This is a genomic window from Pantoea sp. B_9 (assembly GCF_008632015.1).
Lineage (GTDB): Bacteria > Pseudomonadota > Gammaproteobacteria > Enterobacterales > Enterobacteriaceae > Pantoea > Pantoea dispersa.
Map to the genome: position 1 here is coordinate 392,906 of NZ_VWVL01000003.1, position 115,343 is coordinate 508,248.

Here is a 115,343-nt window from a genome sequence, read left to right on the forward strand (position 1 = left end):
GCGCCGCGAGTCGCCGGTGACACGCGCGCTGGTGCTGGGCACGCTGATGTCGCTGGCTCTTTACCTGTTCTGGATTGTCTGCACCATGGGGAATTTGCCGCGCGCTGTGTTTCCTGACATCGTGCAGCAGGGTGGAGATATTGCCGCGCTGATGGCCGCGCTGCGCGATCATCTGCACGTGCGCGCGTTGTCGCTGATGATGTCGGTGTTCTCACATTTTGCAGTGATAGCCTCGTTTCTCGGCGTGACGGCAGGACTGTTTGATTTCATCGCCGACCGCCTCGGCTGGGGGCATTCCCCGCGCGCGCGGCTGCAAACCGCCTGCCTGACATTTTTGCCGCCGCTGCTCGCTTCGCTGTGGTGGCCGCATGGCTTCGTCGCCGCCATCGGTTTTGCCGGTCTGTTTGCCACGCTGTGGGCGGTGATTATTCCAGCGCTGCTGGCACGGCGTGCGCAACAGCGCTTCGCCGATCGGCCGCGTACGCCACTGGCGATTGGCCTGGTACTGCTTTTCGGCGCGCTGAATGTGCTGGCATGGACGCTGAGCTGGCTGGGTGTGTTACCGCAATTTGCTGCGGCCTGAGTGGCGAGAGCCATGGGGTTCAGAGGTGAGGCTGCACTATTCGTATCGTAGCGGCGCGATTTATCGCGCTAATCCATTCGCCGCACCGTTGTAAATTGCGCAATGAATTGCGCCGCTACCCGGCGCTGGGGCTACGAATGGGTTGAATAATTCACTCTGCTCAAGTCAGCGATAAGACCCGGTCCGTTGGGCTGCCAGTTGAGCTGCTGCCGCGTCCAGGCACCGCTGGCACGCAGATCCAGCCTGGCGAAAGCAGCGAACCAGCCGAAATGCTCCGCGGCCTGATCGGGATTGGCATGCTGAAAGACCAGCTGTTCATCGCGCAGCGCCTCGGCGCTGACAATGACCGGGCGCAGGTTGAGCTGCGCCAGAAGTTCGCCGTTCCCGGGCAGAAGGCCCTGCGTCGGGAGCGCACGATTACGAGGTTACTAAATGAAAACGAAGAGTTACGCCGCTGGTATGGCACTGAGCTCCCTGCTGCTGTGCGTAGCCTGCACACCCGCGCCACCTGCGCCTCCGCCGGTCGTTGTGCTGAACGCCTGCCCGAGGGTGAGCCTGTGCCCGATGCCGGGCAGTGACCCGAAGACTAATGGTGACCTGAGCGCCGACATTCGTCAGCTCGAAACCGCGCTCGAATGCTGTGCGCTTCAGGTCCAAACAGTCAAAGAATGCCAGTACAAAACCGATGTTCAAACCGAAGAGCCTGCGCAACGCCTTAACTGATGCGGTGCCGGTGCTGAAACAGAACCCCGAAATGCTGCGCGTGTTTCTCGACAGCGGAAACTCGCCTCTACGCTTGCGACCTCGCTGTAGTTCGAAAACAGGTACACGCTTAATATTATCGTGACTGATTTTCCGGGCGATATTGATTTGATCCTCGTACCGATTCTGGCATGGCTGCGGGTCAATCAGGCCGACATTATGACCACCGATGACGGGCAAAAGCGCGGCTTTACCTATGAGGCGGATATTAACAACGATGACAGCGCAGACCTCAGTATCAGCCCGATGCTGACCGAGCGCACTATCGTTAAAGAGGTTGGGGCCGAATTGCATATCGAGCATGCGCCAGATCCGCAGTCAAACGAGCTGGTGAGGCGCCCAACGCAGTTCTATGTCCATCGTGAGCTTGTGAGCGAATGGCATGAATGAGTTTAAGCCCTTTGATGACCGGCTGGCCGGGCTGATTGCGGCACTTTCTCCGGCAGGCCGTCGGCGGATGGGGGCGGAGATGGCGAAGACGCTATGCACCCGACAGCAGAAGCGCATTAAAACGCAGAAAGCGCCGGATGGCTCCCCGTATGCTGCCCGCAAGCGCCAGCTGGTCAGGGCCAAAAAGGGCAGGGTGAAGCGGAAAATGTTCATCAAACTGAGTACTAACCGCTTTATGAAAACCGCCGGTAGTGACGAGGCGGCAGTCGTGGAATTTACCGGCAAGGTGCAGCACATGGCACAGGTGCATCAATACGGATTAAAGGATAGGCCAAATAGTAATGGCGCTTGAGTAAGCTATCCTGCCCGTCAACTTTTAGGCTTCGAAAATGGGACCATTGATATTATACAGAGAATAATAGTTAGAAAGATCAGTAAATAATATAAGAATTGCAGCAAGATTAACTCTTGCTGCATATGATTAGATTAACCCCTCAGCTCTTGCCATATTCTCTATCTCAACTCTCACATCATTGACAAAAGATAGCCATTCGGGTGTTGTGGCAAACAAATCAATTACGTCTTTGATAATTACTTCACTCGACTCGGGGTAAAGTGGATAGATAGCATTTACGTAATCGTGTGAGTTTAAAACAACTTGGATTGCTCCTAGTGAATTGTAAATATCCAGTTTTATATCGTTTAGAGTCGCTGGGTCAAGCCTTAGAATACACTCGCGTATATACTGCTCAGGTTTAACACCTTGCGGGAGTTGATATTGCATAATTCTTGGTAGTAGGTCATTTCTCCATGCTCGAGATCTAGCATCTGTGCCACTGATAACCTTGTTGATCTGATCTTGTTTTTCTTGAGGTGTAGAATAAACATCGCCATCAATTATTGAAAGAATTTTATTCTTATCTTTTCCGCTCATTATTAACCCAGCGGTCAAACTAAATGCATTAATGGCACTACCAAACTCATTGATATCAACATATGTTACGATATTCAGTTGTTGGCATATTTTTTTTATAATTCTAGCAGAGAAATCATCTTCAACGAAAAATGAGAGCGGTTTTTCCAATACTCCAGTAAGCGCGCGCATGGCGTCATGGGTGATCTGTTGTATGCATAGTGTTTGCGCGCCAGTTTTATAAATATACCGTATGTTTATTTTATCTGATTTCTTTAGCACCCCCTCCCTATGCGTAGTGAAAATGACTTGCAATCTCCGATTTCTGGAAATTTCAATAATTACTTCAAGCAGCCTTTGGAAAGCATCCTCGTGCAATAGTAAATCAATTTCATCAATTAGAATGAGAGAGTACTCAGGTGCTTCGTATAATACATTAAGAATTTTGATGACACGTTGTTCTCCAGCTCCCATGCTTACTTGCGAATATGTAACGCCATTAATGCCTAGCCCATAAACGACTTCATTCCATTTTTGAATAGTATGCTTGTAAATTTCACTGTAAGCTCTATTAAATACATAGCCTGTTTTGTTTTTAATGTTGATGCTATCAGTATCTGTTAATAGTGTCGTTGTATACTTAACATTCTGTGAGCCGGTGCGGCTTTTATTTTTAATGTAATTTATGTATTCAAGGGTAGGTGTTGATGTATAAATCCCTATAAAAAATATACTGCGATGGGGTTTAGATTCTTGTCTAGGGGACCAACGAGTATTTCGTTTTTCGCTGGGAGCATCGGTTACCACTACAGGAGCATTGGGACTTGCTCTGTCAACATATGTGTAGCTTAAGTAGAATTTGGTTCCTGACCATAATGCGTGGGGGTTTGGTTTGAAATACTCACTCATTTTATGTGTTTCTGAGAGGTCGTTTCCATCAGGTCTAAAACTAGATGCAAGGGCATGAAGTAAACTGGATTTTCCAACGCAATTTGCCCCAAGAATCGCGGTAACTCCATGAGGAGTAAAAGTGAGGCTATTCAAATCTTCAATGTTTTTGAGTTTATCAATTTTAATTGACATTAAATTTTGCTGTGTAAAGCGGCCCATCATCACTCCTTTAAAGTTATGCTGCACAAAGTTTATGCAATTTGCCGTATTCCATTGTTTGGTAACTCATATATCGCTAAATCATAACCTCTGCAACACAATTTTGGCATCATCATTTTCATGATGAATCTAAATGCTATTCAAGAGGTCGCGCGTCAAATCCGCAACCTCATTCGTACCGGTGTCATTATCGAGACCGATCTTGATGCGGGGCGCTGTAGCGTGCAGACCGGCGGCATTGTCACCGACTGGCTCCAGTGGCTGACCGCCCGCGCCGGGCGCTCGCGCACATGGTGGACTCCCTCGGTGGGCGAGCAGGTACTCATTCTTGCCATTCGCGGCGAGCTCGATACTGCCTTTGTGCTGCCCGCCATTTTCTCTAACGATTTCCCCGCGCCCTCGGCGTTTGCCGATGCGTTTCACATTGCCTTTCCTGACGGGGCGGTCATTGAGTACGAGCCCAACACAGGGGCACTCCTGGTTTCCTGTATCACTACCGCCGACGTCACCGCAAAAGAGTCCATTACCGCCACTGTGCCGATCGTAATGATTAAGGCTGACACCCGCGTCACGCTCGACACGCCCGAGGTCGTGTGTACCAACAAGCTCATCACCGGCTCGATTGAGGTGCAGAAAGGCGGAACGATGAAAGGCAACATCGAGCACAGTGAAGGCTCGCTGTCTTCTAATGGCAAGGTGCTACATCTCCATAAACACCCCGGCGACAGCGGCGGGCAAACGGGGACTCCGTTATGACGACACGCTACATCGGCATGAATCGCAACACCGGGCGCACCATTACCGACGCTGACCACATCAGCCAGAGCATGAGCGATATTCTGCGCACGCCGGTCGGCTCGCGGGTGATGCGCCGCGATTACGGCTCGCTGCTGTCCTCCCTGATTGATATGCCGCAGAACGACGCGCTGAACCTTCAGCTGATGTCTGCCTGTTACATGGCGCTGCTGAAGTGGGAGCCCCGCGTCACCATTACGTGGCTGACGATTGAGCGCCAGTTTACCGGTCAGATGGTGGTTGACCTGACCGGCGAAATCAAAGGCTCCGGCGACCCGTTATCCCTGACCATTCCAGTGAGTTGAATTTATGGCCTCAATTGACCTGAGCCAGCTCCCCGCGCCCGACGTGGTGGAAACGCTGGATTATGAATCCATCCTCGCCGAGCGAAAGGCGGTGCTGATTTCGCTTTTCCCGGAAGACCAGCAGGAGGCCGTCGCCCGTACCCTTGCGCTTGAATCCGATCCACTGGTCAAATATCTGGAAGAAAACGCTTTCCGGGAATTGCTCTGGCGCCAGCGTTTGAATGAGGCCGCGCTTGCCGTCACGCTGGCCTATTCCGAGGGCAGTGATCTCGATGTGATGGCGACGAACAATGACACGGAGCGCCTCACAATTACGCCCGGCGATGACACCACCATTCCGCCGACACCGCCGGTCATGGAATCCGATGCTGATTTGCGCCTGCGGGCACAGCAGGCTTTCGAGGGGCTGAATGTCGCCGGTCCGGTGGGCGCGTATGAATACCACGGACGCAGCGCCGACGGACGGGTTGCTGATATTTCAGTCGACAGTCCGACGCCTGCTTGTGTGACGATTTCCGTGCTCTCCCGCGAGGGTGACGGCTCGGCGTCTGATGACCTGCTGGCTGCGGTTGAAAAAGCGCTGAATGCGGAAGATGTGCGACCTGTGGGTGACCGCGCGACCGTCCAGAGTGCCGCCATCGTGTCGTACCAGATTGACGCGACGCTCTAATTTTATCCCGGCCCGGAAGCGAAACCTATCCTGCAGGCGGCGGAAGACAAGCTGAAGAGCTACATCAGCTCGCAACAGCGCTTAGGCCGTTACATTCGTAAGTCTGCCATTTATGCCGCGCTGCATGTTGAAGGCGTGCAGCGTGTCGAGCTGGCGGCACCACTGGCTGACATTGTGCTCAGTAAATACCAGGCCTCTTACTGCACGGAGTACAGCATCACCGCCGGGGGTACGGATGAGTAACCCCCGGTTTTTACCGACCGGCTCGTCGACGCTGGAGGTGCTCGCGGCAAAAGCCGCCACTGATATTGAGCGCGTACCGGGCGCGAAGATATTTATCCTGAAATGCCGGTGCGAGTCTCAGGCTTTAAGCGCGTCATAGACGAACAGGCGTGGTTAATCAGTAAGGTGACACACAGCCTCAATAATAACGGCTTCACGACGGGCGTTGAGCTTGAGGTAAAGCTTTCGGATGTGGAGTATGAAGCCGATGAGGATGATTGATTTAATGAATCTATCTGTTTGTTTTATATTAATTTAATGGGTAAAATGTTGGCGTTAAATCATAAAGGAGAGGTGATAAAAATGTTCCATTGTCCGTTATGCCATACCGCAGCGCATGCCCGCACGAGTCGTTACTTTATTGACACGACAAAGGAGCGTTATCACCAGTGCACAAATATCAATTGCAGCTGCACGTTCGTCACGACCGAAACGGTCGAACGCTTCATTGTGAAGCCGGGCGAAGTTACGTCAGCTCTGCCTCACCCGACATCATCTGGGCAGCAGCAAATAACATGGATGTGAATAAATGTAATAGCCCCGAAACTTTGGGGCTATTGCTTTACAAATTTGTGATTAAATCTGTTTAGCTTTGAATAGTGAGTTGGTTAAGTAGATACTCCATACTTTCTCGAGACTCAGGGGTATGTGAGAAGTCCACCTCATTACTGTTTTCTCTTAATGCCTCAAGAAAATCTTCTAGCTGACACGCGCGATGATATATATTCCATAGGACATAGAGTACTTCCCATTGACTGTCAGTGTAGCGTGGTGTTTCAAGTTTACGGCAATACGCGTCTTGTACGTTGGATGAATATGAGCTATAGAAGGCGTGAGGATCATCTAAACGTTCTGGTCTTATTTCTTCAATGTGTTTGAGCAGTGTGGCATCAGCATCACTTTGATTTTTCCTGCCGCATAACTGCCATACTCGGTAGTAATCTTCAGGGCGATGAAACCGTGCGCAAAGCATAAGTTTGATTTCAGCATCACCAGTGAGTTGGGTTCTGACTTTATCCTTCAACTGATTGCAATACTTCAGTAAGGTTGGGTCTCGCCCGAGAGAACTATCTTCATAGGCAGCACGTGCATATATAATGAATAATAGCGATTCAGTGTACATGCGACCCGTTTGCTCAAGTCTATCGGCTAGGTCATAGTTCCAGTCTTTTAATGGAACGCGGTCAGGCATGTTATCACGTAGATGAATCAGCAACTCTCGTGACATCTTGACAACATCATCCCACTGAGAAAGTTTTTTCTGATCATCTTCCACAGAACTTGCGTAGTTCCACTGATCGAAAAGCAGTTCATACTTTACAGCTAGTTCCCGGACAAACGCTTGCTCCTGCTCTTGCTTGACCATGTGATGTATGGCATTCAACTGTTTATCAAATCCGGCTTGAATTTGGTTGTATACCACATTAATTACGGGAGAAAGGTCGGGAAAATGATAGCGTTTTTGATTATTCTCGTTATCAAACAGACGAATGAGGCTTGTGATCTTCTCATCATCCAAATCAATGTGTGGCCCAAATTTTCCATCATTATGACGAGTGCCTAAAAAAGATCTGCTCTTTCTCATTTTTTAGCCTTCTGTTGACGAGGGTATCAATCACAACACCCTATACACGCCCAAATCGATTATGAGTCTCATATTAACCTTTTAGAATCCGGCGTAAAGGTCAGAAAACGCTTGATGATATAACCTTCAATCTTGTCGGAGGTTTGGATGTAAGGGTTCAAAGAATGCAGTTTAAAGCAAATGCTTATGAAAGGTTCATTTTTGGTTATCAATTTGGAAGAATTGATGGGCAACTGCGCGCTCTGTATAAAAATCAAAGCCCCGCATATGCAGGGCTTCTCGTATCGATGTGGTCAATCAGTGGACGTGACCTGAAATAAATACTTTTATTTCAATATATTACACACAAAAAATGAGCCCGCGTAAGAGCGATGTAATAGCTGATTAATCCCTGACGTTCAGTGTTGTGAGCCTGAGGTAAACGCACCACACGCAGATCGATTCCCGATTCAAAGAGCTTAATGCCTTCCAGCTCCGAGGCGACGCGTGGGTTAGGGTGTGCCGGGTTGAAATTCTGCTCAACAGCGGGCTGGCCACTGCCGTCATCACCCATTCCGGTACCAGAAGTGATGAGCAGCGGGCGCTGACTGCCCTGCAATACAGAGCCAATCGCGCGAATAACGCGGCGGTCTTTTTCGCAATTGTCGATAAAACGGCTGAAATCATGATCGAAAGCGGTGTGGATCACCGCATCACATTGTTCTATGCCAGCAATCCACGCCTGGGGATCTTCCAGCGTACCGCGCTGGGCTGTGGCGCCCTTATCGTTTAACTGCTGAGCTGCTTCTTCTGAACGTACAAGACCGGTCACCTGACGGCCGCGAGCCAGCAGGGCCGATACAACGCGTGAGCCGATAAAGCCCGTCGCACCCGTTATAAAAATACGCATAGCCTGTCTCCTGAGTGATTTAGTGCGACAGCGTAAGCGCGGATCTTTTACTATTAAAGTAGTGAGGTTATCAGGGTATAAACATTAACAGGGTGATTTATGACGCTGCTTTCTGAAAATCCGCTGGGTGAGTTTTTAAGGGCACGCCGTCTGGCAATTGACCCGGCTTCGTTTGGTTTTTTGCCGGGCCGCCGCCGTACGCCGGGCCTGCGCCGCGAAGAGGTTGCCCAGCTCGCGAATATCAGCCCGACCTGGTACACCTGGCTTGAGCAGGGCCGGGGGGAGCGCCCTCGCGTGAGGTACTGAACCGCATTGCTGCCGGGCTGCGGCTTACGTCTCCCGAGCGCGATCATCTGTTTATCCTCGCGTTTGGGCATCCGCCAGAAAACCGGGTAAGTCGGTGCGACAGCATAACCCCACGGCTGCAACGCGTACTGGAAAGCCTGACGATTCCGGCGATTATTAAAACCGCCACCTGGGATGTGGTGGCATGGAATCACCCGGCGACGGTTGTGCTGAAGGATTACGGGCAACTTCCGCTCGCGCGGCGCAATATTCTGCGCCTGCTGTTTACCGATCAGGAAGCGCGGGGGATGCAAGACGACTGGGAGGGCGTGGCCCGTCTCATCGTCAACGCCTTTCGGGCGGATGCCGCGCGCCTGGGTGCTTCAGAGGAAATTGATCGACTGGTTGAGGAGCTATCCGCTCAAAGTGCTGACTTCGCCCGCCTGTGGCGTAACAACGATGTGGCCGGGCATGGCGAAGGGTTTAAGGTGCTGCATCATCCGCAAATGGGAACGATTGCCCTGGAGTTTTCGACCTTTTCAGTTGAAGGCAGGCCGGATTTAACGATGATGCTCTTTAATCCGGCAACCGATGAAAGCAGAGCGAAAACAGAGCGCTGGATTTCACAGAACTCAGCTCAGCGCGTAGTCTGAGTCAGACAGTTTTTAATGCACCAGCCAGCACGCTATAGCAATCACACCAGCCGAAAAAACAGGCTTACCCTGTAATGGGCAGGAGCAACGGAATAGAGATTCTCCTGCCTGATTCAATCGCTTAACGAGGCACCTGTTCAACAAAACGTACTGGTATAAATATACCGTCCGCAGCGCCTTTTTGCTTAATTGCCGCGATAGGTGGAGTAGCCGTACTGGCTGAGCAGCAGTGGAATATGGTAGTGCTGATCGGCATTATCCAGGTTGAACATCACCGGGATTTCCGGGAAAAAGGTCGGCTGAGCGTTTTTTTTGTAATAGTCACCGGTTTTAAAAATAACGCGGTAAATCCCGGTCTGCGCCTTCTGGCCCGCCGGGTAAAGCGCTGGAATACGTCCCTGTTCGTTGGTGGTGCCCTGCGCCAGTTTCACCCACTCTTCCCCCTGTTTCTTATCCAGCTCGACCTCAATACCTGCGGTCGGTACACCGGTTTGCAGATTCAGCACATGCACGCTCAGGGGATTTTTCATCTCAGCGGCCAGGCCGCTCACGCTGAAAGCGCAGAGCGCGCCGCCCAGTAAATAATGCTGCAATTTCATCTCATCTTCCTTTTGGTTAATTGGCCGGGAAAGCATAAGACGAAAACAGTGCAGTCGCGCACAATGGGCTGAAATCTGTGAAATTTCCCAGAGCAGAACCGGCAACCGGGCGGCTGCCGGTCAGGGGAACTACTGGTTGCTGATCAGGGTACCTTTCAGGCCGTGTGGTTCGGAACGCAGATACTGTGGCGGCGCTTTGGCCTGCGCACCCAGTTCGGCGGCGGCGTGCCATGGCCAGCGTGGGTCATACAGTACCGCGCGTGCCAGCGCGATCAAATCGGCATCCTGCTCCTGCAGCGCCTGCTCGGCCTGTTTCGGTTCGGTAATCAGCCCCACGCCAATCACCGGAATCGAGACCTGCTGGCGAATCTCGCGGGCGAATGGCAACTGATAACCTGGACCGACGCTGATTTGCTGCTGCGGTGCCAGCCCCCCGCTGGAGACGTGAATGTAGGCGCAGCCTGCGGCTTCGAGCTGCTGGCTGAAAACAATCGATTGCTGATTATCCCAGCCGCCCTCGATCCAGTCGGTGGCAGAAAGCCGCACGCCAACCGGGATTTCCGCCGGCAGCGCAGCGCGCAGCGCCTTGAACACCTCAAGCGGGAAACGCAGACGGTTCTCTAATGAGCCGCCATATTCATCGTCACGCTGGTTGCTGAGCGGCGACAGAAACTGGTGCAGCAAATAGCCGTGCGCAGCATGCAGTTCCACCAGCTGAATGCCGATGCGTACCGCGCGCAGGGCGCTATCGACAAAGGCCTGTTTCAGCTGCGCCAGATCCTGTTTGCTGAGTGCGGCCGGCGGACGCTCATCCTGTGCAAACGGCTGCGCAGACGGCGCGACGGTCTGCCAGCCGCCGTGTTCCTCAGAGAGCTGCGCACCGCCTTGCCATGGCGCAGCACAGGACGCTTTGCGCCCGGCGTGACCCAACTGAATGCCAATCGGCAGGGTAGCGTAGCGCCGCACGTCCTGCAGCACGCTGGCCAGCGCGGCTTCTGTCGCGTCGTCCCATAACCCCAGGTCGCCCGGCGTGATACGGCCAATAGCTTCCACCGCCGTCGCCTCGATAATCAGCAGTCCCGCGCCGGAGAGCGCCAGCTGGCCGAGATGAATGCGGTGCCAGGCCGTTGCCTGACCTTCTTCCGCTGAGTATTGGCACATTGGTGCAATCACAATGCGATTTTCCAGCGACAACTCGCCAAGCTGCGTCGCGCTAAACAGTAAACTCATGCATACCTCATATCCGCACGTTAATGACTCACTACAGCATAGGAGCTGCAGCCGGATTTGCAGCAATGCCAGATGTAAGCGGCAATGACACACATTAATTACAACATACTATTAGTGATTAAAGTAATGGTGCCGGGTTCGGCTAACGTGCCGTTAAGGCTAACTAGCGCCCTTTATTCAAACCAGGGGCTGAGGCTCAACAGAATGCAAGCTAACGCTAAGGGATGCTGAATTGTTGGTAGGGTGTACAAGCAAGGATATTTTATAGCGCAAAGCCACAGATAAGGATGACAACGGTGTGCATTTCCGGCGCTCCTGTTTACATGGTAAAGCGACCGGCGAGCGATCCCGCCGGGCACGCCTGTTACCCTTCACACGACGGTGCTTTCGCTGGCGTCAGAAGATCGGACAATCCAACCCGATGTAGCATTTCGGTGCGCAAACGGTCGATGACCGCAAAGCCGATATTCGCGCCGTCTTCGGACGGATCGTTATGGACACGAAATGGACGTGTACCAAACGGCATACCGACAACATCGGCAATCTGTGCTGCAACGCGCGCGGGATCGGCATCCTCCGGCACTATCCCCGCAAAGGCCTTTTGCACAACATCGCCGAATCCGGCATAAGGACCTGCTTCATATTCCGCGACACGCCCGGTGTCGGCAGGACTTCCAGAATGGGCAAAATGGTTGGTCCCTTTGGTAAAGGCTCCCGGCACGATGATTGTTGTCTCAATGCCGAATCGGCTGAGCTCGCGCGCATACTGAACGGCAAGCGTATCCATCGCCGCTTTGGCGGCAAAATAAGGGGCCAGATAGGGCGGCGTGCCGCCGGTTACGCTGGAACTGGAAATCCAGACCAGCAGGCCTTCACGGCGGGAGCGCATATGCGGCAGTATGGCCCGGTTGACGCGCTGCGTTCCCAGCACGTTAACGTCATACTGCTGGGCGAACTGCTCTGGCGTGAAGGCTTCGGCCGGGCCGAACATCATGTGGCCGGCATTGTGTACCACCACATCAAGCTTCCCGGCGTCGGATATTACCGTTTCAATGGCAGCATCAACCGATATGTCGCTCTGAACATCAAGTTCCAGCGGCCGGAGGTCAATTCCTTCCCGCGTGGAAAGTTCGCTTAACTGGCGGACATTTGCGGCATTACGGCCAGCAATATCCCGCATCGATGCATAAACGGTATGGCCAGCACGAGCCAGCGCTTCGGCGGTCAGGCGACCGAAGCCGCTTGACGATCCGGTCACAAGGATAATCTTCTGAGGCATAACAGTACTCCTTTGACTCAATCTGCAGTTTGCGGCTCAGACCATTCCGCCATTGGCGCGCAGGATCTGTCCGTTCATCCAGCTGCCCTGTGGTCCGGCGAGGAAAGAAACAACACTGGCGATATCCTCAGGCGTGCCGAGGCGTTCCAGCGGATTCATTTTGGACATGCGCGCGATCAGTTCATCGCTTTTCCCGTTGAGGAAGAGGTCGGTCGCAGTCGGACCGGGCGCGACGGCATTGACGGTGATGCTGCGTCCGCGCATCTCTTTGGACATGATGGTTGTCAGTGTTTCGACGGCCGCCTTGGTCGCGGCATAGACGCCATAATTCTCAAGCTTAAGCCCGACAACCGACGTGGAGAAGTTGATGATGCGCCCGCCAGAACGCAGGCGGTTTGCCGCTTCGCGCAGGGTGTTAAACGTTCCTTTCAGATTGATGTCGATCTGCTTGCTAAAACTCTGATCGTCGGCGCTGGCCAGCGGAGATAGCATCATTACGCCGGCATTATTGACGAGCACATCAATACCACCAAACGCAGACTCGGTTAAATCGAACATGCGTTTTACCTGGCTGGCATCAGCAACGTCCGCCTGCGCGGTGATGGCTCTGCCACCGGCGGCTTCTATCTCCTCAACCACGGCGGCAGCAGCCTCTGCGTTGCCGGCATAGTTCACCACGATGGCAAAGCCGTCCGCAGCAAGCTGCCTGGCAATGGCGGCACCAATTCCGCGGGATGCACCGGTTACGATTGCAACTTTCTCTGAAGCAGACATAGATATTCTCCGATTTTCGCGCGGTATCGCGCCTGAACACGGAGAAAATCTAGCACTGTATCTTTTCCGGATAATCAGTCATTATCTGGTATCAGAATCCGAAAATAACGAACAATGCCATGGACCGAATTGATACGATGCGCGTTTTCACGCGTGTGGTAGCGCGCCGCAGCTTCACAAGGGCGGCGGAAGACCTCGGCCTGCCACGCTCGACCGTAACGGACGCGATTAAGCAACTTGAGTCGCGCCTCGGGATTAAGCTGCTGGAACGCACCACGCGTCACGTCAGCCCGACGCTGGACGGTGAAGCCTATTACAAGCGCTGCGTTTCTATACTGGACGATATCGAGGATGCCGAGGGCGCGTTTGCCGGCGCCCGGCCGAAGGGATTGCTGCGTGTCGATGTTCATGGCACGCTGGCAAGACATTTTGTTCTGCCGCATCTTCCTTGTTTTCTCGAAGCTTATCCTGATATTGAAATCTATCTGAGCGAGGGTGACCGGCTGGTCGATCTGGTGCGTGAGGGAATTGATTGTGTCCTGCGTGTCGGAACGCCGCAGGACAGCGATATGATCGCACGGTGCGTCGCCACGCTGGAAGAGGTCACGGTCGCTTCGCCCGGTTACGTCTCCCGGTTCGGGCTTCCGTCGGATCCGCATGAACTGCATTGCGGCCACAGGATGATCGGATTCCGCACCACGGGCAGCAGCGGCATCCTGCCGCTGGCATTCAGGGTGGACGGCAAGCGCATCACCACGACGATCAAAACTTCAATTACCGTAAATGCGGCTGATACCTTTGTATCCGTGGCGCGCATGGGTCTCGGCATCATCCAGGTGCCGCGTTATCACGTTGAAGATGATCTGAAGACGGGGGCGCTTGTCGAATTGCTCAAAGCCTTTCCACCTGAACCGTCTCCCGTCTCTGTCCTGTATCCGCGCAACCGACAGCTATCACCCAGAGTCAGGGTCTTCATCGAATGGCTAAAAGAACTCTTCCTGCAGCACGACGTGGATAGCAATGCCGGCAAGTAATCTGTGTGAAAATCGAAAACGGTGCAGAGACGGCTGGCGCCGTCACAGATTACACAGATATTGATAGAGCTCCACGTCCCGCTGATCCGGCGTAAAGCGCGGGCAGCTGTGGCACTGCTGGGTCAGCGTGCGGTAGTGCTGCAGTAAACCAAGTTCACGCAGCATACGCAGCCAGCCCATCGGGCCATAACACTGCTGCTCATAAATTTTGTCGCGGATACTTTTCACGTCCACGCGCAGCAGCGTGGCGTTAAGGTCACTGTAATCCGGGTGCTTTTTGGTGCCGCCGACCTGTTTGAACAGGAAATTGCGCTCGTAAAACGCAGCAACCTTCTCTTTGACCTGAATAAAGATGTCATCCACCTGTTCAATGAAAATGGTGTAGATCATGATTTTCAGGTACAGCATAAACACAATATTTTCACTGTCTGCCTGATAGCGTACCGACAGCGTGCCAAGCTCTACCACTTTGCGCTTTTCCAGCTGCAGGGCGGCCATCTCTTCATGAAAAAGTTTGCTGCACGGCAGACGGTTATTGTGATTGGCGATGACACTTAGCGTGCCGAGGATATCCTGGCCTTTGCGGGCGAGAAATAGCGTGCTTTCCGGATTCAGCAGCCCTTCGTTATAGAGAAAAATTGAGCGTTTTTCCTTAACGATTCCACTGCGGCGGTACTGTTCATTGGTCACCTCCATCCCTTTAAGGAAGTCAATCAATCCGCTTGCCGGTGTAATGCTAATGCGCTGATCGATACCATTAAGTATCCTGCACATTCTGTGGGTTCTTTTTGTCAGTACGCCATCAGAGATAGCGCTGCTAATCACTGATTTCCTTGTTAAATGCACTGTAATCCTCAACCAGTCCACATTAAAGTTTCGCTAATATAATAAATATAATTTAATGATTGAATAAATTTTTGCTGCAAATTTAGATCGCCCTAAAAGCGTGGCGGCAGCGGATGAGGCGCGTTGCAGGGGAGAAAATACCGGCGGTAACAACCGGAACGATAGCAGGGATAATGATTAGCGTGATTTAATATTCGTAGTCGAACAAACAGCATGGCGCTGGCTGATTTCAACGCCTCGTCGCGACAAAGGATTTTAGCTGATCAATAAACGCTCTCAGCGAGGCCGACATATGGGGATTGTTAACGTAATAGAGATGAAGACCTGAAAATACCGCAGACCACTCGCCCAGTACCTGCCTGAGTTCGCCGCGTTCATTCCAGGGTTGTGCGAACTGATCGCTGGCGATTTATGCAGCATCCACTCGTCGTCCAGCGGCTATTGCCACGCATGACATCATTACCGCCTTTAATCCTGAAAATCCCGTCGCTGATTATGTGCTTAACTTAGCGTTGACACGGCAACAGGGTGAAACATGACGTTTAAAAGGAAAAATGAAGCGGCAATCATTTCAGGTTCCTCGCTGCTGCGCAGTATTTTGCTGTCCGGCGGATTGCTGATATGCGCGATCATTGCGCTCACCCTGTGGACGCTGCGCGAAGACTGGCACGGCGCGGTGCGCCAGACGGAAGAGATGGCGGTCAATCTTTCCCTGTCACAGTCACGTCAGGCGGAAGATACCGTGCTCCAGACCGAACTGGCCCTGCGTGAAGTGCAGCGCGACCTGCAGGCGCAGCCGCTGGAAAAACTCAACGCCGCCAACCTGAGCCAGATTATGCGCGATCTGCAAAGCCGTCTGCCGCAGCTGCATGGGCTGTTTTACTATGATGAGCAGGGACGCTGGATCGCCACCTCCACGCGCAGCGTGCCGGTGGGCACCAACAACTCTGACCGTGAATATTTCCGCTATCACCGCAACAACAGCCGTGACAGTTTGCACATCGGCCCGGTGATCCGCAGCCGCAGCACTGGCGATCTGGTTATTCCGGTTTCCCTGCGTGTCAGTGATGCCGCGCGTGATTTCAAAGGCATCCTGTTAGCCACCATTAAAGTGGATTATTTCCGCCGTTTTTACAGTTACTACGAACTGGGGCCACGTGACGTGCTGGTACTGATGCTGGCAGACAGCACGGTGCTTTATGCCCGTCCGATGCCCGACAGCTACATCGGCAAGAGTCTTTCCGCCAGCCATCTGTTCCAGCAAATGCTGGTGAAAGCCGATCGCGGCAGCGGCGAGTGGAACGCAGCGCTGGATGGGCAGGTGCGCATCTTCGGCTTCGCCAGCTCAGAACGCTATCCGCTGGTCGTCGCGGCGGGTTATGACAAGCGCAATCTGTATCTGCGCTGGGTGAAAGGGCGACTGCAGGATATTTCCCTGAACGTGGCGCTGCTGGTCGCGATTATCCTGCTGGGACTGTTTGTCATTCGTCAGGCCCGGCATAGCCAGCATTATCAGGAAGCGCTGCTCAAACTAAAAAACGACCTCGCCGATGCCAATCACCATCTGGATCAGCTGGCGTTTTTCGATGGGCTGACCGGTCTGGCTAACCGCAGACAGTTTGACCGCTTTTTGCAGAATGCTTTGCATAATCTGCGGGAAAAATCAGCGCCGGTGTCGCTGATTTTGATGGATATTGACTACTTCAAACACTACAACGATCGCTACGGACACGTGGCAGGCGATCACTGTTTACGCCAGGTGGCCGACGCGCTTAAACGCCTTAAGCTACGGCAGAGCGACATGGTTGCGCGCTATGGCGGCGAGGAGTTTGCCATCATCCTCGCCGGTGCCGATCAGCATGCGGCGCTGAATATTGCGCGTCAGGCAGTACAGGCGATTGCTGACCTGCATCTGCCTCACGCCGCTTCCGCGCTGCCCGACGCGCAGGTGACGCTCAGCGCGGGCTGTGCGACCACCTGGCATGACGATCAGGCCGGCAACCTGATCGAGCATGCTGATGCGGCGCTCTACCAGGCCAAGCATAGCGGACGCAATCAGGCGCAGGCCTGGCGGGCAGTGAGTGATTAACGGTTAAAACCTGGAATGAAGCGTGAAACATCGACTTCCATAAACTGCGAGCGCTGGAAATTGTGTTTCAGGTCATACGGCACCGTACAGTCAAAAATGGTTTTACAGGTAATGCCATGGGCGCGAATCGAGTTACTGAAGGCCGGATCCTGTGAGGGATCGAGCGGGTGACAGCGCACGCCCGGAATAAAGATGGTATCCGCGTCGCCCTGATAACGCGTGGTCATCGCCCAAATCACGTCATTTAAGTCGAACACATCAACATCCTCATCGACCAGAAACACGTGCTTCAGCTCTGAAAAGGCCGAGAAAGCCAGCAGGGCAGCCTGACGCTGGCGTCCCTCATCCTGTGGGCCGCGCTTATTGATTTGCAGCACCGCAACATATTTCCCGGTGCCTGGCGAAGGGCAATGTACATTCTTCACCAGACCCGGTAACGCACGCTCAACCATATCGAGAATGCTGGCTTCGGTCGGGATACCGGCCAGATTGGTGTGCTCGTCGCTCGGTCCGATGCAGGTTTGCAGGATGGGATTTTTGCGGTGCGTCACGGCTTTGACTTTAATCACCGGCACTGCCGCCTGCGCTTCACCGGTATAACCCGGGAATTCCGGCATCGCTTTACCGCTATGGGTATGCTGATCTTCCTGTACGCCATAATCCGGCACCAGTTCACCCTCAATCACGATCTCTGCATGGGCAATGGCGCGGGCATCAACGGCGACACCCTTAACCAGCTCAACCGCCCGACCGCGCAAGCCCCCGGCTATCGCCAGCTCATCAAAACCGAGCGGTGTAGTCGGCGGCTCGAAACAGGCGCCAATTTCGATGGCCGGATCGACGCCAATACTGATGGTAATCGGCAACGCTTTGCCCGCCTGCTCAGCCTTGATGCGAAACTGATCAAGATGGCGGCCCGGCACAAAGTACATCGAGATCTCATCTTTGCCCTGCACACACAAGCGGTGAATGGTGACGTCGTGTTCGCCGGTTTCCGGATCGGCGGCATAACACATCCCCATGGTGAAATAAGGGCCGGCATCTTCAGGCGTGTTGGTTGGCGCGGGCAGCAGGCGGCGGATATCAAAACCGTCATCCGTGGCGAGGTGCACCACTTCCTGACAAACCGCCTGCTGCTGGCTTATTTCCACCGGTGCTATGGCGTTATGTACCGATGAACGCAGCAGATGCGCCAGCTTTTCTTTCGGCACCCCTAACAGGCGCGCCACGCGCTGCCGTGAAGCCAGCAAGCCAATCAGTACGCGAAAGTTGGCGTAACCTTTGATGTGATTAAACACCATCGCCGGTCCGGTCTGTGTGGGACGCATCACGGTGCCGCCCGCGCCAACGTAACGATAGACACCGGACAGCTCCGCTTCGGGATTCACCGGTTCATCGGTCTCAATATACTCACCATCAAATTGTTTCAGCAGTTCGATGGCAGAACGCAGATCGTAAACCTCACTGCTGTGCGAAGAGGGAGATGTGTTTGACATAGGCTGTTCCTTAGTTTGGGAGTATCAGGTCATCACTGGCGGGATGTAAACCCTGCCAGCGCGTGGCGCCAGCAGTGTCGATACCAAGCTGATCCAGCACGCGACCCACGATATGATTTTCCACATCAGCAATCGTGGCCGGATGGTTGTACCAGGCCGGCACAGGGGGAATCAGGCTGACGCCCATGCGTGACAGCGCCAGCATGTTTTCCAGATGAATGGTGTTGAGCGGGGTTTCGCGCGGTACCAGAATCAGTTTGCGCTGCTCTTTCAGGACGACATCCGCGGCGCGGCCAATCAGCCCTTCCGCATACCCGCTGCGGATACCGGCCAGCGTTTTCATGCTGCAGGGAATAATCACCATCCCGTCGGTGACAAATGAGCCCGAAGAGAGAGTCGCGGCCTGGTCACCGGCCGGATGAAACACATCGGCCAGCTGTTTGATTTCATTGAGAGAACAGTTGGTTTCATGTTCCAGCGTCACTTTTCCCCAGCGTGACAAAATGAGATGCGTTTCGATGTGCGGAATGTCCGCCAGCTGCCGCAGTAATCGCAGCGCGAGTGGGGCACCGGTGGCGCCGGTTACGCCGACAATGATGCGCATAAGGCCTCCTGTGAAAGCCAAAAAATTTCCGGCGCGTTTCTGCCGTCGCCGTCCTGCTGGCAAAGATAATGCGCTCGCTAATCAGGGTCTAATTGGTATTATGCTTTTATTAATAACGAATCCTTATCAGGTGTGGCATGGATTACCGTAAGCTGCGTTCTTTTCTGGCACTCGCCGATACGCTGCATTTCGCACGGGCGGCGGCGGCGGTTAACCTCACGCAACCGGCGTTGTCTCAGCATATTCAGGCTCTGGAGCAGCAGTGGGGCGTGAAGTTATTTGCGCGCGACAAGCGTAAGGTGAGTCTGACGCGCGAAGGCGCATTGCTGCTCGGGGAAGTCCAGCAGACGGTGCAACGTGTGGAGCATCTGCAGAACACGATTAAGCAGGTGGCCGCCGGACGACGCGGCATGTTACGCATTGGCTATGTGGGCACGTCCATGCTGGAGCCGGCGCTGGTCAAAATTATCCGTGCCTTCAGGCGTGATTTTCCCCAGATCGCGCTGCAACCCGTGGAGTACAGCGTCAACCAACAGCTAAGCCTGCTGGAGAGCGGCGATTTGGATATCGGCATCCTGCGCGGGCCGCTGCCGGAACGTCGCCAGATAAGCAGGCAAATTCTGCATCAAACCTCGCTGTGTGCGGTGCTGGCAGACGACCATCCGCTGGCGCAGCAGGCCTGCATCTCGCTGGCTGATTTAGCGGCGGAGCCGCTGATTTTGCAGGAAGATCCGGAAGGCATCGGGCTTGGTGGCACGGTGCTTAATCTCTATGCCGCCGCCAGGCAGATTCCAGCCAGCGTGCTCCGCGCGCGCGATGTGGCCACCGCCGTCGACCTCGCCGCGCTGGGTCTGGGCGTGACCTTCATCCCCCACGCCCCGGAGAGATTTTTGCGGCAGGATGTGGCACTACTGTCGCTGGCGCAGCAGGATGTCACGACGGCACTCTACCTGTGCTGGAAAACCGGCGCGGCCAACCCGGAGATCCGGCGCTTTGCCGGGTACGCGCAGTCACACTATGGTGAGGAACCCGCTGCGTAATCAGGCGGGCATTCCAGCCTCAGCGGCGTTATGGGGATCAATATGGCGAATTGCTATGTCATATCGGCTAAATTGTGATTCACTGACGTATCTATTGTCAGATTATGCGTGAGAAGCGCAGTCATGAAGCCAACACTGAATCAGCTAATGAGTTTTTGTACCGTGGCAGAAGTGGGGAATATAGGCCGGGCAGCAGACAAGTTGAATATTTCGCAGCCACCGCTAAGCAGACAAATAGCGCAGCTCGAACGTGATGTGGGTGCGAAACTGTTTACCCGTAATGCCAAAGGCATGAAACTCACCTTTGCCGGCGAGCAATTTTTAAAAGATGCTTACGCCGTATTAAGAATGATGCAGCAGGCGTGTAATAATGTGCAGGCTGTTTCAGAAGGGCAAATGGGATTGATTAAGCTGGGCGCAACCATGTACGCATCGTACAGTGTGGTGCCGCAACTGGTCATGAAACACAGAATGAATTATCCCGGTATTGATCTGCAATTCCAGGAAATGATCCCGACCGGGTTAAACGCTGCGATGGAGGATGGACGGCTGGACGTTGCGATCAGCTTTTCGGAAGTCACCAGCTCCGCAATTAACTCACTGGTGTTATTGCGTGAACCGTTAATTGTCGCGCTTCCTGCGGATCATCCCCAGGCCAATGTTGAAAATTTCACCCTGGAAACGCTGGCCAATGACCCGTTTATCATTGTGCCTCGCCCTATGTCGCCGCTGCTTTATGACAGAATTTTTAATCAATGTCTGAAAGCCGGTTTTAGTCCACATATTGGCGTTGAGGTTTCCGTCCAGCAAACCATCGTTAATTTCGTCGCTCATGGATTAGGGGTGGCCATCATTCCGGCAAGTATGGCGACAGCGCAGATAAGAGGCATTAATTATCGGAAAATTGCGGACGCAAATACCATCGAAAATATCCTGATGTGGTCTTCTGATAATAAAAATCCAGCGCTGGAACACTTTGTTAACCAATGCCGTGCCTTCGCAGAGGAGTTAAGCACGGCATCGGATACCCGCATCAGTTCTTAGCAATCACGATTTCGATCAGGCTGGGTTTACCGCTGGCGATAGCCTCCTCGACAGCCGCAGCGATCTGTGAAGCCACCTCAATCTTACGCGTTTTCAGCCCCAGCGCGGTGCCAAGTGCCTGATAATCAATCACCGGATCTACCAAATCCATGGCGATAAAGCGATTGGTTTGCGCCGAGGTATAATCTTCTTTAGACCGCATAAAGTTCTTAAGAACATTATATTCAGTATTGTTCATCACAATAAAGGTTACCGGCAATTGCTCATGGGCGGCGGTCCACAGCGACTGAGGCGAATACATTGCCGCACCATCCCCCACAAAACAGACAACAGGGGCTTTGCCCAGTCCGAGGGAATACCCCACTGCAGCGGGCATGCCCCAGCCCAGACCGCCACCGCGCATAAAAGCATATTGATCTGCTCTGTTACTCGACAGCGATCTACGCAGCGATTGTGAGGTCGCAATCGCCTCGTCAACAATTGTTATATCCGGACCAATAGCGCGCGCGGCCTCAAATGCGGCGATCAATGGCGTGATCTTCGTGGCCGATTGCTGCTCTTGTACCGACTGTAATAAGTTCTCTTTAGTTTGTTCGAACTGTGCTGCCGCAGCCGCGAAACGACGCTGATAATCGGGGCGATTATGGGCGGTAGCCTCTTTCAGCTCAGGTAGCAGCACCGCCAGCGATAATTTAATATCGCCGAGAGTTGAGAGCTCGCTACGATAAGTTCGCCCCAAATCGCCGGCATCGGCTGAGAGCTGGAACACTTTACAACGCTCCGGCACGGCACGCCCCTCGGTGTAGAGGATGGTGATGAGCGATTTACCGCCGAGCGCAAAGATTGCATCGTATTGATCAAGCGCTTTGGCAATGTCCGTCGCCTGAGTAGAGAAATTGCCTCGCCACAGAGGATGCGCGGTAGGATACGGAATCCGATTCGGCCAGGTTGAGCCATAAACGTCAGCGGCCAGCAACTCAGCCAGTGCGACAACTTCCGCAGCCGCGCCGCTTTGATGAATCTCATCGCCGGCAATAATCGCGACCTTGCCGGGGGTAAAGGCGGCTAATTTTTTGGCTAACAGCGGCAGTGAACCTGCGACCGCTTTACGATCAACGTTAGACGGCGCGCCGATGTCAACGGCGCTCATGGCTTCCATCACATCCATCGGCAAAGAGAGGAAAACCGGGCCTTTGGGCGCGGCATCCGCATCATGAAAAGCACGGCGAACCAGGATTGGCAGCTGGTCAACGCTGGTGACTTCCTTCGACCATTTGGAAAAAATCTTACCCATACTCACTAAATCCCCCAACAGCAGGGGATCGGTGATGCTGTGGCGTAAATCCTGCTGGCCAGCCGTCACTACTAATGGCGTTTGCGAGCAAACCGCATTGTGCAGATTGCCCATGCCGTGACCCAGACCACCGGCCGTGTGCAGATTGAGAAAACCGGGCTTACCGGCGGCCTGCGCGTAACCATCGGCCATCGCAACCGCACTGGCTTCCTGCAAGGCAAGCACATAGTTGATGTTGGGATTTCTGAGCAGGGCGTCCATGAACGGTAATTCAGTCGTACCTGGGTTACCGAACACATACTCAACGCCTTCGCTCTCTAACACTTCCAGCAGGACATCACCACCGCGGCGTACCGGGGTGTCGTTTAATTTTGCAATGGGTTTATTCATCGTTGTTCACCTCTGACTATCGGTTAATAATCCGCCAGTTTCCGGGCTGAATTTATCTTAGAAGCAGGGTGAGCGTTGATTCCAATACTAAGATTGGCCTGTTTGATACCCTAAAAGGTATGGCTATGAAGCAAAGCCGCGTGATTAAAGGTGCCCATTCATCAAATCCACCATCGCCCCGGCATGGGCATCAACGTGGCGAATGTAGCGCATCACCGTTTCCGGCTTCTTCCAGGTGCCTTCCTGCATGATCTGCGCGGTGCTGTACTTATTGCTGGCCATGTCGATGGCGGCACCGACCCGGGTGCTATGTCCCGACCAGCCGCGATAGCGATTCTTATTGGGTTGCAAGCCGGTGCCCGGTCCCGCTTCACGCCACGCACGGACGAAAATATCCTCCAGCGCGCGGGTCGAGAGCGGTTTATCGCAGACAATCTGCGCCTGGTTGGCGCGGTGCACCGGGCCAAAAATGAACGCGTCGGGTTCAGCGATCAGCCCGGATGCAACCAGCCATTCGGTCAGACGTTGTGATGAGAGATCCCCGAGTGCCTTAATTAGTCCCCCGGTCATCACAATGGTTTTGGTCCAGGCGACATCGAGAATGATACGGCCATCGGCCGAGCGCGAAATGTCACGCACCCGCAGGCGGCTCAGTTCACTGATGCGTAACAGCGTGGCGTAAGCCACATGCAAAAATGCCAGATCGCGCTGCTGTTGCAGGCGGTCAGAGCCCGCCCAGCGCTGATCCAGCTTAAGTAAATCGCGAATGCGAAAGGGGATAGCCTGACCGGCACGTTCACCGGCTATCACCGCGCTGCGATTGATTTTTTTCACGGCGCGGAACACCAGCGGCGAAACATTGGGCGGCACCAGACCGGCGTTACGGTGTAACATGGAAATTAACGCCGCATGAGTCGCGATGGTCGAAGAGGCGCGTCCCGATGCCTGAAGCCATAGCAGATAATCACGCAGATCGGCAGGATCCATCGGCAAAAATTGCCGGCCATGTTCAGTCGCCCAGCGGCTGCCGATGCGCATAACGCTCAGCAACTGTCGCCACGTGTTATCAGAAAACGCTTCTTTATCACTGACAAATTCTCTCAGGCGTTCAGCAATATCCTCATCAGTACTGTGCATCAGGGCCGGGCTGGCGGTAATCCCGGGCAGGGTGTCCGTTTTACTCATTAATTTATGACGTCGCTACGTGAATTCTGTGCATGTTGCAGGGTCATCACCCGCCAGATTTAACGTAGCAGTGCCGGTTTTTTATGCACGGCGTGGCGCTGACACACTGCATCATGTTAACCAAAGGTGATGATCCTGCGGATCCTGACTTCATATAATGCCAATTATATAAAGTCAGCTATTCTAACCGCTGAAAATCTGGATGGACAGCGCTAAAGGGGATGGAAAACTCGATGGTGAAGTTTTTTCAACTGACAAACGCGCCGTCAGCTGACAGGCTAAGGATGGACAATGTGATAGCGCAGATTAGCGCCTGATTTTGCAGGTTTTTTGCGCAAGCGCGACCTATTTTACTTCAGCGCGAGGCTGGTGCAGGCAACATGAAGTTAGCTCATCTTGCTTTGAAATTTAATCACTTTTCCTCACGCGGGGACTCTGGCATAACTAAGGTCATGTTAAATATTTTCGACAATATGACCACTGCTGAATTTGCAATCCTGTAAACGATTTGGAAAATCCTGCAAAGGAGAGACCCGCTTCAGGTTGCAAGCAGAAATCAGGATGCCCGCTCGCGATGAAAAATGATTTTACTTTTAGTATAAAAAGCACGCGCTTCGATGAGAATTACAATCCCTCCAAAGATACGCGCATTACCACCAATTTTGCCAACCTGGCGCGCGGCAGCAATCGTGAAGAGAATCTGCGCAACGCGTTGATCATGATGAACAACCGTTTCAATTCGCTGGCGAACTGGGACAACCCGAAAGGCGATCGCTATGCGGTTGAACTGGATATTATCTCTGTGGAGATGAATCTGGGTGCAGGCGGCGAGGGCAAAAGCTTTCCGGCGATTGAGATCCTGAAAACCAATATCGTTGATAAAAAAACCAGTGAGCGCATTGAAGGCATCACCGGTAACAATTTCTCTTCGTATGTGCGTGATTATGATTTCAGCGTTCTGCTGTCCGAGCATAATAAAGGCCGTTCAGGTTTCAGTATCCCGGATGACTTCGGCGTGCTGCACGGCAATATTTTCCGCCATTTTGTCAACTCAGAGACGTATAAAGCCAACTTCCGCAAAGCGCCGGTCATTTGCCTCAGCGTCTCCAGCAAAAATATTTACCGTCGTACCGGTAATCAGCATCCGGTGCTGGGCATTGAATATCAGCAAAATGAATCTTCATTGACCGATCTCTATTTCGCCAAAATGGGACTCAGGGCGCGCTATTTCATGCCGGCCAACAGCGTGGCGCCGTTCGCCTTCTACTTCGCCGGTGATTTGCTCAGTGATTACAGTAACCTGGAGCTGATCAGCACCATCAGTACCATGGAAACTTTCCAGCGAATTTACCGCCCGGAGATTTACAATGCGAACTCACCGGCGGGCATTGAATATCAGCCAGACCTGTATCATCAGGATCACTCGCTGACCAAAATTGTTTACGATCGCGAAGAGCGTACCCGCCTGGCGATTGAGCAGGGTAAATTTACCGAAGAGCAATTTATTAAGCCTTACCACAGCATTCTGAAACAGTGGTCTGATCATTTCGCTCTTTGATTAACGAATAAATAAGGTTATTGATTAATGAAAACATTATTACCGACGTCAACGGCTGGCAGCTTACCGAAACCCTCCTGGCTGGCGCAGCCAGAGACATTATGGTCGCCGTGGAAATTGCAGGGCGATGAGCTGATTCAGGGCAAACAGGATGCGCTGCGTTTATGTCTGGACGACCAGCAGCAGGCCGGTATTGATATCGTCAGCGACGGTGAGCAAACGCGCCAGCACTTCGTCACCACCTTTATCGAACATCTTAACGGCGTTGACTTTGAAAATCGCAAAACGGTGCGCATCCGTAATCGCTATGATGCCAGCGTACCCGGCGTGGTGGGCGAAGTGAGCCGGCAGAAACCGGTCTTTGTCGATGATGCCAAATACCTGCGTCAGTTGACGCAGCGTCCAATTAAATGGGCGTTGCCTGGCCCGATGACCATGATCGACACGCTGTATGACGATCACTATAAAAGCCGTGAGAAGCTGGCCTGGGAATTCGCTAAAATTCTCAACCAGGAAGCGCGCGAATTAGAAGCCGCTGGCGTCGATATTATTCAGTTCGACGAGCCCGCGTTTAACGTCTTTTTCGACGAGGTGAATGACTGGGGCATTGCCGCTCTGGAAAGAGCCATTGAAGGCCTTAAATGTGAAACCGCAGTGCATATTTGCTACGGCTACGGCATCAAAGCTAACACCGACTGGAAGAAAACGCTGGGTACCGAGTGGCGCCAGTATGAGGAGATCTTCCCTAAACTGCAGAGTTCCGGTATCGATATCGTTTCGCTGGAGTGTCAGAACTCACGCGTGCCGATGGATCTGATTGAACTGATTCGCGGTAAAAAAGTCATGGTTGGCGCGATTGATGTCGCCACCAACACCATCGAAACACCGGAAGAAGTGGCTGCCACGCTGCGTAAAGCGCTGCAGTTTGTAGATGCCGATAAACTCTATCCAAGCACCAACTGTGGCATGACGCCACTGTCGCGTCATGTGGCTTACGGCAAGCTGCAGGCATTAAGTGCCGGCGCGGAGATTGTGCGGAAGGAACTGCAGGGCTAACGCGTAACGCCTTATTTGTCTCTGACTCAGTCGGCAGGATTTAAATATCCTGCCGACTGAGCGTTTGTAATTAACTTCCCTGCCTGACTCGCTGGCCTCGCTAAATAATCCTGTAAAACACCCGGCGGCGACGGTCATAAATCCCCCATTTATACCGGATTCATTCTCTGCCTCTAATCCGGCGGGCAGCCTGAATATCATCGTCTATACTCAGCAACGCGAAGTGATATATGCCGCTGCTTTTCACGCTGCGCTGACGTTAATTCAACCAGCCTGTGTGAACAACAGCCGCATTGACTCATCAGTACACGCTGTTTTCCGTGCTTTCATCCTCAAGGGACTTCCTGGTATGTTGCAATCTCAATCCTCCCGTTTGGGCAGTTTACTGCTGCTGCTGGCGGCACTCATCGGCTTTGCCGTCGCGCTGTATGCCTGGCTCACGCCACTCACCGGTGTCACCGGCACCATTGGCGCGCTGGGCGTCGCTATTGCCAGCGTCGTTCTGGCGGTGCTGACCTTCCTGCTGCGCGCGGCCACCGGCCGTGCCGGGCGCATTTTCCTGATCGTCATCACGCTGCTGCTGCTATGCGCGATCGGTTTTGCTGCCGCGCTGCTGCATCAGGGGATCATTACGCTGGCGATGGTCATCGGCCTGATTGGTCTGATTATGCTGGCGTGCAACCCGGCGCATCGCGTTCGCCACGCCACTGCACAAGGAGCTAACCGTGCATAATGAAAAATACATTCCGCTGCTCAAAGTCGGCATGACCGCCCTGGCGCTGCTGATGGCACCTGCCACGCTGCGCGCCGAAGATAAAGCCGCTGAGGCGTCGATGGGTACGCAGGAGAAACTCAACGTGGATGCGGCCGATCAGCAGGCGCCCGGCACCACGCACGCCACTGATGATGTCTCCAGCGGCAAGCGCGACGGCGAGAAAGTGGCCTCTGCCAGCCAGCCGGCCACGCCGCTGGTGCCCTCCACGGCGACGTGGGACAGTTTTCACGGCCAGCTCAACGCGCAGAAATACAGCCCACTGAAACAAATCACTGCTGACAACGTCAGCAAGCTGAAAAAAATCTGGGAGTTTCACACCGGTGACGTTTCGGATGGCAAGGGCGACACGCCAGCGACCGTCTGGTCCGCCACGCCAATTTTTGCCAACGATACGCTGTACATCGGCACGCCATTTGATCGGCTGATTGCGCTGGATCCGGGCACCGGCAAGGAGAAGTGGCACTACGATACTAAATCGCCACGTCAGGCGCTGACCCAGCCGGTACTGAAAAATCGTGGCGTCTCTTACTGGCAGGCGAAAAATCCGCAGGCGGGTCAGGCCTGCCAGAAAATCGTTTATATGGGCACCGTTGACGGCAAGCTGTACGCACTGGATGCCGATTCCGGCAAGCCGTGCGAAAACTTTGCAGTTAAGGGCGTGCTCAACGTCAATCAGTGGAATACGGTTAACGCTAAATTCCCGCTGTCCCTGCTCCAGCCGCCGACGGTGGTGGGTGATCACCTGATCGTTGGCTGGGCGGGCAAAGACTGGGCTTACGCAGAAGCGCCGCCGGGCACGGTGTTTTCAATCAACGCGCAGACCGGGGCACGTGAATGGACTTTTGACGCCATCCCGGCCAGCATTCGCCAGCGCACCGGTACGGCTAACGTCTGGACCCACATGTCGGCCGACGAAGCGCATGGCCTGGTTTATCTGCCGGTGTCATCACCTTCGCCAAACTACTGGGGCGGCAACCGCGTCGATCCAATTCCGCTCGGCACCTCCACGACTGCGCTGGATGTGAATACCGGCAAAGTGGTGTGGTCGCGACAGTGGGTGCATCATGATGTGTGGGATTACGACATCAACTCAGCACCGACGCTGATGGACATTACCGTGAACGGCAGGCAGATTCCGGCGCTGATTCAGGCCACCAAGCAGGGCTTCCTGTTTGTGGTGAATCGCCTGACTGGTGAAGATGTCTGGCCGATTGAGGAGCGTCCGGTGCCGCAGGGCGATGGTTCAGTGCAGGGCGAGAAACTGTCGCCAACCCAGCCATTCCCGACCAAACCGGCACCGCTGCTGGATCAATCCAAAAAACCGGCGATCTGGAAGCTGGCCGATATTGTTGGCGCCGGTCAGTGCTCACGCCTGTGGGATAAGCTGAGCTATGACGGCATGTACACACCACTAACCACCCAAGGCGAAGGCGCACTGACCTATCCGGACAGCGCGGGCGGCGTGCAATGGGGCGGCGTGGCGTTCGATCCGCAAAAACAGATCGCCATTGTGAACACCTCACACATCGTGCAATACGTGAAGCTGTACAGCCGCGCCGATTACGACAAGGCCGACAACGGCTCGGGCAACGAGAGTGGTTTCGCCCCGCAGGAAGGCGCGCCTTACGGCCTGAGCCTGATGGTGGCGAACAACTGGCTCGGCATGCCGTGCTGGCAGCCGCCGTTTGGCGAGATCGTTGCGCTCGATATGCACACCGGTGATGTGAAATGGCGTCGTCCGGTCGGCGCGTCGCAGCAGTACGGCTTCTTCATGCCGGAAAGCTGGGGCTCGCCAACCATTGGCGGTCCGGCAGTCACCGCCGGCGGTGTGATCTTTATCGGCGCCTCAATGGATGCCAAAGTACGCGCCTATTCACTGGATAGCGGCGAAGAGCTGTGGTCCGATCAGGTTGAAGCGCCTGCGGTTGCCAACCCCTCGGTGTATGAATATAAAGGCCGCCAATATGTCGCCTTTGTCGCCGGTGGTAACACCATCCTGAAGGATCAGGTTGGCGATCAGGTGGTGGTTTACGCACTGCCGGAATAATACAGCGCAGTCAGCAAACAGAGTGGGGCCACAGCGCTCCACTTTTTTTTATGCCTGCAATAAAAACGGCGGCCATTGGCCGCCAAAACCTCAACAGGTGGTTGCCGTTGAGGAAGCAGTGGTACTGATGAATCTTTACCCTTTTACACCGCCCGCCGTCAGTCCGCTCACCAGCCAGCGCTGCGCCAGTAAAAACACCAGCGTGATGGGAATGGCGGACAGCACAGCCGCCGCGGCGAAATCGCCCCACAGATAGTTCTGCGGATTAAGATACTGCTGCATCCCGACCGCGAGGGTATAGCTGTTGACGTCGCGCAGCAGCAGCGAGGCGACCGGTACTTCGGTGACCGCAGCGATAAACGCCAGGATAAACACTACCGCGAGGATTGGCACCGAAAGTGGCAGCAACACCAGACGAAACGCCTGCCACGGCGTGGCACCATCCAGCGCCGCCGCTTCCTCCAGCGAACCATCGATGGTTTCGAAATAGCCCTTAATGGTCCAGACGTGCAGCGCGATGCCGCCCAGATAGGCGAAAATCACGCCGCCGTGGGTATTGAGGCCGAGAAACGGCAGATATTGCCCCAGCCGGTCAAACAGCGCATAGAGCGCCACCAGCGATAGTACCGCCGGGAACATCTGAAAAATCAGCATGCCCTTAAGCAAACTGGCGCGACCGGCGAAGCGCATGCGGGCAAACGCGTAGGCGCAGGTGGTCGAGAGCGCCACAATCCCCAGTGCGCTGATGGCGGCGATCTTCACCGAATTCCACAGCCACAGCAGCACCGGGAAGGGCGGTGGCGTCACGCGACCATCGGCATGAGTAACGCTGAATCCAAGCGCCAGCCGCCAGTGTTCCCATGAAATCTGTTCCGGGATCAGACTGCCGGTGGCGAAATTGCCGCTGCGCAGCGAGATGGCAATCACCATCAGCAGCGGGAACAGGATTGCCGCGATAAACAGCAGCAGCAGCAGATGCGTCAGCAGCAGACGCAGCTTCTGCGATTTCGGTTGTACCATGGCCATAACGCCTCCTTAATCAAACTTCATGCGTAGCGCTTTCAGGTTAATCACCGCCAGCGCACCGACCAGCAGGAAGATCAGCGTGGCGATGGCTGCCGCCAGGCCGAAGTCCTGACCGCCGCCGCCCTCAAAGGCGATGCGCCAGGTGTAGTTGACCAGCAGATCGGTGTAGCCCGCCGGCGTAGTGGTGCCGAGTCGATCGGGGCCACCATTGGTCAGCAGCTGCACCAGCACGAAGTTATTAAAGTTAAAAGCAAAGCTGGCGATCATCAGCGGCAGTAGCGGTTTCAGCAGCAGCGGCAGCGTAATCAAAAAGAAATTCTGCAGCGGCCCGGCACCATCCATCGCGGACGCTTCATAAAGATCGTCCGGGATCGCCTTGAGCAAGCCCATGCACAGGATCATCATGTAGGGATAACCCAGCCAGGTATTGACGATCACCAGCATGGCGCGCGCCAGCGTCGGATCGCTGAACCACGCTGGCTTGAAGCCAAACAGCGCATTGAGCATGACGTTGATTTCGCCAAAACTCTGGTTAAACAGCCCCTTGAAAATCAGTATCGAAATGAATGCCGGTACCGCGTAGGGAAGAATCAGCATCACGCGATAGATGGCCTTGCCCCGCAGCGCTTCCCACTGCACCAGACACGCCAGCACCATGCCCACCGCGACCGTCAGCAGCACGGTCAACAGCGAAAACAGCAGCGTCCAGCCAAATATCGCCAGGAACGGTTTCTGAATGCCTTCGTCGGTGAACACGCGGGCAAAGTTTTTCCAGCCTGCGCCAACGGTAAAGCCGGGGCTGAGCTGTTCGCTGGCCCAGCTGCCATCGGCATTGATCTGCTGATAGAACCCCGTGTCCCGGTTGGCCTGATAGCGGGCGCCGTTTTGCTGATTTCTCAGCTGTTCCGGTGCGTCCAGCACGTACAGCGGCCGCGTGCCGGAAAACTGGCGCAGCGAACTCATCACCAGCTCGCGACCGTCCGGCAGTCGGGCAGTTAACTGACTCAGCGCCTGACGGTTTTGGGTGATGGTTTTTAAGCTGGCGCGCGCGGTGGCGGGCAGCGCGGCTGGCGTGAGGCTGAGCTGCTGTTCACCACCCAGCGTAAACGGCGCAGACAGAAAGCTGTTTTCGCCTGTGCTGAGCGCCAGCTGCCAGCGATCGCCCTGCGAATAGAGCGCGAAGTTCATCGCGTCCCCGGCCTGATACTGGCGACTCAGCAGCACCTGCTGCGCGCGCGCCTCACTGAGCTGATTGGTGCTGCTGTAGTTGGTGAAGGCAATGGCGACGGTACAGGCCAGTGGAAACAGGACGAATAGCGCCATGCCGGCCAGTCCCGGATACACATAGCGCCAGGCATAGGCGCGCCGGTTGGTGTAAATCCACAGGCCTGCCGCGCTGACTACCAGCGTGAGCAGCGCAAACAGGTATTCACCCTGAGCATACATCAGCACCAGAAGGTAGCCGACCAGCAGACAGCCGATCCCGACCAGCAGGCTGCGCAGCACCAGGCTGTGCCGTCTCTTTTGCGGTATTCCTGACATGATACGGTGTTCCTTAACAGCCAGTGGCGAGCCGACAGCCGTCGGCTCCGTAACAGCATTACTTATTGAGACGCGCCTGCGCATCCTTCAGCGCCGCATCGACGTTTTGACGACCACTCAGCGCATTCAGCGTCGCGGTGCGCATCGCATACCAGAAGGCAGCCATCTGCGGGATGTTAGGCATGATGTCGCCATTACGCGCATTGCTCATGGTGGCGGCGATGCGCGCGTCTTTCTCCAGCGTTTGCTGGAATGACTTCAGGGTGACCGCGCCCAGCGGCTTGTCCTTGTTAACCGCGTTGAGACCGGCGTCAGTCAGCAGGTAATTTTCCAGAAACTCTTTGGCCAGCTCTTTATTAGGACTGGCCGCGTTGATGCCCGCGCTCAGTACGCCGACAAAGGTTTTGGTCGGCTTGCCGTTCAGCGTCGGTAACAGCGTAACGCCGTAATTGATGCCGCTTTTGTCGATATTGCTCCACGCCCACGGACCGTTGATGGTCATCGCGGTTTGTCCTTTATTGAAGGCCGCTTCGGCAATCGAATAGTCAGTATCGGCATTAAGGATTTTGGCTTTCACCTGATCGACGAGGAACTGCATGCCTGCTTTCGCGCCGGCGTTGTCGACGCCGGTATCTTTCACGTCATAGCCGCTATCGGTCTTTTTGAAAGCATAGGCGCCACCGGCGGCCAGCAGCGGCCAGGTGAAATAGGGTTCCTGCAGGTTAAACATGATGGCGCTCTTGCCTTTGGCGCGCAGCTGCTTATCCAGCGCCGCCATCTCTTCCCAGCTTTTCGGTGGGGTGGGCAGCAGATCTTTGTTGTAAATCAGCGACAGCGACTCCACAGAAACCGGATAGCCAATCAGCTTGCCGTTGAAGCGCACTGCATCCCAGGTAAACGGAAACAGTTTTTGCTGGAAGTTTTGATCCGGTGTGACTTCGGCCAGCAGTCCTGACTGGGCATAGCCGCCAAAGCGATCGTGCGCCCAGAAGATGATGTCCGGCCCGTCACCCGTCGCGGCGACCTGCGGATATTTCTCTTCCATTTTGTCAGGATGTTCAACCGTCACGCTGATACCGGTGTCCTGCTCGAATTTTTTGCCTACCTCGGCGAGGCCGTTATAGCCCTTATCACCGTTGATCCAGATGACCAGTTTACCTTCTTCAATTTTGGCCACGGCCGAAGCCGAAAACAGTACGGCCGTAAGGGCGGAAAGGGCCAGAACGCGTGCGCCGGTTTTCATTGTCATAACTCCATCCTGTTAGCGGAAGCGGAAATCATCAGTGGCATCATTGTGCGGCGTTATGCCATTTCCTCATCCTCCTGCGCTCTACGCCCAACAGCACTAAGCCGTGATCGCGCTTGCAAAACAGCGCCTTAATACGCGCTGGCGCACACTATTGATGCGTCAGCTCTGCGTGACAGCTCACAAAATTGCCGTGAACGTCGCACCGGCGCGGCTAGGGGGCGCGTACTCCTCCTCCCGCCTCATCCCCCAGTAAAAACCCACACGGTGGAGGATGTTGCGCCGTCTGCGCCTGCCCATAGTGGTCGCCGGAGTCTGCCTGCGGTGCTGCAGGCAAGCATGAGCCTGCGAAGAGGAAAGCATCATGGCGAGCGTTGCGTTACACCATGTCACCAAGGCCTGGGGTGATACCGAGGTATCAAAAGACATCAATCTGGAGATCGGCGAAGGGGAATTTGTGGTGTTCGTCGGTCCATCCGGCTGCGGCAAATCAACGCTGTTACGCATGATCGCCGGCCTGGAAACCATCACTCGCGGCGATCTGCTGATTGGCGGTCAGCGTATGAACGATGTTCCGCCCGCTGAGCGCGGTATCGGCATGGTGTTTCAGTCTTACGCCCTTTATCCGCACCTTTCGGTGGCCGAAAACATGTCGTTTGGCCTGAAGCTGGCTGGCGTAAAGCGTGCTGAGATCCAGCAGCGCGTCAATCAGGTGGCGGAGGTGTTACAGCTGGCGCACCTGCTGGAACGGCGACCCAAAGCGCTATCGGGCGGACAGCGGCAGCGCGTGGCCATCGGGCGCACGCTGGTGGCCGAACCGCGTGTGTTTCTGCTCGACGAGCCATTGTCCAATCTTGATGCCGCGCTGCGCGTACAGATGCGCATTGAAATCTCACGCCTGCATAAACGCCTGAAGCGCACCATGATTTACGTTACGCACGATCAAATCGAAGCGATGACGCTGGCCGACAAGATCGTGGTGCTGGACGCCGGTCGCATCGCCCAGGTCGGTAAGCCGCTCGAACTCTATCACTATCCCGCTAACCGCTTCGTTGCCGGCTTTATCGGCTCGCCGCGCATGAATTTTCTGCCCGTCAAAGTGACCGCCACCGCCATCGATCAGGTGCAGGTGCGCTTGCCCAACGATCAGCTTGTATGGCTGCCGGTGGAGAGCGCCGGCGTCCAGATCGGCAGCAACATGTCGCTGGGTATTCGTCCGGAACATCTGCTCTCCAGCGACATCGCCGATGTCACGCTGGAGGGCGAAGTGCAGGTGGTTGAGCAGCTCGGCCACGAGACGCAGATCCATATCCAGATCCCCGCCATTCGTCAGAACCTGGTGTACCGCCAGGAGGACGTGGTGCTGGTAGAAGAGGGCGCCCTGATGGGTATTGGCCTGCCGCCGGAGCGTTGTCACCTGTTCCGCGAGGACGGGAGCGCCTGCCGCAGGCTGCATCAGGAACCCGGTGTTTAGCCCTGCAAAACAATAAAAGCAATGACCTCAGGAGATAGAAAATGTTAACTCTGCGCAAACTTCCCGTCGCGATTGCCATCGCAGCGGGTACGCTCTCCGCTCAAGCCATGGCGGTCGATTTTACGGGTTACGCCCGTTCGGGTATCGGCTGGACCGGCAGCGGCGGTGAGCAACAGTGCTTTCAGGCTACCGGCGCGCAAAGCAAATACCGTCTGGGCAACGAATGTGAAACCTATGCTGAACTGAAACTGGGTCAGGAAGTGTGGAAAGAGGGCGATAAAAGTTTCTATTTCGATACCAACGTCGCCTATTCCGTTTCCCAGCAGAATGACTGGGAAGCGACCTCACCGGCCTTCCGTGAAGCCAACGTTAAAGGTAAAAACCTGATCGATGCGCTGCCGGGTTCCACCATCTGGGCCGGTAAACGCTTTTATCAGCGTCATGATGTTCACATGATCGACTTCTACTACTGGGATATCTCCGGTCCGGGCGCCGGTCTGGAAGATGTCGATCTCGGGTTTGGTAAGCTCTCGTTCGCCGCGACACGCTCTTCCGAAGCGGGCGGCTCTTACACCTTCTCCAGTGACCAGATCCGTGATTACGCCACCAGTACCGCCAATGACGTTTTTGATGTGCGTCTCGCCGGCCTGGAAACTAACCCCAATGGCGTGCTGGAACTGGGTGTCGACTATGGCCGCGCCAACGCGCGTGACGGCTATCGCTTAGACGACGGCGCGTCGAAAGATGGCTGGATGTTCACCGCGGAACACACGCAGAGCATGCTGAAAGGCTACAACAAGTTTGTGCTGCAGTACGCCACTGATGCGCTGACCTCGCAGGGCAAAGGCCTGCCGCAGGGCAGCAACATCAATAACAACGGTAATATGTACCGCATCCTCGATCACGGTGCGATCTCGCTGGCCGATCGCTGGGATCTGATGTACGTGGCGATGTACCAGAACGTCGATCTGGATAACAACCGCGGAACCGAGTGGTACACCGTCGGCGTACGTCCTATGTACAAATGGACGCCGATCATGAGCACCCTGCTGGAAGTAGGCTATGACAACGTTAAGTCACAGCAGGTCAGCGAACGCAACGGCCAGTACAAAATTACCTTGGCGCAACAGTGGCAGGCTGGCGACAGCATCTGGTCACGTCCGGCGCTGCGCCTGTTCGCCACCTACGCCAAATGGGATGAGAAGTGGGGCTACAGCAAAGACGCCTCCGGCGATATCACGTCGCTGGCCGCGGCGGACAGCAGCGGCAACGGTCTGTTCACCAACAGCCGTGGCGACAACGATGAGTGGACCTTCGGCGCACAGATGGAAATCTGGTGGTAAGGCGCTGCGCAGGTTAAGCAAACATCCGCCGTGCGGCAGACGCACGGCGTTTTCGGACAGCGGCGGCCATTGCCTGGCCTACGCCGCTGCCTGACAACTTGTTGGGATAACACAATGAAAAAACATCTTATCGCCTTCTGCCTGAGCAGCGCGCTGCTGACCGGCGTCATTATGCCAGTTCAGGCCGACATCAATCTGGTACCGCAGGATCTTTCCGCGGCACCCGCCATTCCCACCGCCCGGCTGCAGCAGCTCAGCTGGCAGCCGGTGGATGCAACGCGTGCACAAACCACCACGCTGACACAAAGCGCAACGCCGCTGGATGTACGTGGCTTAACAGGGGCCATCGCGGCTTACAGCCTGCCTGCCAATCAGGGCGAGCTGACGGTTACGCTAAGCAGCGAGGTGGTACACAATCAGGTCTTTGCGCCCAATGTGCTGGTACTGGATGAAAACCTGCAGCCGGCCGCGTGGTTTCCGAGCCGCTTCTTTAGCTATCAGCAGCCCGGCGTGATGAGCGCCGACCGGCTGGAAGGGGTGATGAAGCTGACGCCGGTGCCGGGCCAGCAGAAGATCTATTTGCTGGTGTTCACCACCGACCAGGATTTAACCCAGACCACGACGCTGCTGGATCCGGCCAAAGCTTATGCCAAAGGCACCGGCCATGCGGTACCGGATATTCCCGATCCGGTGGCGCGTCACAGTCGCGACGGCAAAATCAAACTGAAAGTAGCAACCAGTTCCGGCTCGTCGATTCTGGTTGGCCCGCTGTTTGGCTCAGCCGCGCCTGCCGCTGTCACCGTTGGCAGCACCCGGCCGGCCAAGGCCGCCACGACGGCGCGCGCGCCAGCGCCTGAACCGGCACCGCTGGTGAATGAGACGGAAAGCTATTTCAATCAGAGCATTCGTCAGGCGGTGCAACAGGGCAATATCGATAAAGCGCTGAAGCTGCTGGATGAAGCAGAGCGTCTGGGATCGACATCGGCGCGGCAAACCTTTATCAGCAGTGTTAAAGGCAAGGGGTGAAACTGCCCCGACAGTGCTGAGTTGCCCCACCTGGTGCGCTTCGGCGCACCTTTTTTATGGCACTCCGACCTGCACGCAGCAGGTCGGTTTCGTGCTACTTACGCTGACGCTGACGTGATTGTACCGCCGTGAGCAACGCATCGATCCTGTCATCCTCCGCCATCGCTTCCAGAGTTACACTCAGTTTACGTCGCCAGTTGGGATACTGATCGACGGTGCCCGGCACGTTGACCGGCAGTGCCATATCCAGCCACTCTTCCGGCTGCAAACCGAGCAGCGCACATTGGCTGCGGGCCAGATAGCGATGGATCGCCTGACTAAGCTGATGACTCATGCGGACGCTGGCCCGCCGGAAGCGGCGGCGCGGCGGCAGGTCACCGCTGCGCAACAGCGTACGCAGCAACGCCTGTTTAGCCAGGCGCCGATCGCGATACAGGCCAGCGAGAATCGCCCGATCGGGGTAAAGCCCCAGCGCACTGCCCAGCCGCAAATCGTCACTTTGCCACCAGCCGCGCAGCGTCGGCATATCATGGGTGGTGGTAACGGCCATCGCCTGACGCGGCCACGTCGCTGGCGCGCGGAAGTGGCGCTGCGATTCCTGCTCAAAGTAGAGCACTTTGTAGGAGTACACCCCGGCGTCGCGCAGTTTATCAACGATGGCTTCCGGCACGGTGCCCAGATCCTCGCCAATCACCATGCAACGATGGCGCTGGCTCTCCAGTGCCAGAATCGCCAGCAAATCATCCACCGGATAGTGCACATAGGCACCGTGCGCCGCGCTTTCGTCCTTCGGTATCCACCATAAACGCAGCAGCGCCATCACATGGTCAATGCGCAGCGCGCCGCAGTCGCGCATGCTGGCGCGCAGCAGGGCGATCCACGGCTCGTAGCCGCGCGCGGCCATCACCTGCGGGTCCATCGGCGGCAATCCCCAGTTCTGACCGAGCGGACCGAGGATATCCGGCGGCGCGCCAATGCTGGCGTCCAGGCAGTAAAGCTGCCGATCGCGCCAGGTTTCCGCGCCATCCGCCGCCACGCCCACCGCCAGGTCGCGATACAGCCCGATCGCCATCTGCTGCTGCTGACACAGCTGCCAGCAGGCGGCGAATTGCTCTGCCGCCAGCCACTGCAGCCACATGTAGAAACGCACCTCGTCGCTGTGCTCGATGCGGAACGCCAGCACTGCCGCACTGTTCGCCTGCTGCCATTCGCCCGGCCAGTGTTGCCAGCCATAACCCGTGCCATCCTGGGCGCTGCGCGCCGCGTGCAGCGCATCAAACAGCCCCTGATGCAGCAGGCTGTCGCCCCCGGCACGCACAAACTCCGCAAACGCCTGCGCCTGTCCATCATCTGCCGTGCGCCGGCGAAACTGCTGCCAGGCAAGCCGTAGTCCCTGCAACTTAAGCCCGGTGACGGCAGTGTAATCCACCCACGCGGCGTCTCGCGCTGACCGGAGCGCCTGCTGCGTCTTCTCAGCTTGCCACCAGGCCTGCGCCGCGTCGCTGAGGCCAAAATCTGCCACGGCGCTTACGTCGATATAGAGGATGTTGAGCCAGCGCCGGGAAGAGGGACTGTAAGGGCTGGCGCTCTCCGGTGCGGCAGGAAACAGCGCGTGCAGCGGATTGAGCCCGACAAACGCGCCGCCGCGCCGCGCGGTTTCAGCGATCATCTGCCGCAGATCGCCGAAATCCCCGATGCCCCAGTTAGCCGCAGAGCGCAGCGTATACAGCTGAATACAGCTGCCCCACAGCGATTCGCCCGCCAGCAGTTCCGCAGGTTCGTAGCAGCGGCGGGGTGCCACTATAATCGGGCAATAGTGACACTGTAACTCCTGGGTCAATGTCAGCTGGTGATAACCGGCGGGCAACGCGGGCAACACCAACGCTTCACCCGGCTGGCAGCGCCCGGACCAGTTTTCGCCGCTTTCGCTCGTCAGCTGCCATTCCGCATCGGCGCTGAGCACCGGTGCCAGACTCAGTGGCTGTCCGACATAAAAAATCACCACCGGCGGCAGCGGTGCGGAGCCGTTCGCAGGGGCCTGCATCAGCGCAGCGAGACGCTGATGGGTAAGAGCAGAAATCTGCTGCGGTTTTCCGTGCGCATCAATATATTCCGCAGCAATAAGCGCGTCAGCACGGCGATCAAGAGCATCTTTGGGTTTCATGGCGTTCCTTAGCGGCTGGCCTGCCAGATACGTTGCTGATAGTCACGAATGGCGCGATCGGCACTGAACATGCCGCAACGCGCGGTATTGAGGATTGCGGCGCGCGTCCAGGCCTCAGGATCGGCCCACAGCGCTTCAACCTGCTGCTGCACGTTGAGATAGTGGCGAAAATCAGCCAGTACCAGATAAGGATCGCCGCCTTGCGCGCCCAGGCTGTTGACCAGATCGCTGAACGCCGTGCGGTCGCCGTTACTGAAGGTGCCATCTTCCAGCGCGGTCAGCGCGCGATCCAGCTGCGCGTCCTTACTGCGCCAGTTCAATGGCGAGTAACCGGCCTGTTTCAGCGCGCTGACCTGCTCTACGGTATGGCCAAAGATGAAGATATTCTCTTCACCGACCTGCTGCGCGATTTCAACGTTGGCCCCATCCAGCGTACCGATGGTGAGTGCACCGTTCAGCGCCAGCTTCATATTGCCGGTACCGGATGCTTCTTTGCCCGCAGTAGAGATCTGTTCCGAGAGATCGGCGGCCGGGATCAGGCGCTCGGCAACCGACACGTTGTAATCAGGGATAAAGACAATTTTCAGCCGGTCGCCGACGCGCGCATCGTGGTTAATGGTCTCTGCTACTTTATTGATGGCGTAAATGATGTTTTTCGCCAGCGCATAACCCGGCGCCGCTTTGGCACCAAACAGCATCACGCGCGGAGCCAGATTGGCCTGCGGATCGCTGACCAGCGTTTGCCACAGCGCAATCATGTGCAGCAGCATCAGGTGCTGCCGTTTGTATTCGTGCAGCCGCTTGATTTGGACGTCAAACAGCGCATCAGGCTGCACCGCAATGCCGGTTCGGGCGGCGATCCACTCTGTCAGTGCCTGCTTGTTGTGCTGCTTAATGGCGCGATATTCGGCGCGGAAGGCGGCGTCATCGGCGAATGGCGTCAGATCCTGCAGCGCATCGAGATCGTTAAGCCACGGACGCTGCAGCGTTTTGTTGATCAGCGCCGCCAGCGCCGGATTGCACTGGTTGATCCAGCGACGCGGCGTGATGCCGTTGGTGACATTGTGAAACTTCTCCGGCCACAGCGCGTGATACTCGGGGAACAGGTCCTGTACCACCAGCCGCGAGTGCAGCGCCGCCACGCCGTTGACTGCAAAGCTGCCGACCACGCACAGATTTGCCATGCGCAGTTGCTGATCGTGCACCAGCGCCAGTTTTGACCAGATCGCCTGATTACCCGGCCAGCGCGCCTCAACCTGCTGTTTTAGCTGCGCATTGAGCGTATTGATGATCATCAGATGGCGCGGCAGCAGGCTGCGCACCAGGCGCAGGTTCCAGCACTCCAGCGCTTCCGGCATCAGCGTGTGGTTGGTATAGGCGAAGGTGCGCTGGGTAATGCGCCATGCGTCCTGCCAGCTGAGCCGGTGCTCATCCAGCAGCAGGCGCAACAGCTCCGGGATGGCCAGCGTCGGATGCGTATCGTTCAGCTGGATCACTTCATAATCCGCTAACGTTTCGATGGATCGTCCCGCCGCCTGATGACGGCGCAGAATATCCGCCAGCGTACAGGCACACTGGAAATACTGCTGCATCAGACGCAGCTTTTTGCCTGCCTGATGGTTGTCATTCGGGTAGAGCACTTTGGTCAGTTTTTCCGCCTCAATGCCTTGCTGTTCTGCACGCAGAAAATCGCCGTTATTGAAACGCTGGAGATCAAACGGTCGGGCATGCTTTGCCTGCCACAGACGCAAGGGCTGCGTGATGCCGTTGCGGAAACCGACCACCGGCAGATCCCAGGCTTCACCCTGCACAACAAAAGCAGGCTGCCAGTGCGCCACGCCGTCAATGGTGGTCACGCTGCCGCCCAGTCCGACCTGCACGTCAAGCGCCGCGTTGTGGCGAAACCAGGGATAACGATCGCGCTGCCAGTCATCCGGCTGTTCGTGCTGCGCGCCCCCGACAAAATGCTGGCGAAACAGACCGTACTGGTAGTTCAGGCCATAGCCGAGCGCAGGCTGGCCGGTGGTCGCCATCGCATCGAGAAAACAGGCGGCCAGCCGTCCCAGACCGCCGTTGCCCAGTGCCGGATCGGTTTCACGCTCCAGCACGTCACTCAGCGTCACGCCTGCTGCGGCCAGCGTCGCTTTAACGCCGTCGTACCAGCCGAGATTCAGCAGATTGTTGCCGGTCAGCCTGCCCAGCAGAAACTCCATTGACAGATAATTAACGTGGCGCTGTCCGCCAGCGGCCGGCTGCACCGGTATATCCGCCAGCAGTTCGGCCAGCGCGCCGCTCAGCGCGTGCCACCACTGGTCGGGGCTCATTTCCTGCGCATCCGGCAGGCCAAAACGTTGCCACTGGCGCACCAGCGCGGCAGAAAAACGGTCAGGGTCAAATGTGGGCAGTGCCATAGGGAAACTCCAGTCGAATAAATAGGGTTACAGGCAGTGTGACGCTGCCGCCAGGCGGCTACCTCCTCCTGTAAAAAATTCCACGGGGAGGACAGGGAGGGTGGAGAGGCTGAGGTAAATCTGAAAGCGCGGCAGGAGTGTGATAACACTCGCTTTTGTAAAGCGTAACTAATCAGTTCGCTTGCATTCAGTAACCGAATCTCCGAACGTGTATGACTATTAATTACGAAGCGTAAAAAAATGATGCGCTGAACGTTAACGGAGAAGCGTGCGCCCATGTTGATACCCTCAAAACTGAGTCGTCCCGTTCGTCCTGAAAGCACGGTTACCCGCGATCGTCTGCTGCAAAAGCTCAGCGCAGCGGCGAATTACCGGCTGGTGCTGATTGCCAGCCCGGCGGGCTACGGCAAAACCACGCTGGTATCGCAGTGGGCGGCTGATAAAAGCGAGCTGGGCTGGTATTCATTAGACGAGGGCGACAATCAGCCGGAGCGCTTCGCCGATTACCTGATCGCCGCGCTGCAGCAGGCTACCCGCGGCGCATGCAGCCGCAGCGAGACGCTGGCGCAAAAGCGTCAGTACGTGAACCTCAATGCGCTGTTCGCCCAGCTGTTTAATGAGCTGGCCGCGTGGCAGCAGCCGCTGTGGCTGATCATCGATGATTATCATCACATCACCAATCCTGCCGTGCATGAAGCGATGCGCTTTTTCCTGCGCCATCAGCCGGATAACCTGACGCTGGTAGTGCTGTCCCGCAATCTGCCGCAGTTGGGTATTGCTAATCTGCGCGTGCGTGAACAACTGCTGGAGCTGGGCAGCCAGCAGCTGGCCTTCACCCATCAGGAGGCGAAACAGTTCTTCGACTGCCGCCTGAGTGCGCCGCTCGCGCCGGATGAGAGCAACCGTCTGTGTGATGATGTAGCAGGTTGGGCGACCGCGTTACAGCTGATCGCACTGTCCACCCGTCAGGGCGCGGCATCGGCGCAGGACTCCGCTCGCCGGCTCTCCGGTATTAATGCCAGCCACCTTTCCGATTATCTGGTCGAGGAAGTGCTGGATAACGTCGATGCCGCCACGCGCCATTTTTTGCTGAAAAGCGCGTTATTGCAGTCGATGAATGATGCGCTGGTCGCCTGCGTGACCGGTGAAGACAACGGGCGCATGCGGCTGGAAGAAATTGAACGTCAGGGGCTGTTTATTCAGCGCATGGATGATTCAGGGCAGTGGTTCAGCTATCACCCGCTGTTCGGCAGCTTTTTGCGTCAGCGCTGCGAATGGGAGCTGGCCAGCGAGCTACCGGCCATTCACCGCGCGGCCGCGCAAAGCTGGATGGCGCAAGGTTTTCCCGGCGAGGCGATTCATCATGCGCTGGCGTCCGGCGATACCGATATGCTGCGCGACGTGCTGCTGCAGCATGCGTGGACGCTGTTCAACCGCAGCGAACTGGCACTGCTGGAGCAGTCGCTGAATGCGCTGCCGTGGCGCACGCTGCTGGCCAGTCCGAAACTGGTACTGCTGCAGGCCTGGTTGATGCAGAGCCAGCATCGCTTTTCTGAAGTTAACCGGCTGCTGGCGCGCTTTGAGGAAGGCTGCGACTGCGAAATTGACGCCGCGCTGCAGGGCGAATTCAATGCGGTGCGCGCACAGGTGGCCATCAATCACGGCAACGCCGACGAAGCAGAGCGGCTGGCACGGCTGGCGCTGGAAACGCTGCCGGAAACGCGTCGCTACAGCCGCATTGTGGCCACCTCAGTGCACGGCGAAGTGATGCATTGCAAAGGTGACCTGACCAACTCGCTGGCGCTGATGCGGCAAACCGAACAGATGGCGCGCCGCGATGAAGCCTGGCACTACGCGCTGTGGAGTTTGATTCAGCAGAGCGAAATCCTGTTCGCGCAGGGCTTTTTACAGTCAGCGTGGGAGATTCAGGAAAAAGCGTTTGTGCTGGTGAGTGAACAGCATCTGGCGAACATCCCGCTGCACGAGTTTTTACTGCGCATCCGTGCGCAGCTGATGTGGGCGTGGGGCCGGCTGGATGAGGCCGAACACGCCGCGCGCGCAGGCATCAAAGTCCTGAAAGGCTATCCGCCCCAGCAGCAAATCCAGTGCCTTGGGCTATTGATTCAGTGCTCGCTGGCACGCGGCAATCTGGATAATGCGCGCAGCTATCTCAGCCGGCTGGAAAACCTGATGAATAACGGCGTGCTGCACAGCGACTGGATTGCCAACGCCGACAAAGTGCGGCTGATCTACTGGCAGATGACGGGCGATGCGCAGAGCGCCAGCCACTGGATGCGCCATACCGATAAACCCGCCTTTGCCAACAATCATTTTTTGCAGGGCCAGTGGCGCAATGTGGCGCGGGCGCAGATCCTGCTGGGCAACCTCAGCCAGGCCGAAGTGATCCTCGATGAGCTGAATGAGAATGCGCATGCGCTGCGGCTGATGAGTGATTTAAACCGTAACCTGCTGCTGCTTAATCAAATCTACTGGCAAACCGCGCGCAAAGCGGAGGCGCAGCAGGCGCTGCTCGAAGCGCTGAAGCTGGCACGCAGCACCGGCTTCGTCAGCCACTTCGTGATTGAGGGCGAAATGATGGCGCAGCAGCTGCGCCAGTTAATTCAGCTCAATACGCTGAGCGAACTCGATCAGCATCGGGCCCGGCGCATTCTCAGTGAGATCAACAAGTATCACCGGCATAAGTTTGCCCATTTCGATGAGGGCTTCGTCAGCCGGCTGTTGAACCACCCGGATGTGCCGGAGCTGATTCGCACCAGTCCGCTGACCCAGCGCGAATGGCAGGTGCTGGGGCTGATCTATTCCGGCTACAGCAACGATCAGATCGCCGGCGAGCTGGACGTCGCGGCAACCACCATCAAAACCCATATCCGTAATCTGTACCAGAAGCTGGGCGTCACCCATCGCGCCGAAGCGATGCACCAGGCGCAGTCAATGCTGAAACTGATGGGCTACGTTTAAGGCAGAAGTCGTGTGGCGGTGGATCTCATTACCTCGCAGAGCGCGTATAACGCTGGGCATGACTTGATATATGCATGAGGGAGTGAAATACTTGTAATGACATTTGTATGTACAAGAGGTGTAGGACATGGGCAGCATCAACCTGCGTATTGATGATGAACTCAAAGCACGTTCTTACGCTGCGCTTGAAAAAATGGGGGTGACTCCCTCTGAAGCGCTTCGTCTCATGCTTGAGTATATCGCCGAAAATGAACGTTTACCGTTCAAACAGACACTGCTGAGCGACGAAGATGCTGAGCTGGTCGAAATAGTGAAAGAGCGGCTTCGCAATCCTAAGCCAGTTCGAGTGACGCTGGATGACCTTTGATGGCCTATTTTCTGGATTTTGACGAGCGGGCACTAAAGGAATGGCGAAAGCTGGGCTCGACGGTACGTGAACAATTAAAAAAAAAGCTGGCTGAAGTACTTGAGGCACCCCGTATTGAAGCGAACAAGCTTCGCGGTATGCCTGACTGCTACAAAATAAAGCTCAGGTCTTCAGGTTATCGCCTTGTCTATCAGGTGATAGACGAGAAGGTGGTGGTTTTCGTGATTTCGGTTGGTAAAAGAGAACGCGCGGAGGTTTATAACGAGGCCGTGAAGCGCATTCTCTAAAACTAAGCCAGGTATTTCTGTTTCACCTTTGAAGTATCATTCTGCTTTAAGCTAACAGAGTCATCGTATTGCCACGACTCTGCTCCAGACGCTCCCCGGCGTACACTGAACCACACCTCAGCGTTGTGCCGCAAGCTGGCGCGTCAGCCACGCATCCAGCTCGCTTTCCGGCAGCGGGCGCGCATAGAAGTAACCCTGCGCCTGATCGCAGCCGTACTCCGCCAGCGCGGCAACGGTGTCGACATTCTCTACGCCTTCAGCCAGAACGGTGTAATCCAGCTGTTTCAGCATGGTAATGATGCTGCGCGCGATAATCCGCGACGCGGTATCTGAGGCGATTTCGCTGATCAGCGCGCGATCAAGCTTGATCACATCCAGCGGCATCCGTCGCAGGTAGCCGATATTGCTGTAGCCGGTGCCAAAGTCATCCAGCGAGATGCCAAACCCACGCAGCTTCAGCATCTCCAGCCCCTGTAGCGCCGCGGGACTGTTAATAATCTGCTCGGTCTCCAGGCATTCAATGCCCAGCAGCGAGGTCGGCAGGCGGGCCTGCAGCATTTTCATTTCCAGCGCATCGGCAAAACCGGGATCTGAGAAGTCGCGACTGCTGATATTGATGGTCACCGGCAGCTGGAGGGGGCTGTGCTGCAGGCGTTTTAACCTGGCGATCGCCTTGTCGGTCACCCAGCTGGTTAAGGCACTGAGCAGCTCGGTCTGTTCCGCCAGCGGGATAAACAGATCGGGAGCGAGTTCGCCGCGCTGCGGATGCCGCCAGCGCACCAGTGCCTCCAGGCCAACGGGCCGGCCACTGTTCAGGCAGATCTTCGGCTGGAACGCCAGCCACAGGCCCTGATCCTGTTGCAGTGCCGCAGCCAGATCGTTCATCAGCAGAAAGTCCTGAGTGCGGCGCTGATCGGCCACCAGGCTGAAGCTCATGGCGGGCACCCGGTTGCCAATCGCCTCATGCAGGGCACTTACCGCCCGGCGCAGCACTTCCTGCGCGCGAAGTTCTGCTGGAATGAAAATGACTTCGCCGGTAAAGCAGGTGAGGGCGACAGAGATGCCCGCGTCCAAATCCGCGCTGATCCCTGCCAGGTTTTCCGCCACCGATGCGGCGGTCAGCGGGCTGTTATCCATGGTGAGAATCGCAAAACGCCCGGTGGCGACGGTATAAATGATGTCGTCCGCACCAGGCTGCAGGCGCAAAGGCAGTAACGTGGTGACGTGCTTCAGCAGGCTTTCCACCGGCCCCATGCCCATGGAGCGCGCCAGCTCGTAGGCGCGCGGCATATCAATGCAGTCTATCAGGATCAGCCGCTGCGGCGTTCGGTCCCCGATGGAGGCCAGCCGCTGCAGGTCGCGAATCAGGCGCTGGCGGTTAGGCAGTGCCGTGACCGGATCGGTGAAGCCGGCGCAGTGCCACGCTTCGAGGAAGGACATCACCAGATCGGCCAGCAGCTGTAATACCTTCACCTGATCAGCGCTGAACGCGTGTGGCGCCACGTCCGTGACGCACAGCGTGCCCAGCACATAGCCATCGCGATGTCTGAGCGGCACACCGGCGTAAAAGCGGATAAAAGGGGCACCGATGATCAGCGGATGGCGGGCAAAACGCGCATCCAGCAGGGTGTCGGAGATAACTACCGCGCCGTCACTGTCAACGGCGTGGCGGCACAGCGAGTCCTCGCGGGACGAGTGCTCCAGCGCAAAATTATGGGCGGCGCAGATATGCTGATGTTCATCATCCAGAACGGAGACAAAGCTACCTGGAATACCCAGTGCCTGACTGGTCAGCCGGACAAAGTTTTGCAATACGTCGTCACGGCTTTCGTCGCGACTGCGCAGCGCCTTCAATGCCCGTGCGCGGCGATCGTCGTCACCGTTGAAATTCATCAGCATAATTTCCTCCGCGCCGGCCTGGTTCCGGTGCGAAATTTAACAGCAAAAAGTTCAGTATGCGGCCTGCAACACCCTGCCGCTGGCGTGGTTAATAAGCGTAAATATTATAATGGTCTTTCTCATGGTAGGCTTAACACCGGCATCTGTCATTTTTATTTTCTTTAACGAAATTTTTAAGCAGCGACGATTCTGATAATTTATCGTATTATTTTTATCAGTCTGGCAATAACAGGTTATCTGACCTCTCTGCTAACTCTAATTAAGTAGAGCATGCAGGCCATTACTTCCTGAGAATGAAGGCATTATTAATTTCTGGCAGGCATGAGTCGGGTAATAATGCTGGCTTTCTAATAATTAATGAGCAAAATAATAGTATCGCTGCGTATTATTATCCTGATAAAAACGCACCTGCCGGTATATTTATTATCCCGGCTAATGTTATATAAGCGTATTGTTCAGTCCGCTCTGTCACCACAGACATCAGATTTCCCCCTCAAATTATTCCCCGTTAAGCAAACTCAGCAGGTGTAACACCGTTTTGGCTGGATGATTACGCCGCCAGGCAAAGGCAATGTCGGTGAACAGCGTATTGTTTTCAATGTCACGAAATACCAGCTGTGGATTGTTGACGCAGCACAGCGAAGCCGGCACCAGCGCAATCCCGCAGCCTGCGCCCACCATGCCGAGCGAGGAGGTAATCTGCGGAGCCTGCTGAAAGCGTGTTGCATCAAAGCCGGCGCGCAGACAGGCACTGACGATTAATTCGTACAGGCTGGGCGCCACCTCGCGCGGGAAAATAATCAGTGATTCTTCGGCCAGCTGCGTTAGCGCAACACTTTGCTGCTGGCTGAGCGCATGGCTGGCCGGCAGCGCCACTTTCATCTCCTCGGTAGCGATCACTTTCAGGTTAAACGCCTTACTGCTCTCACACGGCAGACGAATGAACGCCGCATCCAGCAAACCTTCCCCTAAGTCCTGCATCAGCAGCGCCATGTTCTCTTCCCGGGTGATGAGCTCCATCGCCGGGTAGCGCGTTTTGAAGGCGCGAATCAGATCAAACACCGGCGCGCCAAACGCCACCGAGCTGGCAAAACCCAGTGACATCTGGCCGCTCATGCCGCGCGCCACGCCGCGCGCCTTTTCCAGCGCCATATCGGCCAGCTGCACAATCGCTATTGCATCGGGCAGAAACGCGCGGCCCGCATCGGTCAGTTCCACGCCGCGCGTCAGGCGCTTCAGCAACGGCGTGCCGATCTCGTGCTCCAGCCGCTGGATTTGCTGGCTGAGCGGTGGCTGCGACATGCCCAGCAACTCGGCGGCGCGGGTAAAGTGCTGCGTTTCAGCAACGGCAACGAAATAACGCAGGTGGCGAAGTTCCATATCAAAAACGTCTCGAAGTTGGCAGTTTTCACTATTGGATTATGTGAGCCATGTAGCCCACCATGATATTAACACGGCTTAACTATCTGATTGTGAGGCAGCAAATGTGTAACTTTGTATCTGATTGTTCATGCGAAGATCAGCTAAAGGCATCCGTCACTCAACTGGGACAGCAATCACCAGAAAAGGTTATCTATCAGACCTCCCTGATGAGTGCGTTGCTCAACGGCGTCTATGACGGTTCAACCACCGTCGCGCAGCTGTTACAGAAGGGCGATTTTGGCCTCGGCACGTTCAATCAGCTGGATGGAGAACTGGTGGCATTTGACCGGCAGGTTTATCAGCTGCGCGCCGATGGCAGCGCCAGCCCGGCACGGCCTGAACAACAAACCCCGTTCGCCGTGATGACCTTCTTTGAACCGGAACATCAGCACCGCTTTGCGCATACCGCCACGCGCGATGACGTCCATCAGGTGATTGATCGCATTATCACCTCCGATAACCATTTCTGCGCGCTGCGTTTGAGCGGTCGATTTGCCTCGGTGCAGACGCGCACCGTGCCCTGCCAGTGCCGCCCGTATCGCTCGATGCCGGAAGTGCTCGGCAATCAGCCCACCTTCGATTTTCGCCAGCGCGACGGTGAGCTGATTGGTTTCCGCACGCCGCAATATATGCAGGGGATTAACGTCGCCGGCTATCACGAGCACTTCATCACCGACGATCGTCAGGGCGGCGGGCATATCCTCGATTATGTGCTGGAGCAGGGCACGCTGACATTTGGTGCCATCAGCAAGCTGGTGGTCGACCTGCCGCAGGATCGCGAGTTTTTACAGGCCGATCTCAATCCGCAGGATCTGGATGCCGCGATCCGTTCCGTCGAAAGTTAATCGCAGAGGTAATCATGAAACAGCTTAAAACCCAGACGCTGTGGAACAGTGGCGCAGACCTGGTTGTCGCTCAGCTGGAAGCGCAGGGCGTAAACCATATTTTTGGCATTCCCGGCGCCAAAATCGACAAGGTGTTTGATTCGCTGGTGGATTCCTCCATTCAGCTGATTCCGGTGCGTCATGAGGCTAACGCGGCGTTTATGGCCGCGGCAATGGGCCGCCTGACCGGCCACGCCGGCGTAGCGCTGGTGACTTCCGGGCCCGGCTGCTCAAACCTGGTGACCGGCATGGCCACCGCCACCAGCGAAGGCGATCCGGTGGTGGCGATCGGCGGGGCGGTTAAGCGCTCCGACAGTGCCAAACAGGTGCATCAAAGCATGGATACGGTGGCGATGTTTCGCCCGGTGACCAAATTTGCCGTAGAAGTCACTGATGCCTCGGCGCTCGCGGAGTGCGTATCGAACGCGTTTCGCCATGCCGAAAACGGGCGCGGCGGCGCATCGTTCCTCAGTCTGCCTCAGGACATTGTTGACCAGCCGGTGTCAGGCAGCCTGTTACAGCGTTCAGGACACATCACGCTGGGCGCTGCGCCCGACGCGCTGGTGAATGCCGTAAGCCGCGAGATTGCGCGGGCGAAAAATCCGGTGATTCTGCTGGGCCTGATGGCCAGCCAGCCGGAGAACAGCGCGGCGATTCATGAACTGCTGAGCAAAAGCCGTATTCCGGTGACCAGCACCTATCAGGCGGCGGGCGCGGTGCGGCAGGAGCACTTCTCACGCTTTGCCGGCCGGGTTGGCCTGTTTAACAATCAGGCTGGTGACCGCCTGCTCCAGCAGGCGGATTTGATTATCACCATTGGTTACAGCCCGGTCGAGTATGAACCGGCCATGTGGAACAGCAGCAACGCCTTGCTGGTGCACATCGACGTGCTACCCGCCGAGACCGATAACCACTATCAACCCGACGCCGAACTGGTAGGTGATATCGCCGGTACGGTGCGCAAAATCGCCGCGCAAATCACGTCGCCGCTGCAGCTCAGCGACGCTGCCGCCACCATTCTGCAGGATCGCCAGCAACAGCGTCAGCTGCTGGCGATGCAGGGTGCCAGCCTCGATCAATTCGCCCTGCATCCGCTGCGTATCGTCCGGGCGATGCAGGACATCATTAACAGTGACGTCAGCCTGACGGTCGACATGGGCAGTTTTCATATCTGGATTGCCCGTTATCTTTACAGCTTCCGGGCACGGCAAATCATGATTTCCAACGGGCAGCAAACCATGGGCGTGGCTCTGCCGTGGGCGATTGGCGCCTGGCTGGTCGATCCGTCCCGTAAAGTGGTTTCGGTGTCGGGCGACGGCGGCTTTCTGCAATCCAGCATGGAGCTGGAAACTGCCGTCAGGTTAAAGGCCAATATTCTGCACATCATCTGGGTCGACAATGGCTATAACATGGTGGCGATTCAGGAAGAGAAGAAATACCAGCGCGTGTCCGGTGTGAACTTCGGGCCGGTGGATTTCAAAGCTTACGCGCAGGCGTTTGGTGCCGCTGGATTTTCGGTGAACAGCGCCGCTGAACTGGAACCCACATTGCGGCGGGCGATGGAGGTGGAAGGACCGGCCGTGGTGGCCATCCCGGTAGATTACAGCGATAACCCGCTGTTGATGGGGCAGCTGCACCTCAGCCAGCTGCTTTGATCGGCTGTCTCCTGAGCCAGTCCGGACCGGCCGTCATCGTCACGGCGGTCCGGAATAATGCGCTATTTAGCACCTGGCTGGCCGTATTGGGTTAAAAGCTCTGCCAGTCCGCGTCCATGCCGTGCCCGGCGGCCACGGGTACAGCTGCCGGACGTTTCAGCGCGGAGACCGTTTTCGGGCGCTCAGCAGGTCGCGCGGATGCGGCCAGTGAAAACTGATTCACCAGGCCGGACAGGGTTTGCGCCTGATCCTGCAATGACGCGGATGCGGCAGAGGCCTCCTCTACCAGCGCCGCATTCTGCTGCGTGACATCATCCATCTGATTAATCGCCAGGTGCACCTGCGAGATGCCGGTGTTTTGCTCTTCGGCGGCGGCAGCGATTTCGCTTACCAGGTCATTCACCTGACGGAACGCGGTTTTCAGTCCTGTCATGTTCTCTTCCACCGCTTCGGCCTGGACCGCACCCGATTCCACCAGGCTGTAGGAGGTATCAATCAGCTGTTTGATCTCCCTGGCCGCCTGGGTCGAACGCTGCGAGAGATTGCGCACTTCACCCGCAACCACCGCAAAGCCCTTTCCGTGTTCGCCGGCGCGCGCCGCTTCGACAGCAGCATTCAGTGCCAGAATATTGGTCTGGAAGGCAATGCCTTCGATCAGCGTGACAATTTCGGTGATTTTTTTCGAGCTGGAGCGGATCTCCGCCATGGTGTTGAGCATATTGCCCAGCGACACCGCGCTGGCGTCTGAAAGTTCTGTCGCGTTACCGGCCAGACGATTAGCCTGCCGGGTATTGTCGGCCGTCTGACGCACGGTTTCGCTCAATTCCGCCATACTGGCCGCCGTCTGTTCCAGCGAGGCGGCCTGCTGTTCCGTCCGCGAGGAGAGATCTTCGTTGCCGGCGGCAATTTGTGCCGACGCCGAACTGACGGCGTGAGAAGCGGTACTGACCTGCGCCAGCGCGCTGCCAACCCGGTCAAGCAGCTGGTTAAAGGCGCGGGCCATGTTGCCGACTTCGTCTTTTTTGCTGTCATCGGCGGTGACGCTCAGATCAAGGCTGCTGCCAACGTGATCCATCACCTGACCAATCGCTTTCAGGCTCTGACGAATGCGCACCAGCGTTAACGCGGTGAGCGTACCCAGTAACAGCAGTGTCACCGCGACCCCGGCACTCAATCCCCAGAATGTGCGGTGATAGATCTCCTGGTTGACCACGCGCAAGCCGTCACCCAGCGACAAATTAAGCGCCATCTGCTGGCGATAATCATTTTTTAACTGGCTGATGGCGCCGCCAATACCGCTCTCGGCTTCCAGCATGCCGAGCGTGACGTCATCCTGATGAGCGTGTGAAGCAGCCAGAAAGGCCGGCAACCGTGATTCAACCACGCGCAGCGTCGCCAGGCCTTTAATGGTCATCTGCTTATCTTCGTCGCTGGAGATATCATTGGCTAAATAATATTCTGCCAGCGTTTTAATGCCGGCCAGGCGCTGGGCGATCTCTTTCTCGACCGGCGGCATGCGCGCATTGTCAGTCTGGCTTTGATGTTTATACAGGGAGAGCGACAGTTTATTGCTGCGATCAATCAGTTCGGACAGATCGCGAATAGAGGGAATCGCATTGACCTGAACATATTCAAAGCGCTCCTGAAAACCGCCTAACAGTCGCACAGAAATAATGCCCGTCACCACCAGTGAAGCTGAGAGTAAAATGAAAGCCAGGGTAAGTCTTTGAGTAATATTCATCATATTGTTACCTGGTAAAAAGTTAAAAGGAATAAAACGACAACCCACCGTACATCGGCAAGACCTCACAAAAGGTTATTTCAAAAATTATGAATAAATTAACTTTTCAGGATCATTAATTTTGAAGTAATTAAATAACTTTCAAAATGCGTGACGTATTATTTTGCGCTAATTACCTGCGCCTTACGGTGTGCTATCCACTCACGATACTGGGCCGGCGTCATCGCCATCACCTGATGGAAGGCTTTACGAAAGGCGGTATCTTCGCTGTAACCGCACTGCAAGGCGGTCTGACGCACGCTGACGTCGGTGCTGGCCAGAATGGTACAGGCCAGTTCAATGCGGATGCGGGTAATAAACTCTTTTGGCGTTTCCTGCGTCAGGGCTTTCATTCTGCGCTGCAGGGTACGCCCGGTAACGTTCAGTGCGGCTGCCAGTTGCGCGGCATTGATGGCAGGATTTTCCAGGCGGATGATCTCCTGCGCCCGCACCAGAAACGGCGTGCTGCTTTTCCCCATTCCCGGCGAGCCGGGAAGGTGGGTGTGCAGCACAGGGTTATCGGCCAGCGACATCTCCCGGGTGAGATCCGCCACCGCCTTGCCGGCGCTTTTTTCAATGATATACAGGGCCAGCGATATCCACGAAAAACAGCCGCCGCTGGTAATGACGCGATCGTCTTCCTCCAGCATCTTGCCTTTCGCCAGTCGCGCCTGCGGATAGCGCGCCTGCAACATATGGCTGACCCACCAGGTGGTGGTAAAGGAACGGTCATTCAGCAAACCCGCCTCGCCAAGGATCACGCCACCGGTGCCCGCAGCAGCCACCCAGACACCCTGCTGATAGAGTTTGTTAAACCAGCCAGCAGCCTGACGGATACTGTCAAGGTTGATCGGTTGCAGGTCGGGCCCCAGCAACATGCCGGGCGCAATCACCACATCAAGCGCACCGGCCCCCTGAAATGAGCTGTCGATGTGAATCAGGCGGCCTTCCGTATCCCACACCGGGTCACCGTTGGCGCTGACAATCAGCGTTTCAAAAGCTTTATCGGGAAAGCGTGCGGCGTGCACGGGGGAAGAGGCAATCGCTTTGTTGGTTATCCAGAAAAGGTCGGTCATTCCGGCAACGGCGGACAGTACGCTGCCTTCCAGGGCGAGTATGGCGATACGCATAAGGGTTTTCCTGTGTTCAGATTGTCGTGATTTGCGTGAAAAATGTGACATTTTCCGCCGCTGAAGCTTTGTGGCCTCAATAGCGGACTCTTAGTTTATCTGGCCCTGGCGGTTGTCATCGGAAAAGAAACCGGCAATACGCGGATATCAGACCAGCAGGGAGGCGAAAAGGGCGCAGGGATGAGGCGATGGGATTGGGCAAAGTCGCGGTGTGTGACAGACAACAGGGCGTGTAGCCAGCGCCACTTTCTTCGTGGCGCTGGTGCTGACGTTAGCTGAATCTTTCCGGGCGGAAGGTCGCCAGCATCGGGTGTTTAACGCCGGTGAGCATCTCCTGCGTCAGTATCTCACCGAGGATCAACGCCAGCGTGGCGCCGGAATGGGTGAAGACAACAAAACAGCCGGGAACCTGCTGCAGCTCACCGACCACCGGTTCGCCATCGCCGGGAATCGGCTTGAGACCGATTTTCCAGCTGCTGGCTTTCAGCGGCGCGCCGTCAGCGATCAGGTTACCCGCTTCCGCCATCAGCTGGTTAATGACTGCGGTATCAATGCTGTACTGCCCGTCGGCCTGCGCGACGATGTGCTCTTCATACCAGTCATGATCGACGGCGATGGTGTTGCCGGGATTAGGCCGGACCGCCGCGCGCGGCGTATTCATTACCACCTGCAGCCGGTGATCGCCGGGTTGGCTGGTCACCAGCATAGAGACCGGAGAACCGTTGGGGATGTGCACGCCGAGCGGGGCAACCACTTCCGGCGTCCACGGGCCACACGCTACCAGTACGCGATCGGCCAGCAGCTCACCGCGCTTTTCGCTGCGAATGCCGCTGGCCCGGCCGTCTTTGGTGATCACGCTGGCTTTACCGGCGTGCTCAACGATCTCTCCGCCCAGCGCGCGCAATGCCTGAACCAGATGCTCAACCAGGTGCGGCAGGCTGACCCAGCCTTCACCGGGGTTGGCAATCGCCACCTGACTCAGGCTGGCCGGATTCACCTGTGCATCGACATCACCGACCGTGGCGCGATTGATCAGCTTTGAGTCGTAGCCCTGCGCTTTTTCATAGTGATGGCGCGCTTTGGTGCCCGCGTCATCGTCTGCGGCCCAGTAAATCGCGCCGTCGAAGCGCAGCCAGTCGAGCTGCGGATGGCGAGCAAACAGCGTGCGATAGCGGTCAATGCCCGCCATGCGCAGCGCATGGTAAGGCTGCGAACGCTCGCCCGCGGAGTTGAGCCAGGAGAGGGATCGGCCGGTGGCGCCGGAGCAGAGTGCCGCTTCCGTCACCAGTGTGACCTGCGCGCCCGCCTGCGCCAGCTGCCATGCGGTTGAGACGCCGAGGATGCCGCCACCCAGCACGATGACGGTTTTTGCCACGGTTTTGTCAGACATCATTCATTCCTTCTGTTAAAAAATGTTCGCCCTTCAGGCAATACGTACGCGATGCTGCTGATGGAGCTGCTCAATAAGCTGTAAAACGCCGAGCGCTTCACGCGCATCAACCGGCGGCGGCCCGCCATGTACCAGCGCGTGAGCTAACAGCTGATAGAAAGCGGGGTAGTGACCACGTTCAATCGGCACCGTTGTGGTTGCCCCGACCGTGCCGGCCCGGGCAGAGTTTTCTGCCGGCGTCACGCCGTACTGGTTGTCGCCGGGTGACATGCCAGCCGCCAGCTGCGGCTCCTGATTGTCCAGCCCCCAGTGGGTGAAGGCGCCTTTACTGCCCAGCAGGTGAAAGCGCGGCGCATTCAGTGCCGCCTGGCCATTCATCCACAGCCGCGAGCGCACGCCGTTGTGGTGCAGCAATGAAACAAAACAGTCCTCGTCACTGTCGGATTGCGGGCCGGAATGGCGCGCCAGCTCTGCCGTGGCGTGTTCTACCGGGCCAAAGAGCTGGATGGCCTGGTCAATCAGATGGCTGCCGAGATCCAGCAATAAACCACCGCCCTGTGCCAGCGTGACGCTGTCACGCCAGTTGCCGAATCCCTGCGGTCGCCACCATTCGAAACGCGACTCAAAACTCCTTATGGTGCCGAAGGCTTCCTGGTGCACCAGGCGCTGCAACGTCAGAAAATCGCCGTCCCAGCGTCGGTTATGAAACACGGTGAGCAAGGTATTGGCCTTCTGCGCGGCGGCGATCATCATTTCTGCCGCCTGCACGTCTGGTGCGAACGGTTTATCCACCACCAGATGGATCGCGCGCTGGCTGGCCTGTACAGCCTGCTCCGCGTGTTGCGCCGGCGGCGTGGCCAGCACGATGAGATCGATGCCGATCTCGCCGCCATCAATGGCCTTGAGCAGCGCTGGCCAGTCCGGCAGCACGCGTGCATGGGGGTAACGTTGCTGCGCGGTCGCTGCGCGTTGGGCATCGCCAGTGACGATAACGTCGAGACGATAGTCGGCGTTATGGGCAAGCAGCGGTGCATGAAACACGCTGCCGGCGACGCCAAACCCCACCAGCGCCGTGCGGACTGGGCCGCTAACCTGAAGATGTGTCATTACAGCACCTCCGACAGAAAACGCTGCAGGCGCGCGGATTGTGGACGGTCAAAGATTTGTTCCGGCGTGCCGGCTTCCACGATTTCGCCTTCATCCATAAACACCACCTGGTCGGCCACGCGCCGGGCGAAGCCCATCTCATGGGTCACGACCACCATGGTCATGCCGCGCTGGCACAAATCGGCCATTAACGTCAGAACGCCTTTCACCAGTTCAGGATCGAGTGCCGAGGTAGCTTCATCGAACAGCATCACTTCCGGCTCCATCGCCAGCGCGCGCGCTATTGCCACGCGCTGCTGCTGGCCACCGGAGAGATCGCGCGGCCGGTGATCGGCTCGCTGAGCAAGGCCCACTTCGGCCAGCCGCTGACGGGCAATCTCCAGTGCTTCGGCTTTCGGACGGCCTTTTACTTTCCACGGTGCCAGCGCCACGTTTTCCAGCGCGCTGTGATCGGGAAACAGGTTGAAATGCTGAAACACCATGCCAATTCTCAGCCGCAGCGCATCGGGCTTGTCCTTCAGGACAGAACGCCCGGCCAGTAAGACATCGCCGTTCTTCGGCTCATGCAGGCGATTGATGCCGCGCAGTAAGGTGGATTTTCCCGATCCCGAGGGACCGATGATGCAGGTGGTGGTGCCCGGTTCGATGCTCAGCGACACATTGCGCAGCACCTCAATCGGGCCGTACGCCAGAGTCAGGTTGCGCAACTCGAGACTGGCACCGTGAAATGCAGATGGCATGGTCATATTAGTGTCCTCGCTCGCTGGTAAGGGAGACCGCCGGAACCACGTTGCGCTTTTGCTGCACTTCATCGAGCTCCTTCAGGCCGCTTTGTGGCGCGGTGGCGCGGCGACGTCCGGTACGGTAGCGGACGTCGATATAGTTCACGGCGTGGGTGAGCGGCACGGTGATCACCAGATAGAACAGCCCGGCCAGCATCAGCGGCGACAGGTTGCCGCTCAGCACGGCGGCATCCTGACCGACGCGAAACAGCTCACGCTGACCGGTCATCAGACCCAGCAGATAAACCAGCGAGGAGTCTTTGATGATGGCGATGAACTGATTAACTATCGCAGGCAACACGCGGCGGATGCCCTGCGGAATGATCACCAGGCGCATCGCCCGGCCATAGCTCATTCCCAGCGCCCGGCAGGCTTCCATCTGCCCCTGTTCCACGCTCTGGATACCGGAGCGGAAAATCTCGCCCATGTAAGCGCTGGCAATCAGGCTCAGGGCAAAAATGCCGAGCGGATACGGCGTCGGGCCAAACAGCTGATAGCTGAAACGCGCCAGACCCTGACCAATCAACAGAATGGTGAGGATGGAAGGCAAGCCGCGAAACAGATCGGTATACAGCCGCGCGGGCACGCGCAGCCAGCGCGAGGGCGAGATGCCCATCAGCGCCAGTATCAGGCCGAATAACGTGCCCAGCACGGTGGCCGCCACGGAGATAATGATGGTGTTGACCAGTCCGGTTGCCAGCAGCTGTGGCAGGACGTCCATCATCGATGGAATATCAAAAAACGTACGGGAAAGAATAGTGATCAGATCCATAGCCGATTCTCGGTTGCGGGTGACGGACATGCGCCGTCACCGGATGCAGTCTCACGCATAACGATGCGCAGGGTTATTGGCCGCCGGGCAGATACTGTTGCGGCATTGGCGAACCCGGGAACCACTTCTGGTACAGCTGTTTCCAGGTCCCATCCTGCATCGCCGCTTTGATGGCTTTATCCAGCGCCGCTTTGAACTCCGGCTTGCCTTTGGCGATGGCGACACCCGCAGGCGCGTCAAATGAAGGGATGTTCGCCGCCGTGACCAGCTTAAAGCGGGTGGCATAATCTTTGGCGGCTTCGTAGTCGAGGAACATGGCATCGAGCGTGCCGTTATTCAGCGCGGACACTGCTGCGTTGTTATCGGGGAAACGCACCAGATCGGTCTGTTTGAAGTGCTGCAGCGCATAGTTCTCCTGCAGCGTGCCCTGAATCACCCCCAGCCGTTTATGCGCCAGGGTTTCAACGTTTTTCACCCCGGAATCGCTGCGGGTCAGCACCGTCAGATAGCCCGCAAGATAGCCGGTGGAGAAATCGACGGTTTTTTCGCGCAGCGGGGTGATGCCAATCGCGGCGACGCCGGCATCATACTGGCCATTTGCCACCGCCGGCAGAATGGCGGAGAAGTCCTGACCGATAAAATCCACCTGATCGATGCCCATGCGATGCGCCACATTTTTGAAGAATTCGACGTCAAAGCCGTTGAAGTTGCCGTTTTTATCGGTGAAGGTGTAGGGCTTCGCGTCGCCGAGGCTGGCAACGCGGAGATGACCGGGTTCGATCAAACCCCAGGGATTACTGTCGCTGGCGGCGTGGGCGCTCCAGCTGGCGGAAACCAGCATTGCCGTGCCGAACAGAGCGGCGGTCAGGTGATTGAAACGTTTGTGCGATGTCATAAGGCTCTTCCGTCTGTGCAGGTGAAACTTCAGAGTTCGCCAAGCCGGTTTATTGTTATTGAGACCGGTCTCAACGCGGGGCAAAATGAAACCGGCTCTGGTTGTGAGACCGGTCTCATTCGGATATACTGATATTAAGCACACGCTATCAGCAGCGTCAATTATGTTGTTATCAACTTGTGATTCGAAATAATTATGACCAATGAAAATGCTCGTTCACGCGGTCCGACCGTTGCCGACGTCGCCCGCGCCGCCAATGTTTCCAAAGCTCAGGCGGCACGCGCGCTGGGCGGGTATGGTTCCGTCAGTGAAGACGTGCAGACGCGGGTGAATCAGGCTGCTGAAGCGCTGGGATACCGACCGAACGAGCTGGCGCGCAGCATGAACACTGGCCGCTCCAATACTATCGGGGTGATTGTCGGCGACATTGAAAACCCGCACTTTGGCCTGGCGCTGCGCGGTATGGCGGATGTTGCGCGCCAGGCGGGCTTTCACCTGCTGCTGAGTAACAGCGATGAAACGCTGGACGAGGAACGGGAAGCCGTGCGCGTAATGCTGGATAAGCGCGTCGATGGCATCATCGTCGCGCCGTGCAGCTCATTGTTTGAGGATAACGAGCATCTTCGCCAGGTGCTGGCAGAAGGGCGTTCATTAATGATGTTCGACCGGGCAGTGCAGGGGATGGAGGTGGAGACTATCCAGGCGAACTTTGTCGCAGTGGCCAAACAGGCGACGGAGCTGTTACTGGCGGCCGGGCATCAGCGAATTGCTTATCTCTCCAGCATGCGCAGCGCTGCACCGTATTCGCCGTCAATCACGCTGGGCCCCACACCGGTGGCGCAACGTGTTAGCGGAATGATTGATGCCTACCGGGCCGCGGGTAAGGAACTGGATCCGGCGCTGATTCGGCTTAATGCGCTCAGCGAAGCCATCATCGAGCAGATCCTGACTGAACTGCTGGCGCTCGCCGAACCACCCAGCGCGCTGATTGCCTCCGATAACCTGATTGCGATGGGCATCCTGCGCGGTCTGGCCAAACGCGGCCTGCGCGTACCCGAAGATATCTCTTTTGTGATGTACGACGATTTTCCCTGGACCGAGCTGATGTCACCGCCGCTGACCGTGGTCGCCCAGCCGGTGTATGAAATGGGGCGCGAAGCCGCGCGCCGGTTGATTTGCCATATCCGCCAGCAATCCGCCGGCGCCTTACCCGCGTTTGACAGCTGGATGGTGGTGCGCGGCTCAGTGGGGGAAAATCCGTCGGCCCGGTGATACAATGTGCGGCGGCGGGTTTGTGGAATTTCTCCCTGTTTTTTTGGTCGCCATGAATGGCGATCCTACAGAAAACGGCGCGGTTTTGTTTCTTCATACGCCTCAGAGAAACAGTAAATTATGCGATGACTCGTAGGGTGTGCATTCATGCGCAACGGACAAACATTAAATTGTACGATGCCTTGTAGGGTGCGCATTCATGCGCACCTGGATAATACTGCATAGGCATAATCAAGCAGACTCCCCCGTTTCATTAATTCGCCAGAGTGGGTAAGTTTTTATATCCAGTTCCACCATTAATGAGATAGTTGTAATAACCCCGGATGAATTTCAGCGCTTGCCTGTAATTATAAAATAACTCTCTTTTGATTTGAGTTAGCGCAGCACACCACATCAAATTAAATGCTTTCAAAGAATCATTCTCGTTTTATTTCTCCATCAGGAACTTTCTGATTGTTTAAGTGATATTCTGCGCAAGCAGGCTTACAAAACATTTACAATCAATTTCACTTAAGTCTTCTATGATGGCAAATACAGGGAAGTTACTGGCGCTAAGCGTCAGCTTATTTACTGCTTCAGCGCTGGCCGCACCGTTGAATCCCGGCGACCGCGACTATATTCAGAACCAGCAGCAACAGCGACTGCAGCAAGACCAGCAGCAGCGAGACGCGCTGTGGAACGCTGCCGCGCCGCAGGCCACAGCATGCAGCGGGGTTATATTACCAGTCGGGCATTTTAACCGAACAGGATTTATCGACTAATGAGCTGGTTATTCCGGTGCTAGAAAGGAAACGCGACGAAATACGCCTCGATGGCCAGCACCCGCGATCGCTGGCCATGTCGTTTCCCGAACTCGACTGTTTTGCAGCGCGGGCTACATTTCACCTCTCGCAAAGCCGGATCTGGAGTATAGGAACGACGCGCACCGATTCAGGCTCGCGGTGCCGACAGGGTGAATTTGTGATATGCGCCCGGACACCGATCCTTTTACTTAAACATTATCGAGAAGCGCGATCTTAACTTATTGAATAAATTTAACTTTAACTGAAAAATAAGATTAACTTTACTTTTTTGATATATTATTCAGGTATGTAAGCATAAACTTTAACTTAGACAAAGAGGATTTCATGATGAATTTTTCGCTTGATAAAAAATTGAAATCATTTGGGTGCAGATTTGGTGCAATATTATTAGGAGTTAATTTAACGGCATTTTCCATCTCTGCTTCGCCGTTAATGGCTATTGAGGTGGCTGAAACAGTATCAAATATAAATCACACCTTCGAAGGAATTAATAGAGTAAAAGCCATTTATAAACCAGCGGAAATTGTCGCTTTAATATCTTCACCGTCCAATGGATACTATAACAACCTTGAAGAAAGTTATATCAGTTACGAGAGCAAAGGGTCTGACTGGTTGAAGAGATTTTATATCGACATGAAAATCCCGGAAAATTTATTTATAAAAGAAATCCCACCTCTTGATGGTAAATCTAAAGATGTGAAATACTTTGCTTACATTATCACAAATTTAGATAAAAATTCTTGTAAAATGCTTCATAGTGAGATTAAATCACTTTTTGACTATGAATATATAAACCCGGGCAAGGAAGTCAATACATTAGAGAAAAGAAAGGGTAAATGTGAAGACAAAAAAGACAACGAAATTGTTGTAATGAAATAAGAAACTGCCTGGATTAAAACCTTCTGAAAATAACTAGCTATATCCAGCAAACAAATCGATAGCGCTACGTGAAATCTGACGAAAGCGCTGAGGGATAACCGGGATGTTTTCGCGTAGCGTTGTCATTGTGGATGAGCTAAAGAGATAGTTGAAGCACCGAGGGCGAAGCTAACCGGGTATTCCGTTGTATGGTGCGCATTGATGCGCACCAGGATAACGCAGTGGTGTCCATCAAACGGACCGGTGGGATAAGTTTTCACATAGTGTCGCCGTGGTGGAATGCGTTGTGGGCCTTGTAAGAGGCGTGAAGGGCGAAACTGAAGGATTGCGATACCTGACGGGATACCATATTTAACATAATCATGATTATGCGCACTTTGACCCGAAAGGTAAATCAGTAGTATCCACTCACAGCTCCATTAGTTTGAGGCTGCCAGTTATGGCGCACTCACCATATTTAAACCCTCGCTGGCAATAATGGATAACACTTCGTCCAGTTGTAGTTAGTCTTCGTCAACATCAATTCTCCCGCCACCGCACCGAAATTGATGTCCTGACGTTCATAAAAGAATTGACGCAAAACTGCGGGTAAAAACTCAGCGCTGTAGCGCAGTAACGTGCTGTGCCAGAATGGTGCCGGCAATGGGCTGTTGCCATGCCGCATCAGCAATTCTTTTTTCCAGTCTGAATCCAGAACCTTGTCGCAGAATGACTGACGCATGGCAATCGCAGGCGTATCAGGTATGCCCGCAAGCAATAACTGACTGGGCAACGCCACTAAGCGCAGATCCCGGATAACGATTTTTTTCGCAGCAAATTCCTGCCAGATCGTGGTCAGTTGCGCCGCTTTCGCTGGTAAAGGCTCGTTGACGTTATACAGCGGCAAAGTCAGAGGCAAAAAAGTAAAATGAAGGCATTGCGCTGGCAGCGTATCAGCAAGCGGATCTGCCAGCGTGAGTCGTTGCAATTCATCAATCAGACGTAACACCGGTAAGGAAACTGACGGCTTTATCCCTGCGGCAAGCGCCAGTTTTACCGGATCGTAGTAATTCTCTTCACGGATGTTTCCGATGCCTGCATTTTTCGCCCACAGCGCAATGGTGTTTTCGTTCGCAGAACGGTACCGGGTTTGCAGACTGATTGGTTGCATGTCAGACCTTAAGGTATTTGGATGAGCGCAGATAATTAATTATGAAACGTTTTTTAGCAGATACCCCAGCCTGATTGTAATGAAAACGCGTGATTATCTCATGCCTGTTCAACACCGCTTAAACGATGCGCGATTTGTCTTCGCTCTGGCGCATCAAAGCGTCTACAATGCCGGCGAAATTTTTACTGATGAGGATACACAATTGGACACCTGTCCCACACGATTACAATCGGTGCCGATGCTGAGATAGCCTCATCGCTGTCTTAGCCCTGCGTTAAGACGGTGGATTTTCCTCCCCCTTTTTCCTGCGTTCTGTCTGGCCCCGCTGTAATCCATTCTTATAACTCTGCATATCCATTGCCCGGCGGTGATGGAGTGAGGTCTGACATGGATTGGAAAATCTTTTTATTGCGCGTCACGGTCGCGCTGATTCTGGGCGCGCTAATTGGCAGCGAGCGCCAGCTGCGCCAGCGCCTGACCGGGCTGCGCACCAATGCGCTGGTCAGCACCGGTGCCTGTTTGTTTGTGCTGATGACGCAAAGCGTACCGGGAATTGCCGCAGATGCCTCGCGCGTGGCGGCCTATGTGGTTTCCGGCATTGGCTTCCTCGGCGGTGGCGTCATCATGCGCGATGGCCTGAATGTGCGCGGCCTTAACACCGCCGCCACGCTGTGGTGCACCGCGGCGATTGGCGTGTTATGCAGCATGGGCTTGCTGCTGGAAGCAGGCATCGGTTGCGTAGTAATTCTGTGCGCCAACATCCTGCTGCGCGAACTGGCACAGGGCATCAACCGGCAAAGCATCATTACTGCGGAGGACGCCAGCCAGTATTACAAAGTGCAGATCATCTGTCTGGCGGCCGATGAGGTACAGGTGCGCAGCCTGATGCTGCACAGCCTTGGCGGCAGCGGTCTGCGGCTGCAATCCCTGCACAGTGAGGATCTGGAACCGTCACACCGCATGGCGGTAAATGCGGAAGTTCTGGGTAAACCCAGCCTGACCGATCAGCTGGAAAATCTGGTCAGCCGCATCAGCCTGGAAAAAGGCGTCAGCTCAGTCAGATGGCAGGTGTGTGAGCCAGAAACCGATTAATTCATCAACCGCAATGCGGCTGCGCTACCTGCCAAAGCGCAGCCGCAGCGTTGCCGGCAGCATGGTATGCTGGCTGATGGGGTCATCGCCGTTAATCATGGTAGTGAGCAGCGTAAAACACTCCTGCGCCAGGCGCGGCACATCCTGCTCGACGGTATCGATCGGCAGAGTCAGTGAGTCATACAGATAGTGGTCGTCAAAGCTGGCCACGCGGATGTCGCTGTGCAGCAGGTGATGCTGGCTCATGTAGCGCAACACCCCTTCCAGCAGACCGCAGGCGGCGGTAAAAATCGCTTTGGGCGGACGCCCCAGCCGGGCGCACAGTGCGGCAAACATTTCATAACCGCTGCTCGGGTGATAGTTGCCATGAATGATCCACTCCGGCCGCGGCGTCACACCTGCCCGTTCGAGACCCTGCATAAAACCGGCCAGACGATCTTTGGTGGGTGACAGACGCGGCTGACCGCCGAGGAAATAAATCTCATCCGGATTGGCACGCGCCAGCCGTTCCACCAGCTCGGCAGTCGGCGTGACCGAATCAGTCATCACCAGCGGCAGTTGCGTGTCATTAACGTAGCGGTCAAACAGCACGATCGGCAGCTGATCGCTCAGTTTGACGTAGTCACTGTCGCTTAACATGCTGGACGCCACAATCAGCCCATCCACCTGACGCGCCACCAGATTATCCACCACCACCCGCTCCTGCCCGGCGTTCTCGTCAGTGCAGGAGATCAGCAGCTGTAAGCCCGCCTCGCGACACAGATTTTCCAGCGCGTGCGAGAACACGGCAAAACCATGGTTGGTGATCTCCGGCACCACTAAACCCAGCGTATGGCTGCGATTATCGCGCAGCGAGCGCGCGTGAATACTGGCCTGGTAGTGATGTTCGCGCGCCAGCGTCAGTACCCGTTCGCGCGTCTCTTTCGCCACGCGCAACTCTTTGCCACGGCCATTCAGCACCAGGCTGGCGGTGGCTTTGGACACCCCCGCCAGCGCGGCGATATCCGCTATGGTAACGCGTTTGGTTTTTCTCACGTCAGTGCATCGGTTAAGGAAACAATGACTTATTCTACCATGCACGGCCGCAACGACCAGTAGCGCGCCGTCACTTCTGCGTGTCCGGTCAGGGTTAATTGCGCCGGATGCGCCGGGAAGTAGCGGCTGCTCATCACCCCTTCCCCTTCATTAATGAAAATCTCAACGCTGGAGTGATCGCACAGTAACTGGAGCTGACTCACCGCGCCGCGCCAGTAACGGAACTGCCACTCGCCGTTTGCCAGACTGCGCCGTGCGAGCCGCAGCCCGTCGGCGCGCCACTCCAGCCGTAGCTGGTCGGCGAAATTCAGGGTGATGTCGCCCTGCCCGCTCAGCAGTAATTCCAGCCGCTGCGCATCAATGACCGGCGCATCGCCTGCTGGCCCCTGATAGTGCTGTTCAGCGCTGCGCAGCGCCTGCAGTTCAGTGACCGGACGCTGGAACAGCCGGCCATCACGCGTGCCCAGTTCGCGCACGCAGGTCATCTGATGGATCCAGCCATTGGCCACCGTGGGCTGCAGCATCTCCTCGCCGTCCGGCACGCCCATCCAGCCCACCAGCAGCCGGCGTCCGTCGGCGGTTAGCGTGGTTTGCGGCGCGTAAAACTCGAAACCGGCGTCAAGCTCATGCAATTCGCCATGGCTAAAGCGGGCGTTAACGTAATCAAGATCGCCGGACAGCCACGCGCTGGGATGTGCATTGAGAAAACGATGCTGTTCCTGCGCAAGCCCCTGCGGACAGCAAATCAGGAAGGTGGTATCGCCGAGGGTAAACATGTCCGGGCATTCCCACATGTAACTGGCTGCCGCCAGCCCGTTCAGGCCGCTGCCGGCAATCTCGCCCAGATTGTGCCACTCACGCAGGTCCGCCGAGCGCAGCAGCAATACTTTGCCCTGCTTTTGCAAATCCTGCGCGCCCAGCACCATGAACCAGTGTTCGCCATGCCGCCACACTTTCGGGTCGCGCACGTGTCCGGTATAGCCGTCGGGCAGCGCGATCACTGGCCCGAGTTTGTCAAAGCCGCCCTGCGCATTCTGCACCGCCAGACACTGCCAGGCGGTACGCGCGCCATCGGCAAACTTCACGTTGCCGGTATAGATCAACGTCAGCGCGCCATTGTCATCAACGGCGCTGCCCGAATAGCAGCCGCTGCGGTCATACTCTTCATCCGGCATTAGCGCTATGGGTTCATGCTGCCAGTGCAGCAAATCGGCGGAACTCCAGTGGCCCCAGCATTTATGCTGATGCTGACAGCCCAGCGCATTCCACTGATAGAACAGATGGTAACGCCCGGCGAAGTGGATAAAGCCGTTCGGATCGTTAAGCAATCCGGTGACGGGTGCCAGATGCCAGCCCGGATAATGCGGGTCGCTCAGCGCGCGCGGCTGACCGCGCATCACCGCCTGTAAAATATCGGGTAACAATGTAGAAGCCGCCATTATTCCGCGTCCGTTTTGTATTTGAGCAGATAAGAGATCACAAATGCGCTGCTGAAGGCAATCACCATGCCAATGGCATAGTTAAGCAACGAACTGGCCTGCACAATCGCCATGCCCGGCAGCCCGGTGAGACCGACAGCCGTCATATACACATGCACCGACACTACCCAGGCACCGCCCAGCGCGCCGCCAATCAGACCGGCGATAAAGGGTTTCATAAAGCGCAGGTTGATACCGAAAATCGCCGCCTCGGTAATACCCAGCAGCGCTGAAAAGCCGGACGGCAGCGAAATGGCTTTGATTTTCACATCGTTGGTTTTGAACCACACCGCCAGACAGGCACCGCCCTGCGCCACGTTAGCCATCGCCCAAATCGGCAGCAGGAAGTTGACGCCAATCGCCGGATTGCCCAGCAGCACGGCTTCAATCGCATGGAAGCTGTGGTGCACGCCAGTGATCACGATAACCGAGTAAAGCCCGCCAAACACCAGTCCGGCCAGCCAGCCGGCATGGGCAATCAGCGTGCTGAGGACGAATGAAATACCGTCGCCCAGCATCCGCCCTGCCGGACCAATCACCAGCAGCGCAACGAAGCCGGCAATGATCACCGTCAGGAACGGCGTCAGGATCAGATCCAGCGCGTCCGGAATCACCCGGCGCAGCTGCTTCTCCAGCACGCTCATAAACCACACCGCTAGCAGCACCGGAAACACCGTGCCCTGGTAGCCGATCATCGCCACTTCGATACCGAAAAAGTTCATGGTATGGAAGCCGGCCGCCACGCCCCAGGCGTTAGTGAGCGCCGGATGGGTCAGAATGCCGCCGAGTGTGGCACCGAGGAACGGGTTACCGCCAAACTCACGTGCCGCGGTAAAGCCAATCAGGATCGGCAGGATGATAAAGGCCGCCGAGCTGCACATATCCAGCATGATATACAGCGCGTTATCGGGATTAACCCAGCCGTAGGTTTTAACCATGCCGAGCAGTCCCATCAGCAGGCCAGAGGCCACAATCGCCGGGATGATCGGTACAAAAATGTTCGACAGCAGACGCGCAATGCGCTGGAACGGATTGAGCTTGCGCGCAGCGATATCCGCCGCTTCCGACTTGCTGGTTTCACTGATGCCAGCTTCGCGGATAAACGCGGCATACACTTTATTCACCACGCCGGTACCAAAAATCACCTGCAGCTGTCCGGCATTGCGAAAACAGCCCTTCACCCCGTCAAGTTTGCCAATCGCGGCGGTGTCGGCTTTGGCGTCATCCACCAGCACCAGGCGTAAACGTGTGGCACAGTGCGCCGCACTGGCGATATTTTCCCGGCCTCCCAGCAGCGGCAGCAGCGACCGGGAAAGAGTAACAAAATCCATAGTAACCTCTGTTTTTGGATGTTATGCCATCATGCGCTAAGCGGCCCGCACGCGGGCCGTTTCATCAGAACCAGGTTTCCATTTGCACGCCAAAGTTCCACTCGCCGCCGGACTTAAAGCCGGTGCTGCCAAAGGCGTCATCGCTGGCGTAGTTATCCAGACGATGATCCCAGTCCATCCAGCTGGCGAACAGGCGGATTTCCGGACGCTTGAGGAATTCGCCCACGTCGCTGGCTTTGAGCGTGGGGGCGACGGTGAGCTTGTAGAAGTTGCCGCTGACGGCCTGGCGATTGTTATAGCCTTCAGGCCGCAGATCCATGTACTGATATGAGCCTTCATACTGCATCTCAAAGTTCTGCGTAAATTCCTGAATCAGGCGCAGGTTCACGGTGGCCCACTCATAGCTATCGCCTTTGACATAGCGGCCTTTGCTGCTCTGCGCCAGCAGCGCTGGCGCGATGTGCCAGCCAGCGCCCAGCGGCGTCATGCCGTAGCTGGCGAGCCGCCAGGTATTCGCTTGCGGCAACAGCGCGCCGTCGGAACCAATGCTTTTAACTTCTGCGCCGAGGCCATGACCGTACAGCAGCGCAGTTTTCGCTGAACCTTCCCCGAGGCCGTAGAAGCTGTCGTTGTGCAATCCGATCAAGGCGTGCACACCGTCACTGGCGGCATCACTTTTCACGCGGTTGCCGTCAATATCGGTGCGCTGATCGTTATCTTTCGCGCGCATGCCGCTCACCATCAGCTGCAGCGGCCCGACGAAGTTATTCAGCGACAGGATGTAGTTTTGCGCGGTGTTGTCGTTATTTTCGATGTCCCCGAAGGTGCGGCCATAAATCGACAGGTTGCTGCGGGCGTCATCGCCCCACTTCATGTCGTAAATACCGGCCCCGGTTCCGGCGAGGAACACCACATCGGAATCGATCCAGTGGATGTCGAAGTTATCGCGGTCGAAACGCTTACCGGCCCACACCGTGGTGTCTTTGAACGCGCCGGTGAAGGTCGGGAGCTGCCCCAGCTCGACAAACGCCTGACGCAGGTTGAGATCGCTGCTGGCGGCAGTCCAGTCGTTGTAGGTGCGCTGTCCGTCGGCCAGCATCGCCTTGAAGCGCGTGGTGGCACCGTTGGCCAGCGTTTGTTTATGTTCGAGGTTAAGTTCAACGTAGGTATCCGGCTCATTGCCGAGCCGCCCGACGTGACCGCCGGTCTCACCGGCTGGCGTGACGGTGGGCCCGCCCTGAGTTTTGGCGGCGGAACTGTTCATCAACAGGCCGGAGCGCGCGTAGCCATGAAACTCAAAGCCCTCTGACTCGCTGCTGGCGGCGGGCGCCACAGGCTGAGCGGCGCGCGGTTCGGTCTGTGCGACGGCAACTGGCGTCGGGTTCTGCTGCTGCACCGCAGCCAGCTTTTGCACCTGCTGTTCCGCCGCCTGCGCGCGCTGCTCCGCCACGCTGGCACGCTGTTCAGCCGCGGCCAGTCGTTTTTCCATCGCCGCCAGGCGCGCTTCAATACTGCTCATGTCGTCTGCCGCCCAGGCTGAGCCTGAGCCTAATACGGTACTAAGGGTTATAGCGATTATGCTTTTTTTCACTGTTTTGCATCCCTGAGGCAAGGCTATCATCAGATGTATTTTTTTTTGCTAAACCGGTTTAGGCACCGCATCATAGCGGTGCCGATTTTTAAAGCGCAATGGATTTTGCTAAACCGATTTAGTGGATGTGAGATACATCGCAAAACAGGGAAAACGGCGGGGTCAGATACTGTGCTGCTGTAGCTGTTGATAGTTGGGTAACGCGGTCATCGCGCCTTTGGCGGTAGTGGCCAGCGCCCCACACACCTGCGCCGTGCGCAGGCAGGCCGCCAGCTGCGCTTCATCCGCCGGCAGACCCCGCTGCGCCAGTTCCCACAGCAGTCCCGCCACGAAGGCATCGCCGGCACCGGTGGTATCCACGCTGATCACCGCACGCGCGGGATAGTGAGTTTGCCGGCCATCAAAATAAGCACGCACGCCAGCGCTGCCCTGTGTGACTAACAACAATTTTACGGAGAAGCGCTGCGCCAGCTGCGCGATGCCGCTGTCAATGTCGGCGGTGTCCGTCATAAAGGCCAGTTCTTCCACGGAGAGCTTCACCACATCCGCCCGTTGCAGGGCCGCACTGAGGCATTGCAGCAACTCCGCCGCATCGGACCACAAATCAAGACGGATATTCGGATCGAAGCTGACAAAACCGCCCGCCTCACGCACACGCTGCATGGCGGTTAATGCCGCCATGCGCGACGGCTCGGCGAGTAACGCAATCGAACAGCAGTGCAGCCACTCGCCACACTGAAACCGCGGCAAATCGTCTGGCGTGAGAAACAAGTCGGCGCTGGGGCGCACCATGAAAGTGAAGGTACGCTCGCCCTGCTCATCCAGGGCCACGACCACCGTGGAGGTGCGCTGCTGCACATCTTTGCGCATATGGGAAACATCCACCTTTTCCTGCGCCAGGGTCTGACACAAAAACTGGCCAAAAGGATCGTCGCCCACCCGTCCGATAAATCCGCTGTTACCCGCCAGCCGGGCGATACCCACTGCCACGTTGGCGGGCGCGCCACCGGGACACTGCAACAAACGGACCTCGTCATCAGGCAGCAAATCCACTACGGCATCACCCAGACACCAGATACGTTTCATCATAATTCAGTCTCACTTAATCGCTAAAACGGTTTAGCAAAGCATGCATATTAATCATGAATGCGGGTATTTGTCACCGTGAACAGTCCGACAGGCTTCAGACTTGTCCGTTGCTGGGATCGGTTTCGCCCTGCCGCATGGTCGTCTGCGTATTGACGTCTATGCTTAAAGTTTTCCAAAACCTTATAAAAATCGGTGTCATTGAGATTTCATTTCGCCACTTGTCCGGAGGCAAAGGCATGAGCAACCCACGCGATGAGAAGACCCAGCGGTATTCACCGCAGCAGGAAGAGACAGAGCGAGCCCGGCTGACAGCCGGTGCCGGTTCCGCCGCGCCGGCCCCAGTCACGGTGCCGGTCACGCTGCAGGTGAACGGCGAACCTCAGCAGCTTAACGTGGATACCCGCACCACGCTGCTGGACGCGCTGCGCGAGCATTTACACCTGACCGGCACCAAAAAAGGCTGCGATCACGGTCAGTGCGGTGCCTGTACCGTGCTGGTCAATGGCCGGCGCATCAACGCCTGCCTCACTCTCGCGGTGATGCAGCAGGATGCCGACGTGACCACCATTGAAGGCGTCGGCACGCCCGATGATTTGCATCCGCTGCAGTCCGCCTTTATCCGCCACGACGGCTATCAGTGCGGCTACTGCACGCCGGGGCAAATCTGCTCCTCGCTGGCGGTGCTGCAGGAAATTGCGGCGGGCATTCCCAGCCATGTCACGGGCGATCTGACCGCCGCGCCAGCGCTGAGCGATGAAGAGATTCGTGAACGCATGAGCGGCAACATCTGCCGCTGCGGCGCCTATGCCAACATTCTTGCCGCCATTGAAGAGTACGCCGGAGGCCAGAAAGCATGAGAGCCTTTACCTTTGAACGGGCTGCGACGCCCGCACAGGCTGCCAGCAGCGCGATGCAGCATCCAGGCGCACGCTTTATTGCCGGCGGTACCAATCTGCTCGATTTGATGAAGCTGGAAATTGAAACCCCATCGCACCTGATTGATGTTAACGGACTGGCGCTGGACAGCATTGAACCCACCGCCGGGAGCGGCTTACGTATTGGTGCGCTGGTGCGCAATACCGATCTGGCGGCAGATGCGCGCATCCGGCGCGACTATGCCGTGCTGACGCGCGCGCTGGTGGCAGGCGCTTCTGGCCAGCTGCGCAATCAGGCCACCACCGCCGGCAACCTGCTGCAGCGCACGCGCTGTCCCTATTTTTACGATGTTAATCAACCCTGCAATAAGCGTCAGCCGGGTACGGGCTGTGCCGCACGCGAAGGATTCAGCCGCCAGCATGCGGTAGTGGGTGTCAGCGAAGCCTGTATTGCCACCCATCCCAGCGATATGGCGGTGGCGATGCGACTGCTGGATGCGGTGATTGAAACCGTCAGCCCTGACGGCAGCCAGCGCGCCATTCCCATCGCTGAATTCTACTGCGCACCGGGTGACACGCCGCATATCGAAACCGTGCTGCAGCCGGGTGAGCTGATCGTCGCGGTTACCCTGCCTGCACCGCTGGGTGGCACGCACATTTACCGTAAGGTGCGCGATCGCGCTTCTTACGCCTTTGCGCTGGTCTCAGTAGCAGCGGTTATCCTGCCTGAGGGTGGCGGCCGGGTGGCCGTCGGCGGCGTGGCCCATCAGCCGTGGCGCAGCGCGGCGGCGGATGCTGAACTTCCTCACGGGGCGCAGGCGGTCTGCGATGTGCTGTTTGCTGATGCGCGTCCCACTGAAGCCAACCGATACAAACTGTTGCTGGCGCAGCGCACGCTCGCCTCAGCGATCGCGGAAGCGAGGAGCAACGCATGAAATTTGACACACCAGCAACCGCCAATCCTATCGATCGGCAGCGCGTCGTCGGCCAGCCGCTGGCACGCATCGACGGTCCGTTGAAAACCACTGGTTCGGCGCATTACGCCTATGAATGGCACGCTGAAGCACCGGATGCAGCCTACGGTTATGTGGTCGGCGCGCCAGTTGCCAAAGGCAACATTATCTCGATTGACACCCACGCCGCAGCACAGGCACCGGGCGTGCTCGGCATCGTCACCGGAGTAACCGCCGGCAAGCTCAACAAGGCAGAGCGCAACACTGCGACGCTGCTGGCAAATAATAAAATCGAACACTATCACCAGGCTGTGGCGCTGGTGGTGGCGGAGACCTTTGAGCAGGCACGTGCGGCCGCGCAGCTGGTTAAGGTTAACTGCCAGGCTGAAACGGGGGCTTACGATCTTGAAGCGGCCCAGCCAGAGGTGACAACGTCACCCGAAGGTGAGCCGGATAAAACACTGGGCGACGTCGATGCTGCCCTGCACAGCGCAGCCTTTACGCTGGACGCCACCTACACCACGCCCGATCAAAGCCATATGGCAATGGAACCGCACGCTTCCATGGCGCTGTGGCAGGACGATCACCTGACGGTCTGGACCTCAAATCAGATGATTAACTGGTGCCACACCGACCTGGCGCACACGCTCGACATGCCGATGGAAAAGGTGCGCGTGCTGTCTCATTACGTCGGCGGTGGCTTCGGCAGCAAACTGTTTCTACGAAGCGATGCGCTGCTGGCGGCTCTGGGCGCGCGCGCCGTGGGACGCGCGGTGAAAGTGATGGTGCCGCGCCCGATGATCCCCAACAACACTACGCACCGGCCAGCGACGCGGCAGCGCATCCGATTAGCTACCGATGCGCAAGGCCATCTCACCGCCATTGCCCATGAAAGCTGGTCCGGTAACCTGCCGGGCGGAACGCCGGAAACTGCGGTGCAGCAGACTGAATTACTCTACGCCGCCGCCAATCGGCTTACCGGACTGCGCCTCGCCGAACTCGATCTGCCCGAGGGCAACGCAATGCGTGCGCCGGGTGAAGCGCCCGGTCTGATGGCGCTGGAGATCGCCATGGATGAAATGGCCGCCATCGCCGGTATCGACCCGGTTGAGTTTCGCATCATCAATGATACACAGGTCGATCCGCTGCATCCGGAGCGCTTCTTTTCACGCCGCCAGCTGGTGCAATGCCTGCGCACCGGCGCCAGCAAATTTGGCTGGGCGGAGCGCTGTGCTAAACCCGGGCAACGGCGCGAGGGGCGCTGGCTGGTGGGCATGGGCGTGGCAGCCGGTTTCCGTAACAACCTGCTGGCGCCCTCTGCCGCGCGCGTGCAGCTGGATGCGCAAGGCACAATCACCGTCGAAACCGACATGACCGATATCGGCACCGGCAGCTATACCATCATCGCCCAGACGGCAGCCGAGATGATGGGCGTGCCGATTGAGCAGGTCAGCGTGCGGCTCGGCGATTCGGCGTTTCCTGTCTCGGCGGGTTCGGGTGGCCAGTGGGGAGCCAATACTTCCACGGCCGGGGTGTATGCGGCCTGCGTCCGGCTACGCGAGAAGGTTGCCGCACAGTTGGGTCTGGATGCGGAAAGCGCAGAGTTTGCCGATGGGCACATTCACGCCAGCGGGCAGCGCCTGCCACTCACTGCGGCGGGTCCGCTGATGGCGGAAGAGACCATGGAATTCGGCGATCTGGACAAAACCTTCCAGCAATCCACCTTTGCCGGCCATTTCGTCGAAGTGGCGGTCGACAGCGCCACCGGCGAAGTGCGCGTGCGGCGCATGCTGGCGGTGTGTGCTGCGGGGCGCATCCTCAACCCCAAAACCGCGCGCAGTCAGGTGATCGGCGCGATGACCATGGGCCTCGGCGCCGCGCTGATGGAGGAGCTGGCGGTGGACACCCGGCTCGGCTACTTCGTCAATCACGACATGGCAGGCTATGAAGTGCCGGTACACGCCGATGTGCCCGAGCAGGAGGTGATTTTCCTCGATGATACCGATCCGGTCTCTTCGCCGATGAAAGCCAAAGGCGTCGGTGAACTGGGGCTGTGTGGCGTCGGTGCCGCGCTGGTTAATGCGGTCTACAATGCAACCGGCATTCGGGTGAGAGACTATCCGGTGACGCTGGATAAGTTACTTGCCGCGCTGCCCGATCAGCCGTAATGCAGGTCCCTTCCGCCAGTGCATGCTGGCTGGCGGAGGGTGGAAAAGCGTAAGTGGCTAAGCTGTCAGGACTAGTTAACAGGTCACCAAACTGATAATATTGAGACCTGTTAACCAGTCTGGAGAGACGTATGCCAAACATCATTCTCAGCGATATGAGCGCCAGCGTCAGTGAATTAAAAAAGAATCCTATGGCGACCGTCAATGCGGGAGAAGGCTTGCCGGTGGCGATTCTTAATCGTAATCAGCCCGCCTTTTATTGTGTTCCCGCACAACTTTACGAGCAAATGCTGGAGGCGCTGGACGATCAAGAGCTGGTTAAAAAGGTAACTGAACGCCACCAGCAGCCGCTGATTGACGTGGATTTGGACAGCTTTCTGTGACATGGACAGTTAAGTTCAGGGAAGAAGCCCTGAAGGAGTGGCATAAGCTGGATAAAGCCATTCAGCAGCAGTTTGCCAAAAAGCTCAAAAAATGTTGTGAAAATCCTCATATCCCTTCGGCCAAATTGCGTGGCATTAAAGACTGCTACAAAATTAAACTCAGGGCTTCCGGGTTTCGCCTGGTTTATCAGGTAATTGATGACCAGTTGATCATCGCCGTGGTCGCGGTCGGTAAACGTGAGCGCAGCGACGTTTATCATCTTGCCAGTGACAGAATGCGCTAACGCCTGACGCCGGCCTTTTGCGGCCAGCGTCACTGCGGTGATTAATGCTCTCAGCGCCCCGCTTCCTTCGCCAGCCCGCACCAGTGCACCAGCGTCAGCGCAATGGCTTTGGTGCAGGCCACCAGATCGGCAATCGGCACATGTTCGTTAGGCTGATGCGACAGCGCCGGATCGCCGGGACCAAAGTTGACCGTCGGCGTCTGGCCCAGCGTGCTGGGCAAGCCAATGTCGCTGTGGGCACCAAAGCCGGCCAGCTGCGGGCTCAGTGCCGCGTCACTCACACCCTGCTGAAAAGCGCTGACAAACGGATGATCGGCCGGGATCTCGGCGCAGTCGGCATCCAGTATCCACTCCACGCGCGCCGGATGCTTTGCCAGATAGGGATCCAGCGCGCACACCTTCGCCACGTGCGCCTCAATCTCCTGTTTTACCTTACCGCCCAGCCCCATCTCATCCTTTTCTGCCGGCAGATACTGCACGTCGATGACGATCTCGGCGCGGCCGGCAATCGACGCCGGATGCTCGCCCACTTTTAGCTGCGTCACGATAATCTGGTTGGGCAGATCCATGAGTGGATGGTTTTTGTCGGGCTGCGTCTGCCAGCGGCGGTTCAGCACATCGAGCCCGTCCAGCATCTGGCGACACAACATTACGGCATCAACCGGACCGCTGCTGTCCCAGCTGTTCGGCGTTAATTCCGCATGGCCGCCGATGCCATCCAGAATGATGCGCGCCCACAAAATGCCGTGGCAAATCGGCGCGATGCGATTGGCCGTTGGCTCCGTCATGATACCGGCATCGGCTTTGAAGCCGCGATCCACCATTGCCAGCGAGCCCATGCCGCCGATCTCTTCATCCACTACCGTGGTGAACACCACGTCGCCGGCCAGCTGCACGTTGAGATCCTGCAGCAGCTCCACCGCCATCAGCATGCAGGCCACGCCGCCTTTCATGTCCACCGCACCGCGACCATACACCGCCTCGTTGCGGATCTCCGGCACAAATGGATCGCTGTGCCAGTGCTCAGCCGGACCCGGTGGTACCACGTCAATATGGCCGGTAAGCATCAGCGACCTGCCGCCACCGGATCCGCTCAGGGTGCCGCCCAGATTAGGACGGCCTTCGAAGGTGCGGCCTTTATTGGCGCCCGGGCGGCCCTGATACTTCTGGTACAGCGCCGGGCCATCCGGATCCCACAGATCGGTGTCCATGCCCAGCGCCATCAGCCGCTGCTGCAGATAGCGCTGGCAGTCGCGCTCGCCTGGCCCGGCCTCGCGCGGATCGACCTTTACCACTGAGGGAAACGCCAGCAGGTCGCATAATGTCTGCGCGATACGCTGCGCGCTGGCATCGACGTGTGCGCTAATTTTTTCAGTCAGACTCATGTGTTATCTCCGATAGATAAAAAGTCGTTGTGCCATTAACACCATGATTAACAGCATGCCCACCACGCCCAGTTGCCACACGCTGTTCAGCCCCAGCTGCAACATGCAGGTTTTGAGGGTGACCAGCATCAGCGCGGCGGCGAGAACGCCAGCTACGCTGCCGCGCCCGCCAAAGATCGCCACGCCACCCAGCAGCGCGGCGGTCAGCGACTCCAGCTCAAGATTCACGCCGATTTCCGGGCGGGCGCTACCGAGCCAGCACAGGGAAATAAAGCCGGCGCAGCCCGCCAGCGCACCGCTCAGGCAGTAAACCAGCAGCCGCAGGCGATCGACCGGAATGCCCACCAGCCGCGTGGCGTGCTCGTTGAAGCCGCAGGCGTAAATCCATTTGCCCCAGGCGCTGTTGCTGAGGATCAGCCACGCCAGCAGAAACGCCGGGATGACACAGGTTAAGAAAGGCAACGGAACGGACAGCATGGCCGCCCGGCCCCACTGCGTCAGCAGCGGCGGCACGCCGGCCAGCGCCGCACCGCCGGTTAATGCCAGCGCCAAACCGGAGAACAGATAAAAACTGCCGAGCGTAACGATCAGCGGCCAGAGGCGTAAGCGCGCCACCAGCAGGCCGTTCAGCGCGCCAGCCAGGCTACCGCTCAGCAGGCAAATCAGCGGCAGCCAGCCCGGCGCAATACCCTGATCGAGCGCCAGCATGCCGATGACCGCCGAGAGCGAAACGTTACCGCCAACCGACAAATCAATGCCGCCGCCGCCAGTCATCACCACCAGCGACTGCCCAAGCGCCACCAGCGACAGCAGCGTGGCAAACTGCAGGATGGAGGTCAGCGACCATGCCGCCAGCATCTGCGGAAGCACAATCGCGATGGCACCCAGCAGCAACAGCCACAGCGCCAGCAGCAGCGTCAGGTCGGGGGCTTTGCGCCACAGTTTCATGCCAGCCTCCTTAGCGATAACAGCCGCCCACTGGCTGCTTCACTGCTCAGCACCAGCAACAGCACCGCCCCGGTGACCACGGTTTGCCACAGCGAGGGTACGCCAATCAGCAGCAGGCCATTTTGCAGAATGCGCAACAGCAGCACGCCGAGCAGCGTGCCGAGCAGACTGCAGGAGCCGCCGGTAATGCGCGTGCCGCCCAGCACCACCGCGGCAATCGCCTCCAGTGCCAGCGTGCCGCCGACGGTCATCTCCACGTTACGATAGGTGGCGATGTAGCAGGTGGCGGCCAGGCCGCACAGCACGCCGCTGAGAGCAAAAGTCGCGACACGCACCTGGGTTACCGGAATGCCCGCCAGCCGCGCTTTTTCTTCGGAGTTGCCGGCGGCCAGCAGCCATAACCCGTACGGCGTATGGCGCAGCGCCAGCCACACCAGCGCCCAGGCCGCGATAATCAGCCAGGCCATCAGCGGCAGTCCCAGCAGCGGCCGCATCAGCGCATGCGTCAGATCGCCTGGCAGACCGGAAAGCCACTGCCCGCCCAGCAGCACAAACAGCGCCGTGCGCCAGACGCCGAACAGCCCCAGCGTTCCAACAATCGCCGGAATGCGGCCAATCACCACTACCAGCGCGGTGATCAGCCCTGCCAGCAGGCCAATAAGCGGTCCGGCCAGCGCCGCCAGCAGCGGGGGTTGCAGCATCAGTAGTTGTCCGACGCCCCACGCGGCCACGCCCATCACCACGCCCACCGAGACGTCCACGCCACCCATGGCGATCACCAGCGTCATACCCAGCGCGATCAACAGCAGTTCGCTGCTGTTGCGCAGAATGGTCAGCAGGTTGTCAGCGGTAGCAAACCACGGCGAAAACCATGTAAAGCAGGCGCCAGCCAGCACGGCGATCGCCAGCAGGACGATTTCCCGCGAAGTCATATGCATCACAGGCCTCGTCAGAATTTGAACTGGTCGACGTTATCTTTGGTGAACACCGCCGGCTTGCCGAGCAGCAGCACACCGGTTTTGCTGTCAAAGGTCACCGGTTGGGCAAAGCCGGGAACATGATTTTCGGCGGCAAACGCTTTCCCGTCGATCAGCTGTTTGCCCGCCCACACCGTCAGATAGCCAAGCTTTTCCGGGTCCCACAGCACGGTGTAGCCAAACGCCCCGCTTTTCAGGTAGGCGCGCGCGGTGTTCGGGCTGCAGAAACCGCTGCCAATTACCTTGCCTTTTTTGCCGGCGGTTTCGATGGCCTGCGCCACGCCCGGACAGGTTGTGGAGGCCATGGCAATCACCCCTTTCAGATCGGGGTTAGCGGACATCAAATCGGTGGTGATTTGCGCCGCGCGGCTGGCGGAGCCGCCGGCGTACTGAGGTTTGAGCAGCGTAATGTGCGGATATTTGCTTTTCACCCGCTGCTGCATAAAGCCAATCCAGCTGTTGAGGTTGGACGCGGTGGCTTCGCCGGAGACGATGCCAATTTTGCCGCGCTCGCCGACACGTTTGACCATCTCATCGATCACCGTATCGCCCAGGCCCTCATCGGTGGCCTGCGCCACATAGACCGGCCGCCCGCTGTCGGGCGCATCGCTGTCGCTGGTGAACAGATGCACATTACTCGCCTGCGCCTGCGCCATCACCGGCGCAATACTGGAGGCATCCAGCACGCTGATGCCAATCGCATTGACCTTCTGCGCAATCAGGTTCTGCACGATCTGCAGCTGATCCATCGGGTTGGTATCTACCGGACCGCTGTAGACAAACTCCACGCCGAGATCGTGCGCGGCGCGCTTGCCGCCCGCCTCCATCGCCTGAAAATAGGGAATACCGATGATTTGCGGCACGAAGGCCACCTTTTGTGCCGCGAAGGCGTAACCCGATACCAGCAGCGACAGCGAACAAACAGCAGTAGCAATGCGATGCATGATGATTTCCCCTGGTGTGAGTGCTTAGGTGTTTTCGAAAATGCGCGCATCAGGATGCGCACCGGTAATGAGTGCAACGATTTCGTCTGGCGTGGTGTCCGCGTGACGGCGCTCGGCGATTTTGCGGCCGCGACGAAACACCACCATGCGATCGGCCACGGCAAACACATCGCTGATGTTGTGGCTGATCAGCACCACGGCGCAGCCGCGTTCCGCCAGGCGGCGCGTCAGCTGCAGGACTTTCTGCGTCTCCGCGACCGCCAGCGCGGCGGTGGGTTCATCCATGATCACCAGCTGCGCGTTGAGATTGAGTGCGCGACAGATTGCCACCGCCTGGCGCTGGCCGCCGGACAGACTGCCGACCGCCGCTTCGGCATCGGAAATGTGCGCATCGAGCTCGGTCAGCAGTTGATCCACCGTTTCACGCATCGCGCGGCGGCGCAGAAAAGGGATGCCGAGCACGCGGCGCTTCAGCTCGCGGCCAAGAAACACGTTCTCGGCGATCGACAGATTCTCTGCCAGCGCCAGCTCCTGATAGATGGTGGCAATACCGTGCTCGGCGGCCTGGCGTGGCGAGGTGAATTTCACCGCCCTGCCGTCTACCCACAGCTCACCGTCGCTGGCGCTGTACGCACCGGATAACACTTTGGTAAAGGTCGATTTGCCCGCACCGTTGTCACCCAGCAGCGCCAGCACTTCACCGCGATGGATCGACAGATTGACCTGGCTAAGCGCCGTTAACGCGCCGAAGCGTTTGCCGATGTTGCGCGCTTCGATGAAACAGCTAGTCATGGGCGCTCTCCGGGTAAGCCGCGCTGTGGAAATCGATCTCCCACTGCAGCACGCGGGCGTAAAGCTGCGATAGCTGCGCCTGTTGCGCCGTGTTAAGCGTCAGTGCGCACTGGTCCAGCTCGGTTTTCAGCCACTGCGCCTGCTGATGGAACTCGTCTTCGGCATGCATCTCTACCCAGCGGCGCACGTCAGCGTCCTGCTGCGATTGCGCGCTGACGCGCAGGCACCAGTGGTAATACATCCACTCGGCACCGAACATCAGGGTGATGATTTCCGCATAGCTGCCCTGCTGCGCGACTTTCAGCATGCCATCGCGGAATGCGCTGACGCCGGGCAGATCGTCCGGATAATCCGCTGACTGAATGCCGCGCCGCGCCAGCACCGCCTCAAACCAGGCGATTTGCGTATCCACCAGCGCATTGAGCACGCCAATCAGCCAGCGCTGCTGACGAATGCCGGGCGCCTTGCTCACCGCCAGCGCAAAAATAGCGATGGCGGTGGCGACGAAGTTACCCTCAAACACCAGATAACGATTAAACACGCTGTCCGGCAGCCGATCGTGCTCAATGTCGACGACAAAGCGGTGCTGCTGCATCGCCTGCCACAGCGCCTGATGCTGCGTCAGCAGCCGATCGCTGAAGCTTTCCATCACGCCTCCTCCAGCGCAGCCTGCGCCACCGCCATGAAGTGCTTCACGCGCGCCAGTTCCACCGGGTTCCACCACACGCCATCGACTTTCAGCGTGCTGGCGACAATCACCCCCTGCGTGCGGCCAAGGATCTGGCAGACGTTGTCCGGCGTCACGCCTGAGCCCACCAGCAGCGGCAAGGCCGTTGCGGCGCGGATTTCGTCGATTTCACTCAGCGTGGCGCTGTCGCCGGTGCGCTGGCCGGTGGCGATCACCGCATCGGCTTCGAAGAAGTCGACGTCACGCGTCAGCTCCTGAATCGAGCGGTCGGCGACAATCGCGTGGCTGCCGTGTTTAACATGGCTATCGGCAAATACGCGGATGTGATCGGCCCGCAGCTGATTGCGATAGCGCAGCGCTTTAGCGGCTGCCCCTTCGATAAAACCTTCATTGGCGATATAGGCATTGGCCCACTGGTTAACGCGCACAAAATCCGCCCCGCCGGCTAATGCCGTGGCAATCGCCGGGATTGCCGCATTGGCCAGCACGTTAATTCCCAGCGGTGCAGCAAAACGCTCGCGAATTTTATCGGTGATCACCGCCATAAATGCCGCCGTTTCCGGACCAATATCGTCAGGCTTGGCAAAGGGAATATCGCCATGATTCTCAACAATTAAACCGTGCACGCCGCCAGCCAGATAATTATCCGCATCGCGCAGGGCACAATCGATAATTTCACTCACCGGTTTACCACGATATTTCGGCGAGCCGGGAAAAGCATCACAGTGAATAACCCCAATCACCGCTTTACTGCGTGAAAAAATATCTTGTATCGCGTTACTTTTTTCTGCTGATATAGAAGCCATCTCTTTCACCTTATTAACGAGAAAACTATGCGTGTCTATGTTGCAGGCAATATTGTGGTGGATGAAACCTGGTCCATCGATCAACTCCCTGAAAAAGGCGCCTCAATTCATGGCAAAAAAATTGCGCAGGATATCGGTGGCAAAGGCGCCAATCAGGCAATCATACTTTCGCGTTGCGGCATCGATACGCGCTTAATTAGCGCCACCGGCGATGATATTAACGGCCAGTGGATCCGCGAACGTATCCGGCACGAGAAATTAACCCTACTGCCGTCTCAGTTTTTGTCTGCTCACAGTGACACCTCAATTATTTTTAATAGCAGCGATGGCGATAATGCCATTATTACTACCACCGCCGCGGCCGACGCGCTGGCAGCCGATATTATCCTGGCTTACTTAGCCGATGCCGCTGCCGGCGATATTCTGCTGCAGCAGGGCAATTTTTCTGCGGATAAAACCCGCCGGTTATTTAGCTGGGCAAAAGCGCACGGCTTAACCACTGTATTTAATCCTTCGCCGGTCAATCCGGACTTCGCCGATCTCTGGCCACTGATTGACATCGCGGTGGTCAATCAACCGGAAGCCGATCTGCTGCAACCCGCCGGCGTTAACACACTGGTGATTACCCAGGGTGCTGCCGGTGCGCTGCTGATGCGCGGCAATCAGCGCGTGTTCTGCCCGGCGATTAACGTCGCGGCCGTCGATACCACCGGCGCCGGTGACACCTTCCTCGCCGTGCTGCTGGCGTCTGCCCTGCTGCGCGGCGTCGCGCCCGACCTGCTGGCGCTGCAGCATGCCAGCGCGGCGGCGGCGATTACCGTCAGTCGCACCGGCACGCTGAACGCGTTTCCCGATGCTGATGAATTACAACGTATTCTGGCGCAGCGCTAAGCCTGGGCGCAGACGTTCGCGTCTGCGCCTGGCGGTTACTTAAACAGCGAACGGTAGCTGTCGACGTTGGCTTTGGTCACCACCGTGGCAGGCACCAGAATGGTTTTGCTCACGGTTTTGCCGGCCGTCAGGCTATTCAGCGCTTTCAGCGCTTCTTCACCCATTTTCTTCGGATCCTGCTGCAGCACGGCGGTAACGTAGCCACCGTCAATGCCACTGATGGCTTTTGCCGTCAGATCCCAGCCGAATACCTTAATGTCCTTCTGCCGCCCCTGGTTTTCTACTGCGGCAATGGCACCCAGCAGCGCCGGCTCGCCGGTGGCATAGATCGCAGTGAGATCCGGGTTGCCGGTAATCAGGTTTTCGGCAGCGGTCATGGCGTTATCCTGAATATTCTGGCCATCGACCACATCGGCGACCGTTATCTGGCTGTTGCTTTTAATCGTCTCTTCAAAGCCTTTCTGGCGCTGGTTTTGGATGGCCGAATTGAGCGCGCCGACAATTCCCAGTCGCGCTTTGCCGCCCATCTCTTTCGCAACATAATCGACAAAGTATTTACCGAGGATTTTTCCGCCTTCGAGGTTATCCACACCGACCTGCGACGCCTGCGGACCGGCAGGTAATACGGCATCAATCGCAATCACCGGAATATTCGCCGCTGCGGCTTCTTTTATCGCTGGCATAATACCGTTGACATCGATTGCATCCACCAGAATGCCTTTTACTCCCTGCTGAATATAGTTTTCAATCGCATCGTTTTGCGCCACGGGATTATCGTTGGCGTTATAAATCACCAGCTGTTTACCGCTGGCTTTGGCCGCTTCCTGTGCGCCCTGATTCATCAGGTTAAAAAATAGCGCCTGCTGATTAATCTGGACTAACGCATAAGTGGGTGCGGCATGAGCCTGAACGCATAATGAACCTGCGGCGAGTAAACCACTCGCGATGAACAGTGAACGCAGTTTTCCGCTGAAAGATGACATCATTGAGTTCCTCGTCGGGAATAATAATAACCAGCGCTTCTCAGCGACGTACCGCTGAGCGTTTTTTTTGGCAGGTAAATATCAGTTCAATGATTCTGAGCACGGCGATAATACCGTGTTTTGATGCCGCCGGCGTCGTCTTTTTCGGCATCCCATCCACTGGGAGTGCGGGGTGAAAAAAACAATGTCGGGTTGGGAAGTTAATCCCGGTACTGCGGTAAACGCTTTATACAATTCGCCCGACGAATTTTTTTGTCAAGTGTTTATTTCTCCAGCGACGCAATCGGGAAAGCGCTGTATTAGTCGCGCTTAACTGTGTTACAGATAAGCCACCCCGGCAAACATGGCGAAATGGATGAGTACAAAACGCGTGTTGTTATCTGACGTGGCAAAGCTGGCTGGCCTGTCAAAAGCCACGGTGTCACGCTATCTGAATCACAGTATTGTGCTGCCGCAGGACACCGTTGACCGCATTGAAAGCGCGATCCGCACGCTGGACTATCGCGGTAATTCTCTTGCGCGGCGTTTAAGCAAAGGCGGCAGCGAAACCCTGGGCCTGGTGCTGCCGGATATCACTAACCCGTTTTTTGCCGAACTGGCGGATGCCGCCGAAGAAGCGGCGTCAGCGCACGGTTACAGTCTGGTGCTTTGCATCACGCGCAACAACCCGGACAAAGAGGCGCAGTTTATCCGCTGGCTGGATACGCGTCAGGTGGATGGCCTGCTGTTCACCACCAACCGGCCGGACAACGGCCTGCTGCGCGACGAGATCCAGCGCCAGCGCCATGTGGTCTTGCTGGATGAAGACATTCCCGGCAGTAACGTGCCGAAGGTCTTTGCGGATAACGTGCAGGGTGGCCGCATGGCCACCGAGCAGCTGATCGCCGCCGGGCACACGCAGATAGCGTTTATCGGCGGCCCGGAGCAGCTGATGAGCGTGCGCGAACGCTATCTTGGCTTTTGCACCGCGATGCAGCAGGCCGGTTTAACCGTACCGCCGCAATGGGTGATGTATGGCAACTACGAACGCGAATTTGGTCAGCAGGCGTTGCAGCACCTGTTCCGCTGCACGCCGCGCCCTACCGCCGTGTTCGCCGCCAGTGACTATCTGGTGCTGGGACTGCTCGACGGTCTGCGCGCCATCGGCCTGCAGGCACCGGCGGCGCTGTCGCTGGTCGGCTTCGATGACGCCAACTACAGCGATCTGACCCAGCCGCGGATCTCAACCATCCGCCAGCCAGCGCGCCAGCTGGGCCACACCGCGGTGAGCATCATGCTGCGCCTGCTCAACAACGACAGCAGCATCCCGATGGAGACACGGTTACCGGTGGAATGGATTGGTCGCGATTCGGTGGGATTTGTTAGCGATGTCCCAAAATGAGGCAAAACTGCACAATTATGGCGCAAAAAGTGAGCGATTTTTTCCGTTAGCGGTATAGTGAGTAAACCGGTTTACTTGCTGATTACATAACATACGATGTATTACAACAAGTTAGCCGCGAGTGCAGTGCCTGTTATTCAGGCTGGCATGGATGCTGCAATGTCATACCTGGCGAGTAAATATCATTGTAGCGTTTACCCTGTTGCTGTGAATTAAGGGTTTATCTGACAGGTAAACCGGTTTACTAGATTGTAAATCGTGTCAGATAGCCTCTTTTTCGCGACCGGCTAAACATATCCCACAGGCGTTGATGGGAGTGATCCAATGCAGCAATTACCAGCTCTTCCGGCCCGGGTGGAGATGATTAACATCACCAAAACCTACGGCTCAATTCGTTCTCTGCGCGGCGTCAATCTGCAACTGGCCCCCGGGGAAGTGCTCGGTCTGGTGGGCGACAACGGCGCCGGCAAATCGACGCTGACCAAAGTGCTGTCCGGCGCGGTGATCCCTACCAGCGGCGCGATCCGCATTGATGGCGAACAGCAGCACTTCAGCAATCCGGCGGATTCGCGCCGTTGCCATATCGAAATGGTGTATCAGGATCTGTCGCTGTGCGACACGGTCGATGTGGCCGGTAACCTGTTCATGGGCCGCGAACCGACCAGACGCATCCTCGGCGTGCCGTTTCTCGATCAGGCCACAATGCATGCGCAGGCGCGTGAGATGCTTAAAGGTCTGGGCATCTCGATTCCCGATACCCGTCTGCTGGTGCGTAACCTCTCCGGCGGGCAGCGCCAGGCGATTGCTATCGCCCGTGCCGCCGCGTTCGATCCTAAAGTGCTGATTATGGATGAACCCACTGCCGCGCTGGCGGTAGCGGAAGTCGAAGCGGTGCTGGAGCTGATTCGCCGCGTGTCGGCGCGCGGCGTCAGCGTGATCCTCATCACCCATCGGTTGCAGGATCTGTTCCTGGTGTGCGATCGCATCATGGTGATGTACGAGGGCACTAACGTGGCCGATCGCCGCGTGGCGGACACCAGCCTGAGCGATATCGTCAACCTGATCGTGGGTGAGAAATTTACCGCGCAGTCCGCGGCAGCACACTGAGGTAACAGGATGAGCATCATGAATTTAGGCAGTTCACGCATGATCCAGCACTCTCTGCCGCGCCGCTTGTTGCATAACCATTCGGGTGTGGTAAGCATCGCGCTGTTTTTTGTCTTTTGCTGCGTGGTGTTTTCGCTGATCACCAGCAACTTTCTTACCAGTACCAACTGGCTGAACATCATCCGGCAAAGCGCGCCGCTGCTAATCGTCGCCACTGCAATGACGCTGGTGATTACTACCGGCGGCATCGATTTATCGGTCGGCTCGACGCTGGCGCTGGTGGGCGCGCTGTCGGCCATTGCGCTCAATAACTGGGGCTTGCCGTGGCCGGTGGTGCTGATTGGCGGGCTGCTGCTCGGCGCGCTGGTGGGCGCCATCAACGGCTTCTTTATCGCCTGGGAAGGGATACCGGCATTTATCGTCACGCTGGCCACGCTGGCAGTGGTGCGCGGCATCGCGCTGCTGGTGACGCAGGGCTATTCGATTCCGGTGCCGGCTGACAGCCTGTTCACCTTTATGGGTCGCGCCTGGGTGCTGGGGATTCCCATGCCGGCACTGATCGGCATCGTGGTGTTGCTGGCCGGTCACATTGTGCTTAATCACCTGCGCTTTGGCCGCTACGTCACCGCCATCGGTGCCAACGCGGAAGGTGCACGCCGCAGCGGTATCAATACCAAAGCGGTGACCATGAAAGTGTACATTCTCAGCGGCATGGCGGCGGCGCTGGCTGGCATGATCATCACCGCGCGCCTCGGCAGCGGCTCCTCTAACCAGGGCGAAGGTTTTGAACTGCAGGTGATTGCGGCGGTGGTGCTGGGCAGTACCAGCCTGTTTGGCGGCTTTGGAACCGTGATCGGTACGCTGCTCGGCGCGCTGTCGATTGCCATTATCCAGAACGGCCTGATTTTATCGCATATCTCACCGTTTTATACCCAGATCGCCACTGGCACCATCATTTTGCTCGCCATCTGGCTCAACACCCGCATTCTCAACCCGAGCCGCGCGCCCGCCAAAGGATAGCCCATGAAAGGATCAATTTTTCGCCATGCGGATCCGTTGCCGCTCGGCGTCAGCAGCGGTCAGGTGATGACGGTGCTCGGTCCGCTGCCGGTGGCGGAGATGGGCGTCACGCTGATGCACGAGCACATTTTACTGGATGCCTCCGGTAAATGGGTGCCGCCCTGCTGCTGTAGCGACCGCCACATTGCTGAAATGCCGGTGCGCATCGAGAACCTCGGCGAGCTGTCGCTCAACCCGCTGATGAGTCGCGACAACTGCCAGCTGTTTGACGTCGACACCGCAATTGAAGAGCTAATGAAATACCGCGCGCTGGGCGGCGAAACGGTGATCGATCCGACCAATATCGGCATCGGCCGCGATGGTAAAGCGCTGCAGCGCATTGCCCGTCTCACCGGCCTGAATATTGTGATGGGCACCGGTCTGTATCTGGAGCCGTCGCATCCCGAGTGGGTAAAAACCATCAGCGTGGAACAGCTGACCGACAAGCTGATTTTCGACCTCGGCGGACTGCCGGAGAAGCCGGAGGTGCTGGCCGGGCTGATCGGTGAAATCGGCATATCCAGCCGCTTCACGCCTGATGAAGAAAAATCGCTGCGTGCCGCCGGGCGCGCCAGCGCGGCCACCGGCGTGCCGATTCAGGTGCATCTGCCGGGCTGGGAGCGGCTCGGCCATAAGGTGCTGGATATTCTGGCGCAGGAAGGTGCCGATCTGCGTCACACCGTGCTGTGTCACATGAACCCCAGCTTTGCCGACAAAACCTACCAGCGCGAGCTGGCAGATCGCGGCGTGTTCCTCGAATACGACATGATCGGCATGAGCTACTACTACGCCGACGAATCGGCGCAGTCACCGTCCGATGAGGAGAACGCGCGCGCCATTTGCGCACTGATCGACGACGGTTATCTGCAGCAGATTTTGCTGTCCCAGGACGTGTTCCTGAAAACCATGCTGACGCGCTACGGCGGTCACGGCTATGGCTACATCCTCAAACATTTTGTGCCGCGCCTGAAACGTCATGGCGTCAGCGGCGAACAACTCGAAACCCTGATGATCACTAATCCGCAACGGGTGTTTGGCGGATAAACGGAGAAGTTGGCATGCAAAAGAACGTCTTGCTGGTCGGTGAATCCTGGACCAGTACCGCAATGCACGTAAAAGGCTTTGATCAGTTTGCTACCGCCACCTGGCACAGCGGTGCGGCGGATTTTCTCGCTGCGCTGCAGGAGAGCGCCTATGCCGTCACGCATATGCCGGCTCACGCCGCCGCCACTGATTTTCCGCAGACGCTGGAGGATTTGCAGCGCTGGGACGTGATTATTCTGTCCGATATCGGTGCCAATACCCTGCTGCTGCATCCGGACACCTGGCTGAAAAGCCGGCGTACGCCCAATCGCCTGGCGCTGATTCACGACTATGTTGCCGCGGGTGGCGCATTGATGATGGTAGGCGGCTATTACAGTTTTCAGGGGATTAACGGCGGCGCACGCTATCGCAATACGCTGGTGGAGAAAGTGCTGCCGGTGCGCTGTCTGGCCTGGGATGATCGCATCGAAACGCCAGAAGGCAGTTATGCTGAGGTGACAACGTCACACAAAGTGGTTACCGATCTTCCCGGCGACTGGCCGTGGCTGCTCGGTTACAACGAAGTAGAGATGCAGCCGGAAGGCACGCTGCTGGCCACCGTGGCGGGCACCGGTCATCCGCTGCTGGCGGTGCGCGAATATCAGCAAGGCCGCTCGCTGGTGTGGACCAGTGACATGTCAGCCCACTGGCTGCCGGAAGAGTTCAGCCGCTGGCCGGGCTATCGCCAGCTGTGGATCAACTGCCTCGACTGGCTGACGGAGCGTGACTGATGCCAGCGCGCTCACTGCCTCTGGCGCAGCAGCTGCTGAGCTTTGATACCATCAATCCACCGGGCAATGAGCTGGCCTGTGTGCAATTCCTCGCCGCGTGGCTGCAGGAGCAGGGCTTCGTGGTCGAACTGACAGCGTTTGGCGAGCAGCGCGCCAACCTGATCGCCCGCCTGCCGGGCCAGATGCCGGGCAAACGGCTGGCCTTTACCGGCCATCTGGACACCGTGCCGCTGGGTAATCAGCCTTGGCAGTTTGATCCGTTTGGTCACGACATTGATGGCGACCGGCTGTACGGGCGCGGCGCCAGCGATATGAAAGCGGCGGTAGCGGCGTTTGTGCTGGCCTGCGTGCAGCACAAAGCGGCGATTGCCGCCGGGCGCGGCGTGGTACTGCTGCTGACCGGCGGTGAAGAGACCGGCTGCCACGGTGCCCATGCGCTGATCGCGGCCGGGCAGTTGCCTGAAGTTGGCGCGCTGATCGTGGGCGAGCCGACCGCCAACCAGCCGGTGATCGGCCACAAAGGCGCGCTGTGGCTGCGCTGCGAAACGCGTGGCAAAACCGCGCACGGCGCCATGCCGGAGCTGGGTATCAACGCCATCTATCTGGCGGCCGATGCGCTGGGTAAGATTCGTCACTTTTCACCGGGCGCGCCGCATCCGCTTATGAAACAGCCGACGCTGAACGTCGGCCGCATTGAGGGCGGCCTCAACATTAACTCGGTGCCGGACCGCGCCGCGTTTGATGTGGATATCCGCAGCGCGCCCAACCTGCAACACGCAGTGATTCGCCAGCAGCTGGCGACCTTTCTCGGTGACACCGTGCATATCAGCACGCTGGTCGATCTGCCGGCGGTGCTGAGCCCGGAGCGGCACCAGTGGATTCAGTCGGTGTACCGTGCCTGCGAAGCCGTGACGCAGCAACCTGCGGAAGCGCGTATCGTGCCCTATTTTACCGATGCCTCGCTGCTGCTGCCGGCGCTCGGCGATCCGCCCTGCATTATTCTCGGTCCCGGTGAGCCGACGCTGGCGCATCAGACTGATGAATACTGCCTGGTGAGCCGTCTGAGCGAGGCTGAGCAGATTTACGGGCAGCTCATTGCTGACTGGATGCGCTGAGTGCCGCTGATGCGCTAAAAACGGATTTTTTCCCTCTGCACCGCCGGAAACGCGCAGCAGCCTGTTACACTCGTCGGCTATAACAACTTTTTAACGTCAGCGGCGCATTGTGCTGGCGTTATTACGCAGGATAGTCGCGGTTATGCCCGTCAATTTTGACCTCAACGATCTCTACGCCTTCCGCGCGCTAGTGGAGTACGGCAACTTTCGTCTGGCGGCGGAGTCCATCTGCCTTTCGCAGTCAGCGCTCAGCCGCAGAATTGAGAAGCTGGAAGCGGCGCTCGGCACCCGGCTGTTTGACCGCACCACGCGGCGCGTCACGCTGACGCTGTATGGCCAGAACTTTGCTCAGCGCTCGGAGCAGTTGCTGGATAATGTCGAATCGATGCTGGCCGACGTCGAGCGCGCCAGCCAGGATCGCACTGGCCTGATCACCGTCGCTACCGTGCCCTCAGGCGCTTACTATTTTATGCCGGAGGTGATCCGCCGCTTTCAGGCGCGTTACCCGCGCGTGCGCATCAAGCTGATTGATAGCAGCGTCGGAAACGTGATGGATGCAGTGAGCAGCGGACAGGCCGATTTCGGTATCTGCTTTGCGCGCAATTTACCGCCGGAGCTCACCTTCACGCCGCTGGTGGAAGATGTTTACGTCGCCGCCTGTCGCCACGATCATCCGCTGGCGACGCGCCAGCAGCTCAGCTGGCAGGAGTATTTTGCGCAGGATTATGTGGCGCTGGATAAGGTGTCCGGTAACCGCAATCTGCTGGACAGTGCGCTGGCGCATCTTACGCCCGCCCGGCAAAGTATCTGCGAAACGCGCCATGTCACGACGCTGCTGGGGATGGTAGAAGCGGGCATCGGCATTGCTGCCGTGCCCGCGATGTCGATGCCGGCGAACGGGCATCCACTGCTGCGCCAGCTGGCGCTGACCGATCCGCAGGTCACCCGTTCGGTAGGACTAATTCGCCGCAGCGGACGTATGCAATCTTACGTCGCTGCGGAGCTGGAAAAGCTAATTATCGAACAGTCTCAGCACGCTTAACGCGCGGTTTGCAACGTCAGCGCGCGGCGGCGATACAGGTACAGCGTCGCCAGCAGCGCGCAAATCGCCGCAAAGCTCATCCAGTAGCCCGGTGACGCCTTGTCGCCGGTGTATTCGATCAGCGCGGTAGAGACCACCGGCGTGAAGCCGCCAAACAGCGCGGTTGCCAGGCTGTAGGCCAGCGAGAAACCGGCGACGCGCACTTCTGCCGGCATCACTTCAGTCAGCGCCGGGATCATCGCACCGTTATACAGGCCGTAAATAAACGACAGCCACAGCAGCACGCTCAGCATCATGCTGAAGGTCGGCGTCTGCGCCAGCAGCGTCAGTGCCGGATAGGCGGTGGCCAGCGCCAGCAGCGTCATCGCCAGCAGCACCGGTTTACGGCCAAAGCGGTCCGACAGCGCACCGCCAATTGGCAGCCAGATAAAGTTGGAGATCGCCACCAGCAGCGTCACCAGCAGGCTGTCCGAGGCGCTCAGCATCAGCACTTTTTTGCCGAAGGTAGGTGCATAGACGGTAATGAGGTAGAACGCGGTGGTGGTCATCGCCACCATTAGCATTCCGGCAATCACCACCGGCCAGTTCTGTAACAGCGTGCTAAATACCTGACGCATATCCAGATGATGACGGCGCGCGCTGAATTCCTGCGTCTCTTCCAGACGGCGACGCAGAATAAAGATAAACGGCACGATCAGGCAGCCAAACAGGAACGGAATACGCCAGCCCCAGGCGCTGATGGTGCTCTGCTCCAGCGCGGCATTGAGCGCGAAGCCCATTGCGGCCGCGACCATGATGGCAACCTGCTGACTGCCGGATTGCCAGCTGGTGTAGAAACCTTTGCGCCCCGGTGTGGCAATCTCTGCCAGATAAACCGACACGCCACCCAGTTCTGCCCCGGCCGAGAAGCCCTGCAGCAGACGACCAATCAGCACCAGCAGCGGCGCCCACAGGCCAATCGAATGGTACGACGGAATCAGCACAATCAGGAAGGTGCCCGCCGCCATGATCGACAGCGTGACGATCAGCCCTTTGCGCCGGCCAACCTTATCGATATAAGCGCCCAGCACAATCGCGCCAATCGGCCGCATCAGGAAGCCGGCACCGAACACCGCAAAGGTCATCATCAGCGACGCGAATTCGCTGCTGGCGGGGAAAAAGGTGTGCGCGATATAGGTGGCATAGAAACCGAACAGGAAGAAATCGAACTGTTCGAGGAAGTTGCCGGAGGTGACGCGAAAAATAGCGCCAACCCGGGCTCGGGTGGTCATCGGTAAGGCAGAGGAATGCATAAGTATCTCCAGTTTGTCCCTGGCGCTGTTATCAATCGCGCCTGCTTCGGAAGACTGGATCAGAACGTTAAGGTTAATAAGCGCAATAAATGCATGGCGTGATGCGTCTTACGCATTAATCGCTGCCGGCAACGGGCCGCCCTCAATATTAACAATGAGTTAACAAAGCCAGCCCCGTTTTTACTCCGCTCAGGCCCGCGGGCACCACAATACAGATTTGTGACCAGCTTCAAGCCGCTCACCGTGAGCCTGGCGCATCACAGGATAAACACATCTCTTTTTTCGCATATGTAGTTGACTTCATCACGTCGCCGCACCACACTGTTGGCTTTCCATCCAGGAGGGATTATGTCGCCGTTAACGCCACTGCAGCTGTTTAAAAACCTTTCCGACGAGACGCGTCTGACGCTGGTGCTGCTGCTGAAAGAACGTCAGGAGCTGTGCGTGTGTGAGCTGTCTGCCATCCTGCAACTGCCGCAGCCGAAGATTTCCCGCCATCTGGCGCTGCTACGCAACAGCGGTTTGCTGAGCGATCGTCGTGACGGCAAGTGGATCCACTATCGCCTTTCGCCGCATATGCCGGTGTGGGCAGCGACGGTGATCGAACAGGCATGGCAATGCCAGCGCGATGCGATCCATGCCCTGCTGCTGCCGGTGCAGCGCGACCAGCTGACCACCGATGGCCGGGCGGTGTGTCTGTAAAAAATTTTACCTATACATATTCGATTTACCATATATGAAACGAACACAATCTGACTTTCCGGAGGAAACATGCTGCTGGCAGGGACTATTTTCGCCATTACTTTACTGCTGGTGATCTGGCAACCGCGCGGGCTGGGCATTGGCTGGAGTGCCAGCGCCGGCGCGCTTCTGGCGCTGCTGACGGGCGTGGTGCATCCCGGCGATATCCCGGCGGTGTGGCAGATTGTCTGGAACGCCACCGCCACCTTTATCGCGGTGATCATTATCAGCCTGCTGCTTGATGAGGCCGGTTTTTTTGCCTGGGCGGCGCTGCACGTGGCGCGCTGGGGCGGTGGCAGCGGTAAGAAATTGTTCTCCTTTATTATCCTGCTGGGCGCCGCAGTCGCCGCGCTGTTTGCCAATGACGGCGCCGCGCTGATTCTGACGCCTATCGTGATCGCGATGCTGCTGGCGCTGGGTTTCAGCCGGGGGGCCACGCTGGCGTTTGTCATGGCGGCCGGGTTCATCGCCGATACCGCCAGCCTGCCGCTGGTGGTGTCCAATCTGGTTAACATCGTCTCGGCCGACTATTTCCGGCTCGGCTTTGGCGATTACGCCGCCGTGATGGTGCCGGTCACGCTCGCGGCAGTACTGGCGACATTGCTGATGCTGCATCTGTTTTTCCGCAAAGAGCTACCGCTCAGCTACGATTGCGCCCGGCTGACGTCGCCCGCGGCGGCAATTCGGGATCGAGCTACTTTCCGCGCGGGATGGCTGGTGCTGCTCTTATTGCTGGCTGGCTTTTTTGCCCTTGAGCCGCTGGGCGTACCGGTAAGTGCCGTGGCCGCCGCAGGCGCACTGATGCTGTGGCTGGTGGCGCGGCGGGGTCCGGTGATTGATACGGGTAAAGTGCTGCGCAGCGCGCCGTGGCAGATTGTGGTGTTTTCGCTCGGCATGTACCTGGTGGTGTATGGTTTGCGCAACGCCGGGCTGACCCTCTGGCTTACCGGCTTGCTGAATAGTTTTTCTGCAACCGGCCTGTGGGGCGCAACGTTTGCCACGGGCTTCTTCAGCGCCCTGCTCTCCTCCATCATGAACAATATGCCGACGGTGCTGGTGGGCGCCCTGGCGATTGATGCCAGCACGGCGCACGGCGTGGTGCGCGAGGCGATGATTTACGCCAACATTATCGGCTGCGATCTGGGCCCGAAAATCACCCCGATTGGCAGTCTGGCAACGCTGCTGTGGCTGCACGTGCTGGCGCAAAAAGAGATTCGCATCAGTTGGGGCTACTATTTTCGCGTCGGCATCACCCTGACGTTACCGGTGCTGGCCGTGACGCTGGCAGCGCTGGCGCTGCGCCTTTCCCTTTGACCGTTTAGAGACTGACAATGACTAACATTACGATCTATCACAACCCGGACTGCGGCACCTCGCGCAATACGCTGGCACTGATTCGCAACAGCGGCGTCGAGCCCACCATTGTGCTTTATCTGGTTACGCCGCCCACGCGTGAAACGTTGCAGCAATTAATCGATGCCATGGGGATTGGCCTGCGCGCGCTGGTGCGCCAAAACACCGACGCCTGGCAGGCGCTGGGGCCCGCACGTGAAGCGCTGAGCGATGAGCAACTGCTGGATGCCATGCTGGCGCAGCCGATTCTCATCAACCGCCCGATAGTGGTGACGCCACTGGGAACGCGTCTGTGCCGTCCTTCTGAGCAGGTGCTGGATATCCTGCCCGATGCGCAGCGCGGTCCGTTTACCAAAGAGGATGGTGAGGTGGTGATTGATGCGCAGGGCCGGCGCGTCAGTCTTTAGTCGGTCAGAAATCGTCCGGGATAATCTGCTTCAATCGCGTGCACCTGGTCATAACGGCCAAACAGGCGATAGCGATTGCGGGCAATCAGGTTGTAGATCAGGTTAGTGAGCCCGTCCGGCAGGTAACGCAAAACGCCACAGGCGCGCCACGGCCAGGGCAGCGAGTGCATAATGCGACAGATGGCCTGCGCGCGCAGCCAGTGCTGCCCATCGCGCAGTAACACGATGGTGCGGATGTTATCGTGCGGTAATCCGGCGTGCTGCAACAGCTGTTTGCCGCGCGCGCTCTGGATCGCCGCAAAGTGATAATCGCGCGGCAGGCGGTGGCGCAGCAGAAAAATCACCCAGGCATTGCACAGCTTGCATTGTCCATCATAAAGAATGATCGGCTGGCCGGACTCGGGTTGCACGGATAATGACACCTGACCTCCGCATGGCAGATACAAAAAAACCGGTGAGGCAACGCGCCCCACCGGTTCTATTATATGTCACTTATCAGAAGCTGACTTTCACGCCCGCCACCGCGCTGGTGTCGCTGTAGCTGTGATTGCCCAGCTGCTGCGCCACGCCGCCCCACAGGTTGACGTTCGCGTTCAGCCGCGCGTCCACGCCCAGCTTCACCTCGGCGGCGTTACGCGTGCCCGCCTGCTGGATGTTGACGCCGTTCAGCGCGGTGCCGAACGCCCTGCTGTTGTGCAGCCAGTTGGCCTCAGCGTACGGCTCGATGGCGCTGTGCGACTGCGGATCGAGCAGCGTGTGCAGCGAGGCGCGCACGCCGAGGCGACTCTGCAGGTTGTCCTGACCGGTGCCCTGCACGCGGCTGCCGTTCTGCTCTTTCACGTCGTCCGCCTTCACGCCCTGCCAGTTCAGCTGCGCCTGCGGACGCAGCCACAGGCTGGTGCTGTCGCTCAGCGTTGCCACTTCGGCGCGGTAGCCGCCGGCCAGCGACGCGCTGATGCCTTTGGATTTGTACGACTGCTGGCCGATGTCATCGCCCTTCACGCTGTTGTTGAACCAGCCATAGCTCAGCGCGCTGTCGACGAACGCGCCGCTCTGCTCTGCCGCGTTCTGCTGCCAGCTGCCATACACGCCAAGGCTGTAACCGTTCACCTGACCACGCGACTGGTAGCCGCTCACCGCCGAGCGCGACTTGCTCTGCGCGTTGCCGTAGCCGGCCATCGCGCCCAGGCGCAGGCTGTCGCTGCCGGTCAGCGTGCCGCTGGCCACGTCGCCGCCCAGCTGGATGGCGTAGCGGTTGGTGTCGGACTTCAGCTGGCCGCTGCTGTCTTTCACCCGGCTGTGGCCGGCGCTGTTGTGCAGCCACAGGCGCGTACTCTGCTGCTGGCCGTTCGCGTCGGTGTAGAAGGTTTCAGCCGGACGGTCATCCATGCTGATGGTAAACAGCGTATTGGCCGCCGCCAGGTTGGCGCTGTAGCTGGCCGCTTCCGGACGCACGATCATGTTGTGCTGGCTCACCGGTGGCTCGACGACTTCACCGCTCTCGCCTTCGCCCGGCGTCACCACCGGATCGGGTTCGCTGCCGTTTTTATCGCTCACCAGATACCAGCCGTGCTGATCCGCGCCCTTCACCAGGTTGTAGTCATAGGCACCGGCGACGATACGCCCTTTCTGGCGGAACTCGCCGTTGCTGGCACCGTCCACCTGAATAATGTTCAGGCCCTGAATAGTCTGCGCGCCGCTGCCGCCGGCGTTGTTCACCACCACGTCGGTGCTGCCGCTGCTGTCGCCGAGGATGTGCAGCTTATCGCTGGCGGAGTGGTCGTCGCCCAGCGCCGCGTTCATCACCAGCGTGCTGTTGTCGCCGCTGTAGTTGCCGTTCACCGTCAGGGTGCTGAAGCCAGACCCGTCGTGGGTGAAGTTCAGCGTGCTGTTGCTGGCGCTCAGCGCATCAACGCTGCTGTCGCCGGTAATGTTCCACTGGCTGTTGTCATTCAGCGTCAGCGTATTCAGGCCGCTGGACGCACCGGTCCATGCCGAGCTGCCGCTCAGGTTGATCTGGCTGTCGGTGGTCTGGCTGCGGTCAATGTCCACGCTGCCTTCGAACAGCGAGTGGTTGCTGCCGTTCAGTACCACCGAGCCGGCGGTCGCGCCTTCGGTGGTGCTGTAGCCGGTTTTCAGCAGCGTGCTGCCGCTCAGCAGCGAGTTATCAGCGTCGATGTGCATGTCGGTGCCGGTCAGCACGTTAACGGCGGTGCCCTCGGTGGCGGTGATGGCGGTGTTCGCCAGTTTAATATCCGCCAGCGTGGCCTGTCGTTTGGAGACAATACCAGTGGCGCTTTCGCCGGAGACATTAATAGCGGAATCGTTCAGGGAAAGCGTATTATGTGCATCCGGATAATATAAATTCAGCACGTTGATGGCCGCATTAAATCCTTCAGCATCTGTACCGCTTTTTTCAATGGTAATATTTTTACCGCTGAAGGTACTGCCATCCTGAACTTCAATACCGTAACCGCCGCTGCGCGCCTTCACACTGATATCGTCGCTATTTAACGTCCCACCAAACGCGCTTGCCAGTGCTGAGTAGCTGGAGTCAGTGAGAATCTCAACATTTTTAAGATTAGTTGTACTATTCAATATATTCAGAACGGCATTTCCTGCACCCTGTCCCATTTCGATTTGGCTGTCAGAGAGGTTGAGCACTGTCCCTGCGCCTGAAGCTGAGGTGCCTGACCCGCTTCCGGTGATTTTGATTGCAGTATTAGTAGCATCAAGCGTTGATTTTCCATCTGCATTTAATCCATTTGCTCCCTGCCCACGGGTCTCAATCGTGCTGCCATCCACTCTTAACTGAGAGTCTTCGCCGGTTATGTAGGCACCATGAGCATTTTGCCCGCTGGTAATGACCTGCACCCCGCTGGCATTGAGTTGGCCGCCGGAGCCTGCGTGAAGACCATAGGCTTTGCTGCCGCCGGTGGTGATGCTGCCGCCGCTCAGATCGATCAGTGAACCGGTGGCACGGGAATAAGCACCGTACGCCCCGTCGCCGTGGGTAATATAGTCAGTATCCGTACTGTTAATGATACCGCCAGAAGAGGCGTAGGCGGCGTGGGCAGTCTGGCCGGAGGTTTCCACTTTCGTTCCGTCGGTTTTCACCGCGCCAGTCAGGCTGGCCACCACGCCGTAGCCACCCGCGCCGCTGGTGGTCACGCTGCCGCGCGTCATCTCCGCAGAGGCAGAGCCGGCGGTAGAAAACACACCGTAGCCGCTGGTGCCCGCGTTCAGCACGGTCACGTCGGTAGCGGTGGCTTTTGCGCCGTTCTGCACCAGCAGCCCGTAGTATTTGTCGCCGGTCGCCTGCAGCGTCTGCTTATTCAGCTCCACCGGCTGCGCCGGATTGTTGACGGTCGCACCGTTGGCCGCCAGCGCCATCGGTGAACCGGCCAGCAGCAGCGCCGATCCCAGCGCGCCGCCGGCCAGTATTGATTTATTCGCCGGTTTGCCGGAGCAGGATGATTTAACTTTGCCGCGCGCCAGTTCAGAGGTGACGACATAACATTGCAGGGCATAATTCCAGATAACGCGATAACTTTTGTTCATAATTTTCCTGACCCGGATTCAATCAAAATCTTGCGGCTTAACTCTCTTTCTGCCGTTCAGCCTGAAATGGCCGATGAAAAAATCTTCGCAAAATCGTCAGGGGGTGAACATGAGAGCACCGGCAGGCGGCTGTAGTCGCCGGACTACAAAAAGTAAGTTGTCGCGCTATGTTCAGAATCAATAAATCGTGCAATGCAGCGGAGAAAACCTGGCTGCAGAAGAAGTCTGCTGAGGGCGAGGGTAAATGGCGGGGATAAAAAAACGGCCCCCGTTGCGGGAGCCGTCTGTCATCAGAAGCTGACTTTCACGCCGGCGATGGCGCTGGTGTCGCTGTAGCTGTGGCTGCTCAGCTGCTGCGCCACGCCGCCCCACAGGTTGACGTTAGCGCTGAGCGTGGCGTCCACGCCCAGCTTCAGCTCACCGGCGTTGCGCGTGCCGGCCTGGTGGATAGTGACGCCGTTCATCGAGGTGCCCAGCGCGCGGGTGTTGTGTACCCAGCTGGCCTCCACGTACGGCTCCACGCTGCGGCCCTGGTCCAGCGCGGAGCGCAGCGAGGCGCGCACGCCGGCGTGGCTCTGCAGGTTATCTTCGCCGGTGCCGTGCACCCGGGTTCCGTTGCCTTCCGTGAGGTCATCGCCCTTCACGCCCTGCCAGTTCAGCATCGCCTGCGGGCGCAGCCAGAAGCCGGTCGATTCGGTGATTTTTGCCACTTCAGCGCTGTAGCCGCCGGCCAGCGACGCCAGGATGCCCTTCGATTTGTAGGACTCCTCGCCGATATCCTCGCCCTTGATGCTGTTGTCGAACCAGCTGTAGCTCAGCGTGCTGTCGATAAACGCACCGCTGCGCCCGGCCGCGTTCTGCTGCCAGGTGCCGTAAATGCCCAGGTTGTATCCGTGTACCTGGCCGCGCGACTGGTAGCCGCTCACCGCCGAGCGCGATTTGCTCTGCGCGTTGCCGTAGCCGGCCATCGCGCCGAGGCGCAGGCTGTCCGTGCCGTGCAGCGTGCCGGTCGCCAGGTCACCGCCCAGCTGGATAGCGTAGCGGTTGGTGTCGGTTTTCAGCTGGCCGCTGCTGTCTTTCTGGTGGTTGTGGCCGCCGCTGTTGCGCAGCCACAGGCGGGTGTGCTGCTGCCGGCCGTTCGCGTCCGTGTACTGCGTGACGCCCGGGCGGTCGTCCATGCTGGTGGCGAACAGCGTGTTGGCCGCCGCGATGTTGGCGCTGTAGCTGGCCGCTTCCGGGCGCACAATCATGTTGTGCAGCTCCGCCGGCGGCGCGATGATGTCCCCGCCCGCGCCTTCGCCCGGCGTGGTCTCCGGGTCCGGTTCAGCCGGAGGAGTATCGCTGCCGTTTTTGTCGCTTACCAGATACCAGTTGTGGCCGTCGGCCCCGCGGCCTTTTACCAGGTCATAATCGTAGGCGCCGGCCACGATGCGGCCCTTCTTGCGGAAGTCGCCGTTGACCGCGCCGTCCACCTGAATCAGCTGCAGCCCCTGAATGGTCTGCGCGCCGCTGCCGCCGGCGTTGTTCACCGCCACCTCAGTGTTACCATTCACGTCGCCCAGCACGTGCAGCCGGTCGGTGGCCGAGGTGTCGCCGCCCAGCGCCGCGTTCATCACCAGCGTGGCGTTATCTGCCGTGTAGTTGCCGTTAACGGTCAGCACCGTGAAGTTCGCGGTGTTGTGCGCCACGTTGATCACGCTGTTATTTGCGGTCAGCGCATCGACGCTGCTGTTGTCCATGATGTTCCACTGGCTGTTGTCGCTGAGCGTCAGCGTCTGCAGGCCGCTGGACGCGCCGGTCCACACCGAGCTGCCGCTCAGGTTGATCTGGCTGTCCTGCGTCTGGCTGCGGTCGATGTCCACGTCACCGATGAACAGCGAGTGGTTGCTGCCGTTCAGTACCACCGAGCCCGCGGTCGCGCCAGCGGTGGTGCTGTAGCCGGTTTTCAGCAGCGTGCTGCCGCTCAGCACCGAGTTGTCGGCGTCGATATTCATGCTGGTGCCGGTCAGCACGTTAACGGCGGTGCCGTCGGTGGCGGTGATACGGGTGTTGGCGAGTTTAATATCCGCCAGCGTGGTCTGTTGTTTGGAGACAATGCCGGTGGCATTATCGCCGGTAACGGTAATGTTCGAATCCGTCAGGTAAACACTGGTGAGTAAATCCGGATTGACTAAACCCACTACATTAATTGCAGCATTGAAACCTTCCGCATCAGACCCCGTTTTATCAATGGTGATATTATTTCCTGTAAATGTGCTGCCATCCTGCACCTCAAGACCATAACCGCCACTGCGCGCCTGTACGAAAACATTTTCAGCATCGATATTGGCTGAAAAACCTGAAGACAGGGCTGCATTGTCTGCATCAGTGGTAATATCGACGTTTTTCAGGTTGATGATTGCATTGTTATAGCTTAATGCGGCGTATCCGCCATTGCGACCAATGTTGATTCGGCTGTCAGAGAGACTGAGCACCGTTCCGGAATCATTGGCGATCACGCCCGAGCCGCTGCCAGCGACGTCTATCTGAGAATTTGAGGCATTGAGCGTCGACTTTGCGTCTGCATTCAGGCCATTGGAGCCTGCGCCGCTGACTACAAATGTACTATTGTCCACGTTCAGCACAGAACCCTCGCCACTGGCGTAGCCGCCGTGTGCATTCCGGCCAGAAGTGCTGACGTGAGCATCTGAGGTGGTCATCATCCCCGAGCCACCAACGTACAGACCGTGGGCATCCTGCCCGCTGGTCGCAACCTGCACGCCGCCGGCGTTGACTTTGCCACCGGAAATCGCTGCCAGACCGTAAGCGTTGGAGCCGCTGGTGGTTACTGCTCCGCCTGCCAGCGTAACTTTTGTCCCGGCCAGGTTAGCAAAAACACCAAAGGACTGGTCGCCATGGGTGACCACATTTACGCCATCCGCTGTCATACTGCCGCCGGAACCCGCCACCAGACCATAAGCCTTAGTGCCACTGGTGGTGACGCTGCCACCTGCGATATCGATCAGTGAACCGGTGCCACGAGAGTAAACACCATAGGCACCGTCGCCGTGGGTGACATAATCTGCGTTCAGGCTGTTAATGATCCCGGCCGAAGAGGCATAGGCGCCGTAGGCAGTTTTTCCCGTGGTTTCCACGCGGGTGCCATCCAGTTTCAATGTGCCGGTCAGGCTGGCGACCACGCCGTAGCCGCCGTCGCCCGTGGTTTGCACGCTGCCGTGCGTCATCTCAATGGCCGAAGACGCCAGGGTGGAGAATACACCGTAGCCATCAGTGCCATCGGTCAATACCTTCACATCCGTGGCGCTGGCCTTTGCGCCGTTCTCAACCAGCAGCCCGTGATGATCTTTGCCCGTCGCCTGCAGTGTCTGGTTGCTCAGATTCAGGGTTTCTTCCGGGCCGGTTGCAGTCGCACCGTTTGCCGCCAGCGCCGCCGGTGAAGCGGCCAGCAGCAGCACTGAACCGAGCGCGCCGCTGATGAATAAGGCTTTATTTGCCGTTTTTCCTGAACGCGATGATTTCACTTTACCGCGCGCCAGTTCCGAGGCCACGACATAACATTGCTGGGCATAATTCCAGATAACACGATAATTTTTGTTCATGCTTTTTTCCTGATTCAGGTTATGTCGCTCCACCAGCGGAATGACCTAACGGGTAAAACAGCCGCACTGCAACAGGTTATTTTTCTGTCGCATCGCGCTGAGAAATGATTAAAGCAACCGGATTTGGCTGAATTCTAACGTTGAGACCGGTCTTATCTGATCTAAGACCTGTCTCAAAACTTTCCCTTCGGGATAAATAAAAAAATCACATTACGCCGTAGGCTAAGGACTACAGTTTACTAAACCGATAAATTTAAATGAGTTAAAAACCATGCATCAGCACAAATCTGGCCGGGAAAGAATAAGCACGAATTCCACCCGCGCAAGGCAGAATGCCGGACGGTTAATTTTACGTTTATTAAATTGATCAGAATTCAATACGCATGTGGCGCAACTTAAATGCAATACAAACAGCTAAACCTCTAAATAAATCATTTACCCGTTAATACATCATTTAACAAAGTCACAACAATCACGAACCAGAAATTCCACATAGGCTGTTGATTTATAATAAATTAATGTGAGAAGGATATTTAGCAACTAAAACCAGAACAGATTGACAAACATTTAATCTTTCGCGCTTAAGTTCGGGTAACTGGCGTCGTTTATCTTTGGTGAATAATCTTTGTGCTATGCAGAAAAGTCGCAGTACAGATTGAAACGTTGTAAATAAGACAATCAGAAATCAACTGTAAGTTATGGACTACATTTAAAAATAAATGCCTGCAAACAGAATGGTCTTGAGTTGATTAAGATGCCGTTATATAAGTGTGCTTTTGAATGAGCGTGCTCAGATTAATTAAGAGAAAGGCAGTACGTATGGCTAACTTTGTTATTGTGGATGATCATCCTATTGTGCGCGTGGCGATACGGCTGGTGCTGGAAAATGCCGGACATCGTGTTTCAGCAGAGACTGGCGACGGCGACAATATATTTAGCCTGGTCAAAGAGAAAGGTGCCGATGCGGCAATTATTGATATTGATCTGCCCGGCATTGGTGGTATTGAAGCGGTTAAAAACCTACGCACCGCCGGATCATTAATCCCGGTGATTGTGATGAGCGGAAAAAACGCGGAATTTTACGCTTACGAGAGTAAAAAAGCCGGTGCCAATGGCTTTATCAGCAAAAAAAACAACCTCAATGATCTGACCCACGCCGTCGACGCGGTGCTGTCCGGCTATGGTTTTTTCCCGCTGCGCCTGAGTCACCAGGCAGAGGGCGATCAGCTGGTGCAGGACAGCGACAAACTGCTGCTGCTGTCGCATCGCGAATATGAAGTGCTGCGTTACCTCGGTGAAGGCACCGAGATTGTCAAAATTGCCAACCGCATGAAGCTCAGCAATAAAACGGTCAGCACCTATAAAGCCAGACTGATGGAAAAGTTATCGCTGAAAAATCAAAAGGATTTACTCGATTTCACCCGCCGGAACCAGATTAACTGATGCGACTTTTTTTCCTGTGCGCGCTGTGCTGCGCGCTGCTGCTGGTCGCCCCACTGCGCGCGGCGGTGCAGCAGCTTAATTATCAGCCCAACGATTTGCCGGCGCTGCCCGCGCCGATGCTCAATGACAGCGACTGGCACTGGCTGGGGCAAAAGCGCGACAGCGTGATTGGCATCTATGGGCCGGATCGGCCACCGATGCTGCGCACCAATCCTGAAGGAAGAGTGTTTGGCTACATTCCCGATGCGGCTTACGCTGCGCTGCACAGCCTGGGTATCAGTTTTCGCGTCAAACATTATGACACCGCGCCCGAAGCCTTTGCCGCGCTGGCGCGCGAAGAGCTGGATATGATATTTGTACCGGCCGGTGAGGCGGTGCCGGCGCATGTAAACGACACTATCAGCGTAACCGCGCTGAAAGCCAGCCCGGTTCGGGTGGTGCGCAGCAGCAGTAACCCGCTGGCCGGTCAGGAGTTTTTACCCGGTCCGGCGATAACCTCTCCCTACAGCCAGCTGCCGCAGGTCGCGATGGGCACCCTGCCCTATGCCGATGTGCCGGCGGTGGAAGCCTATTACCTGATTGAACGCAACTACCTGAATACGCTAACCATCAATCACATTCTGCCCGATCTCAGTTCGCCGTATCGCTTTGTGGTCAACAGTAAAGAACACGTGCTGGCGCGGGCGATGCGCATTGCGTTTGACGCCCTGCAGCGCCACGCGGCCGGTGAGATCATCGCCGCACGCTGGGACATCGCCAACATCACGCGCTTCGTCACCACGCCGCTGGCGCTGACGCCCACCGAGCAGGCCTGGTTACAAACTCATAACCAAATCAACATGGCGGTCACGGACCTGGTGGCGCCGTTCTTTATCAAAAACAGTGAGGGTGAGATCACAGGTATCGTGCCGGAGTTGCTCAACCTGATTGAAATGCGCACCGGCATTACCTTCAATTTTGTGGAGATCAGTGACAGCCGCGATCTTGCTGCCCGTATGAAACATGGTGATGTCGCCATCGCCGCACCGCTAATCTGGAGTCAGCAGCGCAGTCGTGAGTTTTTGATGACCACACCGTTTATGTTCACGCCGGAAGTGCTGGTGACCAACACGGCCGCGCAGGATGCGCCGCCAAAACGCGCCGCGCTGGTGCGCGAGCAGGATGCCTCCCACTGGTTCCTGAAAAAATATCCTGATGTGTCAGTCGATTATGTTGGCAATCCCAGCCTGGCGATGCAGTGGGTGGCGGATGGGCAAACCGACGCCACCATTAATACGCTGGTGGGCGCGCGCTATCTCTCCGAAGGTCTGTATCCCGGCAAACTGCGGTTAACCGAGCTGAAACCGGCGCAGGAAGCAGCTATCGCTTTTGGCGTCAGCCGCAGCGAACCGGAACTGCAGGACATCATGAACAAAGCGCTGGCCGCGATTCCGGCCGGCATGATGACCGATGTATTAACCCACTGGCAGGCGACGCCCGCCGCGCATTTCGACACCTGGAAGCTGTACCGTAAAGAGTTTTATGTCGGCGCGCTGGGCGCAGCCACTATCATCGCCGTCACCTTTGTCTGGGCGGTGCTGCTGATGCGGCAGGTCAAACGAACGCGCCGCACCAAAGCGCTGCTGCGCCAGGAAATTCAGCTGCGCGATCGCCTGATCAATGGTCCGCCGCGGCCGTTTTATGTGGCCTCGCTGGACGGGATGATCGTGCACACCAATCCGGCGTTTACCCAGTTTTTCACCCCGGAAGAGCAAACCCATCTGGGCTATTCGCTGTATGACTGTCGCCATCCGCTGTATCACGTGTGGCAGCAGATCGACAAAAACATCCAGCCCGGCGACATTCCGGAAGAAGCAGAATTTGTTATTGATGACGGGCGGCAGAAGCGCCATATCCGCCACTGGATGACGTCGTACACCGGCGATGAAGTCGGCAGCGGCGGGCTGATTTGCGGCTGGCAGGATGTCACCGACTACCTGCAATTGCTGGAAGATCTTTCGCTGGCACGCGAAGCCACCGAGCTGGCCAGCCAGAGCAAAAGCGACTTCCTCGCCACCATGAGCCATGAAATTCGCACGCCGCTCAGCGCGGTGATTGGCCTGCTGGAACTGCAGACGCAGGAAGGTCGCGCCGATACCGAACTGATTCGCGTAGCGCACGAAGCGGCGGTCAGCCTGATGGATATCGTCGGCGACATTCTCGATATGGCGAAGATTGAGTCCGGCCGCATGACGCTGCAGCCGCAGTGGGTCAGCCTGCATGCGCTGGTGCGTCCGGTGATCTGTGCCTTCGACGGCCTGGCGCGGCAAAAAGGCATCAACCTGAACCTGATGCTACCGGTCGGCGATGACGATCTGTTTTGCGATGCCAGCCGCGTACGCCAGGTGCTGTCTAATCTGGTGGGTAACGCCGTCAAGTTCACCGATCAGGGTGAAGTGAAGGTTACGGTGGGTCTGACGCCGCTTGAGAGCCATACCGAGCTGCGGATCCAGGTGGCCGATACCGGACGCGGCATCGATAAAGCAGCGCAAAATGCGCTGTTCCGCCCGTTCGAACAGGCGGGCCTGTCGGATAACGCTGGCACCGGGCTGGGCCTGTTTATCTGTCAGGAGATCACCCGCCTGATGGGCGGCAGCATTTCTCTGGAGAGCGAACCCGGCGTCGGCACGGTATTGAACGTCGCCGTGCCGGTCAGCGTGCGTGATATCGCTACCCCGCTGCCGTCTCCGGTCGCAGAACCGTTGCCCGCTGCGCCGCAGGTCGCGCTGAATGTGCTGATCATTGACGATCATCCGGCCAACCGCCTGCTGATTTCGCGTCAGCTAACGCTGTTAGGTCATCGTTTCCGCGAAGCGAACAACGGTGAAGAAGGCCTGGCGCAGTGGCGGCAGCAGAAGCCGGATGTGATCATTACCGATTGCAATATGCCGGTGATGAACGGTCTGGATATGACGCGCAACATCCGCCGGGAAGATAAGAGCACCTACATCATCGGCATTACCGCCAACGCGCAGCAGTCGGAGCGTCAGCGCTGCCTCGAAGCGGGCATGAACGAGTGCGTGTTCCGGCCGGTTAAACTGGCGCAGTTAACCACCATTCTGAGCCAGATTCACAGCGCCAGCGCGCTGTCGGTCAGTGATGATTTTTCTGACTGGGTGGATATCGCCGAAATCGAGAAATATATGCCCAACAGCCCCGGCGCGATCGCGGATTTTCTCGACATCGTGATTAATGAAGCACGCACCGATCTGACGCAGGCAATTGACGTGGTGCAAAGCGGCGATCTCGCGGCTGCCGCCAGCCTGTTTCATCGCATCACCGGATCGCTGCGCGTCACCGGCATCCGTCAGCTGACGGAGCAGTGCGAGATGCTGGAAGAGCTGGCGGAAATGCAGGAAGACAGGGAAATTATCCTGCTGCATTTACGGGAAGCGCTAACGCTGGTGGACAGGATGGAAGCCTCATTGCGTCAGCAAACCACATCCGCCCAGGCCGGCGCGCACTGATTGCACGCCGTCAGGCGTTTTTGATCAGCTTATGCAGCAGCGGATGAGTAATCTGCTCAAACATCCCGGCGTTATTAAATGCCCGCGCCGCCAGCATCGCGCCGTGCACGCTGGCCATCAGCGTTTTGGCTTCGTTTTCGGCGCTGTCGCTGAGCTGGAAAACGCCGCTGGCGGCGCCTTTACTCAGCTGGCGCGCTAACCAGCCGGAGAGATCGCTGAAGTGGCCGCTGACTTCCGTGGCGACATCCGGCGGCAGCGTGGGCATTTCCGCCGCCAGCATCGCGCAGATGCAGAAAGGCGAAGCCCCCTCTTTAATGCAGTGCGCCCAGTAATCGACGTAAGCTTTCACTTCGTTCAGCGGATCGTTGATCTGTTCATCCATCGCCTGCATGCCCGCCTGCGCTTCAGCACGATATTCCTCTACCACCGCTTTCACCAAATCGGCTTTGCCGGGAAAATGGTGGTGAATGCTGGCCTTGCGGATATCCACCTGGGCGGCAATATCGGCATAGCTAAAGCTTTTATAGCCGCCGGCAGTGAGCAACTGGCGGGTGCAGGCCATGATTTCGCGGGCTTTAGAGGAACGGGCAGTCATAACGCAATCCGGTAGTACAACAGAGATCGGTCAACCTACTGGCAGGCAGGGAAGAAGTCAAGCCAGCGGCCTGGCGTGCAGCACGCACTTTTTTCATTTTTTCAGCAATATTTTCGTCGCTGATTCGTCTACCTCATCACCAACCCTGTTTATTACCGTAATGAGGAACCCCAATGAGAGATTTTGACAGGCATCAGCATCCCCGTGGTCACCGCTTTGGTCATCACCGCATGGCGAAACCGCTGCTGCTCGGCGTGGTGCTGTTTGCTGCCCTTGGCCTGCTGGTGATGTCGCTGTGGAATGCCCTGCTGCCGGAACTGACCGGCGTAAAAAGTATTGGCTTCTGGCAGGCGCTGGGACTGCTGGTGCTGTGTCGCATCCTGTTCGGCGGGCTGGGCTTCCATCCCGGTATGTTTGGCATGGCGCGTCGCCGCATGCATGAACGCTGGATGCAGATGACGCCGGAGCAGCGCGAAGCCTTTATGCAGCAGCGGCGCGAGCGGTTTGGCGGCCGTGGTCACCATGGCGGACGCTGTGACTGGCACGATCGCCGCAGCCAGCGTGACGATCCGCGCCCGCCCGCGGACGATGCGCCCGCCAAATCCCCGGATGCAGAGTAAACAGCATGCCGCAGGATTCGCGGCTGCTGGCGGCCCTCGCCGCCTGCCGCACGAAACTCAGCGCCTTTATTCGCGGCCGCAGCGAGCGGCACGATGAGGCCGAAGATATCCTGCAGGAGATCAGCTGGAAACTGCTGCAGGTGGAACAGCCGGTGGAGAACGTCAGCGCCTGGCTGTTTCGCGCCGCGCGCAACGAGATCACCGATCGATCGCGAAAAAAACGCGAACTCTCGCTGTTCAACGCCGCCGGAGACGAGGATTTTCCCGAAGATGAAATTGCCGAAACGCTGTTTGGCGTGGCGCAGACGCCGGAGGATGAGTATCTGAAAACGCTGCTGTGGGAAGAGCTGGACGATGCGCTCGCGGAACTGCCTGCTGCGCAGCGCGAGGTATTTGAAAAGACCGAGCTGCTCGGCTTCAGCTATCAGGATCTGGCCGCCGAAAGCGGCGACAGCGTGCAGGCGCTGCTGTCGCGCAAACATAAAGCGGTTCTGTTTCTGCGCACCCGGCTGCGCAGCCTGTACGACGAACTCACGGCCTGACCAGCGCGACCCGATAGCCAAATGGCCATCGGGTTGCGTGCTTTACCACCAGGCCGCGGTGGGCTGCGGCTGTAACAGATCAATGCCCTCGCCCAGCATCGGCAGACACAGTGCAACCTGATGCTCTGCCGCCAGCTGGACGATTTGGGTAAATGGATCGTCCCAGTGATGAAAAGCTAAATCAAACGCCGCGTTGTGAATCGGAAACAGCCAGCGCGCGTTGAGGTCCTGAAACGCGCGCAACGTGTCCTGCGGCAGCATATGAATGTCGGCCCAGCGCGCATCGTAAGCGCCATTTTCCAGAAACGCCGCATCAAACGGGCCGTATTTCCGGCCAATCGCTTTGAAACCGTCGAAGTAACCGGAGTCACCGCCAAAAAACAGGCGGAACTGGTCAGAAATCAGCGTCCACGAACACCACAACCGCTTGTTGCTGTCGAACAGGCCACGGCCGGAAAAGTGCTGCGACGGCGTCGCGACAAAGTGGATGCCGCCGATATCCCGCGACTGCCACCAGTCGAGCTGGATGACTTTCTCTGGCGCAACGCCCCACTTAATCAGCAAATCGCCGACGCCGAGCGGCGTGAGAAAGTGCTTCACCCGATCTTTCAGCTGCATGATGGTGTGGTAATCGAGATGATCGTAATGGTCGTGCGACAAAATAATGCCTTCGATCGGCGGCAGATCGGCCACGGCAATTGGCGCTGGCTGAAAGCGCTTTGGTCCCAGTCGCTTAAAGGGCGACGCGCGCTCGGCGAACACCGGATCGGTCAGCCAGAACTGGCCATTGAGCTTCAGCAACAGCGAAGAGTGGCCGAGGCGAAAGACGCTGTTGGGCGCGGCCTGTGCCAGCGCGGCGGCCGTGATGGGCTGCACCGGCAGCGCGGCCGGCGGCTGGGTATCTTTGGGTTTATTGAACAGGAAATCCCACAGCATTTTGCGGTAGTCGCCAAAGCTCAGCGACTGACGCGGCTGGACATTGCGAAACTTTTTGCCATCAAACTGAGCGGAGTGCGGATACTCCCTGATTGCCCCCCGGCAGAGGCTGGAACCCTTCAACATAGCGCGGATACCTCGAAAATGAGAAAGCTGGCTGGCAGCAGCGGTAAACATCTGCGGCTACGTTAACCGTTTTATGCCGCGCGCGTCCTCACATTACGAGCCATCGCACAACCGGTAACGCAGAATTTCGCTGCCGGTGTGGCCTTTCCCTGGCGGATGACAGGGCGGTAGCAGGCAGGTAAAGTAACGCTTTTGCATGATTTTACGAGGGAAAATGAACACGCTTTTCGTTTACGGCACGCTGCAGCCGGGCCAGTGCAATGCGCATATCCTGGAAAACATCGGCGGTGAGTGGCTGGCAGGGACGGTCGCCGGCACTTACTATGCCAACGGCTGGGGCGCGGCCGCCGATTTTCCCGGCATCGTACTTGATGAGCACGGCGCGCGCGTGCCGGGTTATCTGTTCATCTCGGATCGGCTGGCGCTGCACTGGCCGATGCTGGATGAGTTTGAGGATGGTTACGAACGGGTGCCGGTCGAGGTCACTACGTCCGACGGCCAGCAGCGGACGGCGTGGATTTATCAGCTGCAGCCACAGCAGGACACCGCGCGCTAACCTCGCACCTTGCCTACACTGATCCTCACCGGACTGTGAGGAGAAGCCATGATCACCATTTGTACCGCCTGCGGCACGTCTTATCAGCAGCAGCAACCTGCCCTTACGCAGTGTCGCATTTGTCAGGATGAACGCCAGTTTGTGCCGCCCGGCGGGCAGCAGTGGATCGATCAGTCTGCGCTGCGCGCCTCGCATCAAAACCAGTGGCAACAGCTGGAGCCCGGGCTGCTCAGCCTGCAAACCGTACCGGATTTTGCCATTAACCAGCGCGCCATTGTGCTGCAAACGCCGCACGGCAATATCCTGTGGGATTGCATCGCGCATCTGGATGACGCCACCGTCACGCTGCTGCGTGCGCTCGGCGGCCTGCACGCCATCGCCATCTCCCATCCCCACTATTACAGCACCATGCAGGACTGGGCCGACGCCTTCGACGCGCCGGTGTATCTGCACGCCAGCGACAGCGAGTGGATTATGCGTGCATCGCCCCGTCTGCAGCCCTGGCACGGCGACAGCTGTGATCTGCTGCCGGGCGTGCGGCTGTTACGTCTGGGCGGCCACTTTGCCGGCGGCACGGTGCTGCACTGGGCGCACGACGGCGGCGTGCTGCTGAGCGGCGATATTTTGCAGGTAACGCCCGGTGCCAGTGCGGTTTCGTTTATGTGGAGCTATCCCAATATGCTACCGCTGGCTGGCGCCACGGTGACAGCCATGCTGCAGCGGTTGCAGGGCGTGAAGTTTACGCGCCTGTACGGCGCGTTTGCCGGCCGCGAAATTCTCGCGCGTGCCGATGAGGCAGTACAGCAGTCGGGCCGTCGCTATCTGGCCTGTCTGCAACATCCACAGCCATAGCGCTTACACAGCCGCGCTGGATAAATACCAGGCGATCGCACCGCACACGGATGTACAGACGTCTGGACGTATACTATAGTCGGTTTCCTGCAAACATAAGGAAACCTGCAAACAATGAAAAAAACATGGCTTACCGCCCTGCTGGCGGCCTCTGTCACCCTGCTCAGCGCCTGTGACAACCACAACGACAACAAAATCAAAGTGGCGATCAATACCGGACCGGATGAGGCGCTGTGGCAGACCGTGAAGCAGGTGGCACACGATAAATATCAGCTCGATGTTGATGTGGTAGCGTTTAATGATTACGTGCAGCCGAATGAAGCGCTGTTCAACAAAGATGTCGACGCCAACGCGTTCCAGAGCCTGCCTTATCTGGAGATGCAGTCCAAAGAGCGCGGATATAAATTTGCCGTCGTGACCCATACCTTCGTGTTCCCGATTGCCGGTTATTCACGCAAGATTAAATCACTGCAGGATCTGCCGGATGGCGCTACCGTGACCGTGTCTAACGAAGCGACCACCTTGGGGCGTAGCCTGCTGCTGCTGCAGGCGCAGGGCCTGCTGAAGGTGAAACCCGAAGCCGGTCTGCTGCCGACCACGCTGGATATTACCGACAATCCGAAAAAGCTGAAGATTGTGGAAGTGGATACGCCGCAGCTGGCGCGCACGCTGGACGATCCGCAGGTTTATCTGTCGATCATTAATAATAACTTTGCCGCGCTGGTTAATTTATCCGCTTCGCGTGACGGGATGTTTATGGAAGGCAAAGCGTCGCCATATGTGAATGCGATTGTGGCGCGCGAAGATAATAAAGACAGCCCGAACGTGCAGAAGCTGAAAGAAGCGTTCCAGTCACAGCCGGTACTGGATAAAGCCAACGAGATTTATAAAGGCGATATTATTAAGGGTTGGTAAGGATTACCTGCCTGTTGATGCAGGCAGGAACAGGATTACCGCACCCATCGTAGCGGCGCAATTTATTGCGCATTCGGACAGTCGTGCGGTGTTTCACTCAGCGCGATAAATCGCGCCGCTACAATGTGTGCAGGATGGTGGTGCCGAAATACAATGCCGCACGGATCGTAGCGGCGCAATTCATTGCGCATTCGGGCAGTTGTGCGGTCTTTCACTCAGCGCGATAAATCGCGCCGCTACAATGTGTGCAGGATGGTGGTGCCGAAATACAATGCCGCACGGATCGTAGCGGCGCAATTCATTGCGCATTCCGGCAACTGTGAAGTGTTTAACTTAGCGCGATAAATCGCGCCGCTACAATGTGTGCAGGATGGCGGTGCCGAAATACAATGCCGCACGGATCGTAGCGGCGCAATTCATTGCGCATTCCGGCAACTGTGAAATGTTTAACTTAGCGCGATAAATCGCGCCGCTACATATTGTGCGGTCAGAGGGTACGGACATAATTTTTGGTACAAAGTCTTAGCATCGCTATTTCCTGCATTTTTAATCATCTCGCTATCTGCACACCCCCATCCCATTTTCTGCCAGCCAGCCCGCTTCTGCTGCTGTCTGAATCGTCTACACTTCAGGTTGAAAAAGCCGCAGCGGTGTAAAAATGGCGTAAAAATTTGGTCGATTGGTATAAAAATCGCGTACAAAAAAACGCCACCCCCTACCGATTACGCCGCTGAAACGCTATCTTCGCCAGCATAAAGGTGGGTGATTGCGACACGCCAGTGCGGTTGATGGCGCTCGCCCTTTCTCCCTGAAAAAACAGGAAATGTATGAGTCAATCAGAGAAACAGTCTCTGCCTGCTGGCATGCTGGCCGCCGCCGGCATCGTGTTTGGTGATATCGGTACCAGCCCGCTGTATACCCTCAAAGAGTGTCTGTCGATTTTGCCGGACGGCGCGCCGTCGGCGCTGGCGGTGATGGGCTTTCTGTCGCTGATCTTCTGGGCGCTGACGCTCATCGTCACGCTGAAATATGTCTGCTTCGTGATGCGCGCCGACCACGACGGCGAAGGCGGCATTCTCACCCTGATGTCGCTGGCTCGCCGCAACGTTGGCCGCAAAGCCGGTCATATCATCGTGCTGGCCGGTCTGATTGGCGGCGCATTTTTCTATGGGGATGGCGTGATCACCCCCGCCATCTCGGTGCTGTCGGCCATTGAAGGGATTCAGGTGGTCTCGCCCGGGCTGGAAAAATATGTGGTGCCGCTGGCGCTCACCATTCTCGCGCTGCTGTTCATTATCCAGAAACACGGCACGGAAAAGGTCAGCCGGGTGTTTGGCCCGGTGATGTTTGTCTGGTTTGTGGCCATCGGCGCACTTGGCATACGCGGTATTCTGCTCAACCCGGAAGTGCTGCACGCGCTCAGTCCGTCCTATGCGCTGACCTTCCTGCTCAGCCACAAAGCGCTCTCGCTCGCGGCAATGGGCATGGTGGTGCTGGCGGTGACCGGCGCGGAAGCGCTGTACGCGGACATGGGCCACCTGGGCAAAGCGCCGATTCGTCTCGCCTGGCTGGTGATTGCCATGCCGGCGCTGATACTGAATTACTTCGGCCAGGGCGCGCTGGTGATCGCCGATGCGCAGGCGCTGAACAATCCGTTCTTTAATCTGGCTCCCGGCTGGGCGCAGATTCCACTGATTGTGCTGTCAACGCTGGCCACGGTCATCGCGGCGCAGGCGGTGATTTCCGGCGTCTATACCCTGACGCATCAGGCCATTCGCCAGGGCTTTTTACCGCCGATGCGCATCATTTTTACCTCGCATACCGAGTCCGGGCAGATTTACATTCCGGTGGTGAACTGGCTGCTGTTCACCGCCGTGATGCTGATTGTGCTGGCTTTCCGCCAGTCATCGGCGTTGTCCTCGGCGTACGGCATCGTGGTGACCGGCACCATGGTGATCACTGCCTGTCTGGCGGGCGTGGTGGCGCTGCGTAACTGGCGCTGGCCGCTGCCGCTGGCGCTGTTGTTCCTGCTGTGTATGCTGGTGGTCGACGTGCCGCTGTTCATCGCCAACCTGATGAAACTGCTGTCCGGCGGCTGGGTACCGGTGCTGCTGGCGCTGACCATGATGGGATTGATGCTGATCTGGAGCAGCGAGCGTAACCGCCTGATTCGCCGTTTGAATAACGATCAGGACGGTTTACTGGCGCTGGTGAAATCGCTGGAGAGCAATCCGCCGAACCGCGTCGAGGGCACCGCCATCTTCCTCGCGCGCAAGGAGTTTGAAATTCCCCAGGCGCTGTTGCACAACCTCAAGCATAACCGCGTGCTGCACCGCCGCGTGGTGCTGTTGCATATCCGCACCACCGACACGCCGCGCGTCTATAACCAGCAGCGCGTCAGCATTACGCAATTGTCGCCGTCGTTCTGGCAGGTCACTGCCGCCTACGGCTGGCGTGAAGTGCCGTCGATGGCCGAGATTCTGCATCTGTGTGGACTGGAAGGTTTTGGCTGCACAGTGAATGAAGCGTCATTTTTTACCGCGCACGATACGCTGGTAATGAAAAAACGCCGCGGTCTGGCGCGGGTGCGCGGCGGGATTTTTCACTTCTGCCAGCGCAACGCGCTACGCGCCCATGAGCAATTTCATATTCCGCCCAATCGGGTGATCGAACTGGGCGGCCAGCGCGAGTTTTAAGCCGCAGGGCCACGGATGGCCGGATTTACCAGCACACAATGCAGCGACTTTTTTAATGGCAAATGTAAGCAGATGAAAAAATATTAGCGAAACATTACCGGAGTTGTGGCGGAACTTTTCTTAACATCTGATTAGCAATTAAAGC

General features: G+C 57.3%; 94 protein-coding genes and 6 pseudogenes (1 of these 100 cut by a window edge). 54 read left to right on the plus strand and 46 right to left on the minus strand.

Annotated elements, in window-relative coordinates; translation table 11 throughout:
• From F3I21_RS12085 to F3I21_RS12110, 5 genes and pseudogenes are all read left to right on the plus strand, one after another.
• Nucleotides 1-583, plus strand: partial view of an aromatic amino acid transporter gene (locus tag F3I21_RS12085; RefSeq protein WP_088517257.1) — the 3' end only. It extends 656 nt beyond the left edge of the window; only the last 583 of its 1,239 coding nucleotides appear in the window; its start codon lies beyond the left edge, outside the window; the stop codon is at nucleotides 581-583.
• Between the two features lie 296 nt (nucleotides 584-879).
• Nucleotides 880-1,161 carry an Rz-like lysis system protein LysB gene (lysB, locus tag F3I21_RS12095; RefSeq protein ID WP_223815672.1) on the plus strand — a complete coding sequence of 94 codons (282 nt, stop codon included), beginning with the start codon at nucleotides 880-882 and terminating at the stop codon, nucleotides 1,159-1,161.
• A complete protein-coding gene (gene lysC / locus F3I21_RS23400) occupies nucleotides 1,043-1,306 on the plus strand; it encodes an Rz1-like lysis system protein LysC (protein WP_150059001.1) in 264 nt (87 codons plus the stop codon). Before lysB ends, lysC begins: the two co-directional genes overlap by 119 nt.
• A pseudogene (locus tag F3I21_RS12105) lies at nucleotides 1,269-1,735 on the plus strand (phage tail protein). The gene lysC and the pseudogene F3I21_RS12105 overlap by 38 nt, the downstream one beginning before the upstream one ends.
• A pseudogene (locus F3I21_RS12110) lies at nucleotides 1,728-2,177 on the plus strand (phage virion morphogenesis protein). The pseudogenes F3I21_RS12105 and F3I21_RS12110 overlap by 8 nt, the downstream one beginning before the upstream one ends.
• A 39-nt stretch (nucleotides 2,178-2,216) precedes the next feature.
• Here the strand turns inward: F3I21_RS12110 and F3I21_RS12115 are convergent.
• A complete protein-coding gene (locus F3I21_RS12115; RefSeq protein ID WP_150059002.1) occupies nucleotides 2,217-3,761 on the minus strand; it encodes an ATP/GTP-binding protein in 1,545 nt (514 codons plus the stop codon).
• A gap of 117 nt (nucleotides 3,762-3,878) precedes the next feature.
• Between F3I21_RS12115 and F3I21_RS12120 the strand changes: the two genes are divergently transcribed.
• The 5 genes and pseudogenes from F3I21_RS12120 to F3I21_RS12145 all read left to right on the plus strand — a co-directional run bounded on the left by F3I21_RS12120 (nucleotide 3,879) and on the right by F3I21_RS12145 (nucleotide 6,335).
• Nucleotides 3,879-4,514, plus strand: a complete 636-nt coding sequence (locus F3I21_RS12120; protein WP_370515515.1) for a phage baseplate assembly protein V — start codon at nucleotides 3,879-3,881, stop codon at nucleotides 4,512-4,514.
• Nucleotides 4,511-4,858: a GPW/gp25 family protein gene (locus F3I21_RS12125; RefSeq protein WP_150059003.1), complete on the plus strand. Its 348-nt coding sequence runs from the start codon at nucleotides 4,511-4,513 to the stop codon at nucleotides 4,856-4,858. The genes F3I21_RS12120 and F3I21_RS12125 overlap by 4 nt, the downstream gene beginning before the upstream one ends.
• Before the next feature lie 4 nt (nucleotides 4,859-4,862).
• Nucleotides 4,863-5,771, plus strand: a pseudogene (locus tag F3I21_RS12130) (baseplate assembly protein).
• Between the two features lie 78 nt (nucleotides 5,772-5,849).
• Nucleotides 5,850-6,032: pseudogene (locus F3I21_RS23405) on the plus strand (phage late control D family protein); the annotation flags it as partial.
• Nucleotides 6,033-6,113: 81 nt separating this feature from the next.
• Nucleotides 6,114-6,335 carry a DNA-binding transcriptional regulator gene (locus F3I21_RS12145; RefSeq protein ID WP_150059119.1) on the plus strand — a complete coding sequence of 74 codons (222 nt, stop codon included), beginning with the start codon at nucleotides 6,114-6,116 and terminating at the stop codon, nucleotides 6,333-6,335.
• 61 nt (nucleotides 6,336-6,396) lie between these two features.
• On the opposite strand, the gene F3I21_RS12150 is transcribed toward F3I21_RS12145, so the two are convergent.
• Together F3I21_RS12150 and F3I21_RS12155 are read right to left on the minus strand one after the other, a co-directional pair.
• Nucleotides 6,397-7,395 (minus strand): hypothetical protein, encoded by a 999-nt coding sequence (locus tag F3I21_RS12150; RefSeq protein ID WP_150059004.1) that lies wholly within the window; start codon nucleotides 7,393-7,395, stop codon nucleotides 6,397-6,399.
• Between the two features lie 370 nt (nucleotides 7,396-7,765).
• Nucleotides 7,766-8,284 (minus strand): annotated as a pseudogene (locus F3I21_RS12155) (NAD(P)H-binding protein); the annotation flags it as partial.
• Between the two features lie 99 nt (nucleotides 8,285-8,383).
• On the opposite strand from F3I21_RS12155, the pseudogene F3I21_RS12160 reads away from it, so the two are divergent.
• Nucleotides 8,384-9,222 (plus strand): annotated as a pseudogene (locus F3I21_RS12160) (helix-turn-helix transcriptional regulator).
• 185 nt (nucleotides 9,223-9,407) lie between these two features.
• On the opposite strand, the gene uraH reads toward F3I21_RS12160, so the two are convergent.
• The 4 genes from uraH to F3I21_RS12180 all read right to left on the minus strand — a co-directional run bounded on the left by uraH (nucleotide 9,408) and on the right by F3I21_RS12180 (nucleotide 13,104).
• A complete protein-coding gene (gene uraH / locus F3I21_RS12165) occupies nucleotides 9,408-9,821 on the minus strand; it encodes a hydroxyisourate hydrolase (protein WP_058770194.1) in 414 nt (137 codons plus the stop codon).
• Between the two features lie 129 nt (nucleotides 9,822-9,950).
• Nucleotides 9,951-11,051 (minus strand): NADH:flavin oxidoreductase/NADH oxidase, encoded by a 1,101-nt coding sequence (locus F3I21_RS12170; RefSeq protein WP_058759145.1) that lies wholly within the window; start codon nucleotides 11,049-11,051, stop codon nucleotides 9,951-9,953.
• 364 nt (nucleotides 11,052-11,415) lie between these two features.
• Nucleotides 11,416-12,330, minus strand: coding sequence for an SDR family oxidoreductase (locus tag F3I21_RS12175; RefSeq protein ID WP_150059005.1), 915 nt, complete (start codon nucleotides 12,328-12,330; stop codon nucleotides 11,416-11,418).
• A 36-nt stretch (nucleotides 12,331-12,366) separates the two neighbouring features.
• Entirely contained in the window at nucleotides 12,367-13,104 is a 738-nt protein-coding gene (locus F3I21_RS12180; RefSeq protein WP_058781488.1) for an SDR family oxidoreductase, read from the minus strand.
• A gap of 119 nt (nucleotides 13,105-13,223) precedes the next feature.
• Here F3I21_RS12180 and F3I21_RS12185 point away from each other — a divergent pair, with 119 nt between their 5' ends.
• Nucleotides 13,224-14,138 (plus strand): LysR family transcriptional regulator, encoded by a 915-nt coding sequence (locus tag F3I21_RS12185; protein WP_150059006.1) that lies wholly within the window; start codon nucleotides 13,224-13,226, stop codon nucleotides 14,136-14,138.
• A gap of 42 nt (nucleotides 14,139-14,180) precedes the next feature.
• Here the strand turns inward: F3I21_RS12185 and F3I21_RS12190 are convergent, their stop codons facing one another.
• Nucleotides 14,181-14,828: a hypothetical protein gene (locus F3I21_RS12190; RefSeq protein ID WP_150059007.1), complete on the minus strand. Its 648-nt coding sequence runs from the start codon at nucleotides 14,826-14,828 to the stop codon at nucleotides 14,181-14,183.
• A gap of 691 nt (nucleotides 14,829-15,519) precedes the next feature.
• Here F3I21_RS12190 and F3I21_RS12195 point away from each other — a divergent pair.
• On the plus strand, nucleotides 15,520-17,073 hold the full coding sequence (locus tag F3I21_RS12195) for a sensor domain-containing diguanylate cyclase (protein ID WP_058759152.1): 1,554 nt from the start codon (nucleotides 15,520-15,522) through the stop codon (nucleotides 17,071-17,073).
• Here the strand turns inward: F3I21_RS12195 and F3I21_RS12200 are convergent.
• On the minus strand, nucleotides 17,070-18,569 hold the full coding sequence (locus tag F3I21_RS12200) for a UbiD family decarboxylase (RefSeq protein ID WP_150059008.1): 1,500 nt from the start codon (nucleotides 18,567-18,569) through the stop codon (nucleotides 17,070-17,072). The two genes, F3I21_RS12195 and F3I21_RS12200, sit on opposite strands and share 4 nt — an antisense overlap.
• 10 nt (nucleotides 18,570-18,579) lie before the next feature.
• Nucleotides 18,580-19,173, minus strand: a complete 594-nt coding sequence (locus F3I21_RS12205) for a UbiX family flavin prenyltransferase (protein WP_150059009.1) — start codon at nucleotides 19,171-19,173, stop codon at nucleotides 18,580-18,582.
• 137 nt (nucleotides 19,174-19,310) lie between these two features.
• Here F3I21_RS12205 and F3I21_RS12210 point away from each other — a divergent pair, with 137 nt between their 5' ends.
• Together F3I21_RS12210 and F3I21_RS12215 are read left to right on the plus strand one after the other, a co-directional pair.
• Entirely contained in the window at nucleotides 19,311-20,213 is a 903-nt protein-coding gene (locus F3I21_RS12210; RefSeq protein WP_150059010.1) for a LysR family transcriptional regulator, read from the plus strand.
• A 123-nt stretch (nucleotides 20,214-20,336) separates the two neighbouring features.
• The gene (locus F3I21_RS12215; protein WP_150059011.1) at nucleotides 20,337-21,257 is read left to right on the plus strand and encodes a LysR family transcriptional regulator; all 921 of its coding nucleotides are present in this window, start codon (nucleotides 20,337-20,339) and stop codon (nucleotides 21,255-21,257) included.
• Here F3I21_RS12215 and F3I21_RS12220 read toward each other — a convergent pair.
• Together F3I21_RS12220 and F3I21_RS12225 are read right to left on the minus strand one after the other, a co-directional pair.
• The gene (locus F3I21_RS12220) at nucleotides 21,247-22,941 is read right to left on the minus strand and encodes a thiamine pyrophosphate-binding protein (RefSeq protein WP_150059012.1); all 1,695 of its coding nucleotides are present in this window, start codon (nucleotides 22,939-22,941) and stop codon (nucleotides 21,247-21,249) included. The two genes, F3I21_RS12215 and F3I21_RS12220, sit on opposite strands and share 11 nt — an antisense overlap.
• Nucleotides 22,942-23,085: 144 nt before the next feature.
• The gene (locus tag F3I21_RS12225) at nucleotides 23,086-24,126 is read right to left on the minus strand and encodes a tyrosine-type recombinase/integrase (protein ID WP_104093278.1); all 1,041 of its coding nucleotides are present in this window, start codon (nucleotides 24,124-24,126) and stop codon (nucleotides 23,086-23,088) included.
• A 574-nt stretch (nucleotides 24,127-24,700) separates the two neighbouring features.
• On the opposite strand from F3I21_RS12225, the gene F3I21_RS12230 reads away from it, so the two are divergent.
• From F3I21_RS12230 to F3I21_RS12245, 4 genes are all read left to right on the plus strand, one after another.
• The gene (locus tag F3I21_RS12230; protein ID WP_150059013.1) at nucleotides 24,701-25,684 is read left to right on the plus strand and encodes a DUF1852 domain-containing protein; all 984 of its coding nucleotides are present in this window, start codon (nucleotides 24,701-24,703) and stop codon (nucleotides 25,682-25,684) included.
• A gap of 27 nt (nucleotides 25,685-25,711) precedes the next feature.
• Nucleotides 25,712-26,740 (plus strand): methionine synthase, encoded by a 1,029-nt coding sequence (locus F3I21_RS12235; RefSeq protein WP_021509410.1) that lies wholly within the window; start codon nucleotides 25,712-25,714, stop codon nucleotides 26,738-26,740.
• 349 nt (nucleotides 26,741-27,089) lie between these two features.
• The gene (locus F3I21_RS12240; RefSeq protein WP_058781481.1) at nucleotides 27,090-27,473 is read left to right on the plus strand and encodes a hypothetical protein; all 384 of its coding nucleotides are present in this window, start codon (nucleotides 27,090-27,092) and stop codon (nucleotides 27,471-27,473) included.
• A gap of 31 nt (nucleotides 27,474-27,504) precedes the next feature.
• Nucleotides 27,505-29,562 carry a pyrroloquinoline quinone-dependent dehydrogenase gene (locus F3I21_RS12245; protein ID WP_370515722.1) on the plus strand — a complete coding sequence of 686 codons (2,058 nt, stop codon included), beginning with the start codon at nucleotides 27,505-27,507 and terminating at the stop codon, nucleotides 29,560-29,562.
• 135 nt (nucleotides 29,563-29,697) lie between these two features.
• On the opposite strand, the gene malG is transcribed toward F3I21_RS12245, so the two are convergent.
• From malG to malE, 3 genes are read right to left on the minus strand one after another with little or no spacing between them, the layout of a single operon-like run.
• Nucleotides 29,698-30,588, minus strand: coding sequence for a maltose ABC transporter permease MalG (gene malG / locus F3I21_RS12250; protein WP_058759158.1), 891 nt, complete (start codon nucleotides 30,586-30,588; stop codon nucleotides 29,698-29,700).
• A 9-nt stretch (nucleotides 30,589-30,597) separates the two neighbouring features.
• On the minus strand, nucleotides 30,598-32,130 hold the full coding sequence (gene malF / locus F3I21_RS12255) for a maltose ABC transporter permease MalF (protein ID WP_150059015.1): 1,533 nt from the start codon (nucleotides 32,128-32,130) through the stop codon (nucleotides 30,598-30,600).
• A 58-nt stretch (nucleotides 32,131-32,188) separates the two neighbouring features.
• Complete coding sequence (malE, locus tag F3I21_RS12260; protein ID WP_031280090.1) at nucleotides 32,189-33,379, minus strand: maltose/maltodextrin ABC transporter substrate-binding protein MalE; 1,191 nt, start codon at nucleotides 33,377-33,379, stop codon at nucleotides 32,189-32,191.
• A 361-nt stretch (nucleotides 33,380-33,740) separates the two neighbouring features.
• Here malE and malK point away from each other — a divergent pair, with 361 nt between their 5' ends.
• The 3 genes from malK to malM all read left to right on the plus strand — a co-directional run bounded on the left by malK (nucleotide 33,741) and on the right by malM (nucleotide 37,219).
• Nucleotides 33,741-34,850 (plus strand): maltose/maltodextrin ABC transporter ATP-binding protein MalK, encoded by a 1,110-nt coding sequence (malK, locus tag F3I21_RS12265; RefSeq protein WP_021509417.1) that lies wholly within the window; start codon nucleotides 33,741-33,743, stop codon nucleotides 34,848-34,850.
• A gap of 41 nt (nucleotides 34,851-34,891) precedes the next feature.
• The gene (locus tag F3I21_RS12270; protein ID WP_058759162.1) at nucleotides 34,892-36,193 is read left to right on the plus strand and encodes a maltoporin; all 1,302 of its coding nucleotides are present in this window, start codon (nucleotides 34,892-34,894) and stop codon (nucleotides 36,191-36,193) included.
• Between the two features lie 114 nt (nucleotides 36,194-36,307).
• Nucleotides 36,308-37,219 carry a maltose operon protein MalM gene (gene malM, locus F3I21_RS12275; RefSeq protein ID WP_150059016.1) on the plus strand — a complete coding sequence of 304 codons (912 nt, stop codon included), beginning with the start codon at nucleotides 36,308-36,310 and terminating at the stop codon, nucleotides 37,217-37,219.
• A gap of 94 nt (nucleotides 37,220-37,313) precedes the next feature.
• On the opposite strand, the gene malQ is transcribed toward malM, so the two are convergent.
• Entirely contained in the window at nucleotides 37,314-39,383 is a 2,070-nt protein-coding gene (gene malQ, locus F3I21_RS12280; RefSeq protein ID WP_150059017.1) for a 4-alpha-glucanotransferase, read from the minus strand.
• 8 nt (nucleotides 39,384-39,391) lie between these two features.
• The gene (gene malP / locus F3I21_RS12285) at nucleotides 39,392-41,794 is read right to left on the minus strand and encodes a maltodextrin phosphorylase (RefSeq protein WP_150059018.1); all 2,403 of its coding nucleotides are present in this window, start codon (nucleotides 41,792-41,794) and stop codon (nucleotides 39,392-39,394) included.
• 276 nt (nucleotides 41,795-42,070) lie between these two features.
• Here malP and malT point away from each other — a divergent pair, with 276 nt between their 5' ends.
• From malT to F3I21_RS12300, 3 genes are all read left to right on the plus strand, one after another.
• Nucleotides 42,071-44,773, plus strand: coding sequence for an HTH-type transcriptional regulator MalT (malT, locus tag F3I21_RS12290; protein ID WP_150059019.1), 2,703 nt, complete (start codon nucleotides 42,071-42,073; stop codon nucleotides 44,771-44,773).
• Nucleotides 44,774-44,900: 127 nt separating this feature from the next.
• Entirely contained in the window at nucleotides 44,901-45,140 is a 240-nt protein-coding gene (gene relB / locus F3I21_RS12295) for a type II toxin-antitoxin system antitoxin RelB (protein ID WP_058759167.1), read from the plus strand.
• Entirely contained in the window at nucleotides 45,140-45,427 is a 288-nt protein-coding gene (locus F3I21_RS12300) for a type II toxin-antitoxin system RelE/ParE family toxin (protein WP_021509424.1), read from the plus strand. Before relB ends, F3I21_RS12300 begins: the two co-directional genes overlap by 1 nt.
• A gap of 117 nt (nucleotides 45,428-45,544) precedes the next feature.
• On the opposite strand, the gene F3I21_RS12305 is transcribed toward F3I21_RS12300, so the two are convergent.
• Both F3I21_RS12305 and F3I21_RS12310 read right to left on the minus strand, forming a co-directional pair.
• Nucleotides 45,545-47,326, minus strand: coding sequence for a sensor domain-containing phosphodiesterase (locus tag F3I21_RS12305; RefSeq protein WP_150059020.1), 1,782 nt, complete (start codon nucleotides 47,324-47,326; stop codon nucleotides 45,545-45,547).
• 498 nt (nucleotides 47,327-47,824) lie between these two features.
• Complete coding sequence (locus tag F3I21_RS12310; RefSeq protein ID WP_150059021.1) at nucleotides 47,825-48,706, minus strand: LysR family transcriptional regulator; 882 nt, start codon at nucleotides 48,704-48,706, stop codon at nucleotides 47,825-47,827.
• Nucleotides 48,707-48,810: 104 nt separating this feature from the next.
• Between F3I21_RS12310 and budA the strand changes: the two genes are divergently transcribed.
• A complete protein-coding gene (gene budA / locus F3I21_RS12315; protein WP_150059022.1) occupies nucleotides 48,811-49,593 on the plus strand; it encodes an acetolactate decarboxylase in 783 nt (260 codons plus the stop codon).
• Nucleotides 49,594-49,607: 14 nt separating this feature from the next.
• Nucleotides 49,608-51,287 carry an acetolactate synthase AlsS gene (gene alsS, locus F3I21_RS12320; protein ID WP_021509428.1) on the plus strand — a complete coding sequence of 560 codons (1,680 nt, stop codon included), beginning with the start codon at nucleotides 49,608-49,610 and terminating at the stop codon, nucleotides 51,285-51,287.
• 91 nt (nucleotides 51,288-51,378) lie between these two features.
• Here alsS and F3I21_RS12325 read toward each other — a convergent pair whose 3' ends face one another.
• From F3I21_RS12325 to F3I21_RS12355, 7 genes are all read right to left on the minus strand, one after another.
• The gene (locus tag F3I21_RS12325) at nucleotides 51,379-53,028 is read right to left on the minus strand and encodes a methyl-accepting chemotaxis protein (protein ID WP_150059120.1); all 1,650 of its coding nucleotides are present in this window, start codon (nucleotides 53,026-53,028) and stop codon (nucleotides 51,379-51,381) included.
• 158 nt (nucleotides 53,029-53,186) lie between these two features.
• On the minus strand, nucleotides 53,187-54,197 hold the full coding sequence (locus tag F3I21_RS12330) for a GlxA family transcriptional regulator (protein ID WP_150059023.1): 1,011 nt from the start codon (nucleotides 54,195-54,197) through the stop codon (nucleotides 53,187-53,189).
• Nucleotides 54,198-54,468: 271 nt separating this feature from the next.
• Entirely contained in the window at nucleotides 54,469-55,587 is a 1,119-nt protein-coding gene (locus F3I21_RS12335; protein WP_058770162.1) for an FAD-binding oxidoreductase, read from the minus strand.
• Nucleotides 55,588-55,620: 33 nt separating this feature from the next.
• On the minus strand, nucleotides 55,621-56,694 hold the full coding sequence (locus F3I21_RS12340) for a Gfo/Idh/MocA family oxidoreductase (RefSeq protein WP_150059024.1): 1,074 nt from the start codon (nucleotides 56,692-56,694) through the stop codon (nucleotides 55,621-55,623).
• Nucleotides 56,694-57,440 (minus strand): amino acid ABC transporter ATP-binding protein, encoded by a 747-nt coding sequence (locus tag F3I21_RS12345; protein ID WP_058759174.1) that lies wholly within the window; start codon nucleotides 57,438-57,440, stop codon nucleotides 56,694-56,696. Before F3I21_RS12345 ends, F3I21_RS12340 begins: the two co-directional genes overlap by 1 nt.
• Nucleotide 57,441: 1 nt before the next feature.
• Entirely contained in the window at nucleotides 57,442-58,248 is an 807-nt protein-coding gene (locus F3I21_RS12350; protein ID WP_021509434.1) for an amino acid ABC transporter permease, read from the minus strand.
• Between the two features lie 73 nt (nucleotides 58,249-58,321).
• Complete coding sequence (locus tag F3I21_RS12355; protein ID WP_150059025.1) at nucleotides 58,322-59,143, minus strand: ABC transporter substrate-binding protein; 822 nt, start codon at nucleotides 59,141-59,143, stop codon at nucleotides 58,322-58,324.
• 195 nt (nucleotides 59,144-59,338) lie between these two features.
• Between F3I21_RS12355 and F3I21_RS12360 the strand changes: the two genes are divergently transcribed.
• Together F3I21_RS12360 and F3I21_RS12370 are read left to right on the plus strand one after the other, a co-directional pair.
• Nucleotides 59,339-60,415: a LacI family DNA-binding transcriptional regulator gene (locus F3I21_RS12360; RefSeq protein ID WP_150059026.1), complete on the plus strand. Its 1,077-nt coding sequence runs from the start codon at nucleotides 59,339-59,341 to the stop codon at nucleotides 60,413-60,415.
• 1,127 nt (nucleotides 60,416-61,542) lie between these two features.
• Nucleotides 61,543-62,097 (plus strand): hypothetical protein, encoded by a 555-nt coding sequence (locus F3I21_RS12370; protein WP_150059027.1) that lies wholly within the window; start codon nucleotides 61,543-61,545, stop codon nucleotides 62,095-62,097.
• A gap of 457 nt (nucleotides 62,098-62,554) precedes the next feature.
• On the opposite strand, the gene F3I21_RS12375 is transcribed toward F3I21_RS12370, so the two are convergent.
• Entirely contained in the window at nucleotides 62,555-63,247 is a 693-nt protein-coding gene (locus tag F3I21_RS12375) for a hypothetical protein (protein ID WP_150059028.1), read from the minus strand.
• Between the two features lie 387 nt (nucleotides 63,248-63,634).
• Here F3I21_RS12375 and F3I21_RS12380 point away from each other — a divergent pair, with 387 nt between their 5' ends.
• Nucleotides 63,635-64,339, plus strand: coding sequence for an MgtC/SapB family protein (locus tag F3I21_RS12380; RefSeq protein ID WP_021509440.1), 705 nt, complete (start codon nucleotides 63,635-63,637; stop codon nucleotides 64,337-64,339).
• 24 nt (nucleotides 64,340-64,363) lie between these two features.
• Here the strand turns inward: F3I21_RS12380 and F3I21_RS12385 are convergent, their stop codons facing one another.
• The 5 genes from F3I21_RS12385 to F3I21_RS12405 all read right to left on the minus strand — a co-directional run bounded on the left by F3I21_RS12385 (nucleotide 64,364) and on the right by F3I21_RS12405 (nucleotide 70,863).
• On the minus strand, nucleotides 64,364-65,374 hold the full coding sequence (locus F3I21_RS12385) for a substrate-binding domain-containing protein (RefSeq protein ID WP_150059029.1): 1,011 nt from the start codon (nucleotides 65,372-65,374) through the stop codon (nucleotides 64,364-64,366).
• A 29-nt stretch (nucleotides 65,375-65,403) separates the two neighbouring features.
• The gene (locus F3I21_RS12390) at nucleotides 65,404-66,813 is read right to left on the minus strand and encodes a sucrose-6-phosphate hydrolase (RefSeq protein ID WP_150059030.1); all 1,410 of its coding nucleotides are present in this window, start codon (nucleotides 66,811-66,813) and stop codon (nucleotides 65,404-65,406) included.
• On the minus strand, nucleotides 66,813-68,183 hold the full coding sequence (locus F3I21_RS12395) for a sucrose-specific PTS transporter subunit IIBC (protein WP_150059031.1): 1,371 nt from the start codon (nucleotides 68,181-68,183) through the stop codon (nucleotides 66,813-66,815). Before F3I21_RS12395 ends, F3I21_RS12390 begins: the two co-directional genes overlap by 1 nt.
• Before the next feature lie 64 nt (nucleotides 68,184-68,247).
• Nucleotides 68,248-69,804, minus strand: a complete 1,557-nt coding sequence (locus F3I21_RS12400) for a carbohydrate porin (protein ID WP_370515513.1) — start codon at nucleotides 69,802-69,804, stop codon at nucleotides 68,248-68,250.
• Nucleotides 69,805-69,936: 132 nt separating this feature from the next.
• Entirely contained in the window at nucleotides 69,937-70,863 is a 927-nt protein-coding gene (locus F3I21_RS12405; RefSeq protein WP_150059033.1) for an aminoimidazole riboside kinase, read from the minus strand.
• Between the two features lie 236 nt (nucleotides 70,864-71,099).
• Between F3I21_RS12405 and paoA the strand changes: the two genes are divergently transcribed.
• The 5 genes from paoA to F3I21_RS12430 all read left to right on the plus strand — a co-directional run bounded on the left by paoA (nucleotide 71,100) and on the right by F3I21_RS12430 (nucleotide 75,526).
• Nucleotides 71,100-71,720, plus strand: coding sequence for an aldehyde dehydrogenase iron-sulfur subunit PaoA (gene paoA, locus F3I21_RS12410; RefSeq protein WP_081317689.1), 621 nt, complete (start codon nucleotides 71,100-71,102; stop codon nucleotides 71,718-71,720).
• Nucleotides 71,717-72,673: a xanthine dehydrogenase family protein subunit M gene (locus F3I21_RS12415; RefSeq protein ID WP_150059034.1), complete on the plus strand. Its 957-nt coding sequence runs from the start codon at nucleotides 71,717-71,719 to the stop codon at nucleotides 72,671-72,673. The genes paoA and F3I21_RS12415 overlap by 4 nt, the downstream gene beginning before the upstream one ends.
• Complete coding sequence (paoC, locus tag F3I21_RS12420; protein WP_150059035.1) at nucleotides 72,670-74,859, plus strand: aldehyde oxidoreductase molybdenum-binding subunit PaoC; 2,190 nt, start codon at nucleotides 72,670-72,672, stop codon at nucleotides 74,857-74,859. The genes F3I21_RS12415 and paoC overlap by 4 nt, the downstream gene beginning before the upstream one ends.
• Before the next feature lie 131 nt (nucleotides 74,860-74,990).
• Complete coding sequence (locus tag F3I21_RS12425; protein WP_088517619.1) at nucleotides 74,991-75,242, plus strand: type II toxin-antitoxin system Phd/YefM family antitoxin; 252 nt, start codon at nucleotides 74,991-74,993, stop codon at nucleotides 75,240-75,242.
• The gene (locus F3I21_RS12430; protein ID WP_058770149.1) at nucleotides 75,239-75,526 is read left to right on the plus strand and encodes a type II toxin-antitoxin system RelE/ParE family toxin; all 288 of its coding nucleotides are present in this window, start codon (nucleotides 75,239-75,241) and stop codon (nucleotides 75,524-75,526) included. Before F3I21_RS12425 ends, F3I21_RS12430 begins: the two co-directional genes overlap by 4 nt.
• Before the next feature lie 50 nt (nucleotides 75,527-75,576).
• Here the strand turns inward: F3I21_RS12430 and F3I21_RS12435 are convergent, their stop codons facing one another.
• The 7 genes from F3I21_RS12435 to F3I21_RS12465 are packed head-to-tail and all read right to left on the minus strand — an operon-like array spanning nucleotide 75,577 to nucleotide 82,066.
• The gene (locus F3I21_RS12435) at nucleotides 75,577-76,911 is read right to left on the minus strand and encodes a M20 family metallopeptidase (protein WP_058758757.1); all 1,335 of its coding nucleotides are present in this window, start codon (nucleotides 76,909-76,911) and stop codon (nucleotides 75,577-75,579) included.
• A gap of 3 nt (nucleotides 76,912-76,914) precedes the next feature.
• A complete protein-coding gene (locus F3I21_RS12440) occupies nucleotides 76,915-77,859 on the minus strand; it encodes an ABC transporter permease (protein ID WP_058775026.1) in 945 nt (314 codons plus the stop codon).
• The gene (locus F3I21_RS12445) at nucleotides 77,856-78,797 is read right to left on the minus strand and encodes an ABC transporter permease (protein WP_150059036.1); all 942 of its coding nucleotides are present in this window, start codon (nucleotides 78,795-78,797) and stop codon (nucleotides 77,856-77,858) included. Before F3I21_RS12445 ends, F3I21_RS12440 begins: the two co-directional genes overlap by 4 nt.
• An 11-nt stretch (nucleotides 78,798-78,808) precedes the next feature.
• A complete protein-coding gene (locus F3I21_RS12450) occupies nucleotides 78,809-79,780 on the minus strand; it encodes an autoinducer 2 ABC transporter substrate-binding protein (protein ID WP_150059037.1) in 972 nt (323 codons plus the stop codon).
• Between the two features lie 24 nt (nucleotides 79,781-79,804).
• Nucleotides 79,805-80,572, minus strand: coding sequence for an ATP-binding cassette domain-containing protein (locus F3I21_RS12455; protein WP_058775029.1), 768 nt, complete (start codon nucleotides 80,570-80,572; stop codon nucleotides 79,805-79,807).
• Nucleotides 80,565-81,221, minus strand: a complete 657-nt coding sequence (locus F3I21_RS12460) for a TenA family protein (RefSeq protein WP_150059038.1) — start codon at nucleotides 81,219-81,221, stop codon at nucleotides 80,565-80,567. Before F3I21_RS12460 ends, F3I21_RS12455 begins: the two co-directional genes overlap by 8 nt.
• Entirely contained in the window at nucleotides 81,221-82,066 is an 846-nt protein-coding gene (locus F3I21_RS12465; RefSeq protein ID WP_058758763.1) for a BtpA/SgcQ family protein, read from the minus strand. Before F3I21_RS12465 ends, F3I21_RS12460 begins: the two co-directional genes overlap by 1 nt.
• Before the next feature lie 27 nt (nucleotides 82,067-82,093).
• Between F3I21_RS12465 and F3I21_RS12470 the strand changes: the two genes are divergently transcribed.
• Nucleotides 82,094-82,957, plus strand: a complete 864-nt coding sequence (locus F3I21_RS12470) for a PfkB family carbohydrate kinase (RefSeq protein WP_150059039.1) — start codon at nucleotides 82,094-82,096, stop codon at nucleotides 82,955-82,957.
• Nucleotides 82,958-82,992: 35 nt separating this feature from the next.
• On the opposite strand, the gene F3I21_RS12475 is transcribed toward F3I21_RS12470, so the two are convergent.
• Nucleotides 82,993-83,943 (minus strand): substrate-binding domain-containing protein, encoded by a 951-nt coding sequence (locus F3I21_RS12475; RefSeq protein WP_150059040.1) that lies wholly within the window; start codon nucleotides 83,941-83,943, stop codon nucleotides 82,993-82,995.
• Nucleotides 83,944-84,283: 340 nt separating this feature from the next.
• Between F3I21_RS12475 and F3I21_RS12480 the strand changes: the two genes are divergently transcribed.
• The 7 genes from F3I21_RS12480 (at nucleotide 84,284) to F3I21_RS12510 (ending at nucleotide 91,458) form a co-directional block, all read left to right on the plus strand.
• Complete coding sequence (locus F3I21_RS12480; RefSeq protein ID WP_031280100.1) at nucleotides 84,284-85,321, plus strand: LacI family DNA-binding transcriptional regulator; 1,038 nt, start codon at nucleotides 84,284-84,286, stop codon at nucleotides 85,319-85,321.
• A 360-nt stretch (nucleotides 85,322-85,681) separates the two neighbouring features.
• Entirely contained in the window at nucleotides 85,682-86,428 is a 747-nt protein-coding gene (locus tag F3I21_RS12485) for an ATP-binding cassette domain-containing protein (RefSeq protein ID WP_021509459.1), read from the plus strand.
• An 18-nt stretch (nucleotides 86,429-86,446) separates the two neighbouring features.
• Complete coding sequence (locus F3I21_RS12490; RefSeq protein WP_164861075.1) at nucleotides 86,447-87,448, plus strand: ABC transporter permease; 1,002 nt, start codon at nucleotides 86,447-86,449, stop codon at nucleotides 87,446-87,448.
• A 3-nt stretch (nucleotides 87,449-87,451) separates the two neighbouring features.
• Entirely contained in the window at nucleotides 87,452-88,531 is a 1,080-nt protein-coding gene (locus tag F3I21_RS12495; protein WP_150059041.1) for a phosphotriesterase, read from the plus strand.
• A 14-nt stretch (nucleotides 88,532-88,545) separates the two neighbouring features.
• Nucleotides 88,546-89,301 carry a glutamine amidotransferase gene (locus F3I21_RS12500; RefSeq protein WP_150059042.1) on the plus strand — a complete coding sequence of 252 codons (756 nt, stop codon included), beginning with the start codon at nucleotides 88,546-88,548 and terminating at the stop codon, nucleotides 89,299-89,301.
• On the plus strand, nucleotides 89,301-90,416 hold the full coding sequence (locus F3I21_RS12505) for a M20 family metallopeptidase (RefSeq protein WP_150059043.1): 1,116 nt from the start codon (nucleotides 89,301-89,303) through the stop codon (nucleotides 90,414-90,416). The genes F3I21_RS12500 and F3I21_RS12505 overlap by 1 nt, the downstream gene beginning before the upstream one ends.
• 142 nt (nucleotides 90,417-90,558) lie before the next feature.
• On the plus strand, nucleotides 90,559-91,458 hold the full coding sequence (locus F3I21_RS12510; protein ID WP_058775038.1) for a LysR family transcriptional regulator: 900 nt from the start codon (nucleotides 90,559-90,561) through the stop codon (nucleotides 91,456-91,458).
• On the opposite strand, the gene F3I21_RS12515 is transcribed toward F3I21_RS12510, so the two are convergent.
• Nucleotides 91,455-92,750: an MFS transporter gene (locus F3I21_RS12515; protein WP_150059044.1), complete on the minus strand. Its 1,296-nt coding sequence runs from the start codon at nucleotides 92,748-92,750 to the stop codon at nucleotides 91,455-91,457. The genes F3I21_RS12510 and F3I21_RS12515 overlap by 4 nt on opposite strands.
• A gap of 348 nt (nucleotides 92,751-93,098) precedes the next feature.
• Here F3I21_RS12515 and F3I21_RS12520 point away from each other — a divergent pair, with 348 nt between their 5' ends.
• From F3I21_RS12520 to arsC, 3 genes are all read left to right on the plus strand, one after another.
• Nucleotides 93,099-93,452 carry a metalloregulator ArsR/SmtB family transcription factor gene (locus F3I21_RS12520; protein WP_021509466.1) on the plus strand — a complete coding sequence of 118 codons (354 nt, stop codon included), beginning with the start codon at nucleotides 93,099-93,101 and terminating at the stop codon, nucleotides 93,450-93,452.
• A gap of 69 nt (nucleotides 93,453-93,521) precedes the next feature.
• Nucleotides 93,522-94,805: an arsenic transporter gene (locus F3I21_RS12525; RefSeq protein ID WP_150059045.1), complete on the plus strand. Its 1,284-nt coding sequence runs from the start codon at nucleotides 93,522-93,524 to the stop codon at nucleotides 94,803-94,805.
• A gap of 17 nt (nucleotides 94,806-94,822) precedes the next feature.
• The gene (arsC, locus tag F3I21_RS12530; protein ID WP_136547786.1) at nucleotides 94,823-95,251 is read left to right on the plus strand and encodes an arsenate reductase (glutaredoxin); all 429 of its coding nucleotides are present in this window, start codon (nucleotides 94,823-94,825) and stop codon (nucleotides 95,249-95,251) included.
• On the opposite strand, the gene F3I21_RS12535 is transcribed toward arsC, so the two are convergent.
• The 3 genes from F3I21_RS12535 to F3I21_RS12545 all read right to left on the minus strand — a co-directional run bounded on the left by F3I21_RS12535 (nucleotide 95,248) and on the right by F3I21_RS12545 (nucleotide 102,411).
• Nucleotides 95,248-95,673, minus strand: coding sequence for a thiol-disulfide oxidoreductase DCC family protein (locus F3I21_RS12535; RefSeq protein WP_150059046.1), 426 nt, complete (start codon nucleotides 95,671-95,673; stop codon nucleotides 95,248-95,250). The two genes, arsC and F3I21_RS12535, sit on opposite strands and share 4 nt — an antisense overlap.
• A gap of 73 nt (nucleotides 95,674-95,746) precedes the next feature.
• The gene (locus F3I21_RS12540) at nucleotides 95,747-98,812 is read right to left on the minus strand and encodes an autotransporter outer membrane beta-barrel domain-containing protein (protein WP_150059047.1); all 3,066 of its coding nucleotides are present in this window, start codon (nucleotides 98,810-98,812) and stop codon (nucleotides 95,747-95,749) included.
• Between the two features lie 290 nt (nucleotides 98,813-99,102).
• Nucleotides 99,103-102,411, minus strand: a complete 3,309-nt coding sequence (locus F3I21_RS12545) for an autotransporter outer membrane beta-barrel domain-containing protein (RefSeq protein ID WP_150059048.1) — start codon at nucleotides 102,409-102,411, stop codon at nucleotides 99,103-99,105.
• Between the two features lie 819 nt (nucleotides 102,412-103,230).
• On the opposite strand from F3I21_RS12545, the gene F3I21_RS12550 reads away from it, so the two are divergent.
• Together F3I21_RS12550 and F3I21_RS12555 are read left to right on the plus strand one after the other, a co-directional pair.
• Nucleotides 103,231-103,854: a response regulator gene (locus F3I21_RS12550; protein WP_150059049.1), complete on the plus strand. Its 624-nt coding sequence runs from the start codon at nucleotides 103,231-103,233 to the stop codon at nucleotides 103,852-103,854.
• Entirely contained in the window at nucleotides 103,854-107,360 is a 3,507-nt protein-coding gene (locus F3I21_RS12555; RefSeq protein WP_150059050.1) for a response regulator, read from the plus strand. Before F3I21_RS12550 ends, F3I21_RS12555 begins: the two co-directional genes overlap by 1 nt.
• 10 nt (nucleotides 107,361-107,370) lie before the next feature.
• On the opposite strand, the gene F3I21_RS12560 is transcribed toward F3I21_RS12555, so the two are convergent.
• Entirely contained in the window at nucleotides 107,371-107,955 is a 585-nt protein-coding gene (locus F3I21_RS12560; RefSeq protein ID WP_150059051.1) for a TetR/AcrR family transcriptional regulator, read from the minus strand.
• 173 nt (nucleotides 107,956-108,128) lie between these two features.
• On the opposite strand from F3I21_RS12560, the gene F3I21_RS12565 reads away from it, so the two are divergent.
• Together F3I21_RS12565 and F3I21_RS12570 are read left to right on the plus strand one after the other, a co-directional pair.
• The gene (locus tag F3I21_RS12565; RefSeq protein ID WP_150059052.1) at nucleotides 108,129-108,575 is read left to right on the plus strand and encodes a hypothetical protein; all 447 of its coding nucleotides are present in this window, start codon (nucleotides 108,129-108,131) and stop codon (nucleotides 108,573-108,575) included.
• Between the two features lie 5 nt (nucleotides 108,576-108,580).
• A complete protein-coding gene (locus F3I21_RS12570) occupies nucleotides 108,581-109,117 on the plus strand; it encodes an RNA polymerase sigma factor (RefSeq protein WP_150059053.1) in 537 nt (178 codons plus the stop codon).
• Between the two features lie 42 nt (nucleotides 109,118-109,159).
• Here F3I21_RS12570 and F3I21_RS12575 read toward each other — a convergent pair whose 3' ends face one another.
• Complete coding sequence (locus F3I21_RS12575) at nucleotides 109,160-110,179, minus strand: MBL fold metallo-hydrolase (RefSeq protein ID WP_150059054.1); 1,020 nt, start codon at nucleotides 110,177-110,179, stop codon at nucleotides 109,160-109,162.
• Between the two features lie 214 nt (nucleotides 110,180-110,393).
• On the opposite strand from F3I21_RS12575, the gene F3I21_RS12580 reads away from it, so the two are divergent.
• From F3I21_RS12580 to kup, 4 genes are all read left to right on the plus strand, one after another.
• Nucleotides 110,394-110,735 carry a gamma-glutamylcyclotransferase gene (locus F3I21_RS12580; RefSeq protein WP_150059055.1) on the plus strand — a complete coding sequence of 114 codons (342 nt, stop codon included), beginning with the start codon at nucleotides 110,394-110,396 and terminating at the stop codon, nucleotides 110,733-110,735.
• 48 nt (nucleotides 110,736-110,783) lie between these two features.
• The gene (locus tag F3I21_RS12585) at nucleotides 110,784-111,587 is read left to right on the plus strand and encodes a hypothetical protein (protein ID WP_058781438.1); all 804 of its coding nucleotides are present in this window, start codon (nucleotides 110,784-110,786) and stop codon (nucleotides 111,585-111,587) included.
• Between the two features lie 114 nt (nucleotides 111,588-111,701).
• Entirely contained in the window at nucleotides 111,702-112,502 is an 801-nt protein-coding gene (locus F3I21_RS12590) for a MetQ/NlpA family ABC transporter substrate-binding protein (RefSeq protein ID WP_058758789.1), read from the plus strand.
• Between the two features lie 827 nt (nucleotides 112,503-113,329).
• Nucleotides 113,330-115,198, plus strand: a complete 1,869-nt coding sequence (gene kup / locus F3I21_RS12595) for a low affinity potassium transporter Kup (protein WP_150059056.1) — start codon at nucleotides 113,330-113,332, stop codon at nucleotides 115,196-115,198.
• Nucleotides 115,199-115,343: the final 145 nt, after the last annotated feature.

Excerpts from the sequence above, each read along its gene's own strand:
- F3I21_RS12465 (WP_058758763.1), bottom strand. The coding sequence starts at position 82,066 with ATGGCTTCTATATCAGCAGAAAAAAGTAACGCGATACAAGATATTTTT.
- F3I21_RS12355 (WP_150059025.1), bottom strand. The coding sequence starts at position 59,143 with ATGACATCGCACAAACGTTTCAATCACCTGACCGCCGCTCTGTTCGGC.
- F3I21_RS12555 (WP_150059050.1), top strand. The coding sequence starts at position 103,854 with ATGCGACTTTTTTTCCTGTGCGCGCTGTGCTGCGCGCTGCTGCTGGTC.
- malQ (WP_150059017.1), bottom strand. The coding sequence starts at position 39,383 with ATGAAACCCAAAGATGCTCTTGATCGCCGTGCTGACGCGCTTATTGCT.
- F3I21_RS12235 (WP_021509410.1), top strand. The coding sequence starts at position 25,712 with ATGAAAACATTATTACCGACGTCAACGGCTGGCAGCTTACCGAAACCC.
- malM (WP_150059016.1), top strand. The coding sequence starts at position 36,308 with ATGAAAAAACATCTTATCGCCTTCTGCCTGAGCAGCGCGCTGCTGACC.
- F3I21_RS12120 (WP_370515515.1), top strand. The coding sequence starts at position 3,879 with ATGATGAATCTAAATGCTATTCAAGAGGTCGCGCGTCAAATCCGCAAC.
- budA (WP_150059022.1), top strand. The coding sequence starts at position 48,811 with ATGTGTAACTTTGTATCTGATTGTTCATGCGAAGATCAGCTAAAGGCA.
- F3I21_RS12425 (WP_088517619.1), top strand. The coding sequence starts at position 74,991 with ATGCCAAACATCATTCTCAGCGATATGAGCGCCAGCGTCAGTGAATTA.
- F3I21_RS12485 (WP_021509459.1), top strand. The coding sequence starts at position 85,682 with ATGATTAACATCACCAAAACCTACGGCTCAATTCGTTCTCTGCGCGGC.
- F3I21_RS12180 (WP_058781488.1), bottom strand. The coding sequence starts at position 13,104 with ATGTCTGCTTCAGAGAAAGTTGCAATCGTAACCGGTGCATCCCGCGGA.
- F3I21_RS12380 (WP_021509440.1), top strand. The coding sequence starts at position 63,635 with ATGGATTGGAAAATCTTTTTATTGCGCGTCACGGTCGCGCTGATTCTG.
- F3I21_RS12150 (WP_150059004.1), bottom strand. The coding sequence starts at position 7,395 with ATGAGAAAGAGCAGATCTTTTTTAGGCACTCGTCATAATGATGGAAAA.
- malE (WP_031280090.1), bottom strand. The coding sequence starts at position 33,379 with ATGACAATGAAAACCGGCGCACGCGTTCTGGCCCTTTCCGCCCTTACG.
- F3I21_RS12440 (WP_058775026.1), bottom strand. The coding sequence starts at position 77,859 with ATGAAACTGTGGCGCAAAGCCCCCGACCTGACGCTGCTGCTGGCGCTG.
- F3I21_RS12350 (WP_021509434.1), bottom strand. The coding sequence starts at position 58,248 with ATGGATCTGATCACTATTCTTTCCCGTACGTTTTTTGATATTCCATCG.
- F3I21_RS12550 (WP_150059049.1), top strand. The coding sequence starts at position 103,231 with ATGGCTAACTTTGTTATTGTGGATGATCATCCTATTGTGCGCGTGGCG.
- F3I21_RS12330 (WP_150059023.1), bottom strand. The coding sequence starts at position 54,197 with ATGCGTATCGCCATACTCGCCCTGGAAGGCAGCGTACTGTCCGCCGTT.
- F3I21_RS12480 (WP_031280100.1), top strand. The coding sequence starts at position 84,284 with ATGGCGAAATGGATGAGTACAAAACGCGTGTTGTTATCTGACGTGGCA.
- uraH (WP_058770194.1), bottom strand. The coding sequence starts at position 9,821 with ATGAAATTGCAGCATTATTTACTGGGCGGCGCGCTCTGCGCTTTCAGC.
- F3I21_RS12360 (WP_150059026.1), top strand. The coding sequence starts at position 59,339 with ATGACCAATGAAAATGCTCGTTCACGCGGTCCGACCGTTGCCGACGTC.
- F3I21_RS12145 (WP_150059119.1), top strand. The coding sequence starts at position 6,114 with ATGTTCCATTGTCCGTTATGCCATACCGCAGCGCATGCCCGCACGAGT.
- F3I21_RS12540 (WP_150059047.1), bottom strand. The coding sequence starts at position 98,812 with ATGAACAAAAGTTATCGCGTTATCTGGAATTATGCCCTGCAATGTTAT.
- F3I21_RS12520 (WP_021509466.1), top strand. The coding sequence starts at position 93,099 with ATGTCGCCGTTAACGCCACTGCAGCTGTTTAAAAACCTTTCCGACGAG.
- F3I21_RS12205 (WP_150059009.1), bottom strand. The coding sequence starts at position 19,173 with ATGCGCATCATTGTCGGCGTAACCGGCGCCACCGGTGCCCCACTCGCG.
- F3I21_RS12220 (WP_150059012.1), bottom strand. The coding sequence starts at position 22,941 with ATGAATAAACCCATTGCAAAATTAAACGACACCCCGGTACGCCGCGGT.
- F3I21_RS12590 (WP_058758789.1), top strand. The coding sequence starts at position 111,702 with ATGAAAAAAACATGGCTTACCGCCCTGCTGGCGGCCTCTGTCACCCTG.
- F3I21_RS12300 (WP_021509424.1), top strand. The coding sequence starts at position 45,140 with ATGGCCTATTTTCTGGATTTTGACGAGCGGGCACTAAAGGAATGGCGA.
- F3I21_RS12175 (WP_150059005.1), bottom strand. The coding sequence starts at position 12,330 with ATGCCTCAGAAGATTATCCTTGTGACCGGATCGTCAAGCGGCTTCGGT.
- F3I21_RS12585 (WP_058781438.1), top strand. The coding sequence starts at position 110,784 with ATGATCACCATTTGTACCGCCTGCGGCACGTCTTATCAGCAGCAGCAA.
- F3I21_RS12500 (WP_150059042.1), top strand. The coding sequence starts at position 88,546 with ATGCAAAAGAACGTCTTGCTGGTCGGTGAATCCTGGACCAGTACCGCA.
- F3I21_RS12370 (WP_150059027.1), top strand. The coding sequence starts at position 61,543 with ATGATGAATTTTTCGCTTGATAAAAAATTGAAATCATTTGGGTGCAGA.
- F3I21_RS12490 (WP_164861075.1), top strand. The coding sequence starts at position 86,447 with ATGAATTTAGGCAGTTCACGCATGATCCAGCACTCTCTGCCGCGCCGC.
- F3I21_RS12345 (WP_058759174.1), bottom strand. The coding sequence starts at position 57,440 with ATGACCATGCCATCTGCATTTCACGGTGCCAGTCTCGAGTTGCGCAAC.
- F3I21_RS12325 (WP_150059120.1), bottom strand. The coding sequence starts at position 53,028 with ATGAATATTACTCAAAGACTTACCCTGGCTTTCATTTTACTCTCAGCT.
- F3I21_RS12435 (WP_058758757.1), bottom strand. The coding sequence starts at position 76,911 with ATGAGTCTGACTGAAAAAATTAGCGCACACGTCGATGCCAGCGCGCAG.
- F3I21_RS12395 (WP_150059031.1), bottom strand. The coding sequence starts at position 68,183 with ATGGATTTTGTTACTCTTTCCCGGTCGCTGCTGCCGCTGCTGGGAGGC.
- F3I21_RS12125 (WP_150059003.1), top strand. The coding sequence starts at position 4,511 with ATGACGACACGCTACATCGGCATGAATCGCAACACCGGGCGCACCATT.
- F3I21_RS12195 (WP_058759152.1), top strand. The coding sequence starts at position 15,520 with ATGACGTTTAAAAGGAAAAATGAAGCGGCAATCATTTCAGGTTCCTCG.
- F3I21_RS12560 (WP_150059051.1), bottom strand. The coding sequence starts at position 107,955 with ATGACTGCCCGTTCCTCTAAAGCCCGCGAAATCATGGCCTGCACCCGC.
- F3I21_RS12215 (WP_150059011.1), top strand. The coding sequence starts at position 20,337 with ATGAAGCCAACACTGAATCAGCTAATGAGTTTTTGTACCGTGGCAGAA.
- alsS (WP_021509428.1), top strand. The coding sequence starts at position 49,608 with ATGAAACAGCTTAAAACCCAGACGCTGTGGAACAGTGGCGCAGACCTG.
- F3I21_RS12545 (WP_150059048.1), bottom strand. The coding sequence starts at position 102,411 with ATGAACAAAAATTATCGTGTTATCTGGAATTATGCCCAGCAATGTTAT.
- F3I21_RS12305 (WP_150059020.1), bottom strand. The coding sequence starts at position 47,326 with ATGCTGATGAATTTCAACGGTGACGACGATCGCCGCGCACGGGCATTG.
- F3I21_RS12200 (WP_150059008.1), bottom strand. The coding sequence starts at position 18,569 with ATGTCAAACACATCTCCCTCTTCGCACAGCAGTGAGGTTTACGATCTG.
- F3I21_RS12185 (WP_150059006.1), top strand. The coding sequence starts at position 13,224 with ATGGACCGAATTGATACGATGCGCGTTTTCACGCGTGTGGTAGCGCGC.
- F3I21_RS12460 (WP_150059038.1), bottom strand. The coding sequence starts at position 81,221 with ATGGAAAGCTTCAGCGATCGGCTGCTGACGCAGCATCAGGCGCTGTGG.
- F3I21_RS12405 (WP_150059033.1), bottom strand. The coding sequence starts at position 70,863 with ATGATGAAACGTATCTGGTGTCTGGGTGATGCCGTAGTGGATTTGCTG.
- malK (WP_021509417.1), top strand. The coding sequence starts at position 33,741 with ATGGCGAGCGTTGCGTTACACCATGTCACCAAGGCCTGGGGTGATACC.
- paoC (WP_150059035.1), top strand. The coding sequence starts at position 72,670 with ATGAAATTTGACACACCAGCAACCGCCAATCCTATCGATCGGCAGCGC.
- F3I21_RS12575 (WP_150059054.1), bottom strand. The coding sequence starts at position 110,179 with ATGTTGAAGGGTTCCAGCCTCTGCCGGGGGGCAATCAGGGAGTATCCG.
- kup (WP_150059056.1), top strand. The coding sequence starts at position 113,330 with ATGAGTCAATCAGAGAAACAGTCTCTGCCTGCTGGCATGCTGGCCGCC.
- F3I21_RS12450 (WP_150059037.1), bottom strand. The coding sequence starts at position 79,780 with ATGCATCGCATTGCTACTGCTGTTTGTTCGCTGTCGCTGCTGGTATCG.
- F3I21_RS12230 (WP_150059013.1), top strand. The coding sequence starts at position 24,701 with ATGAAAAATGATTTTACTTTTAGTATAAAAAGCACGCGCTTCGATGAG.
- F3I21_RS12210 (WP_150059010.1), top strand. The coding sequence starts at position 19,311 with ATGGATTACCGTAAGCTGCGTTCTTTTCTGGCACTCGCCGATACGCTG.
- F3I21_RS12245 (WP_370515722.1), top strand. The coding sequence starts at position 27,505 with ATGACCGCCCTGGCGCTGCTGATGGCACCTGCCACGCTGCGCGCCGAA.
- relB (WP_058759167.1), top strand. The coding sequence starts at position 44,901 with ATGGGCAGCATCAACCTGCGTATTGATGATGAACTCAAAGCACGTTCT.
- F3I21_RS12515 (WP_150059044.1), bottom strand. The coding sequence starts at position 92,750 with ATGCATTCCTCTGCCTTACCGATGACCACCCGAGCCCGGGTTGGCGCT.
- F3I21_RS12525 (WP_150059045.1), top strand. The coding sequence starts at position 93,522 with ATGCTGCTGGCAGGGACTATTTTCGCCATTACTTTACTGCTGGTGATC.
- F3I21_RS12470 (WP_150059039.1), top strand. The coding sequence starts at position 82,094 with ATGCGTGTCTATGTTGCAGGCAATATTGTGGTGGATGAAACCTGGTCC.
- F3I21_RS12505 (WP_150059043.1), top strand. The coding sequence starts at position 89,301 with ATGCCAGCGCGCTCACTGCCTCTGGCGCAGCAGCTGCTGAGCTTTGAT.
- F3I21_RS12390 (WP_150059030.1), bottom strand. The coding sequence starts at position 66,813 with ATGGCGGCTTCTACATTGTTACCCGATATTTTACAGGCGGTGATGCGC.
- F3I21_RS12270 (WP_058759162.1), top strand. The coding sequence starts at position 34,892 with ATGTTAACTCTGCGCAAACTTCCCGTCGCGATTGCCATCGCAGCGGGT.
- arsC (WP_136547786.1), top strand. The coding sequence starts at position 94,823 with ATGACTAACATTACGATCTATCACAACCCGGACTGCGGCACCTCGCGC.
- malF (WP_150059015.1), bottom strand. The coding sequence starts at position 32,130 with ATGTCAGGAATACCGCAAAAGAGACGGCACAGCCTGGTGCTGCGCAGC.
- F3I21_RS12340 (WP_150059024.1), bottom strand. The coding sequence starts at position 56,694 with ATGACACATCTTCAGGTTAGCGGCCCAGTCCGCACGGCGCTGGTGGGG.
- lysB (WP_223815672.1), top strand. The coding sequence starts at position 880 with ATGCTGAAAGACCAGCTGTTCATCGCGCAGCGCCTCGGCGCTGACAAT.
- F3I21_RS12415 (WP_150059034.1), top strand. The coding sequence starts at position 71,717 with ATGAGAGCCTTTACCTTTGAACGGGCTGCGACGCCCGCACAGGCTGCC.
- paoA (WP_081317689.1), top strand. The coding sequence starts at position 71,100 with ATGAGCAACCCACGCGATGAGAAGACCCAGCGGTATTCACCGCAGCAG.
- F3I21_RS12170 (WP_058759145.1), bottom strand. The coding sequence starts at position 11,051 with ATGAGTTTACTGTTTAGCGCGACGCAGCTTGGCGAGTTGTCGCTGGAA.
- F3I21_RS12400 (WP_370515513.1), bottom strand. The coding sequence starts at position 69,804 with ATGATAGCCTTGCCTCAGGGATGCAAAACAGTGAAAAAAAGCATAATC.
- F3I21_RS12510 (WP_058775038.1), top strand. The coding sequence starts at position 90,559 with ATGCCCGTCAATTTTGACCTCAACGATCTCTACGCCTTCCGCGCGCTA.
- F3I21_RS12565 (WP_150059052.1), top strand. The coding sequence starts at position 108,129 with ATGAGAGATTTTGACAGGCATCAGCATCCCCGTGGTCACCGCTTTGGT.
- F3I21_RS12570 (WP_150059053.1), top strand. The coding sequence starts at position 108,581 with ATGCCGCAGGATTCGCGGCTGCTGGCGGCCCTCGCCGCCTGCCGCACG.
- F3I21_RS12225 (WP_104093278.1), bottom strand. The coding sequence starts at position 24,126 with ATGAGTAAAACGGACACCCTGCCCGGGATTACCGCCAGCCCGGCCCTG.
- F3I21_RS12475 (WP_150059040.1), bottom strand. The coding sequence starts at position 83,943 with ATGATGTCATCTTTCAGCGGAAAACTGCGTTCACTGTTCATCGCGAGT.
- F3I21_RS12445 (WP_150059036.1), bottom strand. The coding sequence starts at position 78,797 with ATGCATATGACTTCGCGGGAAATCGTCCTGCTGGCGATCGCCGTGCTG.
- F3I21_RS12240 (WP_058781481.1), top strand. The coding sequence starts at position 27,090 with ATGTTGCAATCTCAATCCTCCCGTTTGGGCAGTTTACTGCTGCTGCTG.
- F3I21_RS12335 (WP_058770162.1), bottom strand. The coding sequence starts at position 55,587 with ATGTCTGACAAAACCGTGGCAAAAACCGTCATCGTGCTGGGTGGCGGC.
- F3I21_RS12375 (WP_150059028.1), bottom strand. The coding sequence starts at position 63,247 with ATGCAACCAATCAGTCTGCAAACCCGGTACCGTTCTGCGAACGAAAAC.
- F3I21_RS12455 (WP_058775029.1), bottom strand. The coding sequence starts at position 80,572 with ATGACTAGCTGTTTCATCGAAGCGCGCAACATCGGCAAACGCTTCGGC.
- F3I21_RS12580 (WP_150059055.1), top strand. The coding sequence starts at position 110,394 with ATGAACACGCTTTTCGTTTACGGCACGCTGCAGCCGGGCCAGTGCAAT.
- lysC (WP_150059001.1), top strand. The coding sequence starts at position 1,043 with ATGGCACTGAGCTCCCTGCTGCTGTGCGTAGCCTGCACACCCGCGCCA.
- malP (WP_150059018.1), bottom strand. The coding sequence starts at position 41,794 with ATGGCACTGCCCACATTTGACCCTGACCGTTTTTCTGCCGCGCTGGTG.
- F3I21_RS12115 (WP_150059002.1), bottom strand. The coding sequence starts at position 3,761 with ATGATGGGCCGCTTTACACAGCAAAATTTAATGTCAATTAAAATTGAT.
- malG (WP_058759158.1), bottom strand. The coding sequence starts at position 30,588 with ATGGCCATGGTACAACCGAAATCGCAGAAGCTGCGTCTGCTGCTGACG.
- F3I21_RS12495 (WP_150059041.1), top strand. The coding sequence starts at position 87,452 with ATGAAAGGATCAATTTTTCGCCATGCGGATCCGTTGCCGCTCGGCGTC.
- F3I21_RS12310 (WP_150059021.1), bottom strand. The coding sequence starts at position 48,706 with ATGGAACTTCGCCACCTGCGTTATTTCGTTGCCGTTGCTGAAACGCAG.
- malT (WP_150059019.1), top strand. The coding sequence starts at position 42,071 with ATGTTGATACCCTCAAAACTGAGTCGTCCCGTTCGTCCTGAAAGCACG.